Genomic DNA, 106,299 nt, shown 5'->3' with positions numbered 1-106,299 from the left:
CCCATTGGGATGTCATTCTGGAGATATATTTCATCTGATCCGGGAATTTACGGAGCGAACGATACTTTTTCCAGTCGGGGTTACGACTTTAACCGTTATATTGCGAGAGAATTGGGAGTTTGGGCAGGTGTTCCGTTTTTAGCGGATATAGAACACTATCAAGACTATGCTTGGATTGAATTGTCTTTTACAGTAACGAATAACAACGCGTATGCGAAACGTAAACTACCTATCAAAGATTTAGTGTTACAGTTACAAAAGTTTTTGAACACGACTGGATGACAAACGTAATGCCTTCGGTTACGAATTGGACGGCTCAGGTTGCTTCGTATAACGCGCAATATGCGAACTGGCAGACACAGATGCAAACGGCGATAACGAGCGCACAAAATGCGTATAACGCAGGAGTACAAGACATTCAAAACCAAGAATCGAGTTGGTTGGCACAGATGGGCCAATTACAACAACAGGCATCGAACGCTTTTGATGCTGCTGCGAACGCTTTGAAAAACGGCCAAGGACAATCTAACTATGGGCAGTTGACCCAGCAGATTTTGGCAGGTTTAAACAAAGGACAGTTACAGTCGAATATATCTAACTCGATGGACTCGATGCAGTATGGTGATGGATTTTCTAATATTCTAAATAACTTAGATAGAAACGCGGATAGAGGTATTCCGAATTTTTCATTGAGTTCTTTTGGTTCGAGTATGAGTAGGGCACTTACGGGAGTTTCGAATTTGACTTTGTTGTCTTCGACTAACAACGCCTTGATGGACAATATACTTGGATACATGCAGAGTGTAGCAGAGTCTATGCGTAACGAGAAGCAGTTTACCCAAAACGGTCAGCAGGATCTGATAGAAGCGCGTGGGTTGAAAACGAAAGTGATCAAGACGCATGACAAGTATTCCGGGGAAGAGATTAGCACCTCATACGTGTTAGACGAAAACGGTAATATCCGTATGTTTAAGGACGAAGACGGGGAAATAAAACAGATGACCGTTGGGGATTGGATCCAAGAAACTTGTGGAAAGGATCTAGGTAAATGCGGAAGTTATACGGAAAACAAATACGAAAGTGTGGCGATTGATTCGAAAGGAAATATAACGGCACATAGAAGCGTATATAACGGAACCACCAGCCAATGCGGAGCGGATTTTGCACAGGCAAGTTCCTATTGTTATAACGAAGACGATAGAGTGGTAACGATCGCGCCACCCAATCCAAAAGCACTTTTGTTAGGAAGAGGAGCTTCAAGACTTGGAGATATTTTTGACGGTAACGACAACGGGATTGGGGATTTAGTCAATACAACATTCCAAAATGTAGGTACGTTTTTATCATCCAGTAAATACACAGATGGACTGTTTTACGACGTAAAAAATGCACAGATGGAAAGCGATCATAACGCGTCGATCGCAGCACAGGACGTAAGCAACAAAGTAAAAATTGCGAACCTAATTGTAGACTACGCGGAAGCCGTGTTATACGGAGGAATGTCTACCAGTTCTTGGGTGACGAAACAAGCGCACCAAGCCGTGCAGGACGTAATGGCTACGGCTCTTGTAAACACGTTTGATTTGTCTCCGGAAGTGGCGGCCTTTTTATCGGGTGGACTGATGGCTCGAGAAGTGGCTCGACATGAAAAAAATTCTTTTGCAGTTCAGAATTGGGGGATCAATCGAGGGATACACGACATTGCAGAGTCCTTAAACAGATCCGATCTTAAATTCTTAAGCGCCGGAGAACTATTAGAATCGATTAATATAGGCCCGAATGCCGAAAAGTTACGAGCGATCGAAGACTGGAAGGACTTTAAATATCAAACATACGCTTTTGGAATTCAGCAAGTAGGAAAGGCGAACGGATTACCTCCGGAAACCGCGGCGGCGATCGGTCAAGCGGTGGTCGGACATTTAAGAATGCAGAAGGCTAAAGAAGAGCTGGGGATGCGCTCCGGAATGTATTCTTTGAATGCGGTCGGGCATGTGGTTCGGGGAATTTTAGACGGAGTATGGTCTCTTGTAGGTGAAATAGTCGGGGGAGTTGTGCTGAAAGGATTGGCGCACGTATCGAACGAAGCCGGACTAACTGGAGACAGTTACGAACATACCTACGGTAAAAGTGTACAACAAAGGATCGATCTATTAAAACATAGAGAAAAGAAAGAAATTATCAGACAATCCGCCGCGAACGACGTGGCTGCTTACGGGGCGGTGGTACAAGCGGCGGGGGACGATCTGCATCTGGATCCTGCAGTTACGGCTAACTGGGTAAAGACGACGACCGAGTTTGTGAGCCGTAAACAAGCTGAAGGAGAGTTACATCATAGAAACGGTTTTCTGGGAGGAAAGGGAGCCTTTCCGGTCGTAACCTGGGTAGACAACACACTGCTTGGTGGAGCGATTACGAGTTTACTTGCAAAGGCGGTGAAAGGGATTACCACAACGGTAGGAGATATAGGGCATTTTATTTCTCCGAAGAGTGATACATTTCGTCACTCGATGTATCAGCAAGGAAATAACTTTTACAATGACATGACGTCGACCGACGTCAAAGCCAGAGCGCAACAAGGTATAATCAACAAAGCTTATTTAGAAACACAGATGCGAGACAAGTTGTTCGACGCCATAGGAGAAGCGTTTTTTACCGGAGATAAGGAAGCGGCGCATAACTTAGGTTTATTACTAAAACATCATATAGACCAGAAAGAGGCAAAAAAAGCCGCCAGGGAACAAAGGCTCAAAGACACACAAATGATCGTACAAGTAGCGGCAGCGGCGGTAGCAATCTACTGTACAGCAGGGGCGGCATCGGGAGCGACGAGCAGCTGGTTTTCTACAGTAGCGGTACAAACAGGAACGACAACAACTGCGTCCTTAGGAGGAGTGTCGACGGTTGTAGCGACAGGATTAACAAACGGTCAGTTGCTTGCTCTTGCGGCGAGCACGGCTGTGAGTATGGGAGTTGAAGGAAGCATCAACGGAAGCAACGGAGCCCTAGGGGCGTTAGCCAACGGACTGATTTCGGCGGTCACGATGGGAGTAAAAACTCCCGTAACAGGATACGTATCCTACACGAAACATCAAAACGCGAACCTATTAACGGGCCAACACGAAGTGAAAGGGGGCTGGGGTGGCGGAATAAACGTGAACGTAGCTGGAGCGAAAGCGTTACCGATAGGTGAAGTATTACAAGCGTTTGCAGCTGGAATGAAAATGAGCAACTTGAGCCTTGGAATGAGTTACAACCGGGACGCAGGACTGGGAGCCAATATCAACACGAGTTTCAAAAGCGGTTTGAGCTTAGGATTAGACTACAACTTTAAAAGCAAAGACTACACGGCCAACGCGAGCTACGACTTTAACAAGATAGGCGGAAAGAGCTGGGCGAACGTGAACTTGGGAATTAGTGCGAGTAAGAGCGGACATGCGAGCTTTTCCGCGTCTTACACGAACGACGGGAATACGCTTGTTCCGCAGAAATACCGAGGCGGCGGAGCGACGATAGATTTTGGCAACGACGGAGTGATAGGTTTGAGCATCCAAGGCCCGAAAGGGGCGACGATGGGAACGCTGAACTACGATACGAATACGCACGGATTCCAACCGCTTGCATTGAACCACAACTTTCAGAACGAGTTTAACCAAGGGATGGCTGCGCACAACGCGGCGGAGAATCATCAACGCAACCAGATGGAGATTCTGATGAAAGAGATAGCGTTGGGAACGAAGATGGACAAACCATTGTTTACCCAAGCGGAGATAGACGCAGCGCTTCCACGAGACGGGAAGGGTGGAATTGATATGGATAAGGCCAACCCGGAGAAGCTATTAGAAAAGTGGAATGCGCACAAAGATGCAATGTCTCAAACCCCTGACGGCTTGAAGAAATGGAAGGAGGAAGTAAGCAGAGCTGGAGAAAGAAGTGGAATAGAAGTAAAGTTTAACGAAGGTAAAAGTGCGACATCCAGTTTTGGAAAGTTTGTAACAGGCCTTATGGGAGACGTGGCCCAAAGTTTTGGATTTGCAAACGACGGAAGCAAGATGGTGGATAAGGGAGGGGTGTTTCACTTAGACACCTGTTTTGCGGCCGGAAGCAAAATAACAAGATTAAAGAACAACAGAATCAGCGGGCGCTTCGAGGGGTTAGATGTTAGTTCGTTAGGGGTTAGTGTTAGTAGTCAAGATTCTTCTGATCGAATTACGAATCAACTATCAACTAACATTTCGAAGAGTGAGGAAGACTACGAATACATAGCGATTGAACAGATTCAAATCGGTGATGTAGTAAAATCTTGGAACGAGAATACAAACCTGTTCGAGAACAAGAGAGTGACTCAAACTTTCGTTCACGAAATACCACAGTTGTTCTTTCTTGAGTTGGACGGAGAAGAAGAAATTCACGTTACTTGGAACCACCCGTTTAGACGGAAGATCGAGAATACAAAAGAAGGAATTCAACTGTTTGATTTGAGAGGAGTTCGTAGAGAATTTGAAAATCACGGTTCGGATTTAGAGAAACATTCAAGAAACGTTGCATTAGAAAAACGAGATGGAGAAGAATCTTCATTACAAACACTAACGACTAACATCTCGAAAGCACAAACACTAACCGCTAATCAACTAACGACTAATCACTCGTCAGAATGGGTGAAAGTGGAAGATCTGAAACTGAGAGACCAAGTGTTGAGATCGGACGGAAGCTGGGGAACTGTAACGGGGATCTACTACTACAACACAGAGCCGACTAAAGTTTACAACTTAGAAGTAGAAGACAATCATACGTATGTTGTCGGAGGAGATACATTAGGAATCGGTTATGTGGTTCATAACTACAACGACCACCAAGAATCGATATTTGGGCAGCTTAAGAAACTTTCGAACGACGTGTATGACGTAGCGAAAAAGTTTGCGGGGCTTGAAGGCGGGACGGGTAACGAAGTATATCAGAGAGCGGTCGCGCTTCAGCAGGAAGTGAAGTCGACGAATGCGTTACGCGATTCCTTAAAAGTAGAATCGAACGCTTTGAATTTAGAAAAGAACAAGGCGGAAGCCGGTTTAGAGCTTAACAAAAGACGTAACAGCGACTTTTTGTCTGCGATCCGCAATCCGGACAGCAATGATCTACCTGGAATATCCGATCTTCGTAAACAACTAAAGAATGTAGACCCAGTGAAAGGATTTACTCCAGAGCAGATGAAAACTGTATCGAGCTGGATCAGTACAAACGGACTGCATGCAAGAGGAATTCAAACCGGATCGGGAATGTTTGGCGGAAGTCCGATCAAGGCGTATATAGCTGCGACAGCTTCTCATATAACGGGAATGGAAGAACATGGAAAGCTGACTAACGCAATTAAAGACTCAAACGAGAAGTTAGCACAGCACAGAATCAAAGAAGACAACATTGGCCGCCAAATGATCGAGAGATCGGAACGTGTAAAAGCGGATCTAGTAAAACTGGTACAAGAGAAACACGGAAACGATCCTAGATATGCTGAAGTTCTTGTGGAACACGGCCTTGTGAAGAAAGACGCGTTTAATAACGACTACAAGGTGACGTATGGTGAGAAAGAAAAGGCGTTTGCGGACAAGATACCTGCTGGAACGAAGAAGAGACTGGATGAGTTTACGACTAAGATAGCAGACATACGAGTAAAACAGAATCAGCTTGAGGCAGCGAGTTACACACAGTGGAACAAAGAACATCCGAACGAGCCATACAAGAGAACACCTGACCTTGAGAGACGTCGTAACGACATGATTTCTCAGCAGAAGAATTTAGAGAAAGAAAGAGCGACGATCATCAACCGAGAAGTAGCACCGTTTCCTAAAGAGAACGAACTTCATCGTTTGGAGAAATTGGGAGAAGCAAACTCACTGAACGACAAACAGAAAACCGAGCTAACTCAACTTAGGAATGAGAAGAAGACACACGAGACCCAAGTTGCGGCGTTCTTTGACAAGGATAGTGCGAAGTTACACAGCTCATTAGAGGACATAGACTTAAAGAATTCGAAACCGATGACAGTATCTACGACACAAAGTAGATTTGAAAACGAGACGATTCACAAGTTGAGATCTAAAGACAACGCAGCGACCAAACAAGTGGCTTGGGAAGGCAAAACGTATCAGAGAAACGTAAACAACGAAACGGGCGAAGTAAACTTTGAAAGAGAATACAAACCTGGAGTGAAAGAAGAGATCAGCGTAACTGACAGCGGGCAGATCAAACAGAAACTAACGTGGAACAACGCATTCGGCAAACCTGAAGAATCGGTGAAAGTGTTTGATGCAAATGGAAAATTCCTAACGGAACTGAGTGGAACCAAACCTGCGACTGTAGAAACGAATCCGAACGAGAAAGTGACGATCAAACCGAACGAACCACAAGGTCCGATTCAAAAGAACGACTTGAACGAAGTGAAGAATCTAATTGCAAACAACAACTTAACTTCGAAAGAGAGATTGTCTAAGATCAACACATTAGACGAAATAGAAGTAAACGGAAAACGTTATGTAAAAGAGACAGTAGTAACAGAGAACGTAAAAACTAAAAACACGAAAGAAAAAGTGACGTTCTTTACATTACAAAATGAGAATGGAAAGAGTGAAAGAATCTCATTCGAAGAAGTAAACAGCGGTTACACAGACGCCAAAGGGAAACCGATTAAAACGATTGAAATGGTTCAGGTTCAATCGGAAGGAACGGTAGCGGAAGATACGAAACGATTTGACCGATTTGGAAACGAAATCCCTGATCAGGATCACGCCGGAAACTATCCGACGTATGCAGAAAATCCTAAGTATTATCAGGACAGAGCGAAACAGATATTCAAAGAAAAGAATATTCAAACTGTGGTAGATAGCTCTGGTAATTTAGAGAAATACAATGGGAATTCGAGTTTAGTCAGTTTGGCCAACGACGGCTTTATGAACATCAGTTCGTTGACCCAGACTCAGAGAGATCAATCTTATTTAGGTCAAAAAAACAAGGATGGAAAACCAGTGTTGTATTCGTTACCGGGTAACAAGAATGGGGACGTGTTGGATGAAAGTGCTTGTCAGTCTCACGGCCCGGCGACCGTCTTAGCGTCGTTAGGTTTCAAGATGACTCCGGAACAGATCAATCAATATGGAAAGTTGAGCGTGATGATGACCCGTATGGCAGCAGAAGCGGGCCAGATGCTACCAGGTAAACCAAAACCGTCTCAGATGTCTTTGCAGCAGTTATCAGATTTAGTGTTTAAACCATTGGGATTTGAAATACCACCGGGAGAGGAAGGCGCTTTGATTGCCGGTGGACCAGGAAAGCCGGAAGAGCCGGATAAAGATAAATTTGAATTTAATCCGGATGGTTACGAAAAAGCGAAGACGGAATACAAACAAGAACTTAGAGATTTCAAATTGAAATTCCAAGAAGAACATTTGAATGCTTGGATTACTAAACAATTAGAAAAAGGGAATATAGTGGTGTCGGGGGCCGATTTTACTGCGGGCGGTCACGTAGCTACCTTTATCGGAAAAGATAGGGATGGTTGGTATTCTAATGATTCGTATGGAGATGCAAATACGAAATATGCAAGCCGTGACGGAAAGATGAACCATTACAAGTTCCAAGACTATGCACTTGGTTACGGATACGTTCTGAAAAAGACTGGAACCCCGATGACTGAGACGGAGAGAAAGACGTATTTGAAAGATTACACTTCGTATCCCGGACTTAAAAAACAGCAAGCGAGTATTTCCACTTCGATCCAATCACTTGAGAATATTGTAAAGAACGCAAGTGATGAGAAGAAACGCCAAGAATCGGAACAAAAGTTGAATGAGTTGCGTAAAAACTTAGAGACAACGAAGGAAGAGGTAGAAAGAATTCAAAAACAATGGGGGTTAAAATGAAATATTACAAAGTGATTTTGTTGTTACTCATCGGTTTATTGAGTAGTCCGATTTTTTCTCAGGTGGAAACACTGGAAGATTGTTTGAGTCGAAAGAGCAATGTTGGTTTAAAGAATTTGAATAAACTAAAGCATTTAGACTCAGTGGATGGGAGGTTCTATTCGCAAGGAGTAAATATGCCAGCCGAAGGAATGAGTTGGCAAACTTCGTTTAAGCCTAGTAAATCCTTACCGAAATCAAAACCATCCGGAATGAGCCAAAACGATTGGGCAAAAAAAACCTGTGCTTTGAATGCTTATCAAGTTCACGATACATATGTAGAAACTCCTTGGTGTGAAGGCGTTCCTGGAGTTGGAATTGGAGAAGTAGTGATGGGGTTGGCGGATATAAAGGATAAAAATTACTTTTATATTCTCCCAGGTGTTAATGGCCTTAGAAAGAATTTTGAATCCTATTCTCGTCCTTTGGATATTGATATTCATTATTTAGTTCCGATGGAAGTGGGCACGACACAGTCCGGAGGAAAGGTTTTCAGCGAAGTTTTGTATTGGAGCAAACAGTCCGTCAAGTTGAGCAAAGACCCCGGGTATCAAAAGATTGAGATTCAACCTTACAAAGAGATTATGAAATCAATTCAAGGAAATCGTAATGTTGACTATCCTTTAATTTTGGTTGCGATTGAAATTAAATCCGTAATTGAAGGGAAAGAAAACAAAGAACATACTTGTATTTCGGAAATTGGAAATTCGAGCTGGAGTCCAGAGAAATATACGAAGCCGACTTTGAGGGATTGATTTTTTTGTGGGTTGAAATGAATTCTAGAAAATTAAAATATACGAAAGTGTTAATGATGTTAGGGGTTTTGCTTTTGGCTAGCCCTACTTTTTCTCAAGTGGAAACATATGAGGATTGTTTTTCAAAAAAGAGCAATGCGGACTTGAAGAACTTGAACAAGAAACAGAAAGGAAATTCTGTTGAAGGTGTGTTCTATACCTCAAACGCAAATATACCGGCAAAGGGAATGGTGTGGCAAACTTCGTTTAAACCACACAAGTCAGTCTCTAAGTCTCGGCCTAAGAACATGAGTCAAAATGAATGGGCCGAGGAAACTTGTGGTTTGAATGCATACCGGGTTCAAGATCAGCGAGAAGCTACTAGATGGTGCGAAGGAGTTCCGGGGACTGGAATTGGAGAAGTAGTAGTTGGACTGATTGATATTAAAACCAAAAACTACTTTTACATTCTTCCTGGAGCAAACGGACTTAGAAAAAACTTCGAATCCTTTTCCCGCCCATCGGAAGTTGTAGTCCACTATTTACTTCCCGGAGCGACGGATACTTCGCAAGCGGGTGGAACGATGCTACTCGATGTATCGTATTTTGGTAAACAATCCGTGAAATTGAATTCAGAACCTGGTTATCAAAAGATCGAAATCCAACCATACAAAGAAATTCTGAAAGAAATGAAAGGGATGAAGGTAAGAGAGGGTGAGACTTTAGTTTTAGTGGCTATTGAAATCAAGTCCGTGATTGAGGGTAAAGAAAACAAAGAACACACTTGCATTGCGGAGATTGGTAATTTCAAAGACGAAGCGTTTTACAAAAAGGCGACGCTCCGGGATTGAGTAGGAAGAATAACACTTCGAGATGTTATTGTTTAGCAAGAAATGAACAAGATGTCATTGAAAGAAACGAATAGAACCTTGAATTACGACTGCGAAAGCGATCGAAGTGGAAATCCTGCGGCGCAACATGTTTCTTTCTATGATTGTTTTAGAATATACGAAGAATTTAAAATGTTGCGCTGCAGATTGGAACGGAGAGCGCGGTTCGCGCAAGCGAATTCGCCCAACTTGCAACCCAGAAAAGTTATTAGACAAATGGAATGCGCACAAAGATGCAATGTCTCAAACCCCTGACGGCTTGAAGAAATGGAAGGAGGAAGTAAGCAGAGCTGGAGAAAGAAGTGGAATAGAAGTAAAGTTTAACGAAGGTAAAAGTGCGACATCCAGTTTTGGAAAGTTTGTAACAGGCCTTATGGGAGACGTGGCCCAAAGTTTTGGATTTGCAAACGACGGAAGCAAGATGGTGGATAAAGCGGGCGTGTTCCATTTAGACACCTGTTTTACGGCCGGAAGCAAAATAACAAGATTAAAGAACAAGAATATTAGAATATACGGAAATATCAATTCTACCGAAATTAATTTGAATGAGATTAATCCTAATGACTATGAATTTACAAATATCGAAGAAATTAAAATCGGTGACGTAGTAAAATCTTGGAACGAGAATACAAACCTGTTCGAGAACAAAAGAGTCACTCAAACTTTCGTGCACGAGATTCCACAGTTGTTCTTTTTAGAGTTAGATGGCGAAGAAGAAATCCATACGACTTGGAACCACCCATTTAGACGTAAGATCCAGAATACAAAAGAAGGAATTCAACCGTTTGATTTGAGAGGAGTGAATAGAGAATTTGAAAATCACGGTTCGGATTTAGAGAAACATTCAAGAAACGTTGCATTAGAAAAACGAGATGCAGAAGGAACTTCACAACAAACATTAACGACTAACAACTCTTCAGAGTGGGTGAAAGTAGAAGATCTTAAACTGAGAGACCAAGTGCTTCGTTCAGACGGAAGTTGGGGAACTGTAACCGGAATTTACTACTACAACACAGAACCGACTAAAGTTTACAACTTAGAAGTAGAAGACAATCATACATACGTAGTGGGTGGAGATACATTAGGAATCGGTTATGTGGTTCATAACTATGAAGGTAGTTTTGACAAGGGAGTAGCAGCGATTAAGGCCCAAGTAAAGGGGTTTATGGGCGGAAGCGGACTGTTTGGACTTGGTCCGGAACATCCGATGAGCGGTGAAGCGAAAGCGTTGCATGACAATTTAACGCACTACGACTCAGAAGACAAGAGACTTGGAGGAGAGAAGAACCAGATAGCAACGGAAGGCAGGAGACTGGAAGGGCAGAAGGAACTGTTTTTTAGAAAGAACGACTTTTTACTGGGAATAGTACGAGATTCGAGTTCGAACGGAGTGGAAGGGATAGCGGATCTTAGAAAGTCGTTAGCGAATGCAGATCCGAAAAGAGGCTTTAGTAAAGCGGAGATGAGCGCGATCGGCGACTTTATGAAAAAGAACTTCGGAAACGGAAACAGTAACGGACTGGGAATGAATTTTGGCGGTTCTGGTTTTACGACAGGTGGAATGAGTAACTTGATAGCGAACGGCGGAATTAAAAGCGAGTTGTTCAAAGCGGCGATGGAAGCAGGCAGTTCCGGAACACTTGCACACTTAAATGAGAGACTTGGGGCTAACAAGGAACAGTTGCGTCTGAAAACGATCGAACACGAAGCGGCGGGAGCGAACTTAGCGAAGATCATAACACAAGACTTTGAGAAGTTTAAAGTAGCGGCGGCTGAAAGACATTACAACGACGCGAACTATTCCGACTTTATCGCAAGAAATCAGAAGAGCGGAATCAAGTTAGAATCGCCTACGACGTATATGACGAACGAAGGTAAGAAGGTTCAAGCAGAACACCAAAGTAAGTTGGAGTTCATCAAGAGATACGGAGAGTTAGATACACACGGCTCTAACGGAAAAGTAGTGGCGGAACAGTTGCTAAATTCTCGTGAAAGATATATCAAAGAGGATATGAAGAGAGAAGAGACAGCGAACCGTTTGTTGAATGAAAGCCCGGCATACAAAGAGAAAAGAGGAATCATTGAAAGAAGCGGACAAGAAGCAAGCCGTTTGCAAACGGAACTTGAGAATCGCAAGACACAACTTCATTTAGAAGGAAAGACGGAGAGACAGATTGCTTCGGATGCGGACGTGAAGAGATTACAAAGTGATTTTGAGAAACATACGAAACTAAAAGAGACAACGAAGAGCGAAATAGAAACCCTTTACAAAAATACACTGACTAAGCTAGATTCTAAGTCAGTCTATGGCCCTGAAATATATACGGCGGCGATAAAGACGGCGGAAAGAAATCCTGAATATTCAGAGAATCTAAAGAAGATAACTCAGATGCGCGACTCCAAAGAAATGTCAACAGGAGGGTTGTTTGACAAGTTGGCACCGGGCCTCAATTTGAACCGTGATGTAAACGACAAGATTGCGCTCCTGGAAAAGAGAAACAGCGAGATTGTGGACGGATACGCAAAACAAGAATTGAAGTCTCATGACAAAGAATCGAACCGCTTAGGAAGTAGTGGTCTCAGAGATTTAGACAAAGAGACGTCGAAACATTTGGATGGAGCGATCCGAGAAATCGTAAACAGGAACTACGATCCAGAAACAGGACTGTTTAAAGAAGGCGGGCCACTTGCGCACCTGAACAATCCTCCGGTAGTAGTGGAAGCGATCAAGATGGAGAACAACTTCAACTTTGGAGATACGAAGGAGAAGTATCAACCGAGCGCAGAGAGAATGCAGAAGATTTCTGCAAGTGTAGCATTAGGATATACGAATACACCTTCTCCGGAACCGAAAGCGAAGAAGATGACGTTGAAGGAAATAGAGAGAGTAAGTGCGCTTGCATTTGAGACACCTGCGGACAGATTCAAACGAGAATATAAAGATGAAAATGGGAATGGATTGGTTTACGACCCGAACAATGTAGAACACAAGATTTTGTTAGCGAAAGAAATGGTGAGTGCGCGAAACGGAAATCAAAGTCAGTTTGGCCCGCTTGCGGTTCAGTTAGCGTCTGTGTTTGACAACATAGTGAAAGAGACGAAAGGGGACAAATCTCAGTTCAAGCCTGATCCATCCGTAGTTCCGGGTTCTAAGGAATACAAGGATTTTGAGGCGGTAAGAGATTGGATCTATTCCGGTGCACGTTCTCAGTGAAACTTAAACAGGAAAGTCCGGAAATCCGGACACTTTAAAAACAGCTTTAACATGATGAACAAGCATCAATTTTGTTGATGTTAGGTCTTTTCTCTGCTGCGAGTTTGATCTGATTTGAAAATCGGAGTGGATCTGGTAATGCACCTTCTAAAACTTCTTTTGGGGAATATCCGAATAGAACTCCGCTGGGACGAGAGTTGTATTCTGGGACGGCGAGTTCTAAAGTTTGAATGACTTCTTGCAAAGAGGAAAGTTTTTTAGGGAAAAGGAATTGGTATTTCATAATCTTATTGAGTGCTTCGACCATACTATTTGAAAAAAGAATATCAACTTGAGCGATCAATTTTTGTATCAATAGTCCTGGCCTATTAAGCAAAACATTGACTGCTCCCTGATTTTCAGAACCGTCGTCGCATAGAAGCTGAATTGGTTTTTGAAACAAATCATATCTTTCGCAAACTTCCGTTAAATTTAAAACAGTATATTTAGAGTTCCATTCTAAAGAAGCTTTCCAGCCTAAAATGGCTCTTGAAAAGTTATCCATTATAAAATGAATATAAACTTTATTCCCATTTAACAAGCGTAAGATGGTAGTGTCCATATGAAGAAGAAGTAAAGGTGCAGAAGTTCTAATTCCGATTTTTCTTCTGATTTTTCGAATGATTTCTCTTGTAGGACCGAGTAATCTTGTGTATTTGTAAAATGTGGCCAAGCTGAAAAATGCGGAACCGTCCTTTAGGATTTTGTAAAAGATAGAACGCAAAGGCCAATTTGTGAATTCAGGATTTTTAATATATTTAGAAATAACCTTTTGTTCCTGTATTGTGAGCTGTTTAGGATGTGTTTTTCTGCAAAGACCAAATACGGAAGAATTACAAAATACTTCATTGTTCCATTTGTAAAATCGTTGAGTAGAGATTTTCATAAAACGACATGCGCGTTTCAGGCCGATATTTGGCGAAATTTTTTGAATGATTGATACGATTTCTTTTTTTCGACGATTCCAAATCTTTCTTTTTCCTCGTATGTTTTCTGTTAGAGACTGATAAAAAGAATAAATCAGAAAAAGAGATTTGAGCGCTTTTCTAAACGTTTCGCTATCTAAAGCTTTTTTGTAGAGATCTAAGTTTTTAAAAATAGGATCTCTTGAATCATATCCTATGATGGTATCCAAATTGCGATTTTTCCAGTCGTAACGTGTAGATTTTGGTATTGTCTCCTTTTCTATAGGAGAAAGAAGATTAAATTGAGTTTTGAATATTAGAGCTGTATGATACAAGTTTTTTGTTTTAAGTGTAGGTGATTTCATTTGTGAATATATCGTAAATAATTAATCACAAATTGAATTTTTTGTGTAGGAAATTACAAATTTGTTAATTGTCTCAGTTTGAATAGATTTTGCAAAACGAACCCAAAACCAAGGATTATGATAAAAGGAAATAGAATCCATTTTTGTTTTTTGGATGTTATCGGAGAGAAGTTTGTAAAGAGAATAGAAAGGGAAACATTGATTTCTATACTGCGATGTGACATACGAACGAAACGACTTGATCTTACTGTGCGGTGGTCTTATTTTTGTATTGAAAACGAGTAGGTTCTATCTTGAAACGTGATAATACGGATACCTTAGTACAAGAGATCGCTTCAATTTTTGAATCCATTAGAGAAAATACATATAAAGGAGGGAATCGATTTCTTTTGACGGGTCATTTAGAAATTGGTTCTTTATTAAATCGAGAGTTTAATTCCTACATACTGGATGTGAAAAGCAAACAGAGAATGAAAACTCTGATTGAAAAGATAGATAAAGTGGTAAAAACGAATTTTTCGAGAAGAACCCTATACTATGCGCTTAAATTTTATCAAGCATATCATGGAAAGAAGTTAGACTATCGATTGAGTTGGAGTCATTACAGAATCTTATCCTCAGTTTCTAATCAAGATGTAAGGAACAAATTAGAAAAAGAAGCGGCAAAAAATGATTGGAACAGATACGTATTAGAACGTAAGGCGCGAGAAAGCGGTTACTATGGCGGTTCAAGGGCGGGAAAATGGAACCGTCCCGAGGGTGAGGTTTATCATTACAAAATCGTAAATAAAAGTATGGATCTTTCGAAAGAACTTTGGATCGATTTAGGTTTTCATTGTTATCGTAAATTAGATAAACAAAATTTAAAGGAAGGCGAATTTGTTCGATTGCATTTTGAAAAGAAGACCTGGGGTTTTAAAAAGGTAAGTGCGAATTCTTTTCTTTATCATTATCTTGGAATATTAGAAAGAATTGTAGATGGCGACACTTTGCTTGTTCAAATTGATTTAGGTTTTGGTCTTACAACCAGACAAAAAATTCGTTTGCTTGGTGTTAGTGCGCCGGAACTTGGAACGTCTGAAGGTGATGCGACTTTTGAGTCTTTAAAAGAGAAGCTGAAACCTGGTACAGGTCTTTTGATACGAACTCATCTTCAAGACAAATACGGTCGTTATCTTGGAGACGTTTTGTATTTACTGAAAAAAGAATTTAGTTATGAAACATTAAGAACCAAGGGAATACATTTGAATGAAGAGCTTTCTATGAAGTTTGAAAGTTAGGATTAGAGTTTTTGAAAAATTAGCAATAAAAACATTTATTAAAAAATAAATGAAGGTCCCAAAGTCCAGCGGATAAAACAAAAACGAGATGTTTAAAATCTTTTCTAAAACATCTAATGACATCATTCTAAATCTTTTAATACCAGCAAAAGAATTTTCCAAATTTTTCAACAATTCTTTTGAATAAAGATAACCCAAACAACGGTTTTATAAAAAAAATTGATTATATTCATTTTTTATGAAAAAAGAAAATTAATTTAACCACATCAGAAATTAACTAAATTCGTTTTTTCTATTTGATTGCGTGGGTTCAGTATAATCAATGTGAAAGAAATTGAAGCGGGAGAATTTGGTAGAACGCTTTGCAAACTCAGAGTCTCACGTCTATAATAAATTGAAACTATAGATGCAATATTGTATAACGTTTCTTTCATGCAATTTATTTACCGGAACTGAAAGTGCTGTCTGGCAACGTCCTATTTATTACGCAGAACTTACGTTATTTATTTAATTTTCTAAAAATTCTCAAAAGTTCTCTCATTTCTTTAAAAGTTAGTTTAGATGCGAAAAATTCTCGAATTCCTTCTTCGTAAATCGGCCATGAATTTCTAAGAGCTAGTATTCCGGAAGATGTAATTTCTACGATAAATTCTCTAGCGTCATTTTCACTTCTTTCTCGTTTTAAAAAACCTTCTGAAACTAGTTTATCTACAGAACGAGTCAGAGCGCTTTTGCTTAGTATGATCTCTCGGGCTATATCCGACATTCTGGAACGTTTTTTGGGTTTTGTATAAACCGTATAAAGTACGTCGTACCAAGTGAGGGAAATTGCATTTGTTTTAGCAAGAGCGGATTCTATTTGAGAGGAGGCGGAACTATAGAATTTTAAACCAGCCGCCCAGGCGTGAATCGATAAATCTGATAGTTTTTCATTCATTAATAACAAAATTTAATTTTTTAATTGCACTTACAACCATTATTTAGAAATGTGGAATAGTTGTGATTGCAACTAAAATTCTTTCCGAATTTTACCCGGCAAGAATTCAAAAGGAGTAACAAATGAGCGCACAAGCTATAGGAAAAAAAGTGACTAAGTTGAACGAAATGATTCTGGCTGGAAATGTAATAGAAGCCTTTCAGGAATTTTATCACCCTTCAGTCGTAATGCAGGAAAATACTCAAAATCCTACGGTAGGTTTTGAAGCGAATCTTGCGAGAGAAAAGGATTTTGTCTCTAAAGTAAAATGGAATCTTGCGAAAGTATTAGGTACCATCGTAGATGAGGAAAGTAATAGAAGTGTTGTAGAATGGGAGTTAGATTATATTCATAAAGAATGGGGCCACATTAAGATTACACAGGCGAGTGTCCAAACCTGGAAGGATGGAAAAATCTTTCACGAAAGATTTTATTATACTATGAAGTAATAATCACCCTGATACGAGATAGTAAGCAAATGTATATTATCTCGTGTCTTTAGTTTTGTAATATGAGAAATTTTAGAATATTCTGTTTTTTTCTATTTAATATCGAATCTACGTAAAATCGTTTATCATAATAAACTCAACTATTTACAAAAACGCTCATAAAGTTTTGAAACTTATTTATCCTATAAACCCTTAAAGGCACAAAAGTTTATTTTAATTTTTTTCTCTTAGAACTAGATTTCTTTATTGAAATAGAATTTTTAGTCTGTTTTGAGATCGATCCAGTGAGAGAGTCCTTTTTTGAGTTTTGATTCTTTGTAAAAAGTTTTAATAACAATTTTCCAATTTCTTCTCCTCTGGAAACTCCTAGATTTACTGCCTCTTTTAGTTTACTTGCATTTGTAGTAACTAAACTTACTGGAAGAGGATTTTCAGGAGAAATCGTATGAATTCGTACACCTTTGGGAGGTTTTTGTGCTACTGCTCTCGCTAAGTTAAAATGATGATGATGCCATCTGTTCATTAGTTTTGCCATTTTCCAGTCTTTTGGAAAAGATAAAATACTAGTCAACATACTAAACGGAGGAGAAATTCTTTCCACGGGAGAATTTAAAACTACTGTAATGTCTTTATATCCTGCTTCTATCAAATCTTCAAGAGGAAGCGGATTGAGAACTGCCGCGTCAGTATATAATTTTCCGTCTACTTTGTGTTTTCCTCTGGTTGCGATAGGAAGAGAAGTTGCCGCTTTCAAAAGATCGAATATATTGGAAGAAGTAGCGCGTACGTATTCGATCGTTCTCGTTTGTAAATTACTGACTGCGATTCTCAATTCTGGTAAACCGAACTTTTCAAAATTTTCTGCAGCCAAAGGATACTTTTGTCCAAACAAGTCGTCTACAAGATACTCTTGATCTAAAAAAGTTTTTCCTAAAAAAGGATGAAATGGAGATATGAGTTTTCTTCCGGCGAGTTCTATGTACCAAATTGCTAAAGTTTTGAGGCTTTTTTCCGGTTCCGGTTTTGGCATGGTAACATAATACGCGGCGGAACAAGCACCGGAGGATACCGCAACTACTAAATCAAAATGTTTTGGAGATACAATCGTATGCAAAGAATGTAATGCTCCTCCTGCGAAAGCTCCTTTCATACCACCACCTTCGACAAGAAGGGCTCGTTTGCTACCTTTGGCTATTGGAATTTTCATACTAAGGATTCGACCTCGGATTCTTCAAAATTTTCTAATTTAGATTTTTTAAATTCAAATGGATAGATGAGATTTGTAAGACTTGCAATTTCGTGCATACGTTCGTGTAAAAATTCTTCTGGATCTTTGTCTGGATTTAAGTATTTTAATTCTCCGATTCGAATTGTAAGAGATGTTCTACGTAAAAAACCTCTTGGACGATAGTCCAATCCTAAACATAAAACCGGAAGAGGGAACTGTGGTTTTCCCACGATAAAACGAAACGCCCCAGGTCTTCCTTTTCCCATTTTATAGGGAACCGTAGTTTGCTCCGGAAAAATGACGAGCATATTACCATTATATAATACTTTTCTTGCAAAAAGTAGATCCCTTTTACTTTTACGCGGCTCTAATCGATTGAGTGGGATTCCACCACATTTTAAAAAGAAATTGAAAAATATAGGCGCTGCCATGGAGTCTTTCATGATCGCCCATATATCCCAGCGTGCTTTATACAAACCTTTGGCAAGTCCAAGGGGAATGTCGTCGTTTCTCTGGTGTTTCACTAAAACTAAAACGGTTCCTTCTTTAGGAACGTTTTCCAATCCGATCACTTCGGTTTTATAAAATAGACTTCCGTAGATTCTTCCGAACCAACGTAAAATTTTTTTTACCCTAAGAGAACTGCCAGGATGTATTCTCGGTTCAGTGGAGTCGTATTTCTTGCCAGATTGATTTTGTTCTTTGGTCCTAGTTTTTGGATTCATATTGATTTGTCTGAGTCAAAATAAATGGAAGTGGTTGCAAAAAAAAGAACTTCTTTTTGCCGAAGAACGAAAAGTTATGAAAGTGTCAATTACGTAGTTGAGTCTTAAATCGTTGTCTATTTCATACAAATACTTGAAACGATTAAAAAATCAAAAGTAAATTTACGATCGTTTCCAAAACATACACAATGATTTAGATGAAATTAAAAGTTGCTCTAGTTCAAGCGTTTAGATGTGTATTTGCCATATCAAAGATTTTTATTGTAGCCGTTTTTGATCGTATAAATTTTAAGACGAATTTTATTTTTTAGACGATCTGTTTTTTATAAAAAACGTATAATGTGCAGTTTGAATTTAGAAAAAGATTTTAAGATTTAGACTTAAAATTGAGTTCTTATTACTTTAAAGATTCGTCTATTATTTTTTAAAATTCAAGTTTGTGAATATTGTTTTACTGATTCTTATAGAAAAGAATAGGACGAAATTTGAATTAACATATAGTTTTGGATGTTTTATTATACAACACAAAAGATTATAGATGAGAAAATTATCATATAACTAATTGAGAATTTAATTTATATTCTCAAAAACGAAACTTCTTAAAAATTAAATCAAATTGAAATAAATTGTTGATTAAAATACGTTTTGGCGATTCAATTAAGCGGTTTCTTTTTAGAGAAATCTGGCCCGATTTTTTTGAAGGCAAATTTTTATGTCAGAAGATACTCTTTTTAATAAAAAGAGGCATAAGTTCTATTCCGATTTAGAAAGTGATCAATCTTTTAAATCGAAAGAACCTTTTATGAAATCTAGGGATATTCAAGATACTGAAATTAATCTTCTTCTGGAGGTCATCTTTGAAAAATACGGTTATGATTTCAGACAATATTCTGAGGCTCATATACGAAGAAGGCTTATCAGTAGACTTACTCTTTCCGGTTTTAACAGTATTGCTGAAATGCAGACGCAGGTTTTACAAGATAAAACTTTTGCTTCTAAGTTATTGCAGGACTTATCGATCACTGTTACGGAAATGTTTCGTGATCCAGATTTTTATATATGTTTGAGAAAGAAGGTAATTCCCATTTTAAAAACCTACCCTTTTGTGAAAATTTGGCACGCTGGTTGTTCGACGGGAGAAGAAGCGTATTCAATGGCGATTCTTTTAAAAGAAGAAGGGTTGTATGAAAGATCGATTCTTTATGCTACGGATTTTAACGAGCAAGCTTTGAAAGTGGCGAGGGACGGAATTTTTAGAAATCGAAGTATGAAGGAATATACGATCAATTATCAGCTATCTGGTGGGAATGGTTTTTTTTCAGACTATTATACTTCTGACGGTGAAATGGTAATTATGAATCAAACGTTGAGAAAAAATATAGTATGGGCTCATCATAATTTAGTAACGGATCGAGTTTTTGCAGAGGCAAATCTGGTTTTTTGTAGAAACGTTTTGATTTATTTTAAGAGAGAACTACAAAACAAAGTACATCATCTTTTTTTAGAAAGTCTCGTAAAAGGAGGTATCCTTTGTTTAGGCTCTAAAGAAGGGATTTCTTATGGTGGATTAACAGAAAAATATGAGTCTTTAGATTCAAAACAAAAAATATATAAGAAAAAATACTAGGATTTGTATATTATAAAATTCGTATGAGTTACGAAGCGATCGTAATAGGGACTTCCGCTGGAGGTTTAAATGCAATGAAAACCATATTACCGATTTTGCCCGCTCGGTTTGAAATTCCTATTGTAATCGTTCAACATATAGGAGCGCGTTCTGATGGAGAATGGTTTCGAATTTTGGAAAAATTATGCGATATCAAAATCAAAGAAGCAGAGGAAAAAGAGGAAATAAAATCGGGTATAATATATGTGGCGCCGCCTAACTACCATTTATTGATTGAAAAAGATCGGACATTTTCTTTTTCCATAGGAGAACGAGTGAATTTTTCAAGACCTTCCATTGATGTTTTATTTGAAACTGCTTCTGAAGTATATGGAGATAAACTAATCGGAGTTATATTGACTGGTGCCAATTCTGACGGTGCACAAGGTTTAAAAAAAATTAAAGAAAATGGTGGTCTGGCGGTTGTTCAAGATCCTTTAACCGCGGAGATTGTTTTAATGCCTCGGTCCGCTATCGAAGCCACATCTGTGGATTACATACTTTCTTTAGAGAAGATCGCTGAACTATTGATAAGACTGGACCAAAATAATTTGGAGCAAAGATAAATATGACCATTCGAGGAAAACTGATCGTAGGATTTTCTATCATTCTAGGTATGTTGTTGATCAGTGTTTTATTTGTTTTAGATATGGTTTCCGATTCCAACGACAGATTAAAACGGATCGTAGACGTATCTGCGAAAAAAGTAAATTTATCTCACGAAATTTTGATCGGTGTTTTAGAAGCTTCTCGTCACGAAAAAAATATCATTATAGAAAGGGACCCTATAAAGATGGTCTATTACAGAGATCGAATTTATAAGGCGGTGGATTCAGTAGATCAAAATACGATCGAATTACAAAGTTACACGGAAGGTAAAGGATCAGAAACACTTCAAGACTTTATATCTTTGTGGGTCACGTATAAATCGGATTTGGCTCAAATCGTTTCTCTTTCCTTGGAAAATAACAAAGGCAGAGCGTTTGAAATCTCGATCCGTAAAGGTCTTACGATACGAGACTCTATTATTAAAACGTTAAGTTATCTGATTAAAAAAAGCGAAGAAAACATGCAATCCGATAAAAAAGAAAATGAAAGAAAATACTATCTGACATTTCTTTTTTTTATTTTGTTTATTTTAGTAAGTTTGTTTATAGAAATTGCAGTTTCTTATTGGATCATCAGAACGATAGGCAATAGAATTCAATTTATTTCTCAAGAAGCCGAAAAAATTGCAAATAGAGAATTTTCAGACGTTCCGTTTGTGGAAGCCTATAAAGATGAACTTCAACCGATTTATCAATTCTTAAATAAAATTCGAGAAAGTTTTAAGGAAATAACGGATAACGCGAATAACGTAGCTTCCGGAAATTATTTCGTAGACTTTGTTCCTAAATCGGAGAAGGACGTTTTAGGAAATTCTCTGCGTATGATGACTTCCTCTCTTAGAAAAAAAACTCAGGAAAATGAAAAACACAATTGGATGGCAAATGGTCAAAATTTTCTCAACGAAAAATTAAGAGGGGATAAGACCGAATCATTACTTGCAAAAGATGTAATTACCTTTTTATCTAATTATCTGAATGCGAACGTAGGAGCAATTTATCTTTGCGACGATTCTGAATGTAGTTTATCTGTTTTCGGAAAATACGGTTTTATTTCTAAGGATCGGTCTTCCGAAAAGTTTGCACTCAACGAAGGTTTGATCGGACAGGTTGCAGCTGAACAAAAAAAAATCTTTTTAACGGATGTAGAAGAAGGATCTCTTCGCATCTTATCTGGAATACTTGATACAAAGCCAAGACAAATATTACTTGTTCCTTTTGTATTCGAAGGAAAAACACAAGGTGTAATAGAGTTGGGAAAATTGGATTCTTTTTCTTCTTCTGAAATTGAATTTATAGAATCTTCCGTTCAAAGTATAGGAATCAGTTTTAATTCCGCCAGAGCCAGAAGAAAAATCCAGGAGCTTTTGGAACAAACACGTATACAGAGCGAGGAACTTCAGGCTCAGCAGGAAGAATTGAGACAGATGAACGAGGAATTGGAGGAGCAAACTCAAGTTTTAAGACAACAACAGGAAGAATTAAAAGTTTCTAATGAAGAATTGGAAGAACAAACACATATCTTGGAAATGAAAAATAAGGAAGTAGAATTAGCAAAAAATGATATAGAACAAAAAACGAAACAATTGGAACTTTCGGGTAAGTATAAGTCTGAGTTTTTGGCGAACATGTCTCATGAACTCAGAACTCCTTTAAATAGTCTTTTGATTCTTTCAAAGGATTTAGCAGACAATAAAAGAAAAAATCTTTCCGAGGATCAAGTAGAAAGTGCAAACATTATTTATAAAAGCGGTCATGATCTATTGATTTTGATTAACGATGTATTAGATTTATCTAAAGTAGAATCCGGTAAAATGTCGGTTAATGTAGAAAGAGTGGCTTTGAGAAAATTCGCAAAAGAATTGATGAGCACGTTTAAACTACAGGCTACAGAGAAAAAGTTAGATTTAGAATTGATTTTTGACGATGATCTGCCGGAAATAATTCGAACTGATTCACAAAGATTAAATCAAATTCTAAAAAACTTAATCTCTAACGCGTTAAAATTTACAAAACGAGGAAAGGTTCAACTCGAGATTAAAAAGCAAAATAAAAATCAAATTCTTTTTTCGGTGATTGATTCTGGAATTGGCATTCCAGAAGAAAAACATTCAGCAATTTTTGAAGCGTTTCAACAAGCGGATGGAAGTACTAGTAGAAAATATGGCGGAACGGGACTCGGTTTATCTATTTCGAGAGAACTTGCCAAACTACTAGGAGGAGAAATTTTTCTTAAGAGTAAAGTGAACCAAGGTTCTACGTTTTCTTTATCACTTCCAATTGAAACCAACGAAATTCCAATTTCGGAAAAAGAAAACGAAGTTGTTCCTAACTCGGTTGATTCTATCCAAAACAAATTTATCAATTATCCAACTTTACAGGACGATAGAAATCAAATCGGAGAGAATGATAAGGTTCTTTTGGTTATAGAAGACGATTTAAAATTTGCTTCCATATTGATTAAACAAGCAAACGAAAAAGGATTCAAATGTATTTCCGCTGCAACCGGAGAAGACGGATTGATTCTTACTCGAAAGTATAAACCTCACGCGATCATTCTTGATTTGGATCTACCTGGAATGAAAGGGCAAACCGTATTAAATGAATTAAAGGCGGATCAATCCGTTAGGCATATTCCGGTTCACATAGTTTCCGCAAATGAATATTCTATTGAACTCATTCGAGGAGGTGCAGTTGAGTGTATTAGAAAACCAGTCCATAAAAAGGAATTAGACGAGGCGTTTAATCGGATTGAAAATTTCATCAACAGAAAAATGAAAAATCTTTTGATTATAGAAGATGATTTAAATTCGAGAAAGATGATGCTCAAGTTGATTGGAAACGGAGACGTAAAATGTTTTGAAGCGGATTCCGGTAAAGAAGCTCTTCGAGTTTACTCAGAAAATCATTTTGATTGTATCGTTTTGGATATAGGGCTTCCCGACATGAATGGTTTTGATCTGATTCAAGAAATGGAAAAGATCAAGAAGGAGCAGATACCACCTATCGTCATTTATACGGGTAAAGAACTTACAAAAGAAGAAGATAAAGAACTTCAGAAATATTCTGAAAGTATCATTATCAAAGGTATCAAATCCGAAGAAAGGTTGTTAGACGAAACCGCATTATTTCTTCATAGGATGATTGATAGTCTTCCGGAATCGAAACAAAATATTATAAATAACTTATATGATAAGGATTCTATTTTATTTCAAAAGAAAATACTTTTGGTTGACGACGACATGAGAAACGTTTTCGCTTTATCTAAAATACTAAGTGAAAAAGGAATGAACGTTTTAAAGGCGGAGGACGGAAATAGCGCTTTAGAATTACTTTCTAAGAACGAAGACGTAGATTTAGTTCTTATGGATATAATGATGCCAGAGATGGACGGGTACGAAACAATGAAAAAGATCCGAGAAGTTTCAAAATATAAAAATCTTACAATTATCGCGTTGACCGCGAAAGCGATGCAAGACGATCGAAAAAAATGTATAGAGGCAGGTGCAAATGATTATATATCCAAGCCGGTTGATGTAGAACGATTGTTTTCTTTGATGAGGGTTTGGTTAAGTAAGTAGAAGGTTAAAAGATTATGAAGTCAAAACCGAAAATACTAATCGTAGACGATAAGCCTGAAAACCTGATCGCCCTAGAAGTTGTGTTGAAGGATTTAGAAGTGGAATTAGTCAAGGCTTTGAGTGGAAACGAAGCCTTAAAGGCGATTTTACGTCATGAATTTGCTCTGGCCCTGTTGGACATACAAATGCCGGAGATGGATGGGTACGAATTGGCGGGAATCATACGTGAAGAAAACAAAACGGCGAACTTACCGTTTATTTTTATATCTGCAGTTTATACGGATAACTTGAATGTGTTTAAGGGATATGAAAAAGGAGCATTTGGCTTTATCACAAAACCGTTTCAACCAGAAATATTGATTGATAAGGTTCAGTTTTTTATTGATAAACATCTTCAAGATACCGCATTACACGAATTAAACGAGAGTTTGAAACAGAAAAATTTGGAATTAGAATATTCAAACAAAGAACTAGACGCTTTTACTTATTCAGTCTCTCATGATTTAAAAGCCCCTTTGAGGGCTATAAGGGGTTACACAAAGATATTAAAAGAAGATTATGAAGAAAAATTTGACGGGGAGGGAAAAAGGGTTTTAGGTTTAATCATAGATAATTCTTTGAAGATGAGTAATTTAATCGATAGTCTTTTACTTTTATCTAAGTTAGGAAAAAAAGATATGAATAAAAAGCCGATCGATATGAACCAACTAGTAAATATGATTCTACAAGAATTTCAAGAGGATTTGAAAAATGGAAAGCCGAGTTTAGAAATAAAAAAACTTCCTTCGATTATGGGAGACGCTGAGTTGCTCAAACAGGTATTGATTAATCTTATATCTAACGCGATTAAATATTCTTCTAAAAAAGAAAATCCTAAAGTAGAGATAGGCTCGTCTAAAAGTGAAAAAGAAATTACGTATTACGTAAAAGATAACGGTGCCGGTTTTAATATGCAGTATGTGAATAAATTGTTTGGAGTGTTTCAAAGATTACATGAGAACAGTGAATTTGAAGGGATCGGAATCGGACTGGCGATCGTCCAAAGAATCGTTCTGCGTCACGGAGGAAAAGTTTGGGCCGAAGGAGAGTTGGACTGTGGTGCAACATTTTTTTTCTCCTTACCTATATAATGTGTAATAGCTGGTGTCGAAATTACATGGCTAATTTTTACAATGGTCGCAAAACTGCAATCATTTGATTGGATTATAGAAGTTCTAAAAAATAAGAGTTCCCACATTTTGGCAATTAACGGTCAGAAACGATAATTTCGAAATTTTGTGGTAGTTCCCACATTTTATTTTTTGCGGAAAAATTAGGTTTTATAAAACAAATCTATTTCATTAAACTCGCAATGTTTAAAGACAATAAGGAAAACTTTTAAATATGATAGAAAAAATGGGAAGATTGTAAATATTATAATTTTATAACTAAAAAATTCAAATAAAACGACTCAGCTTGATACTGTTTTATAAAATAGATCTCAAGAAAGATCTCGAATCAAATCTTCAATTTCTTGAATTTTGTTAAAATCTCTTTCCGTATAATTCAGATAAAGATCGTATTCAGCTTCTGAAATTTTTTCACAACGAATTACTTTTACCGGAATTTGAATTCCTCCGGAAAGGCTGATGGTTCCGAGCTTAAGTTCTAAAACGGTACCCGGTTCAATAGGAAAATCCGTTCTATGAAGTAGTCCTTTTAAAATATTTTCAGCAATTCGAAGGCTTTGATCTGCCAGTTTGCTCCAATAAACGGTCACAGTGCTCGGGATTCTGTTATAATGCATGGCCCAATTTTGAGTACCTTTTATCAAAACGATCAAGCAAAATTCAAAAAATTCGTATCTATTCTGTATTTTATATATTAAATTTTTATTATGTTTTTATTACAACAAATTGTTTTGTGTAAAGGCAATTTGCTTAAAGAAGGCTTTTGGCGGACTTTTAGTAAAGAATCCTAGTTTTGATCGAAAAAGGATGTTTTTCGATTTTTTCCTTAAGTTCGTTTCCTACGGATTTATCGATTACCATTGAAAGATAACCGATTTCTGCGCTGGTTCCTAAATGTTGAGAGCTGATATTGGCGCCGATTGCAGATACCATGGAGTTAATATCTTTTAAAAAACCTGGTTGGTTTTTGTGGACGTTCAAAATTCTATACTGACCTACAGGCAATGGAGTAATTTCTAAATTAGGAAAATTTACAGAAAATGTAGTGGAGCCATTGTTTATGAATTTCAAAAGTTTGCTAGCCACTTCCGAGCCTATGTTTCTTTGAGCTTCTTCGGTACTACCGCCTATATGAGGAGTCAAAATTACGTTTGGAAGGTTCTGCATAGGAGTCAGAAAAGGATCGTTGTTGGATTCGGGTTCTTCCGGAAAAACGTCTATTCCCGCTCCAGCGATATGACCCGATTGAATCGCTTTTGCAAGAGCTTCCAGATCTACTACCTTTCCTCTGGAAAGATTGATCATATAAGAGCCTTTTTTAGTGATTTCTATTTCTTTCTTACCATAAAGATTCATCGTTTGTGGAGTTTCGGGGACGTGAAAAGAAATAAAGTCCGAATTTTTTAAAAGTTCCTCATAACTAGAAACTGGAGTTGCGTTTCCAAGAGGAAGAACCGTTTGAATGTCGTAGTAGATCACTTTCATTCCCATTGCTTCTGCAAGGACCGAAACCTGACTTCCAATATGACCGTAACCCACGATTCCGATTGTCTTACCTCGAACCTCGAAACAATTTTTGGAAATTTTATTCCAAATACCTGAGTGAGTATTTCGAATATGATCCGGAACTCTTCTGGCTAACATGATAATTTCTGAAATTACTAGTTCCGCTACGGAACGAGTGTTAGAATAGGGAGCATTAAAAACAGGAATTCCTTTTTTTTCTGCTTCGTCTATATCCACTTGATTCGTTCCGATACAAAAACAACCGATCGTTAAAAGCCTTTTGGCTTTTTCTAAAACAGCAGGAGTGATATTGGTTTTACTTCTAATTCCTAAAACGTGAATATTTTCGATTTCGTTTAGAAGTTCTTTTTCTGAAAAGGCGGCGGGAAGAAGACGTACGTTAAATCCGTCTTTTTGAAACATATCAAACGCATCTTGGTGGACGTTTTCTAAAAGTAGAACTTGAATTTTATCTTTTGGAAATGAAATCATTTGCCTACCAGGGTTTCAAGAGCGTGATTCTCTGAAAATTGAATTTTTGTTTTTGGTTTTCACTCCATTCGAATATTCGTTCTTTGGCGATCGATTCAAAAAATCCAAATGAAAGATTTAAACCGATTTAAAACAAATGTATAAATTCAAGTGGAATTTTCTTTCAAATCCAAAGCATTTCTAAAAAACTGGGAAAAATTTTTTAGAGGGAACTTTTGAAGATTCAACTTTTATTTCTTCTTTTTAGTTTTGGTTTGTTTGCTGGGATCGGTTGTTCCAGGGATCTAATTCGTTATACTCCAGAGCCTGCTCTGGAACAAGTAGTGTTCCATTCGGAATCGTTTTGTTATGGATTTCATTTTTTTTGTTCCGAGGGAGATTCTAAGTCTCTGAATTTTAGAGGCGTTTTTAAAAATCTAAATTCCGAAAAGACGATTTTTTTGGACTATTATCTCAGTTCTTTCGAGGTCAGTTTTCCGATTGGAGTTTCTTTAAGATTAGATGGAACTTGGTTCAATCTAAGAAAGGTAGGAACCGAATATTCAGATTCTGTAAAGATTTCTTCTACTGTTTCGGCGGAGGTCGCAGATAAAATTTTGCAAACCAAAGAAATCATATTTAGTTTTTCTTCCCGAGAAAAAACGACAAACCAAAATCTTTCTCACGCAGAAACGGCAAAATTTCAATTGTTATTAAAAACTCTTAAGGAACAGTTGAATACTCAATCAAAATTGAATATTCTAAATCCATAGAGTTTTTTGATCTCGGTTTTATGTTTTTGAATTGGGATCGGTTCGATAAACTCTAGATTTTACATTAACGTGAGTTCAGTAGCTGATGCAAAAGCGATTATTATTATGCTGCGATCCATAGAGAGACATAACCTTATCCACAAGTATTTGGATCTCAATATTAAATCTGTGGGAATTACGACAAATCCTCTGTAAAACTGAGTTCCCATCCTAGAACGCGATCCATAGAGAGCGTTCTGCTGAGTTTTCCCACGTTTTGGGTGGGGGCGGAGGTGGAGAAGTTCGGAAGACTTTTCTCTATCAGAAAAACATACTTTTTGCAAGTAAAAATACTCATTCTTGTCGGAACACTTGAAAAATGTGTGTTTTTGAGCCTACAACGCGATTCATAGAGAGTGTTGTGCTTTAGTTTCCAACGCGACCTGTTGAGCGACCGTAGAAGCGAGACGCTGAGTTCAGGAAAGGTTTTTGCTGAGTTCAATTTTGATTCTAAATTCCTATCAACTTGTGGGGTTGGTTATGATATAGAGAACAGCATTGGATTTTTTATTCGCCCAGATTTTCTTACGTCAAATTCACGTTAGATTAGAGTTGTTGAAAAATTAATTCCCCACAAATTTCTATTTCATAGAAACAATTTCGTTGATCCGAACTGGAAATTATTCAACAACTTCATTTGTAATAAAATTGAAAATGTAATAATATTATAAAAATATTATGTTTAGATTCAAAAAAACAAATAAAGTCTTACTGATCTCTATCAAATTGAGTACTGTTAATTTTATCACAAACTACTGATCCCATGCAAAATATTAGGTACTTTATTATATAGTTATTAGTAATCAAATTCTTATCGATAAAAATTATTCGATTGAATGATTTAAAATATTCTTCTTCGTTTCACGTATAAACCGAAATTCGCGTTAGGATTTTTATGAAGTTTTTCGTTGATTTCATAAGTTTTTTACAGAAAATTTAAAACGATCTACAGTCCAAAAAAACTTACTCGAAAATTTTCTTATTAAAAAGATAGTATATACAAAATCTTGAATTTTTTCAATACTTAAGGTTTTTAGAAATACGGATTTAGTAACAAATTCGTTTTAAGTTATATAAGATTTTTTTTGAAATTTAATTTTAAAGAACTTGAAGATTATTAAGAAACAACTCTCATTCTTTTGTCAATTTTTTAACGCTGTCTAATGTAGGAGATAACCAGTCTTCCAAAAGAGGATCTTGTCCGATGGCTTCTTTTTTAAACATAAGATCCTTGTTTGACATTGCAATTTCGGAGACTTCATTGATTTTTCTTGCAGTTTCAATAGCTTTCCAATAGTGTTTTAGAGCTTCTGAAGTGTTTCCTTGTTTTTCATAAACGGCGCCAATGTTATTGTAAGCAGCAACTAATGTTTGATATACCTCTTGGTGATACGGATCGTCTGGTTTAGGAAGACCCATATTCAAAAGTTTTTCTTCCATGTCGTCTTCAACTTTAAGATAGTTTCCTAAGCTCGCCTTGTATTGACCGGTATAAAAAAAGGCATTTGCTTTACCCATGAGTAAAGTGGAATGGTTGTATTCTTCTTCGTCTTCAAAACCGGACCATTCGTTTAAAGAAGCCACAAAGTCTCCGTTCATATAATTTACCCAACCTTTGAAATAACGAAGTTCTTTTTGAATATCGAGAGGAAGAGGGGTTCTCCATCTACGAATCAGAGTATATTCGTTTTCGTCGGTTTGAACCGATTCCGCTTTAGAAAAACCTTCCAAAGAATTTTTAAGTTCCATAGATCTGGTTTTAGTGATCGTATCCATCTCGGCCCTTGCTCGGAACGGATAAATTTTACGGCCCGGAAATTCTGTGATCTTATCTTTTTCGTGGATTCCTGCTGCGGATAAATACTGAATTCTTGCTTTATCAAAATAGATACGGCCTATGTTTCCTTGGATCAAAGTTTCGTCTTCTTCTCTTGTACCGTAACTTTGTTTAAAATTTTCAAAACGTTTGAGAGATTCGTTCAATAATTTATCCGCCTCTCCGAAGTTAGCCAGACGAATTGCGTTTTCTCCAAGTTCCATAGAAGCTAAATAATGTGCTGGATCGAGTGTAGCCGCTTTTTCAAAAAATCTTCTGGCTTGGATCGATTCTTTGATCGAAGCAAAATATCTTCCTCTTTGATAATATCCTTCCGCGTAATTAGAACCTTCGATTTTTGTTCCGGTGACAGGATCTTTTTCCGTTTTATGATAGATCAGATTCAAAATTTCGAAAGCGTTGTCGTTGACTTCCATTCCAGAAACCTGATCTATCGGATTGATATTATAACGAATTCTTAATTCTTTTTTGTTCAGGTCCGTGTAAAAAGAAGCGAGTTTAGAAAGAACATGAAGAGAAAGTTTTTTCTCTATTTCTAGATTGTTTTTGATCTGTCTGTGATGATTGATTACGAACTGAGGATTTCCGTCTTCTTTCCACATTTCTATATAAGTGGAAAGAAGACCACCTTGTCCCATCGGGCTCGACGGATCTATTTCTACGATTTTATTATAAAAGGATGCGGCTTTACCGAATTCTCTTCGGTTGTAAAAAATTTTTGCAATTCCGGCGGTAGATTCTTCGTCGTAAGGTTCGTTTCCGTCTGTATAAACTTGTTTATAAAAATTAATTGCTAATTGATCATTTTTATACTTTCCACCACCTAACGAAGATTCGGTGAACGAAGGCATAATGGAAGAATAAAATCTTCCCAAATTTTTATACGTAGGATTGTCGTGAGTTTGTTTTTCCAAACGCATTACGATATACGCGCCCGCTTTCAGAATTTTTCTTTGAATTCCATCTTGGGCGACTAAAATCATACGATTTTCATTTCCAACTTTACCGGCGATTGGAAGTTTACCGTTGTCCCAAAATTGCCCTTTGGCAAGTGTGATGATCGGTACTTTTTCTCTTTTATCCCAAGAGTTGGAAGAAGGTTCTCCTTCTCCCGCTCCAAAATCGGGACTTACCTTGCCGAATAATTTTTCAAAAGCGCGATCGTATTCTTCAACTCGTGTGTATTCGATTCCGTATAGATTCAGATATTTGAGATGATTTGGTAGAATGTTTTCGCCTCTGGCGAAAGATTCTTCCGCTTCGAAAAATTTTCTCTTTCTAGTTTCGCTATTTTTAGGATAGGCGCCGGCTTCTCGAATTAGAGTTAGACCCTGATCGTAGTATTGCGCCGCTTGGTTGGGAACGATAAAATTTCTATAAAATAAGGTTCCACCTACTACAATAAAGATGGCGGCGGCGATTCCTAAAATCGTTCTTCGTATTAATTTTTTCTGTCTTTGAAGTCCTTCTTTTGTATAAATAGGATCCGTAGAAATGATCGGGACTCCGTCTTTGGAAAACCCGCTCATTCTTTGGGAAACTGAAACTGATTCTCCTAAAGCACCAGAGAGGAAGTCCGCTATTTCTTGGGCTGAGCTTTCGATCTTAATTAATTCTAAAAGACCTTTTTGATCCCTAGGAGTGAGTTTATCTTGAACGATTGCGTCTATCACCGCCCGACGAAGTGTAGGAGGGTATCTTAGAATTTCTTTTTGAATGATTGCGAGTTCTTCGTCTTTGAGTCCTTTATCTATTTCTTCTTTTTCTTCGTTAGCAAGTCCTTGTAAGTCCGCTTCCAGACCGAAAGAACTTCCGGAATCGAAAGTATCCGATTCTAGATTAGGGCTGAAGGTGTCAAAGGATGTATCTGCGTCCGGAGTGATGTCGGATAACGTGTCTTCTTCAACAAAGTCGGCAAATGGATCTTCCGAAACCGTGGCCGAAAGATCCGAAAAAGGGTCTTGTGCCGGAGAACCTAAATCACCAAAGTCTGCAAACGGATCTGTCGGAGGAGGTTCAGAGTCCATTGGTTGACTGAAAAAATCATCGTCGGCCGGAGGTGGCTCGGAAGACATAACCTCGTCACCAGGCTCTGACCCGGAAAGTCCGAAATCGTCTTCTCCTGAACCTCCCATATCTGCAAACGGATCGGAAGTGTCTGGAACCGAAGTGAACGAATCTGCAAACGGATCTGAGTCAGCAGTTGGTGTTGAAGAAAAATCATCCATTGGTTCCGAACTAAAATCAGTTCCGCTAAATGGGTCTTCACCAGGTGTTGATTCTGTTAAACCCGCAAACGGATCGGATGCGTCTGTAGTTGTTTCTTCTTCAAAAGAAAAATCATCGGAGCTGCTTGTAGGAGGAATTTCGGGCAGATCCAACGAATCTTCAGAATCCATTCCAAAATCTGTAAATGGGTCTACTGAGTCTGTGTTTGGTGTTTCTTCTTCAAAAGAAAAATCGTCGGCCGCCGGAGGAGACTCAGGGGCTTGTCCTGGTTCTGCTAAGAGTTCGTCTAAATCTATATCGTCGTCTTCAAAAACTTTAGTGGGAGGTCTTTGAGGGCTTTTAGATTCAGCGAATTCTTCCTCCTCAAAGTCAGAGTTAGATTCTTCTGTAGTTTCTGTTTCTTCTTCTATCTCTTCGTCGTCGTGAGAGGATACCTGAGTCCCGTATCCCATTTTTTGACGGAATACGGAAAGCATCGGATTGAGTTCTTCCGAAATGTCCGGATTTTTAGATAAAGGCTGTAGAATAGAACGAACTTGCTCTAATTCAGCTTCGCTCAATGGGGTAGAATTCGCCTCAGCCATGATATTTCTGTTAGATTATATCGGTAGGCTTTTCAATTCTCCAAGGAAAAAACTATCTCTAGAACGCATAAACTCGATTCGAACTAAAAATTTTTTTTATGTATAATTTAGACTCTATTCCATTTCTTACGAACCGATTTCGGATTTGCCTTATGCTTTTTAGAAAACTGATCGAACTTCTATTCAGAATGAAATTCATCCCTAAGATAAAAATTTTATTAGTATTACTTCTAACGATCAGTGTAGCCATCGGTGCCGACGATGCAGGAAATTGGATCGGTTCCTTTTCATCGGAAGACTACGAAGATTTTTTGGAACCAGTAGAAAAAGAAAAAATTTATTATTACTGGCAGATGGAAAAATTGAAAAGAGCGGTGGCTCCTAGATACATTCGTTATATAGATTCTTCTTTAACCTTGGAAACTGGAAAACTTCTTAACCGAGGGATTTTATTTACTTTTGAAGGAATCGAAAACGAAGAAGTTTCCGTTTGTGGAAATTTCTCTCTCTGGAGATGTATTCCTTTGAAAAAAAACGATCACGGAGTTTTTTATACTGTATTTGATCCGGAGAGTAGGGATACGATTCGGGAAGAACTCAAAATATTAGAATATAAATTTAGGGTGGACGGATTATTTACCCATGATCCGTCTAACTCCGATTCGGTGGAAGACGGAGACGGCTCTTTGGTTTCTAAGTTGATTGCGATTCCAAGCGGACCAAATAAATTGGTGACCACTCGGATTTTGGAAGATTCTCCCTATGAGGAGTTGGAATATAGAACTGTAGAATTTAGAATTTACGCTCCGGATGCGGAGGTGGTTGCTCTTGTGGGAGACTTCAATCATTGGGATCCAGAGGAAGACATTTTAAAAAAGGAAAAGGAAATATTTACTCTCATTAAAAAAATGAAACCTGGAAATTATCTCTATAACTTTGTACAAGATGGAAAGATCATTTTAGATACGTTCAATCAAAACACAAGACTTAGGGAAGATACGGGTGAAATTTCTTCTTATCTGACTGTGCCAGAACGTTCGTATGCTTTGGAGAGAAAATAGTCTATTTTTTCATTGACCTGATCTTTTCCCGGGCTTTTTTCTACTCATGGAAAAAATCCGACTAGGAGTTTACACATTTGGAATTGTTATAGTCGGAATTTTAGTTTTTACACTTTCTAAAAGTTGGTTTATTTTAGACAGAGGGGTTGAGTTAGTTGAGCCCGGTTCTTCTAAAGAAGAACCTTTGATGACTCCTGCAGATAGAAGTGGGGACCTACTCAATCATTCCGTGGTTCTTTGGGAACGTTATCTTTTTTATCCATTTGAACTTTCTAGAGAAACTGTAGCAGGTCATAGAAAAACTCTGAATCACGCAAGAAATTTAACCGTAGTCGATTTGGAATCTGGAAATCCACGTAAATTGTTTCATCGAAACGTTTATATTTGGGATTATTTTACCGGTGCGGATGTTGTAGGTGAAACTACGGAAGAATCAGAATTGGATTCTGTTTTGGCATCTGGGATTTCCACTGGAAAAAATCTAATTTTGATCGGAATGACTGAGGACACGAATAAGGACGGATTTTTAAATCAAAAAGATAGAAAACAGGTTTTTGTCTACAATCCAGTGAATACAAATCTTGTAGGTATTTTGCCTAAAAAATATTCTTTGGAAAAATTTCTCACGTCTCCCGGTAAAGAAAGATTGGTGATGATTGTTTCTTTGGAAGAAGAAAAGGAAGAATCTAAAAAGAAAAAATCTGTGACTGTGAAACTACCAGAAATTACATTCTATATTTATGATATTCGAAGTGGAAGAGGAACTCTTGTAGAACGACCCTGAAAATTGTTTTTACAAAACCATATTTATTAAAAAATGGTTTTCAATTTGTAAAGTGTAAAAATAAGGTATAGGCAGTATATTATGAAAAAGGAATTTAATAATCACTAACTTCATTTTGGAGAAGTTAGTGATGTATATTAATTTTAAAAAATTACAGTTCCCTTGGCGAACCAAATTTGGTTATCGTCTGTCTTATTTTCAAAAAGTTCAGACTACAAATGAACTCAGAAAAACTTTCGATATCGATTGGGAATTAGAAGGCAGATCGTGGATTAAAATTAGACCCAGAAGTAAACGATCTTACCGAATGCTTCCGACTCATTGGGATGATAAAGGTTATTCGAGAGATCGAAATAAAAATTGGAAAGAACTTAGAAAAAATAAATGGAAAAAACGTTGAATCAATTTCAATAATGAATCGGAATTGAAAACTTTTTAAAAGCTACGTTATTGACCTTATAAAATAGAGTATTTAAGATTTTGAAACAAATCTAGTTTAATGACAGATTTTTGGTACTCTATTTTATAGTTCTTTTGATTAAGAGTTAGTCTCCAAACCTCAAAGAATTTTACGCGATAATTCTTTATAAATTTTTAATAAACTGAAGTAGTTTCTACAAATTAAGTCGCATTTAGGAATTTGTGAACTTTCGAGCAATTCTAAAATGTGATTCAATTTTTGTGTAGTTCCCACATTTTTAGAAAGACTAAAGTTTTTAAACACGACTTACTTCTTCAGAACGGATTTTTTCGATTAAACTGAACGTTGCAGATTCCGGCTCAACATCTAATTCTTTTTTCAGAGATTTTTTAAATTCTTGATATTTACGCAAAGCTTCGTTTTTGCGATTCAATTGAAAAAGGGCTTCAAAATGGAATCTCCAAGCTCTTTCATCCAAGTCGTCTAGATGGATCCAACTCGTGGAGTCGTCTAAAAGTTTTTCGATTTCATTTTTCTCCGAATCTTTTTCACATAAAAATCTGAAGATTTCGATTAAGCTTTTTCGAATATACTCTCTTCTAATTTCCGATTCCGGAAAATAAAGATCGAATTCAAAAAAAACGCCTCTGTAAAAATCTCTTGCATAACGAAATTCTTGAATCGCTGATTCAACATCTCCTTTGCGTATAGATTTTGTTCCTACTTTGTAGTGTTTTTCGAAAAGTTGAAAGTCTGTCTGAACTAAATCTTGTCTAAAAAATAAACGGTCTTCCAAAAAAACGAGTGCTTCTGAATTTCCGATAATTTTTCTCAAACGAAAACAGAGAGCGTGCAAACTATTGAGCGCTTTTTTTTCAGACATTTCAGGCCAAAGTAATTCAAGCAACTCTTCCCTATGAATTCCTTTTTCAAAACGAATGAGAAGAATTTTAACAAGTTTCAACATTTTCTTTTTAGTAGAGATTTCCTTTTGAGGAATTTTAATTCCTCCTCTTTCTAATTCTAAATTGCCGAGAGTACGTATAAAAAAAAGATTTTTTTCGGAAGGTGGAGAATTGGTTTTGATCTGATGAATTTTTTCTTTTTTATTTTCACATTCTATCGTTTTTATTTTGGGTGAAAAAGAAAAGACGGCTAATCTTTTAGGTGAGCTCAAAATTTGTTTGGGTTCTTCTTTAGATTTTTTTCCGAATTGATTTGATTGTAAAAATAAATCTATGGAGAAAGAGAAAATTAAAAAACTAAAATGAGAAGTATAGGGCAATGAAACTAAATTGATTGCTACTAAAATGTCTAAGAGTGTATTTATACAAAACAGTGTGAGTGTTATAGATAAAAATAAATTTTTAAATGATTTATGAATGAATTGAGTAATAACTTTAAATAAAATCCAAACAATTATTAGGATTCCAGAAATATATAAATAATGAACTAGAGCTGGTTGGTCGGTTTCATAGATTACAATTCCGAGAGAAGAAAAATTTTTTTCGTGAGTAAGTCCAATATGGTACGAATTGAAATCGAATAAAATGATCACGGATAATAACAAGTTGAGTAGTATATAAAAATATACGAAGTCGGTGCTAAAAAACTTAAGATAGGAATTTACGAATAGAACTAAAGAGATTCCGAATATAGGAAGTATAACATTTTCTAATCTTTCCCAGAACAATGCTTCTTCTACATTTCCCGTATTAATTGTTTGTGCAAAAAATAAAATATATAAATCGTAAGCAATTTGTAGAAAAGCAAAATGTAATAAATGTATTTGGTTTCTGTTTTTATAATATAAAAATAAATTATAAAACGTTTTAAAAGTAAGCACGGTAGCCACTAAGTAACAGGAGATTTGATAAAGTGTTATATCCATTTTTTTGCGATTCCTTTAATGTCTTTGTAGCCTTTCTAAGTCCATTTTTGAATATAAGTAGATGAATTTTTTATCAACGAAAATTCTTTTGTTGAATTATTGTTTATAAATGTTGATAAGTTTTTAAAAAGACGGATTAATAATAAAAAACGTTTTGAAATGTAAAGAATATTCCAATTTGATTTAAAATTGGATAGGGTTTGTCATAGGATATACTTAAGTATTTCGCCTAACAAGATGTAGATCTAAAATTTTTATTGAAAGAGTTAAAAAATTTTCAAAATCATTCTTTAATTTTTGAAGAAAAATAATTTTTTCGATTTTAAATAGCCGTTATTCTAATTTTTAAATATTATATTTATTGAATAAATAGTTTAAATAAGTTTTTAAACTAAAACATAAATTTTTTCTAGATTTAAAATTACTGATCTTTATAAAATTGAGTATCGTGAATTTTTATTGAAATGTGTTTCCAGTTTTGGAAATGATTTAGTTTTTTAAATGCTATATAAACTAAAAAAGTTAGATTGATTCAACTTTTCAGAATGGGTTTTGACATTTTCGTATTTTTATCTTGGGAAAGGATAGAGTTGTTAAAAATGGCGATTAACAAAACCGCTTCAATCGACCATTTCCGTAAAACAGAAACAAATGGAGAATTAATTTTTCAGCAACTTTATTGTTTTCAATTTGATCCTATTCTCTCTTTAGAAATAAGTAGAGAGATATAATTCGATTCTAAAGTTTCTGAATAAAATTAAAACTTTCATAGTTTGAATGTTGTTATAAACGATCAGATTTTTGATCTTAATGCAATTTTAATCGAATTTAAAAAAATTGAGAGCAATTCTTTGTTTTGTATCTTTTTGGTTTTATTTTTTATAAGTCTAAATTTAGGAATAAAAATTAGAAAAATGGGAGAAATTTAGTAAAAATCAAAAATCTTATGTTTAGAAACACCTTGTATTCAAGTTATAACCCGATTTTACGGTATTGATGAGGGCTAAAAATCTAAATCTGTTTTTCCTAAAGTCAATTCGTAAAATATGAGATTTTCTTGACAATTTTTTGACTATGATTACCGTAAGCGCGACTGGAATCTTAAGCTGCCTTTTCCCGGGTCAGTTGAGAACTTTTAAATAATAGAGCACCAGGAAAGGTCATTTCTCTCCGAATCCCGCCGATTGATTGGTCTCGCCTTGCATTCTATTGAAATTTAGGAGCCAGTAATTTTTAGTAAGGACCCTTTCTCATGAACATTTATATAGGCAACCTCGCCTATCAGGCAACCGAAGACGACCTCCGTAAAGCATTTGAATCTTTTGGAGAAGTAACCTCTGTACGCATCATCACTGATAAGCTTTCCGGCAAATCCCGGGGATTAGCATTTGTGGAAATGGCGAACAAAGATGAAGGAAATGCAGCAATTGACGGCTTAAACGGAACTCAAATCCGTGGAAGAGAAATTAAAGTTAACGAAGCTCTTCCCAAAAAGCCTTTTCCAGAAAAATCCAGATCTAGATATTGATCTTTTAAAGGGAGAAAGACGGTTGTTTTTCTCCCTTTTCTGAAAGCAAGTTTGTATTGTCGAAATGGGCTGAGATTTTGCTTTCTATATTCCAATCATTTCACTTTTATTTGTTCATTCTAAAATATGAACTAAGTGTTGCAGTTTAATTCTGAAACTGTAGGAACTCTTACAATCTGAGATTTACAGTTTAATCCTGAAATTGTGGGAACTCTTACAATCTGAGATTTACAGTTTAATCCTGAAATTGTGGGAACTCTTACAATCTGAGATTTACAGTTTAATCCTGAAATTGTGGGAACTCTTATTTTTAGACGAATTCATATTCGTTTAGGAACAATTTAAAAATTGAAATTCTAATTATTTGGTAATCTACCCGAACACCAGGGTAATGAAGACTGTAAATTTAAAAGGATCACTCATGATTCAAAAAGATTTTTTGTATTTTTAGACGAACTTGCGTTAGGTGTGCTAATTTCTATTTTTTAAGGAATCAATTTTCGAACTTATGTCTAAAAACTGTGAAGATCATTTTACAAAAACGAAATAAAAATGAATGTTAGATCGGATATTACTAACAGTTCTTAAAATGATAATATGATTCGAAATTCTTTTTTATCAATCGACAATGAAACTTACTGATTCTTATTCTTAAAGAATTGAGTTTGACAGATTCAGCGTGGATAAATAAAATTTTGACCATGTTTGTAAGAGCAAACGTATTTATTTCGTATTCAAAAAATATGATTCTATGGAAACAGCTTTTAAATTTGATTTTAAAAAAAATTAGTACTACTTTTTCAATTGAAATTTCCCGTAACAAATTTTTCGAAGTTATGTTCCTTATCCTAATTGTAGTGCAGTGTACTTCTGGCGATAAAAGGATGATGTCTAACGAATCTGCAGATGATGGTGCCGGAAGTTCTTCTTATAAGGAGAGTGAAGTAAAAGAAGAACAAGCAGAATCGTCTTCCTCCTCTCGATCCACGCCTATGGAAACAGATCGAATTCGAGGTTGTGTTCAAGGGGATTGTGTTTCTGGAACAGGTGTTTATATTTATGATAACGATGATGAATATAGCGGTTCTTTTGTGAATGATCTTAGAAACGGCTCGGGAAGAATGAAATATAAAAATGGGGATCGATTTGAAGGAAGTTTTAAAGACGACTTGAGAGATGGAAAGGGGACTTATATTTTTAAAAATGGGGCTATGTTAGAAGGAATCTTTGAAATGGGAAAAATGATTGGTCCTGGAAAAGTACGTTTTCCGGATACGAGTATCTATGAAGGAGATTTTCAGGACGAAAAAAATTCTGCAGAAGGGGTGATGTATTCTTCTTTTGATCATTCCAAAAGACATTGTAGAATAGAAAATAAGATAGTTCTTTGCGGAGGACCTTTACAGGAATCCGGAGATATTAGACCTCTTCACTAAATAACTTGAGTTTGGCGCGAGTAAACTAGAAAGAATTTTCTAAACGTATGAGTTCCCACATTTTAGGAATCGATCTGTAAAGTGTAAAGTTCAGATCTCAAACTTTTTCAGAAAAATGAATCATGGTCGAACTCATGTTATTTTAGCGTGGATTCACGTAAGAAAATCAAGCCTTGTCCCAAATAACTTCTTCTACAAAATCAGATCTATATGAACTGCATTGTAAAAAATTCTTTCAAACAGCATCAAGGGAAGTAATTCGTGGGAACTATTACGTTTCCAGTAATTGAATTTAAAGTGAATGTAGAATTGAAAAATCATCTTGATTCTTGAAATGCGGGAACTACCACGAATTTATATTTTACAGATAAATTTAAAAAACGTGGGAAATACACTGTTTTGTTATTACCCGGAATTATTGGCTTTTTTGAATGAAATCCCACTTCTAAGTTTTGAAACAAACTCAAAATAGTATTATTTTTATGCGTTCGAGTAGTAAGGATGCATTACTTTGAAGTTACGACAAAAACTTCAGGAGGAAGTTCCAAGGGTGTAAGTCACGCTACTTTTTTGTTTTCAATCATCCCTTCTAAATAACAGGCTGTTTAATCTGCAGGTTTGTTTCTGGACGAAGTTACGACCATCATAGCTCTTTTCATTGGTTTTGTTTTCACGTTAAATTAAAACTTTTAAAAAATAGATTCCTTAAATAACCTCAAGCGCCCAGGTTTTTTATTGATGTTGAGACCTAAAATCATAATTTGACTTATAATGAAAAATCACTGTTTCTTAACGTTTCTTATTTGTTCTTAGAAATACGGGGAATTCGATAAATCCTTCTTTGTGTATTTGAACTATTAGTGAAATGGGAGTCTTGATTTTGAATTCATTGAGTAAAGTTTTATATGAATCGAAAGAAACTGTATAAACTACATTCTATATTAGGAATTTCTACTGGATTATTTTTAGTTGTAGTTGGTCTTAGCGGTTCTTTATTAGTTTTTGGAAATGAAATCGATCAACTGTTGAATCCAAGCCGGTGGTATGTATCTGCTGGTAAGGAACGTTTGTCTATAGATACACTTCGAACAAAGTTACGTCAGGAGCTTCCTCCCCATGCGTTAGCTGGCTGGTTATTATCAGAAAAACAAAATCAGCCAGATCAAGTTTGGCTGCATTTTTTAGATTCTAAAGATAAAAAAGAATCGGTAATTTTATTAAACCCTTATACTGGAAAAATTTTAGGAGTACTTTCGGAAAATCGATCCGACTCTTTTTACGGTTGGATGTTAAAACTACATTATAGTTTGTTTATGGGTAGTTTCGGATATTTTTTGACTGGATTGTTCGGAGTTATATTTATTTTTCAAGGAATCAGTGGAATGATTCTTTATCGAAACATTTGGCAAAATTTATTCCGACTGAGAACAAATCAATCGTTTAGAACTTATTTTTCAGATCTTCATAAATTGGTTGGAATATTTTCTTTGGTGTTTAATATCTCTTTAGGATTTACGGGTGCTTGGTGGAATGCTCAGGCAATAGTAGGTCTTTTGTTTTCGCAAGAAGAAAGAAAGGTCGGAAAGTTCTTTAAGGAATCGGTTTCCGTAGATTCGCTGTTAAAAGAAATTAAAACACAAGTCCCTGAATTTCAGACTGGGTTTGTTTCTTTTCCTCATCATCATAAAAATGATCCGATTCAATTTTACGGAACCGAAAAACCAACGAATCCGTTTCGAAGTAGGTTCGGTTCTTATGTTCGTTTTGATCCGGAATCCGGAAATTTATTAGAAATCTTTAATCTTTCTAATGAAAATTTGTTTTATAAAATTATAGATTCGTTTCGACCAATTCATTATGGTACTTTTGGGGGAATGGTCACTAAAATTCTCTGGGTAATTTTAGGCTTGAGTCCTGGGGTTTTATATATTTCCGGAATTGGAATTTTGGTTTCAAAACGGAACTCACAAGAAAAAAGAAAAAACGAAAGACTGGTTTCTCTAAAATGTAAGTACTAACACAAAGTCAAAGGTCTATTCTAAAATATAGGAACTAACACAAAATAATTTAGGTTCTTATCTTTTGGATTTTAAAAGCATTCGATTCATTTTTAGCTGAACGTTATAAACCGTTTTATATAAAACCGGAACCGCGACCAGAGTTAAGAAGGACGAAAAAGCAAGCCCCCAACCGAAAGCAAGAGCCATTGGAACTAGAAAAGGATCTTTCCCTCCGATTCCATAAGCAGTTGGAAGTAAACCGAGCACAGTAGTCACGGTCGTCAAAACTACGGGTCTGAGTCGTAACAGCCCTGTTTCCACTAAAATAGAATCTATATCTTCTCCAGGTTTTTCCAACTTGAGTTGATTTGCAAAATCTACCAGAACAATCGAATCGTTTACAACAACTCCCGCAAGCCCAACGATTCCTAAAAAGGCCAGAAAGCCAAAGTATTCACCGTGAAGAACAAACGCTAAAATGACTCCGATTAAGGAAAACGGAATTGAACTAACTACGATTACTGGTTGAATCAAAGAACGAAAGAGGGAGGCGAGAATCATAAAGATGATGATAAAGGCAACTAAAAAGGCTCTTCCTAAACTAGCGAGAGATTCTTCGGTATCTTTATTTTCTCCACCAAAACGCATCCGATAACCTGGATATTTATCTATGATTCCTTTGGAAAGTTTTGCGATTTCCGCGTTAGCTCTTCTTGTATCTGTTTTACTTTCATCTAAGTTAGCCGTAACCGTAAGTAGACGTTTTCCATCTAGGTGGTTGATATTTGCAAAACCAGGTTCTCTTACGTAGTTAATTAATCTGGAAACTGGAATGAGTTTTCCTAATTGATTACTTACAAAAATATTATTCAAAGATCCTATCGATTTTCTGACGTCTTCCGGAAAACGAACCTTAACTTCTACTTCTTCATCGGCTCGTTTTATTTTTGTGGCTACGGTTCCTTGAAATGCCGTATTGATCGCTTGAGCTACTTTAAAAACGGAAACTCCCGCAGTGGATGCAAGTGATTCATTTACTTTAATTCTAATTTCGTCTTTTCCTTCGTTAAAATCGTCTCCTATATCCGTAACCCCTGGAACCTTTGCCATAACGGATTTATATTCTTCCCCGATTCGAATTAGAGTATCATAGTCGTCTCCTCTAATTTCAATTGCTACAGGTTTACCAACCGGAGGACCACCCGAAATTTTTTCAAAGTCCAAAGCAAGAAGTTGTCCTTTAAATCTGGAAAATTCTCTAGGGAACTTTTCGAGATTGAATGGTTTATATTCTTCCTTTTTCTTTTCTGCTTCCTTTTTACGGGTTTCTTCTAAAATTTTTACGGATTTTTCATTTAAAAGCCAAATCGTCTTTTCTCTTACTTCCGATATGATTTTATCAGTTCCTCTTTTTCTATTTTCTTCCGGTGTAAGATATACCATAACCTGAGCGTAGTGTTTTCCTCGTTTGGTAAATGGATCGTTTGGATCTTTTTGGATGATTCCCACTCTAGTTACATAATTTTCTATTTCCTCTTTGGAAATTTTAGCAAGTTCGTTCTCTATCACATGAGTAAATTTTTCCATCTCTTGAAGAGACATCCCTGTTTGACTCGTAAGTTTGATCTGAAATATATCCACAGATCCAGGAAAAAGTTTAAACTTTCCAAATACTGCGAAAAGAGCAAAACTTCCCACTAGCATAGTAAACAAATAGATAAAAATCTGAAGTCTATGTTTAAGAGCAAATTTTAAGAGTGGAAGGTAATAATTGACTTTGAGTTTATAAAACCACCCGCTTTCTTCTTTGATTTCACCCGAATGAAACTTGTGTTTATTGATATCGTATAAATGAGAAGGCAAAATAAAAAATGCTTCTGAAAGAGAAGCGAGTAATGCAATGATGACTACTAACGGAATACTATAGATGAACTTTCCAAAAATTCCTGTCATAAAAAGCATAGGAGCGAATGCCGCCACAGTGGTGGTTACTGTGGCCGTAACCGGATCGATTACTTCACTAGTTCCTTTTAACGCGGCTTCGTAAGCGGGCATTCCTTCTTCCATATAACGATAGACATTTTCGCAGATGATGATTGCATCATCGACTAAGATCCCTACTACGATAATCAGCCCGAACATGGAAATTAAATTGAGTGTAAGGCCTAAGTAATCCATGATTACGAATGTGGCTCCGAAAGAAACCGGAATCCCAAGCGCCGTCATCAGAGCGACTCTCCATCCTAAAAACAAGAATAAGGAAGCGGTTACTAAGATTAACCCGCCGATCGCATTAGAAAGTAAAACACCTAGTCTTCTTCGGATATATTTGGAAAGGTCGTTAACGAATGCGTATTCAAATTCATTTTTAGAATTTTTTTCGAACCCTTCTATAATTTTTTTGGCTTCGTCTACTACAAGAATTGCGTCCGCTTTTTCCCGTTTGATTACCGTTAAAGCGATCGTTTTTTTTCCGTTTACTTTGTCTAAGTATTCTGCTTCTTTTAGACCTTCGGTAACTCTTGCGACGTTATCGATCCGAATTGAATTTCCGACTTCGTTGGAACGTACATGAACTGTTTCTATTTCTTTGGGAGAATCGAATTCTCCTATGGTTCTTAAAATGACTTCTTTTTGATTTCCCGCTATATTTCCTCCGGGAAAATTTATATTACGATTTTTTAATGCAAGGATGATGTCTTGACTTGTGAGATATTTGGAAAACATTGCAACTGGATCTATATCCACTTGCATCTCAGTATCTCTCCAGCCTCGTTTAGAAATTCTTGCTACACCCGAAATGTCTTCTAATGCTTGTTCTACGATTTTTGCCTGAGCTTTCAGACGTTTTTCTGCTTCAATACTAGAATCGTTTGATTTTAGACTGATATTGATTTCGATGACCGGTTGTCTTGAAGTGGTGATTTCTGTGACGATAGGATCTTCGACTTCTTCCGGTAGATCTTCCACTCGATCGATTGCGGACTTGATATTATCCACAACTTTCTGAGTATTTTTAGAATCCGGATCCAAAGTGATCACGATACCAGAGCGGTTTTCAATTGAAGCAGATCTAAATTCTTTGATTCCATCCACTTCTTGAATCGCTTCTTCTAAAGGTTTTGTGACTAATTTTTCCATCTCCGAAGGAGACGCTCCCGGAAAAACAGTAACTACACTGACAATATCAAAGTTGATATTGGGAAATGCTTCTCGATTCATTTTCACTGCGGTAAAACCGCCGATCAGAATGACCAAAAAAGTGAGAAGGTTTACAAATATACTTTTAGAAAGAAAAAATTCAACCAGCGATTTCATACTTTATGTTTTTTTAATTTTAGTCGAGGATGTTGTGAGAAGAGTCTAAGGTTTCGTTAAAACCGAATCGTTTTGTATCTTTAAGTCTATCTACGTATAAAATTCCTTCTAGATGATCGCATTCGTGTTGATAGACGATTGCTTTATAACCGTCTATCGTTTCGTCAAATTGATTTCCTTTTTCGTCCATCCATTGCATTCTAATCCTATTTGGCCTTTCTACGTAGCCGCGCATTCCTGGCACAGAAAGACAACCTTCCCAAAAACCGGAGGTATCTTTTGTAAGAGGTCTAATTATTGGATTTAAAATGATTCTCTCTGGAACGTCTGGGGTTCCAGGGTAGCGTTCGTTATCTTCGGAACCTACAACTACGATTTGTTTCAAAACTCCGATTTGAGGGGCCGCAAGTCCTACACCTTCCGCGTGACGCATCGTGTCGAACATATCTCGGATTAACTTTTTGAATTCTTTGGTTTGAATTTCGTCTTCCGTAACCGGTTCTGAAATTTTACGGAGAATTGGATCTCCCATTCTTAAAATTTTTCTGACTGACATTTTTTAAAAACCAGGTTCCATCTTAAATTTTGACTTTTTTTGGACAGAAGAAATTGAAACTTCTTTAAGAATTTTCAAAATCAAATTTTCTAAAAGGTCTTGTATCGATTTTGAATTTGAAGATTCAATTCTAAAGACTGGAAATCTTTGAAGAGTTTGGATTTGTTTTGTGATTTTTTCCGAAGTTTTGGTAAAAACGATCGTTGGCAAAAGTTTAGAATTTGTTAAACCGAATTGAAGTTGAGTCTCCAGAGTTTGGTAAAAAGTATAAATTCCTTCCGAAAATACATTCCAGGGGAATCGTTCTAAAACCCATTCTACGTTTTTAGGAAACCAGTTCCCTTCGAGAGGAGGATTGAGAATACAAGCCGTTTCTACCATTTGAGGATATTTTTTCAGAAGTTCAAATACGATTCCTCCCCATAAACCTTCTCCTATTAATTTTACTTTTCGTTTGGAATTTAAAATTTCACGAGATAATTGATTCGTCCATTCCTCCATTTTTGGAAAATCGAAACGTATCGATTTTGTGGAAAGTTCTATTTCTCGTACGGAAAAGTGAGAATAAAAATTTTTCGCATACAATTGCCTGTTTTTAGATTCAAGATCCGGTATGAGTATTAGAACATTCTTGTTGTCGATATTTCGTCGACGAATTTGGATTACCTCGGACATAAAATAGCTTTATAGAACATTTTTGGTTTAGTATGAATGAGCATAAAAAAACAAAGTTCAATCTTGGGACTTAAGAATCAGTTGTAAAATAGTTTGACACTGAGTCAAAAGGCTAAAAACTCAAGTGGCGGCAGGTCGAACTTGGAGACGAGGGGAATCGAACCCCCGACCTTTTGAATGCCATTCAAACGCTCTCCCAACTGAGCTACGTCCCCGCTTGAGAAGCAGGTTTTTACCGATTTCTTCGAAGTCAATACAAATACAAGGAGCGTCTTAGGATGAGTGAGTCGATCGAAGATTTACAAAAAAAACTAAAAATCCAAAACGACATCATCAAAGGTTATGAAAAAGTTTTAAGACTTAACGAACAGGAATTAGAGAATGCTGATGAAATCATTCGTATGTATGAAGGAATCATTCAATATTCCGGAACAGAACTTAAGGACGTTAAGGAAGCTTTTGACGCTACAAACGTAGTTACCAATCTTTCCCGCGAAGAATTGATGAGTGCTCTGTCTCGTATTAAAGAGTTGGAAAATATAAATAAGAAACTTAGGGAAGAATCTTTAAAGTTTCAAACCGGCTGATATTAAACTTTTTCGCTTTGATCTCAAATAAAAAACAGGATTCCCTTCTCAGACAAGGCTCTGACGGAAGTCTTTATTTAGAAGACAATCCGGGGCTCGCGGTAGTTTTCGAATCCCTTCTTACCGAAATTATTCATATAACATCTGCGAAATTTGGAATATTCAGTTTTCGTTTAGAAGATGGGACCCTTAAATCCATTTATGAAAATCTTCCTTCTGGCAAGATGGAAGAAGTGAGGTTGGTATCCGAGTTTTGTTTTAAAACGGGTCAAGACTTCAATCTTAAAAAAGGAGAAAGTCCGAATAAACTAATTCCACAATTGGAACAAAATTCCGTCTGTTGTGTGTTACACGTAGGAGAACTCGGGATTTCTTCTTTGGAGGATCAAAAAAAAATATTTGGAACGATCTTACTCGGAAGATCCGATCAGGAAGGAGGAGAATTTAGGGAGTCTGATTTTATACATCTAAAGGCGACGGTTCGAATTATATCCGATCTTTTAGAAAAGTCTTTTATCTCTGGAGAATCTTCTTTAGTTGTTCTTTCTTTAATGACTATATCCAGGGTTGCGCTCGAATCTGTGCAAATTCGAAAGCAGACGGATCGTTTCGATTTTTTGTTAACCGAAATCATTCGAGTTTCAGGACTGATCAATAAGTCTCTAGATCTTTCTCAACTTTTAGAAGCGATTATGCTTTCTTCTAAATCCGTATTTAGAACCGAAGCTTGTAGTGTCCTTCTCTTGGATGATACAAAAAAATATCTCTATTTTCATACCGTTTTAGGAGAGAAAAGAGACGAGGTCACAAAGGTTAAAGTTCCGGTTGGAAAAGGGATCGCCGGGATGGTAGTTCAAGATAAAAAACCAATGATCATCAACGACGCGATGAATGATCCTCGTGTTTATAGAGAAGTGGATAAGGCTTCTCATTTTGTAACTAGAAATATTATGGCAGCTCCTCTTTTAGTGGAAGGCCAAGTGATCGGAGTTATCGAAACGATCAATACGATTGATCGAAATTCTTTTACGGAAGAAGATCTGGAACTTTTTTTAAGTTTTTCCGGAACCTCTGCACTTGCGATTCAAAAGACCGGGCTTCTTCAGAATTTAGAAGATGCGAACAAGGATCTACGAAAAAAAGTATCAGAGTTGGAAAGTTTATTCGAACTTTCGCAAGTAGTTTCTTCTGCTAAGAGTCAAGCGGATTTAATGAAACATTCAATTCCAGTGATTCATAATGAGATGGATGCAGGTAAAACAGGAATCTTTCTGATTAACCGTAAGATGGGTCTTCTAACTTCTATTTCTTATACGTCTCAAAAAACCGTGGAAATTTTTAGAACCAAGGATTATCATGGAAGTTTTATTTTTCGTTCTATCGAAGATGAAAAAACTACGATCAAAGAAGATATTCAAAATTTTGAATTTACTCATGAATTAGATTTGGAATTTTTAAAAGGTTCTTATATCATTCTTCCTTTGACAAATCCTGGAAGAAACGTTTTTGGAGTAATTATCGTTTCGGATCGTGTGGATAAACTTTCTTACAATTATTCTCATCTTAGGCTTTTGCAAACCTTTGCGTCCTTGATTGCGAGAGGACACGAAACTTTAAAACTTCAAAATGAGATGATTTCTAGAAAAGCAATGCAACGTTCTTTGGAAAGAGAAATTGAGATCACGAGGGAAATTCAAAAAAACATATTACCAGAATCTAAAATGTTTTATTCTAACTTTGATCTGGGAGTTAAGTCCGTTCCAGCTAAAGAGGTTTCGGGAGATTTTTACGATTATTATCAATATATAGACGGCCAGTATTCTTTTCTCATATCGGACGTTTCTGGAAAAAGTCTTCCCGCAGCGATTTTTATGGCGATGAGTTCATCCATCATACGAACTCTTGCCAGAGATCACGATTTAGATCCGGAAGAAATTTTGAAACAGGGAAACGCCCTCATCTACGAAGATTCGCATAACGGAATGTTTGTGACTACGTTTTTCATTCATTACAATCCTGCAATCTTCACTTTAGATTATGCGTCCGCGGGGCATAACGATCAGGTTTTGATTCGAAAGGATGGTTCTTGGGAACTGATCAAAGGTTCTGGTCCTCCTTTAGGAGTGGTTCCTTCCACGAGTTATAAGGGAGGAAGTTTGACAGTAGAACCGGGAGATATGCTCATTCTTTATACCGATGGTGCAATCGAAGAAAAAAATTCTAAGGATGAAGAATTTGGTTTAGAAAGAATGATCCGAGAAGTGATCGTTAGAAGACATCTTCCTTCGGAACAAATCGTTGAAGAACTTTTCAGACTTGTGCGGGAATTTTCAGAAGCGCCTGAATTATTTGACGATTTTACTGTGATGATTTTGAAGTTCAATGATAACTATCAGTTCTCTCGAACTTTCGAAGCTAAAATTTCTGCAATTCCTTTGTTTAGAGAGTTTGTCTATCAAACAATTAAGGTTCGGAATTTAGAAGATTCTCAAAGAGATGATATTCTGTTAGCCTGCGACGAGGCGGGTACGAATATTGTTATGCATGGTTATGAAGATACGGATTTGAAAAATCCGAAATTCGAATGTAAAATACGCTTTACAGGGGATTGGATTACAATTGTATTAATTGATTCTGGGAAAGTCTTTCATAGAGAAGACGTTCAAGACCCATCCATCGAAGACAATCTAAGCGGTAAAAGAAAGGGTGGTTTTGGAGTGTATCTGATCGAAAAACTCATGGATTCGGTCGATTATTCCAGCGAAGGCGGAAAGAATTTTTTAGTTCTCAAAAAGAATTTTCAAAACAAGGCTTCCAATGGAAATAACGTCTGAAATTAAAAATCATTCCAAAATCATTCACTTGATTGGAAACTTAGACGTACACAATACCCATAAGATAGAATCTGCTTTTATAGAACAGATCAAGACAGGAAGTTCTCGTGTTATTGTTTTAGATCTTTCTTCTGTTGAATTCATTTCGTTCGCAGGACTCAGAATCATTGTAGCCGCTCTTAGAATTTGTAGAGAAAAAGACGTGGAGTTCCGATTGGCTGGAATCAAACCTGCTGTAAGAAAGGTCTTCGAAATCATAGATATGAATTCTATGTTTAGTATTTTTGAAACTTTAGAATCCGCTATAAAATAGTTTCTCTTCTCGCATCCGACTCGAATTTAACTTTCCCGAGAATCCTTTCTTTAAAAACTGGATTTATTTTATTCCATTGAAAGGTTCTCGCATGTCCGAAGCAAAGTATTCCCTGGAAAATCCATTTCAATCCACTTCCGAACCTGAAATTCTTAAGACTCAAGGTCTTTACGAAGAAGCAAATGAGTTGGGAAAAGAATTACTCAACAAACCCCTCTTAGGCGGAGGGGTCGATAGAATTTTAGTTCAACATTCTAAAGATAGAATGACCGTTTGGGAAAGAATTAAAGTGCTTACGGATCAAGAACCTAATATTCTCTATCAAAACTGGGGAAAGAGTTTAGACGGAGCTTCTTTAGTCACAGGAATTCTAAACATCAATGGTAGAGACGTGGCTATTTATGGTCACGATTTTACTCTTCGTGCGGGTTCAATGGATGCCACCAACGGAAGTAAACTCGCCAGACTGATTTATATGGCTGGAGAACATGGTATTCCTCTGATCGGTATGAACGATTCTGCTGGAGCCTTTGTTCCTGCCGGAGTGGGGGGACTGGACGGTTATAGCGAGGCGTTTACTGCACTTCGTAAGATCAGCGGAGTAGTTCCTAGTTTGATGCTCATGTTCGGATTTAACGCGGGCGGAGGGGCTTATCTTCCTCGTCAGGGATCTTTTATGATTCAGTGCGATAATACCTTTTTTGGTTTAACCGGACCTGGGGTCGTTAAATCGGTATTAGGTGAAGATATTTCCGCAGACGACTTAGGAGGCCCTAAGGTTCACGGGCAGAGCGGCGTTGTAGATATTGTCACAGGAGACGAGTTAGGTTCTTTAAGAACTGCACTTCGTTTACTTTCTTATCTTCCGGATAACAATCATTCATTGGCTCCTTTTCATGCTACTTCCGATCCTACCGATAGGTTTATCTACGAAGAAGAAATTTTATTTAAGAAAACGTTTAATTCTCCTACTGGGATGAATACTCCTTTTGATATCACTTTGTATCTGCAAAATATCTGTGATCATGGTCAGTATTTTGAAATCCAAGGACAACGTTCTAGAAATTTGGTGACCGCCTTTGGAAGAATCGGAGGACACGTTGTTGCATTTGTCGCAAATAATTCTGCGGTTTCTTCTGGACAGATAGACATTGGTGCAGCCAGAAAAGGAACTAGATTTATTCGATTTTGCAATCTTTATAATATTCCGATCGTTTTTTTAGAAGATACAACAGGATTTTTACCTGGAAAAGAACAGGAACAAAATGGAATTGTACTCGAAGGAAGGAAACTTCTGGATTCTATTATAGACATTCGAACTCCTCGTTTAACACTGATTATTCGAAATGCTTTCGGAGGCGCTTACGCTTGTTTTAATTCTTACCATACGGGAGCGGATATGGTGTTTGCGCTTCCGACCGCTAGAATTGCAGTAATGGGCCCCGCCGGAAAAGACTACGTTTATAAGGACGAGGTTTCTTCCATTCAGAAAGAATATCAAGAAAACGTAAAGAAAGGAATGTCCGAAAAAGAAGCTGTCGTAATTCGAGATAAAAAACTTCAGACACTTTCTACTCAATATGAAAGAGAACTGATGAATCCGAAAGAAGCGCTTTCTCTTGGTTCCGTTTCTAGAATTGTTCTTCCTGGAACGACCAGAAATATTCTTTTCCAGAATCTGGATTATTTAATCCGACATTATAAACCGGCTCCGTTGTCCGGACCTCAAAGGGAGTTTGAGTAATTTAACATGATCGACTTTCAAAATAATCGCATTCAATTTCATCAATCTAGTTCTCCTTGGATCCGTTCTTTTTCTTTGGAATCGATCAAATGTCTAATCGTTTGTAGAGGGCCGGTTCGAAAAGAAGCAATGGAAATTTTCGATTCGATCGGAATCAGAGAATACGGAATTTTACTTTCCGAAAAGGATTCGGTTGTGTATCCGATGGCTTTGGCTCCGGAACTAAGAGGATTTCGTTTTCCTAATAATATACATCGTGTTCCAGATTATATGGGAGCGGGTAAGGAAGAAAAAATGGAAAGGATCGAACAGATCATTTCTATTGCAAAGGATAATAAATACACTCATATCTTTGCCGGTTACGGATTTATGGCGGAAGATTCTGAATTCATTTCCGCGATTGAAAAAAGCGGGGTCGTTTTTATGGGGCCCGCTTCGTATGTAGCTGATCAAGCCGGTTCCAAAGACGCAGCAAAAAAGATCGCAAGAAAGTTAGAAGTTTCCGTAACCCCTGGTGTAGATAATATTTCTTCTCTTGCATTGTTGGCAAAGGCTCCTGACGCTAAGTCCCTAGAAAAAATAGCAAAAGAAAAAGGGATCGATTTCACGTTTGATTCTTCTTTGTCTTTAGAATTGAATGCGGAGAACTTGCTAGAATTAGGATATTCTAAAATTATAGAGCTTGTATCTATAGCAGATCTTCAAACTGAAGCCGAAAAAGAATGTAAAAAGATCTGGGAAAAATATTCTAAAAATAGAATACGTTTTAAATACATCGGCGGTGGCGGCGGAAAGGGACAGAGAGTAGTTTCTAAACCGGAAGAAGTAAAAGGTGCGGTTCAGGAGATTCTTTCCGAATCTAAGGTAACGGCTCCAGGAACGAATAAGAATTTTCTAATAGAGTTAAATATAGAAAATACAAGACACAACGAAATTCAACTCATCGGAAACGGAGAATGGTGTCTTGCGCTCGGGGGAAGGGATTGTTCTGTTCAGATGCACGAACAAAAACTTCTGGAACTTTCTCTGACTCAGGAGCTTCTCGAAAAAGAAATTGCTGTTTGTGCAGCCACACATCCTAAAAAGGCGGAGGTTCTCAAAGGAGATCTAAAAGTTCTTCGCGAAATGGAAGAACAATCCGAGCGTTTCGGAGCCGCCGTAAAACTAAATAGCGTTTCCACGTTTGAGTCTATCGTGGAGGGAACCAATCATTTCTTTATGGAAGTGAATACTCGGATTCAGGTGGAACATAGAGTTACCGAGATGGTGTATTCTTTGAAGTTTAAGAATCCAGAAAATCAGAATGAGTTTTTTATTATAGATAGTTTGATCGAAGCGATGGCTCTTCTTTCTCTTCATGGAAAAAGACTTCAAAAACCAGAGAGGATTTTTCGTTATCCATCGGGTGCGGAAGTACGTATCAACGCTACTAACAAGGCGATTCAACCACACGCGGGTGGGGTGATCATGAATTGGTCAAAACCTCTTGCGGACGAAATCAGAGATGATCAAGGGATCAGCATCCGAAATCCGGATATGGGTTTATTCGTACATTATAAAGTAGCAGGGGCCTACGATTCCAATATTGCTCTACTTATTTCTCACGGAGAAAATCGTAAGGACAATTTAATTCGTCTCGGAAATATATTAAGAAAAACTGAATTAAGAGGTTATGATCTTCAAACAAACCTTTTGGTTCATTACGGTTTGATTCACTGGATTCTGGGAAAGGACGCTATGTTCAAACCTTCCACTTCGTTTATGATTTCCTATCTTGCCGGAGTAGGAGCTTTGGAAAAAATCATCAAGGATGTGGATCTAGAAATCGCTTGGAAAAAAATGATTTCAGAGGCGCCTTCTACGGATCTTAAAAAAGTTTTAAGTAGAAAATTGACTTTGATCACAAGGCCAATCGGAGAATTGATTAAAGATTCCCATCTTACCGCCGGATTTATCGGATTTCATTTAAATCGTTCCTGGAAAATTTCCGGTTCTAAAATCGAATGGCTTAGAAACCCGATCTTTATATTTGCGGATCTTTATCATTATCTAAATATGGAAGTTGATCCTAATCTTCCACCTTCGGAGCAAATATGGGATCACGACGATGAAGTTCTTCAAAAAGCTCTTTCCTTTTATCAAGAACTTGCAAAAAGAACTGGGATTTCTGCGGATTCGATAGAACTCGTCACAAGTTTAAACTCTGGAAAATCTTTGAGCGGAATCGAATCCGGATTGCTCTCTTCGGTTTTGGCTTCGCATAACGGTTATCAGGCGGGACTTGAACTACTAAAACTTCTTCCTTACGCTGGACTCAATTCTGGATTTTATAATTTAGAAGTAGATGAAAAATTAGAAGCAATCATTCCAGAAGAATTTAAGAAAGCAGAAATTAGAGATTCTTTAATTAAGTTTTTAGCTCCTCCACCTAAGGCTAGTTCGGACGAAATTGTGGCTCCAATGGGAGGAATGTTTTATTCGAAAGAGGCTCCGGATCTTCCTCCGATGGTAAAGGTAGGAGATCATTTTAAAGCGGGACAACCTTTGTTTATCGTGGAAGTAATGAAAATGTTTAATAAAATTTCTGCGCCGTTTAGTGGAACCGTAAAAGAGATTTTGTTAAACGATAGTGACGGAAAGATCATTTCTAAAGGTCAGACTATTTTCAAAATTGTTCCGGATGAAGTGATTTATATTGAAACCGAAACCGAAATAGCAGAAAGAAAAAAGAAAGTCACTTTAAGTTTGATTTAAATTTTTGATTTCGATAGGAAAGAACGTGCCTTTTGGGCTCGTTCTTGGAAAATATCGAATTCATATAAGCGATATTAGATATGGTTTCGTAGAGAAAATTAGTGCAAATTTAGCTAATTTTAAGTGAAAGTAAGTTAAATGAAATAAGCCTATTGTTGAGCTTGATGTTATCGAAATATTTATTAGAAATTAATTATATTCTAATATAGTTGTGGTATTGAAGCTGATAACTTCTTGTCAGACAAACTATGAAAATTTCAAAATGTAATGAAAAAGGTTTGAAATTTTAAAAATACTGAACTTCTTTTGCAATTTTAGATAAAGGTAAAATAGAATCAACCGCACCTTTTAAAATTGCTTCTTTAGGCATTCCAAAAACCACACAACTTGTTTCGTCTTGAGCGATTGTATATGCTCCAGACTGTTTCATTTTTAAAAGCCCGCTAGCTCCATCGTTTCCCATTCCGGTCATGATAATTCCTTTTGCATTTTTACCTGCTATCTTTGCAACAGAATGAAAAAGAGTATCTACGGAAGGTCTATGTCTGTTTACCAGAGGACCGTCTAACACTCGAATATGAAATTGAGCTCCACTTAGGTAAATTTCCATGTGTTTATTTCCCGGAGCGATATATGCAGAACCCAGCTGAACACGGTCACCGTCTTTTGCTTCTTTTACTTGAATTTTACAAATTTGATTGAGTCGATTGGCAAATGCTTCTGTAAATTTTTCAGGCATGTGTTGTACAATTACAATTCCGGGACAATGGACGTTTAATTGTGTAAGAATAAATTCTAAAGCCTGGGTTCCTCCCGTGGAAGTGCCGATTGCGATGAGTTTGTCGGTCGTGTCAATTTTAGAGAAATCTGTTTTGGACTGTTTATGATTTTCGAAAAAATTAGAATCACCATTTTGAAAAGAATGAATTTTGATTCGAGCGTTTGATGCGGCTCTTACAGAATCTATAAAAAGAATTTCTGATTCTTCCAAAAAATTTTTTAAACCCACTTTGGGTTTTTCTATAACATCTACTGCACCTAGTTTCATAGCGAGAACCGCTGTTTCAGATTCTTTTTCAGCTAACGAAGAACAGATGATGACAGGAGTTGGTTTTTCTGACATGATCTGTTTTAAAAAAGAAATGCCATCCATACGAGGCATTTCTATATCGAGTATAAATACGTCTGGCCAAACCGAGGAAAGTTTTTCGGAAGCAAAAATGGGATCAGAAGCAAAACCTATAATTTCGATTTCGGGATCTTTGTTCAGGATTTGAGTAAGAACCTGACGAACCACAGCAGAGTCATCTACGATAAAAACTTGAATCATGTATGTTCTGGCCTTTCTACATAAATTTCACCGTCCCAAAGTGAAAAAAAAATTCTTCGATGGGAAAAACCTCCTAAATCTTCAGAAGTAATTGGGAGTTGGTTTTTGTTTAAATGTTCTTTGACGGAAAGTATGTTTTTCATTCCTATATCTCGAACTGATTTGAGTTCTAGAAGTTGTTCTTCTTCCGTAGAAAACATAGACGCTCCCCCAAATAATTTAATTTGATATTGCTTTTTCGATCCTACTATCTTTTCAAAGAATAGTTGAAATGCGTCTTCTACATATTTCGCGTTTAGGCTATCATCAGAATGAATCGAAGAAGGCCTAAATGGTAGCATAACGTGTGCCATTCCCCCTGAGAGAAGAGATGGATGCCAAAAACAGATCGAAATACAGGAGCCTAGCAGAGTTCTAATTCTGATATTTCCTTCCCCCCAATAAAAACCGCCAGGTTGTAAAAATAAATCTTTAACCGAATCTGGTTCTAATATCATGTAGTTTCCAAAACGATTTCAGCTGGCTGATTTTCTTCTAATGAGGTTAGTTCTTCCAGATTTAGAATTTTTTCAGTATTCAGAATGATGATAAAACTGTTTTCTTGTCTCGCCATTCCTAAAATAAAATCTACTTTAATTTTAGAACCAAAAGTGGGAGGAGATTCTATGTCGCCGTTCGGAATGGAAACTACTTCGTCCACAGATTCGACAAGAATACCCAAGTCGGTTTTTTCCTTTCGGTCCCCTTCTTTTTGAGAATGTAATTCTACTATGATCACGCAGGTTTTACGGTCCGGTTTGATTTTATTTTTAAAAAATTTATGTTTCAAATCTATGACCGGAACTACATTTCCTCGAAGGTTGATCACTCCCGGAATGAACTCCGGCATTAGAGGAACGTTTGTCAAACCAGAATATTCGATAATTTCTTTAATATTTAATATTCCAATTCCATAATATTCTTCTCCAAGATAAAACGTAAGAAACTGATTGTCTTCTAGAACACTCATCTTTAAACCCTATTAATACCTTTCAAATTTTTCGGTAATGGGAGATATTCCCTTGGGAAGATCTTTTCTAGTTGTTGGAGTTGCTTTGATGATACCCGTCCCCGAAAAATCTCGATGAAGTAATCCGCCGTTGGTTAATCGTTTATCACTGTCTGAGATTTTAAAAAATAGAACTGACTCTTTAAGTTGTTCTGCTTGCGCGTTCATCTCTTCCGAAATTGCAGCTAATTCTTCGGATGCGGATGCGTTTTGTTGAGAAACCTGATCTAGTTGTCCCATAGCCTTGTTAATTTCGGAAACACCTGAAGACTGTTCGTCACTTGCAGCCGTGATTTCTTGAACCAGATCCGCTGTTTTACGGATAGAAGGAACAATCTGAGAAATTAAATCTCCGGCTCTTTCCGCTATGGCCACGCTGTTTCCCGCTAAACTGCTAATTTCATTTGCGGATTTTTGGCTTCTTTCTGCGAGTTTACGAACTTCAGAAGCTACTACAGCAAAACCTTTTCCGTGATCTCCGGCTCTTGCCGCTTCTATTGCGGCGTTTAACGCGAGTAAGTTGGTTTGGTACGCTATGTCTTCGATGATGCTGATTTTTTCCGCGATCTGTTTCATCGCCTTAACGGTTTCGATCACAGATGCACCACCTTCTTCTGCGTCTTGAGAAGATTTAGAAGAGATCTGTTCTGTTTGGCGAGAATTCTGAGCGTTCTGATCGATGGACGCAGTCATTTCTTCTAAAGAAGAAGTGGTTTCTTCTACGCTTGCTGCTTGTTCTGAAGCGCCTTGACTTAAGGAATTGGCAGTGGAAGAAACTTCGCTTGCAGAAGTGACTAAACTAGAAGAACGAATGATAATATCCCCGATGATTTCGCTTAATTTGTCCATCGTAATATTAGAATATTCTTTTAACTTTCCGAAAGTGCCATGATATTCGTTCGTAATTTTCTGAGTCAGGTCTCCAGAAGAAATTCTTTCTAAGGCTTCCACCACTTCATTCAAACCTCGATTACTTACTTCCAACAATTGATTTAGAGACCGACTCAAATTTAGAAAAAAGCCGGTTTTAGAATCCAGAGAAATCCGAGTTGTAAAGTTTCCCTTTGCGGCTGCGCTTACAATTCCTTCCACTTCTTCTTGAACCGCGAGCTCGTTTGTAACGTCCGACCATTCAACGACTGACCCGAGTCGTTTGCCGTTTGTATCTAAAATCGGATTGGCGATAAGGTCAAAGGTTCTTCCGCCAATTTTAATCGTAGCTTTATGAACTCCGGTGAAACTGCTCAATACTCCTCTTTGATGCGCCGGGTTTTTATGGAATTGGTCAATGTTTGATCCTACCAAACTCTTGAGATCAAAATGGGCGAATTGTTTTTTAATATCCTCTTTACCTGTTTCGAACATACGAACGACCGCCTGATTCATATAACGAATATTGAATTCGTTATCAGCTATCATGATGTTCGTCGAAGTATTGTCCAAAGCCACTTTTACTCGAATCAGTTCCTCATTTTCTATTTTTCTTTGTTCTGTGATTTTATTTTGTTCGGTAACGTCGCTCCATTCTACAACGGAGCCCAAACGATCTCCAGAATCGTCTATGATAGGATTTGCAATTAAATTAAAAGTTCTACCTCCTATATTAATGGAAGAACGAAACGTATCCGTTAGTTTGTCTAGAAGTCCGCGTTGATAGGCCGGGTTTTTGTGAAACGTGTCAATATTGATTCCGATCAAATTAGATGGATCAAAGTTATTAAACTGTTTTTTAATATCATTTTCTGCGGAATGAAACATAGCTCGGATAGCCTTGTTCATGTAGACTATATTTAAATTTCGATCCGCCATCATGATATTCGTGGTCACGTTGTCTAAAGCTACTTTAACGCGTGTTAGCTCTTCATTTTCTATCTTTCTTTGTTTTTGGATTTTATTCTGTTCTGTAACGTCGTTCCATTCTACTACGGTTCCGAGTTTGTTTCCATTGACGTCTACGATTGGATTTGCAATCAGATCAAATTCTCTACCTCCGATAGTAATTGAGGAGCGGAATGTATCCGAAAGTTTATCTAAAAGACCTCTTTGATGAGCCGGATTTTTATGGAACGAATCAATGTTGGTTCCCATCAAATTAGATAAATTGAAATTGGAGAGTTGTTTTTTTATATCCGTTTCAGCCTTGTGAAACATAGCTCGGATAGCTTTGTTCATGTAGACTATATTTAAATTTTTATCCGCCATTATAATATTCGTAGTCACGTTATCCACAGCGGTTCTCATTCTTAAAAATTCCATTTCTAAGTTGAGAATGGTTTTTTGTCTGGAGTTATTGGACCACCATAAAAAAGAAATGAGAAGAATCGATATTCCAGAATATTCTAAAATTGTAATTAAAAATTGATTAGCAGACGGAGTGGTAATTGATGATGCGGCTTCTGTGGAATTTAAAAGTTCTTTTACGACTTCCGATCTTGTATGTCTAAATGAGGAAAGGTCTGTAAAAAAATCGGACTTTAAAAATAAAGATGTATCTTTTTTGAGATCCTTAGAACGGGAGATTTTTTCTTTTAATTCTTCGCTTGAAGAAAAAAGAATACCTATCTTTTTATCTAATTTTACGATCATTGGGTTTTTTTTACGATCGGACTCTGAAAAAAAAGAACGTAAATTTTTTAGATTTTTTTCAATCTCTTCTAAACTCGAAACTAAGGTTTCTTTTTCTTTGCCGAGGGATAAATAGAGTGAAAATTCAGAAATGGATTCTTCCGTTTTTAAAAAAGATTCACTGGAAAGTTGAACGGATTGTAATTGTTCTCCGAAGTTTGTTTCCGTTGAAGGATTGAAACTTCGAAGGTTTTGAAAGGATAAAAACACAAATCCATTTATGGTGATAACTAACCCGATCCAAATACCTAAGTTTTTTCTAAACATCTGATTACTCCATATTCAAAATCTCTAAAATAATTCCTAAAATTTTAACCCGTTTTAGTCGTCAAATCCTTGTTTTTGTTTTGTTCTTGGTCCCGGATAGAATTATATAAACCGGGCACGTCTAGTATAAAAGCGATTTCTCCACTTCCTAAAATTGAAGTGCCGCTGAAACATTTGATATTTTTGAAAATTTCCGCCATAGGGCGAATTACGGATTGAACTTCTCCGTGAAGGTCGTTGACTATAATTCCGAAAGATTTGTCTTCATATTCTAAAATTAGAATATTCTCTTTTCCGAAAGAACTATATTCCAAACAAAGAAATTCGGAAAGATGAAGCACCGGAAGTAGTTCTCCACGAAGGTTCATGGTGCCAGAAGACGAACCGTTTAAGATAACCTTAGATTCTACGGTTTCACGAACCATCTGCATCGGTACAATAAAATAAAGATTGGAAGCCTTTACTAAAAACCCGTCAATGATTGCGAGAGTCAGAGGTAAACGAATTTGAAACGAACTTCCTTGATCTTTTAGAGTTTGAATTTGAACGGTTCCGCGGAGAGATTCGATGTTTCTCAAAACGACGTCCATTCCAACACCTCTTCCAGAAAGGTTAGTGACTTCTTCCGCTGTGGAAAAACCGGGCTGAAAGATCAGAGAATAAATCTCGGATTCCGATAAGTTTTGATCTCGTGTGATCAATCCCTTTGAGATCGCTTTTTCTAAAATTTTATCGCAGTCTAGACCTTTTCCGTCGTCATTGATTTCGATCAGGATGCTACCAGTACCATGACTTGCTTGTATCTTTAATTGTCCGGTAGCTGGTTTTCCTTTTCTAATTCTTTCTTCCGACGTTTCTATACCGTGATCTAAAGCATTTCTTAGAATATGAACGATAGGGTCCGAGATCTTTTCGATCACAGAACGATCCAATTCTGTTTCGCCTCCAATGATTTCTAATTCTACTTGTTTATTCAGTTCTTTAGAAAGATCTCTTACCACACGTTTATACTTCTCAAACAAGTCCGAGATAGGAATCATTCTAAGGCTGAGAGCAAACTCGCGAATTTCTGTCACGAGTCTGTAAAGAGATTCTGAACTTTCGATCAATTGTAAGTTTTCCGAATCTGATATTTTTCGACTGAGATTTGCTTCTTGGGTAATCAATTCACCAACAAGAGAGATTAACGTGTCTATTTTGGAAGAATCTACTCTTAGTGTTTTTGTTTGTATCCTGATAAAATCAGATTCTTTTTGATTTTCAATAGAAGTAAAAGTTTGTTCCGTTTGGGTAGTAAGTGGAATATTTAAGTTTTCAGAAGTATATGATAATTTTTGAATTTCTTCCGCTGTGAGTACTTGTTGAATTTCGAGAGCTTTTAAATACGCTTTTTTTCCGAGAGGAAAATCGTTGCAGTTTTCTATAAAAAAATTCAAACTACATCCTGGAGAAAGAATTTTAAGATAACTTCCTTCTTTTAAAAATTGGAATGTAGAATGAATCTCTTCGCCGTTGGAAGGGGATTCATACGAAATTTCAAAACCCAGATGAGAATGTTCCGGATTGAATTCAGGCCAATTCGGAATCGATTCCGGATAAACAAAAATATGTTTCACTTTTCCGGATTGAGATAGATATTTGATAAACGTAGAAGGATCCAGTCCGGATTCAAAAAGATGAATATTAGGAATTAATGTAATTTGCCAAAAAGTGGAACTAGAATTAAAATGTTCTGTAGAAACGGATTGGTTTTGTAAAACTTCGTCCTTTTGAGAATTTGAAGAATTTTCTAAAATCAGTTTTTTAGCAAGAGAAAGTAGATTTATCTGATTTTTAGAAGTCTGGACGTCCAAGATCAAAGTATCTCCTACTTCTCTTACGAGACGTCGGATGTGATCGCAGGCTAAAAATAAAAATTCGATTCCTTCCTTTGTAAGGATTTGTTTACCGGAGCGAATCCTATCTAAAAGAGTTTCTACGTCGTGGGTAAACTTTTCGATCGGTTCGTAACCGAACATTCCCGAAGTTCCTTTGATTGTATGGATTGTACGAAATACGGAATGAATCTCTTCATTGTTTTTAGAATCTTTTTCCAAGATTAAAAGATTAGATTCCATCGAAGAAAGTAGTTCTTCTGACTCAGATATAAACGTGTCTCTAATTTCTGAAAGATCCATAATTTAATATTTAACCTTTTTGAACTGGAAATTCTACAATCGTATCTTTAAAAAAATCGGAGAGACCGTAGAGATCGATCAAACTGAGGACGTTATTATTGAAATTGACAAATCGAACTTGTGGATATTTTGCCAAAGCTACTTTTTTAAAAGAGAGAAGGATTTGCAGACAGGAAGTATCGATCTTTTGGATTTTGAAAAGATCGATTTCTAAAGTTACGGCTGAATTTTTAAGGATAAGATCTATTTTTTCTTTAAATTCGGCCGCTTGGTAGATTGTAAGTTCGCCTTCTATTCTAACTTTTAGTACCTGAATATCGGACTCTTGAAAATCTGTATATAAAGAAAATAGCATATAATAACTCAAGGCAATAATTTATGGATCGTCTGAACCAGTTCTTCGGGAGAAAACGGTTTGGTAAGCCAGGCTCTGGCTCCCGCCTCGATTCCTTCGTTTTTAACTTCCGATTGAGATTCAGTGGTAAGCATGATAATCGGAGTAAATTTATTCTTAGGATCTTTTTTAATTTCTTTTACGAATGTGATCCCGTCCATGTTAGGCATATTCATGTCGCTTACGATAAGATCTACTTTGTCATTTTGTAATTTATCCAAACCGTCCTGCCCATCCACTGCTTCTAAAATGTCAAAGCTCGAATTGCTTAGGTGTAGGCTGAGAATTTTTCTAAAAACCGCCGAATCATCTACGATTAGAATTCGTTTCATGTAAATTATCTCCTTAGGAAACCAGAGGTATAAAAATTTCAGCTAGAACACAAAGACTTACGTTTTCGGAAGTATGATCGTTTGCGTTGTGGATAAAAAATAAACCGTGATGTTTACGAACGATATGGTCCACCGCTGTCAGACCTAAACCTAAACCGAATTTTTCTAAATGGCTTACGTTTTCAACGGGGGGATAAATTCTAAAAAAAGGTTGAATTACAAGTTGTTCGAACTTTTCCGGAATTCCCCCATACGGTTTTTCATCCACTCTATTTTTAAAAGTAATACAAAAATAGCTCTGATTGATATTTGTAAAAATATCAATTGTTGAATTGAAAGAACAGTATTTGAATGCGTTTAAGAACAGTTCTTCCATCGCAAGATATAAAAGAGAAAGGTTTACGTTTATCTTATGTTCTTTTTTAAAAACTGGAAGTTTGACCGAAACCTTTTTAGATAAAAGAAATGAATTCAGATTTTCGGGAAGCTCTTTAGTTTTTTCTACAATTTCTTTAGTGGAAGTAGTATTGAATTCAAAGTTTTGATCGATTAGATTTAACAGTTTTTCAAGACCAAGTAACATATTCTTAGTCACTCGATTGTTCGTAAGAAGAAGATCCAAAATTTCCTTATCAACTTTATAAAAGTTTCCTTCTTGGATTTTAACGGAATCAATCATATCCAAAAGACTGGTCATGGAACCGATGCCGCTACCTTGGGAAAGAGAGGTTTTTAAACTGTGAATCGAGTTTTTTTCAAAGGATTCGCTGTCCGATTTACGAATTGTCTCTTTATAGGTAAGCCATTCGAGTTGATTTCTTAGTTTTTGATTTTCTATCTCGGAGAGATTTTCCTCCATGTTTTTTAGAAAATAATAGTTTAGAGCCTTTTGTAGAATTTTAAGAAAAATTTCTGGGTAAATCGGTTTTAGAATATAATCAAAAACCCCTAGTTTCATAATCTCGATGATTTTTTCGTTGCTGTCGATTGCCGTTTGAACGAGTACGATCGCGTTAGGATAAATTTCTTTGAGTTTAACTAAAAAGGAACCTCCGTCCATTACAGGCATCATCAAATCCAAAATAAAAATGGAATATTTTTTATCTTCGATTCGTTTTAGAGCTTCTGCTCCGTTAGACGCCACCTCGTGTTTGACACCAAGTTCGTCGCATAAACTTTCCAGGAGGATGCAGTTTTCTTTTTTGTCTTCGACGATCAAAATAGGATCATTCGGAATTTTACGAAGAATATTCTTCTTTTTTAGTTCGATCTCCAAGATATATCTCCTTTTCAATTTCGATTAAAATCGATTTCAATTTATCTAAAGAAAACGGGTTTTGGATCGTATAGTTTGGGAAGAAAGGAAGTAGATCTTCTTGAAAAGGAAGCGGAATATCCGCGGTTTCCAAAAGGATCAAATGCCTAAAATTGGAATCTTCGTTTAGAAGTGATCTTAAGAATTTGACAACTTCCGTTTCTTCCAAAAGCAAACGTGTATCATATAACAATATTTTATGGAGATCGAGGCTTTTTTGTGGTATTTTGGAAAAATCTTTCACGGTACGGAAAGGAATGAATTTTTGCGAGTTATGTATGAAATATTTTTCAATTGCTCTATCATAAATCCTATCTTGGATGAATAATAAAATTGGAATGGATTTAAGGTGGAGAGGGTACGGAGATTCTTCCGTTTCTTCGGAAAAGGAACTCGAAATATTCAGATCTTCTAAACGACTAAAAAGTGGAAGGAAAACAATAAATTTACTACCTTTACCAAGTTCGCTTTCTACTTCGATAGAACCATGATGGGCCTCCACTATTTTTTTAACGATGGGTAAGCCAAGTCCACTTCCTTCATAAGCAGCGCGGTCTTTTCCTTTTACTTGGTAAAATGTTTCAAAGATTTTAGAGATTTCTTCTTTAGGAATTCCGATTCCAGAATCTTGAACTGAAAGTTGGAAATTATTTTCGAGTTTATTTAGAGTGATTAAAATCTCACCAGTAGAACCTGTAAATTTGATCGCGTTTCCAAGAAGATTGAGAATCACTTGTCGAATTCGTTTCGGATCTGCCTTAATTTCAAAATTGGCGTCTTTTGGAAAAAACTCAAAAGTCATTTCGATTTTTTTTGTGATCGCTTCTCCTAAAATCATTTCGACCGAAGTAGAAATTAGTTCTTTGAGATCAAAATCGGATTCGTTTAATACTAATTTATCTGCTTCGATACGGGAAAGATCGAGTATGTCGTTTATAATGTTTAGTAAATGAACCCCAGAATGAAAAATCAGATCTAAATACTGGTTTTCTCTTTCCATTCCTTCTGGAAATTGCATCAATCTGGAAAATCCAATGATAGAATTAAGAGGGGTTCTGAGTTCGTGGCTCATATTTGCCAAAAATTCCGATTTGGCTTTGTTTGCTTTTTCCGCCATTTCTTTTTGAAGATTCAATTCTTCCGTTCTTTGATTTACTAGTACTTCTAATTTTTCTCTATGAACTTTCAATTCTTCTAATATGTTTTTTCTTTCTAAAAAAACGCTGATCAAATCCACAAAGGTTCGAATCGTAAAAATTTCTTCTTTGATTATATTTGTAGTCTTAAAATTCTCAAACCCTGCAAATCCAAACCATTTATCTGAAACAAATAGAGGAATTAAAGTTACGGAACAAATTTCCCTTTGATCGAAAAATTGTTTTTCGTTTTCGGGAAACTCCGATACATTTCCTTGCAGATAACCTCCCGATGAAAAAACTTTTTTCCAACGAGAATAATTTTGATTGTAAACGATGGATTGTAGAGGCGGAATTTCGGAGGTTTCTAGTGAAGGGTCGTTTACTTCCAGATAAAGCTCCGCTAAATCTGCGTTTTCAGAATTTTTGAAAAGATAAAGTCTTTCAGAATCTAAAAAGACTAGAAATTGTTCCATTGCATATTTTAGAATTTTAAGTTCTACTGAAGTAGAGAGAAGGATTTGAGTGGCCGAGGTGATTCCCATTTCCAGACGGAGATGTCTCGTAACGGATTCTCCCTTTTTTACTTTTTCAGTGATGTCTCTTTGTATAGAGATAAAGCATAATATGTTTCCGGAAAAGTCCCGAATTGCGGATATACGCCATTCTACATGATAGGGACTTCCGTCTTTTTTATAGTTAATAGTTTCTCCCGAAAAATCTTTTCCTTGAGTTAGGGAGCGTTTTAAGTCCCTCATAATTTTTCGATTTGTCAAAGGACCTTGTAATATTCTAGGGGTTTTACCGATTAGATCTTCTTTTGTATAACCTGTCATTTTACAAAAAGCTGGATTTACGAAAAGTATCTTTGGTCCAGGAGGTTCCAGTTGTGTATCTGTGACTAACATGGAATCCGAAATTTGATTTACCAGAATTTCATAAATTTCTTGTGAATGTTCAAAATTGGTTTGGTTCGATTTCACAGCGAATGTAAAATCCTGAATTCTATAAAAAGATCAATAATTTTATTATTTCGGAAGGTTTTAAATATTAAAAAAGTAAAAAATTATAAATTGATACGAGGTGATTCAATCGAATTTGCTTTTTTACAGAAACGGGGAGGTTTAATTGAATGTAAGAACTGCCACAAACTATGATTTTACAGATAGATTTTGAAAATATGTGGAATTCTTGATTTTAGAAAACTCAATCCGCTCAATTTTCTTACTAATCCTATAAAATTGAATGTCTTAAATTTTTACCGTAAAACTGATTTCAAACAACGTATTGGATACTTTGTTATATAATTCTGAGTGATAACGGAATCACTTTCAAATAAAATCAATTGTAAAAGTAAATTTTTGTAAGTTTGGTAGAAAAATCTATTTTATAGATTCATTTTTCTGGAAAAAGTAAAATGTAAGAACTCATACAAACGAACTTTTTTAACTGAGTAAAATTCCCGGAAGTTTAAAATTCATGGAATCATCTCTTGAATCCGGAAATAGTTCAACGTTAGCATTGGGGTAAAATACCTTTAACTTAGAAATAATTTCGTCTACGAGAACCTGGGGGGTAGACGCACCTGCAGTCAATCCTAGGATTTTAATTTCGTTATTTTGAATATATTCTTTGGAAAGATCATCCGCTGTGGATACTTTAAATGAATTAGGTTTGGATTTTTGTGCAAGTTGTAAAAGTCGCAATGAATTAGAACTATTGTCTGCTCCAATCACAAGCATAGCATCAATTTTATCCATCATGAAGGAAACTGCTTCTTGTCTTTCCGTTGTGGCGTAACAGATATCATCTTTAGCAGGATGTTCTACAAATGGAAACGTTTTTGATATTTGATTCACTATATTCTTAGTGTCCGCTACTGAAAGTGTCGTTTGCATCAAATAGGTAAGAGGTTTGTTCGGATTAATTTTATCTTTAAGCGAGACTACATCCTCCGACGATTCTACAAGAAACATTTCTGCTTCTCCCATGGTACCAATCGCTTCGTCGTGTCCTTCGTGCCCTATATAGATGATTTGATGTGTATCTTTAATTTTTCTGGCTTTCCGATGAACTCTCGTAACAAGAGGGCAGGTTGCGTCTCCAATTTTCATACCTCTGTGTTTGGCTGCTTCTACAACGGAAGGTGCAACTCCGTGTGCTGAAAAAACGACCGTGGCCCCGTCTGGTGCTTCGTCTAAATCGTTGATAAAACGGATTCCCTTTTTTTTCATATCTTCTACAACACGGCGGTTATGGACGATTTCTTTACGGACATAAATTTGTTCTTCGGAATTTGCTTGTACTTGTTCTACATAAGAAATTGCGTATTTTACACCGGCGCAAAATCCTCTTGGGTTGGCTAAATAGATCTTTTCTAACATTTGGTTCCGTTCCCAAAGCCATTCTAATTCTTTGCCTTGGGCAAAGAATCAAAAAATCATTTCTTTCGGAAGCTTTTCTTTTTCTAAAATTTTGAGATCTCACTTTGATTTTAGTATTTAGTTCAAATTTTTAGAATTTTTATAGAAATTTAAAAGTAAAAAACGTTCAAAAATTTGTAAACTGATGGGAACGAAAGGTTTCGGGTGTCATGGTAAATTAGAGTTTTTTGATATTGTATTTGGAGGATTTTTATTCTTTTAAATAGTATGGGTATTTGTCTGTCATTGGGTTTGGTTCAAATTGTAATTCTCTTGAAATGAGATTTTGTCTTCTGTTGATCTTCCAAGTCATTTTGTAAGTCCAGTGAAAGCTAGGAACTCCCCGGTTTAAACTTTTCACAAAAAAATCTTCTTTTCCACCAAGGTCCTCCAACCAAAGCATGTAATTAAAAAGATAACACCTCGAAACCCCATGAGCCGCCGCCAACACACCTAAAGTCGCCCAAACACCAGTATGAACCCGAATACTAAACTTTTTCATTTTGCCAACGTCTCGATTGTATTTGATTTTACCCGCCCGGTTATGAAGACGCTTCATAGAAACGATCTGCTTAGAATATTTTCTCAATAGAAAAGGAAGTTTGCCCCGAAGTGCTTTTCTTTCCTGAAGATTCAAACGATTCCAATAAACATCTGGAACCAAAAGAGAATCTGTACCAACAGAATTTTCTACCAAAGCAGACTCAATTTTTTGACCGTCGTCCAATAAAAGAATGTCCATATTAGAAAACGGTTCTTAGAACTTTCCAAGCGGAACGATTTATAGAAAAAATTTTTTGAAGGAAATAAAATATTTTAACGTGAGTTAAACGTAAGTAATGTGAATTCGTGGAAAAAATTAGAATCTATCTCAAAAATATTTTATCTTTGCTTAAAATATCGATTCTAAGATGGCTTTTAAAGAGAATTTTTGAAAGGTTAATTCCTATTAGAGTTGTTTAAAAATTCCATAGTTCAGATCAACAAAACTGTTTCAATCAACCGTTTCCATGAAACGCAAACTGTTAGAGAATTAATTTTTCAACAACTCTAATAGAAATTGTGTAATCGAAAAGACCGCCTTGAATTTACAGGTGAAACATTTTTTAGAGACGGCTCTCAATTTATTCTGCAATTTTCAGAATGGAACTGTAAAATTTCGATTTGTGCTAGTTCCCGCAAATTAAGTTACATTACAAATTTTTAAACATTTATTTTTTGTATGAGTTCCCACATTTTAGGAATTGATCCGTAAAGTTTAGATCCCAATCTTTTTCAGAAAAATAAATTCCTTACGCCGAACTCACATTAAAAAAGAAAATATCTAAGAAGGGACATAGATCCTCTAGTTTGGGAAGAAAATTTTTATCTCTGAGTTTCTAAAAAAGTTCATTATCGGAATTTAAGCAATCGTCGATGCATTCTCTGAAAAGGTCAAGGAAGACCTTTGAAAAATCATAATCCCCTAATTTCAGGGAATCGGATTCAAGGAGGAACCGAATGATTATCAACCATAATATCAGTGCCATTTTCGCACATAGAACTTTGAAGTTCAATAGCGAAAACATGGGAAAGGACATTGAGAAATTGTCCTCCGGAATGAGAATCAACCGCGCAGGCGATGATGCTTCCGGTCTTGCAGTGTCCGAAAAAATGAGAACTCAGATCTTGGGTCTCAGAAGAGCGGAAATGAACACTGAAGATGGTATGTCTCTGATTCAAACGACAGAGGGCTATCTACAGGAAACTCATGAAATCGTTCAGAGAATCCGGGTTCTGGCTGTACAAGCTGCCAACGGTATTTATACCGAGGAAGACAGACAGCAGATCCAAGTGGAAGTTTCTCAGTTGGTGGATGAGATCGACCGAATCGCTTCTCAGGCAGAATTTAATAAAATGAAACTCCTTACAGGAGCTTTCGCGAGATTGAATCCAACTGCGAGTATGTGGTTTCACATGGGTGCAAATATGCACCAGAGAGAAAGAGTTTATATTGAAACGATGAACACTGCGGCATTGGGACTTAGAAACCCGACCGTATTGACTTTTATTTCTCTTTCTACAGCCGGCAAGGCAAACTCTGTAATCGGATTGGCAGATGATGCGCTTCGTAGTATCTCTAAACAGAGAGCTGATTTAGGTGCGTATTATAACCGTCTGGAACATGCTGCAAAAGGTCTCATGAACGCATATGAGAACATACAAGCGGCTGAATCTAGAATTCGCGATACCGATATGGCAGAGCAAATGACTAGCTTTACGCGTTATCAAATCCTAACTCAGGCTGCGACCGCAATGTTAGCTCAGGCCAATATGAAACCGCAAACGGTTTTACAGTTGCTGAAATAACCGTTTCTTCTGACTGAAAGGATTTAATTTTAGTCAGAAGAGTTAAGCAAATGCCGGAAACGACGATACCTAAAATGGATTTATAATTCCCGTTATAAATCGCCGTACGACTCTGAAGCCCGAGTATTCTTAAAAAGAATCTTCGGGCTTATTTTTTTATTTTTCCTATTTATAATTTTTATTTTATCTACTGAAGTTTGATTACGAGATGTTGACTTAAGATTCTGGGTGTGACTACTTTAAAATTTACATTCTTTTTTTTCAAAGTCCGATCGTAAAAAAAAATTCAGTGATTCTAAAATTTGATAAAAAGATATGTCCCCACCCACAAGTATACTTCCAGAAACGCATCTAAAACGAGACTGAAAAGTATAAAAAAATACTAAAAAACATTCTTTTAAGAATCTTTTTGGTTCAAAGTTGAGAAGAATTTCTAAGGTTTGTTTCTCTTTCGAAACGAGATTTCATAGATTTAAGAGCTTCAATAAGTGATTGATATTGATGAAAGGAGAGTTTTTCGGAAGGAATTTTGAAGGTTTTTTGAGCCATCGATTCCAAAGAAATCTGATACGGTGCAATTTTATTCACTTGAGAGAGAAGTATTTTGGTCATTTCTTTCTGGTCTATTGAAGGAATTGAGAAGACCTGAGATTTTGGAATGGATCTCTTCTTATCTCGTCTCTGTGATCTTCTGAAGACTCCTGGATGTGCTTTTTTTAATGAATCGATAATCTTTTGAATTTGGCTTTCGGAAAGAAAACTTAGTCTTTCACCCATTGCCAAAGACGAGCTAATCTCTTGAAGAGTTTCCTTTGAATACCCTATATTTCGTCCAACAGCAAAAAGCTGTTTCAAACGTTGCTTTCTTTTCTCTTCTTCAACTGTATCCTTCATATAGTTTTTTTGAGAAATGGTTCGATTTGATCCTTCAAATTCCTCTTCAAAATCCCGGCATTTACAAGACCCATTCCGATAATATCCCATACACCCCGTTTGACTCGGTGCATCCATAGTATCTCCATTTACTTCCGATTTCTATCGAAGCATTCAATCATCGAAATAGATACAGCGGCAACTTGTATCAGTTCGTTTCTATACTCAGAGTAATCATGATTTTTACCTTCGTATCTAAAGTAAGATTCAAGGGCGGCTTTTTGAACTTCGCCAACTTCCTCTCCAAGTATCATACACCATTCCACAGGTTTGTGATTTTGTGGACCGAACTTTAAATCTTGTTTATCGCGTTCTTCGGAGATCTCTTTAAAAATGTTTTCTCTCACTTATTATCTACCTCCCTATATTCCGCTACATGAAATCCGCTTTTGATAAACCAAAGTGCTACACGAGATCGATGGCATTCAACCGGATCTTTTTCATAACAACACAATGCAATTGGATTATTGTTGGAGAGTGTTTTGAGTTGATCAATTATTTCCATAACATTCAAATTTTCTAAAATAGAATCGAATTTTTTCCAGTCATATCCTTCATTTAGCATTTCTTTTGTGGGAGCCAGTATTTTAAATTGAATTTGTTTCCCCTTTGCAATCCAGCGAGGGGAAAATCTTGAAATATTAAAAACAACGTATCCGGCTGCCAGCAGTTTATCGGTTTTATGATGATAGGATGTTACGATTTTCATTATGCCCCTCCTGACCCTTCCTGTGGTGGAAATTTATTTCCGTTGTTGTTTAAATTTTCTTGTGGTTGATAACCACTTCTTTCGATTCGGATCGGTTCTTTGAATAGAACTCGAAATATAAGATACCAGAGGAAAAGAGCAAAAATTCCAACCAGTAACCAGATAGTGAGAGTTCCCATGACCGTATACATAAGAACCAATTCAAAAATTTCTAATTGACTCATGCTGATCTTTGCTTCTCCAAGTATCATTCTCGAATTCCCACTCTTCAACAGACCAACCCAGCTCAGTGAGTTTCATAATTGCGGTCTCTGAATCCGAATCAAGAAGGTCGTATGCTTGATGGAAATCGATAGAGTTTTTCAATGCGACTCTCTCAGGTTCGAGATAGTTTTTTTGATCTTCTAATGTTTCTCTTTCATGCTTTTTTAGATCATCAAAGAAGAGAGATTTTCGAATATTATACAAAAGTTGAGTCACTTCTTCGTATCTTTGGATCGTTTTAATTTGAATGCTCATTGCTTTCTGTTCTCCTTCTTAACTCGACATAGTATTTTCGCATCCGTTCAGTTTTTAAGTAGTCTGGAAGATCCTTCCAACGTCTTGGAGTCCAACCGCGACGAAGGAAGTTTTCACAGTGATTTATCCAAAGATCCTCCGAGCGTTTTAAACCAATGGGATCCTCTTCGTGGCTCATAACTAAAGTCCTGACTCAGTCGGATATTTATCCAGGATCCATTCCACGAGATAAAATATCTGATCAACATTGTCGCTTTGGTTTGAATCTGTTGCTGCAAGGTCTTGGATGGTTTCCAAAACCTTGCGAACTTTTAGCGGAAGTTCGTTCATGCGGCGTCTCCGATCGCTTCGATTTCTACATCCGTTTCGGATGGAGAGATGTATAAACGCTCGGATTCTTCGTTGAGTTCTACCCCGATTTTTTGCATTGCCTTCAATGGTTCCGCAAGGATCTGTTCTTTGTTCAACTCCAACTTAACTCGAAGGAAGACACCGCTTAATCGAGAAACGAGACTGTTAAACTTTTTGAGAAGACCATTCTCTGAAAGAATTCTATCAAAGAGTTTTTGCGTTGCCCGTGTCTTGACACTTGCCGGAATTCTTCTCAACTTTAAAATACCTGTGGTCAATTTGCAGGTTTTATACTCTGGATCAGGAAAGAGATCTTCCTTATGATGATCCACGAAGTGCTTTATCCCAGCCGCAATGTGTTGGATTTTTAAGTCCAATGGGGAAATCTTTTCCTGAAGATCGTTTTGGAGCTTGCTGATTTGGTCGTCTGTCTCGCTCGTGATTCGATCTCTCTGGCGTTTGAACTCCCCAAGCTGTTGCACACGGCTTGGGTGAGGTCATCGCGGTTTACGTAGTTGTTATCTGGTAAATCAACTAATGTATTTTTACTCGTCTTTCCTTTTTAGCCACGATGACCTCCTATTCTTTCGGTTCCGAATTCTCAGGAGTCATGTCTACTGCGACTCCGCTTGCAGAGGAAGGAATGACTTTAGCAGGTGGAACCTGATTCTTTAGCTTCTTCTTCTTTCCCGTTTTTTGGTAGCGACTTTCTTCTTCGCAACCTTTTTCTTCTTTGCAATCGCCATACGTTTCTCCTTCCTTTATACCGCGACTTGATCCACGACGAATTCACCCAAAGCAGATTGAAGATCCTTCAATTCACTTTCGAGTGACTTGAGATTTTTCTTTTGTTCTTCCTTTGCGGTTTTCAATCGATCTTTTACGGTTTTGATTTTGTCATCGATCGCTTGAATCTTTACTTTCTTTTCCTCTTCTAAAAGCTGGATCGTTTCTTTCTTCTCCTCCTCTAAAAGTGTAACCTCAGTTTCAAGATCTCCCGAATTCGTTTTAAATTCAGAGATCTGTTTTTTGACTTCAGCTACTCTTTGCAGAGCGTTATTGTGTTCTTCCTGGTTTGCGATTTTCATGTTACCTCTCAATATTAAAATATTGCGTTATTCGTTTGCTGTTCTTAGGAGGACTTCCGCAGACTGAACATCACCCGGTGAACGATCTCTGATTAGATCTATAGCCGCTTCGAACGTCATCTTTTGACCGTCAAGACTCAGTCTTGATTTCTTAATGTCACTTTCGTCACCGCTTAGATATGTAGAGATTGCGGCTTTGCTTAATTCTTTACCCGTAATTTCTCGAACTCTTCTTGCTACTTCACGTTGAGTGATCTTAAGTTTTTTGAGTATTTCTCCAAAGGATTGTGGAAAGATGATCTTTGCTTGATCATAAGTGAGAACTCGATTCCATCCAGGGAATGTTCTCTCGATTTTTTGGATCTGATGTTTCACTCCGAGTGGAGTCGGGAATGTGTTCTGGATAAAAATCTGACGAGACTTTTGTCCATTCTGTCCAGACTCGAATTTGACTTCGAAAGCTCGCTCTGCGAATGAAAGAACTTCGTTGTCTTTAAGCGGTTCCAAATTCGTCTTGCGAATTCTCCATCCAATCTCTTGAGTCTTAATCAAAGAGCGAAGCCAAGGGCCTTCGTTTTTTCCAAACATGACGATTGAGAAAAGATTTTCTTTTTCGGGAATGCTAATCTCATGAATCTTTTTTAGGTCTCTAAGAAGTTTGCCAGAGAGAGCCTGTGACTCATCGAATAATAGAACGATCTTACGCTTTCGTTTAAAAGCGGCAGTAAGGATCTCTCTAAGAATCAGTTGTTTCGCATGAGCGCTTCCGGGAATTTCTCTATCCGGACTAAGTTCAGAGATCATCACTTTCATAATCTGATTGATGTTGTAATCGAAACTTTCATAGCATCTTCCCATTTCAATTACTTGAAACCTATTCGGATAATCGCGCCAAAAATGTAGCATGTGTTCGTATAGAAACGTCTTACCTGCGCCAACATGTCCGACGACGCACTCCCAACCGGAACTGTCGACGGCATGCTTGATTGCTCTAATTACCCTATTTGTGTTTTCCGTATCTACAAAACTCATTCCGCGTTCTCCTTAGAATCGTTAGATTCAAAATCAATGTTATTCAGAATATTCAAAAGTTCATATATTTCTTGGTTAGTAATCGAGCCTTTGAGGGCAAGGCTTGAATTCAGTCGTCCCTGGACGGCTTCAAAAAGTTCAACTGGCATTTCGGAACGATAGATTAAAAGACGTCGTTCGATGTAGCTCCACGCCGATTCCAATTCGGTGAACTCACTTGGTGCCATCGTTGCGGGAGTTTCGACAGGGACTGAATTTGCAGGAAAGTATCGTAGGTTTTCCATTTCTGCTTCTGGATAAAGATCTTCGATCGTAAAAATTTTACGTTGTCCCTTGGCGCCATCACGGATATCTTCACGTAACTTCATACGATCGGTTTTCAGCCATGTGTCCGATGATTGCGTTTGGTATCCTGTATGTTGCGATATACTTCTTGCTCCGTCCGGATTGCAAATATAAAGATTTCCTAATTTATCCTCTGCTACGAGATTTCCTTCGCGGTCTCTGAAGAGAGTGACGTTTTGGCCTACCAAATCCAAAGCGACTCCATAGGAATGATTTCGATATTCGATACAGCCGTAATTGTTGACGACTCGATTATCGAATGTTACTGTAGCGTCGTAAAAGTTTTGCTCTGTAATTCGCCTGATTGGTTTGTCTTTTGTTCCTGCAAGCCAGAGATCAAATCGTCCACTGATTTGATTTTCGTGAATGGTATATAACGTTAGAAAATCATTCAATTCCTTGAGGTCTGCAAACTTCTTGCCGTCGATCGCGGGTTCTATGATGTTTTTATAAATTCCGATTCTACGTTCGACTGGACCTTTTGCTTTGGGCCGCCCTGGTGTGTGTGTTTTAACGATGATTCCACCGAGTCGCGTAAGTGCGTTTTTAGCACCTTTGAGTCCAGACCCCTTGTCGTTATAAAGATATTCTGGAGTTCCTTCAAATGGGTTCCGGCGATCGACTTTAGGCATCCAAGCGCGCTTGAAAAAATCAAAGTAGTCCGCCGTATTCTCGCCCCGATGTTTCGCTCCTGGCGTAATCGCCTTTCCGCCATAGGCCCAAAGATAAAATACTTTTGAGTAAACATCTACGAGAGAATAAATCCACACTTTGATCAGGTTGTCTTTGAGCATTGCGGTCTCTTCGTCTTTGTCGTCCAGAAACCAGCGGCGTTCGATTTTACCGCGTGGGTTTAAAAAATACCTGGCTGCAACGGACGCGTCGACCATGTGCGTAGAATTCGAATACGGTTCTTTCCACGTTCGTGATGCCTCTTCCGATTGCATTTCATGACGTCCGAGACCGAGACGGTTCAACCACCGGTTTGCGGTGGATTCGGTCCAAGGCAGTTGTATCTGTCCGCTGTTTCGTGCCCTCCTTAACGCAAGTTTCATTGAGAGTGGTTTCGGATTTTTGCCAGACAGATTTGAATAAACAATCTCGGCAATTATCTTCGCTTCAGTTTCCCGGAGATCCATTCGTTCAGGATTTAGATTTGATTTTCGCTTTGATTTTATCTGACCTGAGACGACGGCTAACTCTGATCCAATATTAAATTTTTCGAATCTTCTACGGATTGCGTCTTCCGACAACCCAAAGGTGGCGGCTGCTTTACGCATCATTTCACCTTTGGAATGTTTTGACGGAGCCTCTTTCCAAGCCGAATAGAATTCGTAAAACAAATCTGGATCTAATTGTTTCACTCTTGCGTCTCTCCTTGAAAAATATGGCTCGACCACGCCATCTTTAATGTTTTGAGCGAGATTTCCATTGTCGCGATTGTTCGAGATAGATAGATTCCTAACCCACCGTTTCGAGATTCTTCCGGGATGGATTCAATTCGTTGCAGCGCGTCAAGGATCGATGCGTTACACTCATCGATAATTTTTTCCGCCTCTCTTTGACTCTTGATTTTTAGGAGTTTATCCGGATCGATGTCCTTGGATTTCCGAAGAACATCAATTTGGTCGTCTTTCTTCTGGATCGACTTTTCCAGGGTTGCTTGTTTTTTTCGGAGGAGTTCCGCTTCGGCCTTTACGGTTTGATTTTCCGTTTCCAGGGATTTGATTTTTTTCTTTGAAGAATTTTCTAAAGAGGAAATCCGCTCCTCTAAAAACTCTTCCGCGGAAACGACTGTTCCGTCGGAAAGGGTTAAGGTTTCCCCTTCGAGTTGTTTGAGTCGGACTTCCTTGGCAGCTTGCAGGAATCGTTTCGGAGATGCTTCCATGAGTTGTTTAACTCGGTCACCCAGTCCAAACGATTCGATCGCATTCACATATTCTAATGCAACTCTGCCGCTCATATCGAGTTCTTGCTCTACGCAGTCATGAAATCCGGAATATCCAAGCTCATGAAACAGTTCGAGGTTGCGAATTGCTGTTAATGAGAGAGCGGTTTGAAAGATGTTCACCCTGGCTTGAGTGATATACAATTGAGCCAAGGCCTTTCGCTGTTCCGGCGAGAACTCTCTCGCCTCGCTTGCGCTCGGAATTGTCAGGGCCGTTTCCGGTTGCGATACGTTGTTGTCCGAGTCTTCTATTTCGTCTTTGTATTCGTCTAACGCTGATTTGGTTGTCATATTCTACCCATTTGATTAAGTTTGATCTTTGAGTTCGTTGGCCGTGTTGCCTAACTCTCGTTTTCGTTCCGCATCTCGTTTCCAGATTGCTCGGACTTCTTCGATGGAGATTCCAAATTCCATTTCTAAAATCTGAATATGAGCTTTTGTGTTTCGCTTGCCGGATATAACACGGGATAGGTCTCCCTGGTTTACGTTATATGCCATCGAGATTGCACGTAATGTATTCCTACCTTCTCTAATCTTACAGATTTTCAATAACTCTAATGGCAAATGTCTGCCTCTGGGAATACGTGCCATCATTAGGCTTTTTTTTAATGATGGCATATTTTCATTTTCCATAAATCCTCCTGAGGCTCCGTAGGTGGCTCGTAGCTTGTGCGAGTTTGATTTGAATTTTTGGAACAAGCTGCCAGCGAAAACTTTCTGAAAAAAACAAACCGTTCTCTTGGTCTGGCAAGATTAGATTTGTTTGCAGTAACTTGCGCTTTGCACGTTCGAGGGATTGTATCCCTGTCAGGAGTCTGAATTCTCCAGAAAAGAAGCTTTTGCCCGGAAGGAGGTGGATCAATATGTATACGGCTCCGGTTCCGTTAGCTTTTTTAATTTGGCTTTTACCCTCAATCGTATCGGGGTTGAGAATGTAGATCCCGTTACATTCCTCTATGAATTGCCAGGACATTAAAATTTGAATCGTTCGGTAGATTGTTTTTTCCGAACGCTTAAGGTTTCGTGCAACGTGTGTCGGACGAAATCCAACATTAGGATTTTCTAAAAAGAATTTTGCCACCGTCAGGAGAGTCATATTCTTACCGAATCGATTAAGGGTCTCAGTTTTACGAAAGACAAATTCAAACATGTCTTACAGAGTTTGAACTGGTAAACTGTTACTGAGGACTGTCCGCATCCGGAGCATCGTGGAATATTTGAAATAGCAATAGTATCCGAAAAAATGCCCTCGATGGAGTTACCTCCACCGAGGGAAGAGGAATTGCCTGGGTTGCAATCAGACAAGTCGGATGTTGGAAAGATTGGATTAACAAATTTCATGCGAATTTTTCTACCGTGTGGCTTTTTGGATTTTTCGTTTTATACCCTTCTTTGTTTTGAGGGGCTTGGGTGGAAAGTTCCGTAGGCAGAATGTGCAGACGAATGTATTGAGATAGCTCTTCTCCGTTGAGCTTTTTGATGAGGGCATCCGGGACCTTGCTCCAGCAACGATCAAAAACTGTGTAGACGTTTAGTCCGTGGCCTTTCAACAGTTTAACGTGGTCGCAAAGGAAACGGCTGCGGACGCGATCATATTTTCTAAGATTAGCCATTTTGATTATCCTGAATTTTTTTCTTTTCTACCCACTTGGTGAATTGTTTCTTTAGTCCGGCATCATCGATGAAATATTCATAGATTGCACAACGAGAGAGTAAGATTTCTATTGGACTTTTGTCTGATGTGTTCTCGATTTTGAGCACCGAGTCAGCTACTCGTTTGCGATGTATTTTGATTCCGAGCGTTGGATTCATGCCGCGCTTCCTGTATCTTTAGTGAGAACCAGTTGGATATTTTTGAATCCTTCTGTGTTGAGTGCGGCGATCACTCTGCGATTGTTGTTTCGTCCGGCAAAAAATTCATACGTTAATCGCTCATTTAGATTATTATGTTTTGCGAATTTACTTACGTATTTGTAACGATATACAATTTCGCGCTGAATCTCTTCCCGTTGTTGGATCGCGTTCATGCCTTAACTCCAAGGACATGAGCATCGGCTTGAATATAGAAGCCTTCACGCGAATAGATGTTTGTATAAAAATCAATGCTTATGATTGTGATGACTACGTGTAGGAATTGCCGTGACGAATCGTATTCACTTAAACCCTTACGCATTTTTAGATTTAAGATTCGCAATCCATTTGCCTGAATCTCTTCTATGTAATTCCAAGGAATGAAATACCCAACCGCGATCCAATGGAGCGAGATTTTAAAATACGAAGGCATCCAATTTGAGAACTTCAGAAATCGGTGCATCCAATTCAGTTCAATATTCCTTGCGCTCATTTGATTTGATTTCTCCTTGATTTTATGGCCTATTTTTCCGATGCTTTCTCTATGCACGGGGTAGCCTGTAGGTTAGCATAATACCGAATACGGTATTTGTCTATTAAAATTTTTACCGAAATCGGTATTTTTTTGAAAAAGCAAATTGAAAAATTACTACAAGTTCTAAATATGAATCAAAAGGAATTGGCCGACTCTTTGGAGTTATCGCCAGGGAGAATTAATGATTTAATTAATGAGAGGACTAAAGACCTTTCAGCCGAAGCAATTCGTAAGTTAAAAATTAAACATAATGTAAATCCGCTCTGGCTTTTGACTGAAGTTGGGAATATGTTTTCTGATCCCGAAGTTGAGAAAGGGCGCGATGATCAATTGAATGCTGAGTTTCAAATAATTCAGATCCTTAGGAAACGGCCTGTTGCCAAGAGTATCGTGGACAAAATTTTAGATCTAAACCGAGATTTAACAGAGAGTGAATCGAGTGTAATACGTGCAATACTGGATAGCTGGAAAAAGTGATCAACTATCACTTTTATTGATCCATGGTTTTAGAATAATGGAAGTCTCTACTGCTAAATAATGCGCTAAAACGTCGAACCTTAAGCCTGTATTTAAAAATTCGTGAATATGAGTCTTAAAAAAATCAGTAAGGATGGGGACAGACGGATGCTCGTCTTTATCGTCCAGTTTAAAATTACTATTTTGAATATCCATCTTCCAACCCCAGTTCCCGGAATTTTTGTTGTAGCGTTTTAGTATATTAACTGCTATAGACAAATCATGACGTCTCAGCAAAAATAATCCTTGATTGACACAAAAAAATACCGATAATAAAACACGATTCACATGCGCGAATGATTCTGTGTTATTTTTAAAAGTCAATGATAAATTCTCAACAAAAATATGCCAAAAATAATAATCCTTCCGATCGAATCAGGATTATTTTATCAGAGACAGGGTTTCGGCAAAACCAATTGGCTGAGGCGGGAAATGTCAAGCCTCCCACGTTAAATGGGTATTTATCAGGTGCGAGGCCCGTAGGCTTTGACTTTGCGTATGCGTTAATGAAATCACTCGGATATAACCCCTTTTGGATATTATTTGGGGATGGAGAGAAAAAGGTCCCAGCGGAAATATTCTCCGAACTGACTCCGGAAAATCATGATCGGTTTGAGGAAATTGAACGGGATAGAGTTTTTATCAGACAGATCGATGAATCGGGGATAAGAAAGGATATAGAAAGAATTTTGGAACTCAGTCGATCCGACTCAAAGCTGTTTAAGATTTTTTTCGACCGACTTTTTCCTGAAAAGCATGACTAATTTTTATGTGATATATCTCGATCAGCTCTTTGAGCGAGGCTGTTTCTTTTTTTAAATCTCTTGCAAAATTATAAAGAAGAGTTTTTAATTTGTCGTCTGTAGTTTTCATAATCGTCTCACATGAGATGAGACGATTCATTTTCCTTTTCTCTTCATTGCACTTTGTCAACGTATATAACAGGATAACGTTTTTCTGCATGAGCTACGGCGATCGCTCTTCCATGAATTTGAATATCTCTCGTCCGCGCGACAAGTTTATCAAAATCTTTGCTCATCCCTGATGGAATAAAAAGCAGAAATGTGGCAATCACGTTTTTGTCAAAGTATTCGGCTTCGGCAATTGTGTAACCGTTCCAATCGTCGCCGACCTGGATTCCCTCCCAGTTTTTTAAGTTGGTTTGTAAATCATTTGCGTTCCGCATGATTCGGAACTTCAGTTTTCCGTTTACGGTTCCGCCTTCCCACTTGTCTACTCGTTGGAGCGAGCGACATACAAAGTCGAGTTCAACTATAAAATATTTTCTGTCGTTCTTCCATTCTCCGGATTCGGTGGTTCCGTCTTCGCATTTGATTTTTCCCTGGCCGTGTTTCTTGCCATTTACAAAAGAGCCTTCGTAAACACACTGAACACTTCCATCCAGATACGTTAGCTTCCCTTTTCCGTGAGGATCCATTTTAGAATCAAAGAATCCTTCGTAATGATCTCCGTTATCAAACCAACTATAAACCAGTTTAGATGTATCGATCTTTCCATTGATAAAATACATCGTTGAAATTCTTTCGAGGTTATTTGCTTCATACACTTTTATTAAACCATGAAATTTTCCGTTCTTAAAATTACCTTCTCCGATTACACCTTCTTCATTTTGTAATTTCCCTTTTCCGTTTTGACAATCTCCTTCTATACACATACGGGTTTTCTCTTCCGCAAAAATCGGATTTAAGAAAAAGATAAATAAGATAATTGTGATACTGATTGATTTCATTTTTTACTCCAGATGAAAACAATCAATATCCAACCGGACTTGACAATTCGAAAACTTAGTTTTGGTCTGCCGTATGGCCAAAAAAAGTAAGACCTCTCAGAAATCTAATAAACAAAATATTAAACAAACTGTAACAGGATATACGACCGAAGGTTCTTTGTTTAAAAACATACCGATCCAAGAGTTAAAGCAAAAACGTTCTGCTACTTTACAAACGAATCCAGCAATACCCAAAGATCCGGAAGATACCATGACGCCGCAACAAGTTGCAGCTCTACTCAAGCGAAGCGTGCGAAGAATTAGCTATTATCGCCGCGAAGGACTCTTAGGAAAATTTTGGAAGTTTTACGATGGAACGGTTCTCTATTCTCGCATTGGAGTGGATGAATTTTTTCAAAGTCGTTTTTGCGATCGAGAAGAATCATAAACGAGCGGAAATCGCGGCACTTAGGGGGCAATGCCGACGTTGTGCATTCGATATTTCCCATGTTAGCATTGGTGACATGGATGAATTAAAAGCACTTCTACAAATCGATCATATCTCTCTATTTCTTGTTTCCATAATATTATTTTTTATGGTCCTTCTGGTTTATCGAAAGCCGCTTGGATCCATTTTCGGACTTCTTTCCAAACTCATCACAAAACGACTGGATTCAAAAGATACAATCTCTGTCGTTCAAATTCAGACGAACTCTCTTCCGGGTGCGCGGTTCATTCAGGAACACGTAACGTCTATACAATTCATAAACTCACTTCGAGTCCGCGACACAGAAATGTTTTATGACTTTCTTTTTAATCTTGTCAGCGAAGTCCGGGCAAAACTCGGTAACCCGTATCCGAATGTAAAGTTGACGTTCTCTCTTTTGAATGTTGATTACATATCCTCTGCGGCAGTTAGCGCACTCTCAAAAATCTTAATCGATGTAGTTCAGAAAAACGGAATTTTCTTGAACATAAACTTTCCGAAGGATCGATTCAAAAATCACGCCACCAATTTCCGAATACTCGCTGGGGATGCTGAGCACATTTCAATTTCGACCAAAGATCACGGAGGAGCAGGATGAAAAAGATTTCAGTTATAATTTTGCTTTTAGGTGCGTGCGCGGTTTTTCAAAAACTTCCGCCAACCGTAAGAGAAGACAGTAAACAAATTAAAGAAACGAAAACGGCTTTGATCGAGGATCGTCCAGGTGCAACGGAACGAGCAATGTCAGAACTGGATCGATGCGATGCGCGTAACATCGAAAACGCGAAAGAGATACGACGACTAAACGAAGCGTTGAATCGTTGTAACGTATCGAACGAGAAGAAGGACGTGCAATTAACTAAGGTATCTAAAGAAGCCGGAAAGGGTGAAGGAATTCGTTGGACTTACTACGCAATCCTTGGGTTTGGAATCTTTCTGTTGCTCGTTCTTGTTTTGGTTGTAGCGGCAATTCTGGCCTTGAGGCGCAACGGGCTTCCAGTTGTTAGTAGCCTTTTGGGAGGAAGAATCGTATGAATCCAATATTAGATTTTTTGAAATCCGCTTCATTTAAAATACAAAAACATTTTCTTGATTTCGACGCGATCCAGAAAACACAACACTACTGGAACGATTCGACTCTATCGAAAGCAAAAACGAATCGGATCGGTTCGGAAGCAAGTCTTCCAACATTTCCTCCAGTTTTCGGTCCGGTCTTTGTATGCCCAGTCGATGAACCACACATAACGTCTCCGTTTGGTTGGAGAATTCTGAGTATAAACGGAAAACCTTCGAGACAGTTCCATTTGGGGATCGATTTAGGAGGCGAAAGGAAAATCAAAATTCCTGAAGACTGTATTATTAAAACAGTTCTCAAGAAAGACGAAAAGTATCCGGTTCGATTTCGTTATGATTACGAATCCGGAACCTGGATGGATTTGATTTCTAAAAATAAGATTCCTAAAGGTAGAGCTTGGACTCCATACATAATCGCTGTTGGAATCCATACCAGAAATCAATACAAATTCAAACATGTCGATTCCATCGTTTCCGAGGGACAAAACGTAAAGGCCGGAATGATCATCGGAAGATCTGGAAATCTCGGTTATTCCATGGGACCACATTTACATTTTGAAGTTTGGCCTTGGAATAAAAAGGAACAGTCCTGGCCCAAACCGATGGACCCGGCGAAGTTTTTAAAATCCAAAAATCTAATATAAGGAGAGTATAATTATGGAAATTTTAACTCAGGCTATCATTGGATTATTCATTCCGCTCTACGTGGCTCTCGTATTGTTTTTGAGCCAGTGGGCGTTTCGTTTTTTCAACTCCGAATTTGTCCGCCGTGATAAAGCTCGGTTTGTTCTGATTCTTGCAACTGTGATAGCGCTCGTGTTCGAACTTGTAAGATTTGCATCTGGGGATTCCATTCCCGAACTCGGATACTATGCAGTGATTCTGCTTCTTAACTTTTGTTTCACGACAACGTTTTACGAAATTCTGATGAAGCGAGTATTCGCGGCAATCAATTACGCTCACGACACTCCGGTTGCATCGGAAGAACAACCAGATTAATCGTAAGAAAATAGAAATGAGCACAGAACCAGCTATAAGAGAACGCGCTTTTTTCCTCTATGCTATTTCCGGCTCTGGGTCTTCTAAAAATAGCGTAGCGAAACAAATCCGTTCTGAATATGGAACGAAGACTACCGCAAAAACTATCGATGAATGGTCGAAGGAAAAAGACAGGGATGGTTTAACATGGGATGATAAACGGAACCGTCTCGTCGCGAGGGCAGAAAAACAAGTAGAGGCCATCGTTGAAAATCGAATGGTAGAAATTCAAAAAAGAACTAAGACGATTGCAGACTTGTTGTATAAGAAAATTACGGAAGAGACTCCGAAACTTACGAGTCTTGATAACGCTATCTATGCTTATAAAGCAATCTCAGAACTTGAATTGACGTTGCCGCAAAAATATGGAGCACAACTGAATCCAAGTGAGATAATTGGAATCGTTTTAAAAATCTTTAAACGATGTGAACCAGTTGGAAGAGCAATCAGCGACCACTGGGAAAAGAATTTGGCTCTCGAAATTCATCAAGAAATCGAAGCATTTAAACTTTCTAAAGTAAATCAGGTTCCATGATGTCTTCGGGTTTAGAAATATTAGAGTCGATTCATGAACTTGGAACAAAAGAGTTTTCCAAAGTTAAGAAGAAAGATCGCAATTTATACGGAAAAAAGTATGGCAAAGAATCCTTAGCAGCTTTCGCACGCTTTATTGATCCAAAATTCGAAGACCCTCTCCACATAAAATCGATCATTCACCTTCTCGAAAAAATGGAGAAAGGGGAAGTCACGAGAAGCATTATTAACATGCCACCACGAAGGGGCAAAAGTCAGATTTGCACTCGAATCTTCCCTGCTTGGTTTATCGGTAGGCATCCAGATAAAAACGTAATATTACTTTCCTATTCAGATGAGAAAGCCGCGCGTTTTGGTCGTTGGGTTCGAGACTGTGTAGAATCAGAACAATTTTCTCAAATATTTCCAAAAGTAAAAGTTCGTCCTGACATGAGAGCGGCTGCTGAATGGGAAACGACATCTGGCGGACTCGTCTTGAGTGCAGGACTCAAGGGAGGATTCAACGGAGACGGCGCAGATTTGTTAGTTGTCGATGATCCGTATAAGAATCGAGAGGAAGCGACATCGGAGGTAATCTCTGAAAAAATCATCGAGAATTTTATGTCTGTTGGAGAAACGCGTCTTTCTCCTAACGGGATTATCTTGATTCCTCATACTCGTTGGTTGCGCAATGACCTTACCGGAAGATTAACCGGAGAAGATAAGGAGTCCGAAATTGAAGCTGTTTGAGCCTGAGATAAAAGGTGAATGGCATGTTCTCCGTCTTCCTGCAATTTTAGAAGACGGGACTTCTCTTTGGCCTGAAAGATTTAAAATTGAGAATGTTTTGAAACTGAGGTCTCGGATTGGAGAAACCCGATTCAGTGCTCTTTATCAACAAATTCCAATGGATGTTGCCGAAAGAATTTTCAGTGACCCGAAATATGAAGAAACTCCAAATGATGTAAAGATATTTGCGTTTTGGGACCCGGCGTTTCGTGAAGCGAATAGGAAAAAAGACTTCAATGCATTTTCTGCGGGTGGACCGAACGGAGAGAAGTTCTATGTTTGCGCTGGTGAAATATGGCGTGCAGGACTTTTAGAATCTTACGATCGAGTTGAGAAGCTTTGTAAACAACATAACGTAACTCGCCTTTTCATAGAAAACAACAAAGGGGAAACAGCATTAGAAATAGAAATGAATAGGCGAAACATTTCCAGTAAGGGAATTATGAGTTCCGGTTCGAAAGAGTTTAGAATTCAACAATACGTCCGAATGAACTGGGATAAAATTCGATTTTCTCGTTTTGTCTCTACGAAGTATATCAAGCAGATTTTAGAATATTCGGAAATCATAGAACGCCACGACGACGCCCCGGATTCGTTGGCTGGTCTCATCAAAGAAACAAAATTCGGCCCCCAGGCGGAAGGAATGAAAAATCGGATCGGATTTTTTGAAATGCTCCTAAACGAAGGAAGGTGGTAATGGCTCGTAAGCGTCGCAATTATTATAAGAACTTAGGAATCGATACATCCGTCCGCGTTGCAAAATTGGACGCATCTGAATCCGTTGCCCGACTCGATACCCTGATGCACATGGCATCCGGTAAAGGCATTACAGGAAGAGATAAACTACGAGGTGTTGCACCAAATCCCGAACGGATTTTTCCAGTGACTGCACGCGCGCTTTACGAATCAAACGGTTTCCTCGCCAACATAGTTGATTCCGTCTCGGAAGATGCAACCCGCGCATGGATCGAAATCGAAACAAATCGAGATAAGGATGATCCGGACTCAGGTATCAAAGGCCTAAACATATCCAGAATTTTGATGAATGAAATGGAGGAGTTCAAGCTTCAGGAAAAAATTACAGAACATATTCAAGGCTCTCGGATGAATCACGGTGGCTCTCTGCTTTTTTGGGGAATTAAATCGGATATTCCACAGACCGATTTCATGCTTCGTCAACCAATGCCCGAAACGATTCGGAATCTCGAATTCATAAACATAATCGATGCGAGTCGCTTTTCCGTCAGGAGAAAAACGAGCGATCCGCTTTCTAAGTTCTATAACGAGCCGATTTGTTCTGTATCTGGCGTAGAGTTAGATTCTTCCCGGTCACACTGGTTGGTCAATAGCTGGAACTGGGATTCTCAGAGGGGCATTTCCTTAGTAGAAAAAGTCTACGATGGGATTGTTGCAATCGATACGGCCCTTTGGTCGACGACTTCCATGATTTTTGAGATGGCCGTAAAGGTTCTTACAACGGACAAATTGGACTCTGCTTCTCCCGAAAAAACGATGGAGTTTCTTCGGCTGTTACGACATACGCTTTCCACTCAGTCCACTGCAATGCTCGGAAAAGACGAGACTCTTACTCGTCTTGGAAACTCGGGGATTTCTGATTCACAACTCGAAACTCTGTTTTCATTCATTTTTAAAGTCTTGTCAGGTCTCTCAAAAATACCTATTTCGAAAATTTTAGGGCGAACACAATCCGTAATCAATATTGGGAATAGTGATCCATCGGACGACGTAAGTTATTTCGAGGATGTTTCTCGCTTTCAGGAACTCAAAGTCCGTCCCATCATAGACCAATTTATCAAATTACGAATCCGATCGACTGAGGGACAGATTTACAGACTTCTAAATGGCGATTTCGCATCTCTCGACTGGAAGTTTAAATTTAAAACGTTGTGTAAATCTTCCCCTGCATCCGAAGCCGATACAAACCTCAAGAACGCTCAAGCGGATCAAATCTATGTAACAATCGGTTCCCTTTCACCTGGGGAGGTTAAGCAAAAGAGATTTCCTGAAATGGAAAATTTCGATTACTCTCGAGATGATAGCGGCCACTTAGATTTTAGCGAACCGGGTCTTTCAAACCCTGAAGAATTTAATCGTCCTGTTTAACAGTAATTTTGAATGTTCCAAGAATCGAATATAAGGCCATTTTCCGGGGTTTTTGGACTTTGGGGGTATCTTTGGCCAACTTGCGGTTTGCTGAACAATGCTGAACAAGTCCTATTTAAAAATAACAACCTGCCTTTTGCCGTCGTAAACCCATTTTTCCATCCTGCACTGAAAAAGGGGAAAAAACCGTGTATCCGCTAAGTTTAGAACTACAATATTCCAAACTTTGGAGAGATGAGGTTTCCCGTTTTGCCAAACAGGTAAACTCTGTAATCCTCAACGGTGTTCAAACCTATTCTAAAGAGGCACGTGCGGATGGCTATTTCTTTGAGCCTGTTGTTCGGTTGGATGTTTCCGATCTCCGAGTCTTGCTCAACCAACTCAAAAATCAATATGGGGATTTCGCTCCTCGAAAAGAATTCGAATCCCAGATCAAACAAAACGTTCAAATGATCGATGCGTGGTCTCGGGACAAAACGAATTCGTTCATTAACAAACAATATGAAAGTATGAACTTCCCGCCTCGCGCTGGGGTTGTAGGAGGTGATCGATCGTTGTTTCGCGTTCCTGGAATTCCAGTCTCTCAAAAAGAGTCCGGCGAAATTTGGGACCGAGTTAACAAGATGATAAAGGAACAATCGAGTCTTGCGTCCAACGCTTTCCGAGACCACTTCGAAGCTGTTCAGAAAATCGTAACCGATGGACTTACCAAAAGATTGAAGTATCAGGACATTGCTACCCAAATCCAAAACGCAACTGGAGTTTCCGAACGTCGTGCGGAGTTTTGGGCGAAAGACCAAACCGGAAAATTTTTCAGCCAACAAAACAAACTCAGGCAAACAAATGCCGGATTTCCCGGCTTCGTTTGGAGAACTCAAAAAGACTCTAAGGTTCGAGATTCTCATTCACATGTCGCAGATAAATTTTACAAGTGGGGAGAACTTCCCTTTGTTAATCGCAAAGGTGGGCTGCCTGCTCGACTGGCTCCCGGTGACGATTATCGTTGTCGGTGCTGGGCAGAACCTTCATGGGGACCACAGGGATCTAAAAAGAATAATCCGAAGCCTTCTGGTTCTTCCCCCAAAATTATACTTCCCCCACGTCCTCAAACTCAATCAATCGTTCCGATTTTACATTCAGTAAATCTGAATCTTCCCGATCCGACAGTTCACGCCAACATTCAAAAAACGATTTCCGATCTGGATTCCATTTTGAAATTTCCAAAGGATCGAACCAACATCGGAGTCCATTATCTCGCCGGATCTAATTTAAAGAAAAACATCGCGGGCCTTTTTAATCCGAATACGAATCGAATTGAAATCAACAGCGGATTGAAATTTAAAGACACATACCAATCGACTTTTGTTCACGAGTTCGCGCATGCAATGGACTATCGTTGGTTGGGTAAGGATGGACGATATGAAAGTCATTCCGGGCCTGATTTCGCGGAGTTTAAAAACGTAGTTCAAAAAACGGAGTTGTATAAGCGACTACAACAAATCGGTAGAGAGGGGCGAACAAAAGTTCCCGGCCTCGATGTTCCTGTTGCATTGAGCAGAACTCAAAAAAGCTTGATTCCTTATTTTCTTACGACGGAGGAGCTCTTTGCGAGAGCGACGGAGATTTGGACAGCAGAAAGAACCGGTTCTAAAAATCTCCTTGCTCAAATTCAAAAAAAGAATAGTATGAATTTCGTAAATCATTACTGGGATGAAGACGACTTCAAACCTGTCTTATCGGTTCTTGATAAGATATTTAAAACGATGGGTTACTTGAAATGAAACGAGTTTCAGATATACTTCCAACTTTAACACCGGATAAGGTCGCTGAACTTTATGGAAAACTGGGCGACCCCAGTGCACAAAGAAACGAAGTGGTCGCAGCAATTATGAAAGTTAAAAACGTTTCCGAAGACGAAGCCCAAAACATTTTTGATTTCAATCTCTCAATGGTATCTCAGATGGAATCGGATCTCGATTCTCGTAAGTAGTTTCCATCTCTAAAAAATCTTCCTCACCTCCACTAAAAACGTCGGAAATTGCGGTCTCTTGTGTGACCTTGCGACCTTGTTTCTCTGGTAGGTTTACGTTATTATTCAATGCGTGAAACCGGAAAACGGAATTCGTTACGATTCTGCAACTGTCGAGCTGGAAGGACTTATAGAGGATGAAGCCGTTCTTCGGTGCCCTCTCGTCCTCGCTCGTGTCGGTGTATTCCCTTATACTCACTCTGATGGAAGAATTGTTCGAGAGGCAAAATTACCGGAAGAACTTTTCTCTCCGGAAACTCTCGCGTCTATACCGGGGAGACCCATTACTAAAAATCATCCTCCTATTTCAGACAACGACGGGCTGATCAACGATACGAACTATTCGTTATATGCGAAAGGCTCTCTTGGTGACTCTGTAAAAGTGAAGGGCGACGGAATTTGGGTCAATGAAACTATCTGGGACGCAAAATTAAAAGATTCGTTAAAACGACGTGATAAGGTGCAAATATCGTCGGGCTTTCGTTCGAAACTCGATTGGACGCCAGGCACCTTCAGGGGACAACAATACGATGTAGTTCAGAGAGATATTCGTTTTAACCACGCCGCTCATGTTGACAAAGGCCGCGCGGGTGATTCCGTTCGCGTCTACCTCGACCATGCCGATTTTCCGGAAGATATAAACTTTGCCGTCATTGCGACGGATGAAAATCAAACAGGAGAAAATATGTCTGAAAAACGAGACCTGATAAAAGAATTTCGTAATTTTCTAAAGAACTTAGGAGTCGCTCGAAATGATTCCGAGCCTTCTACGGCAACAACTGAACCCGCACCGGAACCTATCGATAAAGGTAAGCAATCGCCTTCACAGGAACAAGAGCAAAATAAGACAAAAGATGATCTTATCAAATCTCTAACAGCACAAGTTGCAACTTTAACCGATGCCCTTGCGGAAATGAAAAAACTTCTGGCTTCCGCAATGGCACCAGCAACTCAGGACTCGATTGCTCAGAGCCGGATAAAGTTGATCGAGACTGTTAAGTCGATCAAGCCGGACGCGACGACGGACGGGGTTTCTGCAAGAGATCTAAAGACGCTGGTCATCAAAGAAACGTTACCTTCTGCAAAGCTTGATTCAATCGACGATCAGGAATTGGACATTCGCTATGAATCTGCCGTAGAGCTTGCTCGCGAAAAAGCGTCTGTTCGAGGCGGTTCGAATAACCAGGAACAACAAAAACCAACTCCAAGGCAAGATGCTGATGATTTGAAGAAAATTCAGGAAGCACGGCTGAAAATGAACAAAAGAGGAGATAAGTAACATGAATCTGAAAATTTTGTTAAGTTTTCTAACCTTGTTTTACATTGTGATTTTCGGGATTTCATATTTCGAAGTAATTCCGTCCGAATTCCTACAAGTATTTTTCCCAATCGGTGCATTATTCGCTCTCATTGGAGCTCCGGTTCCTGAAGGCGGATTGTATAACGAACAACCCGGACTATTGGGAACCTCCTCCAGAGATTCGAAAGACGAGCGTAAGCGAGGAAGCGTTGTTTCAATCGGCAAATTACCTTTTGGTTCCGCAGTGATGCTCGTCTCTGGCGGAGAAGGTATTTCTGTTATAGGTGCTGACGCGGTTCAAGTCTCTTCCAATTTGCGATTTGATGGGGTGACATCCTATTCTAATGCCGCAGGAGACCTGAAAAATCTTTCTTACGACGACGGTGAACTTTGCACCTTCTTTGATAAAGGATACGTTTGGGTTCCTTGCGAGGAAGCAACTACGGAATTCGATACGGTTCGTATTCGAGTTGTTCAAGAAGGCACAAATGTCGTCGGGTCGTTTCGTAGAACCGCTATCCCTGGAAAGACTGCCGTTATCACAGGGGTTAAGTTTGCATCAAACCAAAATGTCGGAATAGCGGAACTGAACCTCGTGTCAGGTTTCACAATCACATTGGATAACTAAGGAGATTATCGATGCCTGAAGCAATATTTAGAAAAGAAGACTCAGAACACATTAAGACAGAACTCTTGACTCCAAGAAAAAACGAACTTGTAGCAAGAAATGTTTTCAACGTGAATTCAGATACGCCAACCTACTCACATGCCTATTCGGCTGAAGGTGTAGAGGATACCGGTTCAGCAAGGATCAGGGAATCCGGTTCGGATTCAGACGGTTTGCCCTTAGTTGGAGAAAAAGCCACAAAGGAAACTGACAAGTTGTTGGTTATCGAGGCCGGCTTTCGGATCACACAGGATGATTTAGACGCGGCGGAAGCGCGTAGGCAATCCGGCAAAGGTAGCGAATACCCAGTGTCCGAAAAACGACTCAACGGAACGAGACGTTATATTGCCGAGAAGGAAAATCGGGTTATTTTTCACGGCTGGAGTCTGGCTGGTAAGAAAATTAAAAGCGGTCTTTTTAACTGGCCTGGAATTCAGGAAGATCAGATTTCTGAAGTAGAAAATGGCAAGACTGGAGTTTCTAAACGCATCTGGAAATATAAGACTCCAGAGCAGATCCTTGCAGACATCGTTGATGCTAAGGCGGAGTTGGAAGGAAGTGGTAAATTCTCAGCAGCAGGAATCCTGATCGATGATGAAGATTATCTTCGTCTACTCATGCCGGTTTCTAGTAGCTCAAACGTAACAACGCTGCAGTGGCTTCTTCAGAATAAAGAACTCTTTTTTCCGCGTGGTTTTATTCGAACGAAGGATTTGTCCTACAACATCCTGAACAAAAAAATCGGGAACGACTCCGTCGGTGGATTTTGCGTTTTCGACGATGCTTCCGATGTTGCGGAAATCATCATCGCAAGAGACTTGGAAGTGGCAGAAGAACCGTTCAGTTCTTACGCCGGACAAATGAAAGTAAGGGCCTATGAAAAGATCGGCGGAATTCACGTTTACCAATCCAAAGGTATCGTGATGCGCTATGGAACTCATACGGTTAAAACCGTATAAGGATCGTCAACCATGCCAAGAGCAAGTATAGCACAGCTTAGAGCGTATGTCGGAGATCCAATCGCGGACTTAACAGATTCAGAACTCCAGTTGTTTCTTGATGATGCTGTCGCAAGCGTCATTGGTAACACTACGCTTTCTGAATCTCACCCGCGATTCAATGAGCTTCAACGTGCCCGAGCGGCTTACTTGCTCTTCAATGCAAATCGTATGAAGAACGAAGTGATGGCAGAATCGGCGGACGGAATTTCTCGTAACTACGATACGAATATTTCACCGGGTATGCAAGTATCTTGGCTGGATCTATATAACCAAAAACGAACTGAAATCCTTGGATTCAGGGGACGAATCGGATAATGCCAGCGATAATTGAAGATAATACGAATCTGGATCAACTCATTAAGGATTTGGAATATATAGAATCGGCAACGATCACAGTCGGCCTTGTAGGTTCCGTTGATAGTGATTTATTGAAGAGTGCCGGGGCCAATGAATTTGGCGCAGTGATCAGGCCAAAGAATTCAAAATGGCTGACGATTCCTTTACTTCCGGAACTTCGCGGAAAGAGTCCTCGGAGTATCTCAGGTCTTAAATTCATTCCTCCGAAAAAAGGAAAATCATCGGCAATGCTCGCAAAGTCGGAAGGTGGTCATTTGGTCCCTCTCTTCATTCTTACTAAAAAGGTCGTTATCCCGGAAAGATCCTGGCTACGCGGAACCTTTGATTTGCAATCCTTCCAAGACGCTGTGATGGCAGAATTTGAAAAAGGAATTCAAGATTTCTTAAATGCGGAAATTGAGGCAATACAGGTTTTGCATCGAGTCGGGCTTAGAGCCGTTTCCGAAATCAAAAACCGAATTGTAAATAATGATCCTCCGTTCAAAGACCTTTCTGGATTGACTACAAATTTAAAAGGAAACGCAAAACCTTTGCGAGATCAATTAAGATTATTTAATGCGATCAACTACGCAATAGATGGGAAGGTGGCTACATGAGTCTTACGGGTGTTTCCGAATCTCTTAAACCGTTCATACGGCCGGTTGTGTATTACAAGAAGATGAAAACGAAGAACGCAAAGGGAGAAGTCATCACTACATACGAAAGCGGAGTTCCTTTGGATTTACCAGTGACCACTGTGAGCACAAGACTACTGATTGCGATGTCGGAAGGATCATATACATCGGAAGATAGAAACTTCTATCAGCTTGGGAACGCTCTTCCAATTGATTACGAGGATAAGTTCGAGTTCAACGGAGTAAAATACCTCGTCACGATGATTAAGGATATGACGTTTGAAGCTGGATACATTCGTTACGTCTGCAAAAAGGAGATTCGTAAATTATGAAATACGAATATATACGATCCGTGATGGATAAACTTCAGGCAGTCTTGGAAGTATCCTATCCCGGAATCAAAATTGAGTTAGGTGATCAGAATGTCGATACGCCTGAGTATCCTTTCGGCTCATATAAGATTCTTGTTTTAAATCAAGATCCGACAAAGTCCGCGTCTTCCTGGATAGAAGCAACGAGCGCGGAAGACTTCAAACAGGCCTTTCGGAAAAATCAAACGGCATCGATCAGTCTCGCATTCCTGCACAACTCATCGATTTCTACATGTTGGGATTTGTGCCAGATGGCTGTTGATTGGTTTGATTCGATTCAAGGGATGACAGAATGCGAAAAGTTTGGAATTACTCCGCAACTCATAACCGGAGATGTCCAAGACAGAACCACCGTTTTGGAATCAACGCAATACGAATACAAGGCGGGATTTGACGTTATGTTCAGATCCAGGAAGTTCAACGAAACACAGGGCAAAACAACCGCAAGCGCGCCTTCGGTTGAATTTCAGGAGGAAGCATGAGCGCACAGACCATTTCCAAAATCGATCCGATTTCAATCAATATTTTTCTTAGAAACACCCCCGTTTCTCAAATGGGATTCGGACTACCGATGATTTTGGGGATCAAAGCACCTATCTATTTTCTTCAAATCGGAACCGCTACGAGTGGGCTCGTTTGGAAATCCGCAACGTCGGGCGTTGTTTTTATCCAAGTAAAATACGTCATCAACGGAAACAATACGGCTCTCAGCGTAGTTCGCTCCGGAACCGGAACGGAAAACGATCCGTATACAATTACGGTCAACGTCGCAACGAACGGAAGCGGAATCGCAACCTCTACCGCCCATCAAATCAAACTCGCGGCGGAAGCAGTCTCCAACGTGGCAGGTGCGACAAAGATCGTAGACGTTGTAGAAGTTGCCAATACCGGAAGCGGTGTTGTTTCAGCGTTTGCTCAAGCACCTCTCTATTATGAAAGATACATGGAAATCACTTCCGCGGATGATCTTTTGGGACTCGGCTTTCTTTCTACGGATAAGGAATACATCCAAGCGACGCAGGTCTTTCGACAAACGCCAAGGCCAAAGACAGTCGCTGTTTTACTTTTGACTACATGGGCGAATGCGGCGACTGAGATCGCAGCTCTCAGAAACTCAGGACAAGACGCTTGGTTTAAAACCATTGCGACTACGCATAACAAAAATGAAATATACACGTTAGGGGACTATCTCGCCTCCATCGAGAAAATGTTCTTTGCTTGCACAGATGATTTGACCGCACTCGTGGGAAGAAATTCGATTTGGGAATATTTGATGATTCACAAGAATCCTGATTCTTTCCCGGAGGCCGCATGGGTTGGAAATACAGCTCCTCGAAGGGTTGGATCGTATAACTACGCATATTTGCCGTTGGATGGCGTGGAGAATTCCGGATACACGAACTCTCAAGCGAGTTCTATCCTTTCCGACAAGGGAAATCTGATCGTTGATTTCGGAGGAAGGCAAGTTCCCTATCCAGGAATTTCGACCGCTCAGGTTTATGCAGATGTGGTAGAAAATCGAGTTTGGTTGAAAGCACGACTCCGAGAGAACATCACAAGTCTCTTCCTAAACTCCGACGTAGTTCCTTACACGATTCAAGGAATTCAAATGATTGAAGCACGGATGCGAGAGGTTTTCGTTCAAGCCGGTGTTCAAGGAATCATCGCGCCTGTCGAAACGGATGCGGACAAAGCGCGCTCCGATTTAGGAGACTATCAATACAAAATCAACTTACCCGAAACGATCGATGAGATTCCGACGAACGATCGGAACAATCGTATTTTGCCTAACGTCACTTTTTCGTGTCGTTTGAGAGGAGCAATTAACGAAGTCGATATTGACGGTGAACTTACCTAAAAGGAGCAATCGAATGAATGGAATTTGGGACCCAAAGAAACTAAACGTAAACTGTAACGGACGTGAAGTTTCCGGAATGAGCCAAGCGGATGGCTTCTTTAAAATCGAACCCGTAACCAAAGAATACATCCTATCTCAAGTTGGCATCAAGGGCGATTGGAATATCTCAGAGGTGTATGACGGACGGGCCAAACTCACGATCGTCCTCATGGGAGATTCACCTGAGAATGAGTTCTTTTTCGCAATGGGAGAAGGAAGACTTCCATGTGTGTTTACGATGAAAGACCGATCCGATGGCGGTATGCTCGGCTTCTCCGCACAAGGGAGAGTTTGGGAAAGACCTACAATCGAACGCGGAAAGGAGTATAAGGATCGGACTTGGGTTTTTCTTCTTCCGGATTATAAAGGAGTTTTAACAGCATGAACAACGAACGAGACCCCATAGCAAAACGAAACGTAGCGGAATATACAGGTCAGACGGTTCAACGAAAATCCGAATCCAAAACAGAATCGATTCCGTCTGACGACCCAATTCTTGTTGAAATCGACGACGATGCGAAAGTCGCAACGATTCAATTCGTTGACGGACATAGTTACAAACTTCAGCATCCTGGAAATCGAAAAGCCCTTCGTTGGAGACAAGAATCGATATCCTTAACGGACGGTTTGAATCAAGACAAACTTCTGGATAAGTTCTTTAAGTTTTGTGTAAAACCAGTCTCACACAATTTTGAACCTACGTTAGACAACATCGAACCGAATCATGTGGAGGTGTGGCTAAGAATGGCTAACCGATTTCTTAAGTGGGAGTTGGAATAACCGGTTCCCAAATTTTGAAGAGGTCCCTTCGATCGAAGAATGGTTAAAATGGATAGACGAAGAAGTCGATCGGGAATTACAAATCTGGAAACCGTTTATTTTGGGAGCAGCACAGTTTAGCCAAAGCGAGATCGAAGACGCACCTACAATTCTATATGCGAAGATCATGGAGGTTGTGGATCGAAGGAAAAAACGAGAAGCGGAAGAGAAGACAGAGGAATTGAAGTTTTTGGCGAAGTTGATCAGAGGAGCCTGATCTTAATCGTATTAGAAAATTCGAATGTATAAAGGAAAAGTAAGAATAAATGGCAGTCAGAGAACTCAAGATAGCTCTTAAAACAAACCAAGGTGATGCTACAGACGCCCTGAAAGAGTATAAGGAAGAATTGAATACTGTAAAAAAACAATTCTCTGATCTGGGTGGTTCTCTCGATTTGTTCACGGATTCCCAGGCCGCCGCTTTTAAAGAGTTCGGTGAATCCATTGGAGACAGCCTTGCCGGAAAAGCTGATCCCGCAATTTCCGAACTCGCCAAAAAGTTTAAAACTACAGAATCAAACATAGAGCGTTTGATTTCAAAATCCCGTGAAGATTTAAAACTGGATTCGGAACTGATCGCAACCGCAAAAGCTGCAGGACTCACAGACAAAGAACTCGAAAAGCTTAATCAGGAAATGTCTGATACGGCGAATAGTGCGGGTTCCCTCTCCGGAATGCTCAAGCAAGTTGCGGCAATCGGAATCGCTTTCGCCGTTGGATCATTTGCTACAGCATCGATCGAAGCGGCTACTGCATTAGAAAAACAAAATGGAATTCTTCAGACTCTTTCTGGCACTCAATATCCAAAGCTACAATCTGCGATCACACAAACGATTCAGAATTCAAAAGGTCTGGCCTCGGAAGGGGGTCTTTCGCAAGTTGCGAATGACGCGATGAAAGCGGGGATGTCCGTTGATTTCATTTCCAAGAATCTTTCCGGGCTCTCGCAAGTTGCGGAAGTAGCTGGCAATGAACTTTCCGCTTCAATGAATGAAGCCTATCAATCTATTCAAACCGGCTCCGATGATTTTCTGAAAAAGAATGGTGTGCTTTTCTCTTCATATACCAAAGAGTTTAATCAGATCAACAACTCTGCAATGACTGAAGTCTCGAAACGTCTTGCCAGAGAAAGGCTGATCTCTACCGCACTCAAAGAAAATTCTGCGCTTCAAGATGCGTATGGATCACATCTAAAATCAGCCTCGGCAATCTTTCAAGCCTACAATCAAAGGATGGGAGACCTGAAGGCATTGTTTGGAAAAGTCCTTCTTGAAGGAATGAAGCCGTTTCTGTCTACGTTCGTTAGTATATTAGAATATTTTACTGTTGGAGAGGACGCACTCAATCGAGTAAAAGGAGCGTTGGTCATATTTGGTTCGGTGTTTACCGGAGTTTTGGTAGCCATTGCCGCGAAGATGGTTGTTGCAGCTTCCGCAACTGCCGGCGGAATGATTCCTGCACTGTATGGAATGGCAGTGGCTGGTTGGGCGGCTATTGCCCCTTGGCTTCCTTTTATAGCAATCGGCGCGGCTGTCGCGGCAACTATCGCCGCAATCGTTTTGATTGTAGACGACCTTCTTGTTTGGATGGATGGAGGCGAATCGATCATAGGGGATTTTCTCGGTCCATTCAAAGATTTTGATATTAAAAAAATATTTGGACAAGCATTTGATTATTTAATCAACCTCGCCAAAAAATACGGAAAGTTTTTGATCATGGCTCTCTTTCCGGTTAGCACTTTGTATTTTTATTTTGATGAAATCGTTGAGTGGTTTAAATCACTTCCCGAAATTATCGAAAACCTATTCAAAGGCATCGGCCCGAAAATCAAAGAAGCATTTTCTGGAATCTTACCTTCCGGGATCTTCAATTTTGGAGCACCTGGAAAAGCGGATAACGCGACAAGTGTTCAAGATGCAATCATTACAAAATCCGGAAAGGTGATTCACACACATCCGGACGACAACTTGGTTGCAGTAAAGGACTTAGGATCACTTGGAAGATCCAAATCTTCCGGAGGAATCTCGGTCAATATTGCAAATGTTACGTTAGGAGCGGGTTCACCACAGGAAAACGCTACGATCTTTGCAAAGTTTTTAGAGAGAGAGCTGGAAAAAATCGCAATCAAACTCGGTCTTTCCGCTGGACTCTCTCCGGAGGCGTTATAATGGAAAGCCCCTTAGCCCGAACTACAATCGCATTAACAGACGGCGACGATGAAATCGAACTCAATGTGTCTCTTGAGATACAACATTCGTATCCCGCCGAGATAACCGGACACCCGATCGAAAAAGAGAAAGGAAAGACCTCAGTCACGGATCACGTAATTCCAGGTCAAAGAGGAATCTCACTCAGTGCGATCCTTTCAAATTCTATCGCAATATTTTCTTTCCGTCGAGTGACTGTAGACGAAAAATTAGAAACGCTCATTCGTTGGCAAACGGAGGGAACGTTTCTAACAATGCTTGGTTATACAACCGGCGGGATTTTCACTAAAATCCTATCGATGCTTCCGTCTTTTTTTCGATACGTTCCGCCGGATGATCCAGACAAGCGATACTTAGGCAGATCTATCGATGAAATTCCAAATCTCTTAATCGGAGATATTACGTTTTCTGAATCTAAAGATATTGGAAATGATATTAGTATAACCTTATCGATTTATCCGGTCCAAATTGTAGAGGCAAAGACCAGGAATTTGAATGCTGTGAAATCAGGAGGGAAACAGCCGATCAAAGAAGTGAACGTAGACCCAAGTAAAAGAATCCTGCTAAAACAAAAGCCATTGTTAAATCATTCTTTTAAGGTTAAATCTTAATATGCCAACGTTTAAATACTTACAATTCAAACCAAACTCTTTTCCAATTCGAAATCAATGTGAAATTGAAGGAAAGGATTATGAGTTTGAGTTCAACTACAATTCAGTTGGTGATTTTATTACGGTTCTTGTAAGAGACTCGGAAGGTAATATTCTATTTTCAACAAAGCTTGTCTACGGAATTTCCTTGAATCACTTTGTAGTGGATGGGTTTCCAAACAATGTCAAACTCATCCCTTTAGATCTGGATGATCTGTATCGAGATGAGTTTGTGGAAATCTCTGTCAACAGAGACACGCTCGGATCTACGGTTCAAATTTATATCATTGAGAAAACGGTATGATCGGAAATCCGAAACTTTACGGCCGTGTTGTTTCTTTGGAAATTCTTCCGAAGACAGGTCTCGGAAAAGAGTTCACCTATCCTCCGTTTGACATCGAATTCGAGTCTGATTTAGAGAAGCTGAATATAACGAAAGTTTTAATCTATAATGTCAACGACGACACGATGGAAATGATAGGAGCAAAAGCCAGGGGAAAAGAATTCCTATATCCCACTGCGATGTTAAGCGCAGGGTATAAAGATGAAAACGGTTTGGTCGTGAGCGGGGAAGTTATTCTTCCCAAAATGAAACAGGAGGGGCCGAATAAGATTTTAGAATTCACTATCTCATCAAATGCCGGTTCCTGGAATAGTTTCTATATTATGAAAACGTATAGTAACCTTCCTGCACAAACTGTCATACTCGATATTCTAACTCAAGGCAACATCAAACCTGGATCTATAACATTAGGAGAAGATAAAGTAATCAATTTTAGCGCAACAAAGTCTTTAGGAGAATGCGTTAAAAGTTTCTGTGAGCTAACAAAATCTCAATACTGGATGCAAGACGGACTTTTACACATCTCCCCGCTCGATCCTCCTTCTAAACCAAGCACGATCTTCTTAGACAATCTTCCGGGCTTATTGGAGTTCCTGAGAAAAATCAAAAAACCTGGAAGGTTACAAGCCTTTTCCGTCACAAGCTCAAATTAAATCAGGTGATTGCAGTCAAAGGCGGAAGTTTAGATGGAGAATGTAGAATCGTAAAAGGAAAACATCGCTTCTCTACATTCCAACCTACGAACTATACCGAACTTGAGGTCCTTCCGTTATGATCACTCTGGACGACGTGATTCTCAAAGCGATCAAAAAGCAACTCGCAAACGTTCAGGTTGGACTTCCTGGAACGATCGAATCGTTTAATCCTTCGTTGATGACGGCTAACGTAAAACTTCTTTTTAAACAGATCAATGGACAAGGGGAAGAGATCGACTTTCCGGTTCTCTCGAATATTAGAGTCGGAACTCTTTGGGCGGGTGATTTCTTTATCAAGCCAGACTACAAACGTGGGGATAAAGTTTGGGTTTCGTTCTCGACGCATGATACGTCAGACGCAATTCGTGGAATCTCAACAGTAGCTTCTGAGTCTTTATTCGATCTTCAAAGCGCCTGTGTGCAATCCGGATTCAAAGGAGATCTTGACGCTCCGGCATTCACAGCAAATCTTCCAGGATTACTAATCGGACACAAACAAGGTCAATCTTTAATTCAATTGGATGACGATACGATCAAAATTCGAGGTGGGCTTATCGATCTTTCAGAGTCAGCCGTATTGGGTGAAACTCTATCACAATTTCTTAAAATGATTCTGGATGTCTTTATAAACAACGCGTCTGCATTTACAACGAATACGGTTCCTGGTTCTCCGGCGGGCCTATCGCCTGTGATCGTTGCAGCATTGACCGCGCGTAAAGCGGAAGTCGATCAGATTATTTCTCACAAGGTGAAGATCGGATGAAGGGCTTGATGGTTGAGAACAACGACATCGTTCGCATCAACGGAAAGCTGGTTGTAATCGAAGGTTTGGAATACTATTCACAACGTATCAGGCATTCAATACGACTGTGCCTCGGAGAATCTGTTTACGAACCATTGAAGGGCGTCGACTGGAATACAATTTTCTCAAAAAAAGTTCCAAAGGATAGAGTCCTCTTCGAAATACAAAAAATTTTACAAAGGGATCCTGAAACCGTTTCAGTTGAAAACATCGAAATCGTAGAAGAGCCAAGTGATAGCAGGAATCTGAATATTCATTTTTCTGCAATTACAGTTTACGGCTTAGTTACGGGAGCAGTATAATGTCCGGAGTTACTTCACAGGGATTCATACGCAAAACGAGGGACGAAATCATCTCCGATCTGGAAGCTAAGTATCGGACTGGGCTTGGATCTGACATCGACCTCTCAATTTTAAGCGAGGACGGAATCCGCATGAGAGTCCTCGCGGATGAGTTAGACGAAATTCATAAGCTTGCGGAAGATATTTTCTATTCCAACTTCGCTCATACCGCAACCGGCGTTTCGTTGGATCGAGTTTTGAATCCTCTCGGTTCCGAACGGCAACCAGCCAAACGGGCAATCGTAGGTTTGCGTTTTTCCGGCGTAAACGGTTCGTTTGTGAATATAGGAACAATTTGTCAAACTGGTAGTGGAATCCAGTTTATTACGATCGAATCCGGAACTGTCTCCGGAGGAAGCGTTTTACTCAACGCACAAGCTCTCAATATTGAATATGGTATCTCGGGTAACGTAAGTGCAAATTTGATCACGACGATCAATACGGCTCTTACCGGAATCGACTCTGTAACAAATCCAGAACCTGCAAGAGGTGGCAGAGTGATCGAAACAGATTCAGAATATCTAAATCGATTTATTGATTCCGGAATCAACGGCGGAAGTTCGGCTGCAAACGTTCAAGGCGCATTAAATAATATTGAATCGGTTTTGTCCGCAAAAGTTTACGAAAACGTTACTGATTTCGTAGACGTTGAAGGCCGAAATCCTCACTCTATGGAAGCAGTCATTGAAGGTGGAACTCCTACGGAAATCGGAGATTGTTTTCTGAAAAACTGGCCGGGTGGTATCGAGTCGTTGGGATCGAATTCAACAACTCTCATTGATAACAAGGGAGTTGCGCGCACCTATTATTTCAATCGACCAACTGACGTTCCTATCTTCGTGAAAATCGATATTCTGCGAGACCTGACTCTTTGGGAAACCGGTTCCGAGACAATCGTAAAAACAAATTGTATCAAGGTGCTCGGTGGCGTTGATGCGATCGGTCCGATTTCCACTTCTTACAAAGGTGACGGAACCGGCGAAGATGTTTTCGCATGGAAACTGATCGCCGCACAAAGCGGTCTGTCCGAATACGATTCCGTTAAAGTTCATGGAATCAAATCTATGGCAGTTAGAGTCGGTCTGTCTGCTCCTGCGACGTTAGATGAACTTGTTATTAGCAGTCGACAAAGAGCAAAACTTGTTACCGCAAACATTCAGGTAAACTTTCTATGAAAAGCATTGATGCGATTCTGCAAAAATATCCTACGTCTCTCTTTAACCGTGATCCTGATTCTGAAATCGGTAGGAAATGGAAAGCGGATCTTGAATTGTTAAACGAAGTTCGAACAACACTCGAATCAATCAGAGGTGTTTCGGATTATAGAATTCAAAACGGAGCGATTCTCGACCTGATTGGTAAAAATCTCAAACAGCCTCGGAACGGAATGGATGATTTTCGTTATCGCATTTTCCTTTCCATAGCGAGACAAAAGCAGAAATCAAAGGGTGACATCTATTCGATGAACGAAATCGGTTCTCAGATTCTTGCGGGAACTGGAACGTTATACGAAATTCAAGAGCTTTGTTATTCAGGTGTCCCAATGTTCTTGGACGGTTCTCTGACACTCAATGGAGAGTATCCGCTTTCGGGAAGTTCTAAAAGACCGGCTACGATTCGAGTCATATTTTCAGGTTCAATCGATACAGTCGTTGTAAGTCCAGAATTCAATAAGGCGATCGCACAGATCCGCGCCGGTGGGGTTCGTTCGATTATAAACTATCGCTTTGAAACATCTACCTTATCAGGAAAATTATATGGCTTTGCTCTTCGTTCATCCATGTTTGACGGGACGTGGCCGCTAAACGGTTTCACAATTCTTTCCGGAGACAAGGTGGGAATTCAACCGTATGAAATCGCGTTCGGAACAGGTGGATTAATTTCTGGAATTCCTCGACCTCCTCAAGATTCGGATACGGGTTTGCAAAATGAAGTTTTTAGAAAGCTCGCCGAGATTCAAAACAATCCGGATGGGACAAGAAGTTTTAAAACGACAATCAAGCAATCCGAATTGATTGGGCAAAGTATCAACGAACTTGCACTTTTTGAAGAAGACGGCAATTTGCTTTTTCTTAAAACCTTCCCTTCTAAACCAAAAGACAATCTAATAGTTTACGATTTCGTAATAAATGAGGAATTCCAATGATTCAAATTCTTGTCAGAGAGACCATGATTGAAATTGCAGGGAAAGATAAAGCAAGAATCGAAATGATTCCGGTTGCAGTGTTTTCGGATCATTCTGAACTCTTGCAATATTGTGAGAAGAAAGGTTTTCAAAAAAATGGAAACGGACTTGAGTCTGAATTCTATCGGGAAATGGATTTGAGACAAATGAAAGAGCAAGTTCGATCCTATTTTAAGATCGAACAACCTTTTAAATTGCATGAACGATTTGTAATTTTTGAACAGGAGTTAAAGTAAAAAAATGGCAGTTTTTAATCCGACAAAAACAAGAACTTGGTCCAAAAATACACCAGCGGACGGGGACCTAATCGACGACGAACTAGATCGTCTCTACGAGAACGATCAGTATGCAAAGGATCGCTCCGATGCAACCGATATGAATATATTGAATTTGTTGATTCCGCTGGGAAGTGTTATAGAAGACAATCTAAACATTGCTTCCACATCTATATTCAAAGATGCGAATGGACAATCTATTCCAAGAACTACTTTTTCAACCCTTTGGAACTTGGTTCATAAAACGGTAACTGGAATCGTTCCAGCAACGGATCGAATCACTGTAAATGCTCACGGCTTCACGGAAGGTCAGCTTGTAAAGTTTGCCTTTACTGGAGGAGGAATCACTGCATTAGTGAATTATTATGTACGAAATCCGACGACAAATGACTTTCAGATTTCTGTAATGGTGACTGGTTCCATACTCGATCTTACGTCTTCTCAAACTGGGGATATGATTACGAATTTGGAATATGGCTTTGGGGACGGTTCAACGACGTTTAATGTTCCTGATCGACGCGGTATATTCGTGAGAGGTGCAGGAGTTCATGGGACGAGAGCAAAGGCTGCGGGCGGAAATTATGACGGTGGACCGGTTGGGTATGCGGGACAGGATGCGATGCAGGACCACCGTCACAATTTTTCCTATAACAATCCAATGGGAATTATTGGAGGAGTCGGGGGATATTGGTTAGCCGGAGGCGGGACAAACGCAGGCAATACAAATTTAGTTATATTAGAACCAATGACCGACGGGGTCAACGGGACGCCACGCCGGGGGAATGAAAATACTCCAGCATATGTAGCAGTAAAATACAAAGTGAGGGTAGCATAATGAATTATATTATCGATAAACATTCTAAAAACGTAATTTGGATTAATACCGACCCGAATTCATTGGCGGGTAAAGACGCATGGAACGATTTCGACCCAAATGCCCATGAAGTCATTCATGCCTTGCATTATAATCCGAAAATCGGAGATATATTTCGAGCCAAGGTGGAAAATGAAACCGCACAAGATTTCGTTCCGAAAAAAGTTTACAACAAGACGACGATGTTTGAAAGGACTCTACAAAATTGGGAAGACGAAATTGATTTGGAAAAAGAAACGGAACGGGAACCGTTGAAAAATCCGAGCGGAAACTTTTTACCATATCAGAAATATACGAACTCGGGTTGGGTGATCGACTTGGAAGAACGAAAAGCTGGTCTTTTGGCGGAGAACCGTCTTATTTTTAACTCAAAATTAGAATCCTATCGGGGGAAAGTCGAATGTCGAAATTCGGTTTGGGATTCCGGAAAAAAATATTTGGAGAATATTCAAAAAACATTGAGTATCTACTCCAAGCAAAAAATTCAAATTCTTCCGGAGTGGAGAGACGCAAACGACACATTTCATACTATGAATGTTGAAGAACTTTCGGAACTGGCCGATACCATTGAAATGGATATTTTCGACGTAGGACGCATGCTCTATGCAAAAAAATGGGAACTGGAAATCAGAATTCAATCCTCTTCTTTAGAAGAATTTTTGGACTTAGCTACAGCTTGGAGCTGAAATGTTTTCAGTTGCGTCTTGCGTGCGTTTTCGCAATTTAAAACGCGCGCGCAAACAAAGATACAACGTACGTAAATGTTCTGAACGACCTGGAAA

General features: G+C 38.4%; 95 protein-coding genes, 1 tRNA gene and 5 pseudogenes. 58 read left to right on the top strand and 43 right to left on the bottom strand.

Annotated elements, in window-relative coordinates; genetic code table 11:
- The 4 genes and pseudogenes from LEP1GSC059_RS06720 to LEP1GSC059_RS06705 all read left to right on the top strand — a co-directional run.
- Positions 1–7,907 (top strand): annotated as a pseudogene (locus LEP1GSC059_RS06720) (TIGR04388 family protein); the annotation flags it as partial.
- On the top strand, positions 7,892–8,701 hold the full coding sequence (locus LEP1GSC059_RS06715) for an NADase-type glycan-binding domain-containing protein (protein ID WP_036057225.1): 810 nt from the start codon (positions 7,892–7,894) through the stop codon (positions 8,699–8,701). The pseudogene LEP1GSC059_RS06720 and the gene LEP1GSC059_RS06715, both read left to right, overlap by 16 nt.
- Positions 8,702–8,718: 17 nt before the next feature.
- A complete protein-coding gene (locus tag LEP1GSC059_RS06710; protein WP_036057234.1) occupies positions 8,719–9,531 on the top strand; it encodes an NADase-type glycan-binding domain-containing protein in 813 nt (270 codons plus the stop codon).
- Between the two features lie 127 nt (positions 9,532–9,658).
- Complete coding sequence (locus tag LEP1GSC059_RS06705; protein WP_017214186.1) at positions 9,659–12,784, top strand: TIGR04388 family protein; 3,126 nt, start codon at positions 9,659–9,661, stop codon at positions 12,782–12,784.
- A gap of 46 nt (positions 12,785–12,830) precedes the next feature.
- On the opposite strand, the gene LEP1GSC059_RS06700 is transcribed toward LEP1GSC059_RS06705, so the two are convergent.
- Positions 12,831–14,093 carry a DDE-type integrase/transposase/recombinase gene (locus LEP1GSC059_RS06700; RefSeq protein ID WP_020980490.1) on the bottom strand — a complete coding sequence of 421 codons (1,263 nt, stop codon included), beginning with the start codon at positions 14,091–14,093 and terminating at the stop codon, positions 12,831–12,833.
- Between the two features lie 293 nt (positions 14,094–14,386).
- Here LEP1GSC059_RS06700 and LEP1GSC059_RS06695 point away from each other — a divergent pair, with 293 nt between their 5' ends.
- A complete protein-coding gene (locus LEP1GSC059_RS06695; protein ID WP_017214183.1) occupies positions 14,387–15,373 on the top strand; it encodes a DUF1016 N-terminal domain-containing protein in 987 nt (328 codons plus the stop codon).
- A gap of 499 nt (positions 15,374–15,872) precedes the next feature.
- On the opposite strand, the gene LEP1GSC059_RS06690 is transcribed toward LEP1GSC059_RS06695, so the two are convergent.
- On the bottom strand, positions 15,873–16,310 hold the full coding sequence (locus tag LEP1GSC059_RS06690; RefSeq protein WP_002177090.1) for a MarR family winged helix-turn-helix transcriptional regulator: 438 nt from the start codon (positions 16,308–16,310) through the stop codon (positions 15,873–15,875).
- A gap of 122 nt (positions 16,311–16,432) precedes the next feature.
- On the opposite strand from LEP1GSC059_RS06690, the gene LEP1GSC059_RS06685 reads away from it, so the two are divergent.
- Positions 16,433–16,798 (top strand): nuclear transport factor 2-like protein, encoded by a 366-nt coding sequence (locus LEP1GSC059_RS06685; RefSeq protein ID WP_002177098.1) that lies wholly within the window; start codon positions 16,433–16,435, stop codon positions 16,796–16,798.
- A 208-nt stretch (positions 16,799–17,006) separates the two neighbouring features.
- Here LEP1GSC059_RS06685 and LEP1GSC059_RS06680 read toward each other — a convergent pair whose 3' ends face one another.
- On the bottom strand, positions 17,007–18,005 hold the full coding sequence (locus tag LEP1GSC059_RS06680) for a patatin-like phospholipase family protein (protein ID WP_002177058.1): 999 nt from the start codon (positions 18,003–18,005) through the stop codon (positions 17,007–17,009).
- Positions 18,002–18,751: a lysophospholipid acyltransferase family protein gene (locus LEP1GSC059_RS06675; RefSeq protein ID WP_002177082.1), complete on the bottom strand. Its 750-nt coding sequence runs from the start codon at positions 18,749–18,751 to the stop codon at positions 18,002–18,004. The genes LEP1GSC059_RS06680 and LEP1GSC059_RS06675 overlap by 4 nt, the downstream gene beginning before the upstream one ends.
- A 712-nt stretch (positions 18,752–19,463) precedes the next feature.
- On the opposite strand from LEP1GSC059_RS06675, the gene LEP1GSC059_RS06670 reads away from it, so the two are divergent.
- Genes LEP1GSC059_RS06670 through LEP1GSC059_RS06655 form a run of 4 tightly spaced genes read left to right on the top strand, consistent with a single transcriptional unit; the run spans position 19,464 to position 25,733 of the window.
- On the top strand, positions 19,464–20,378 hold the full coding sequence (locus LEP1GSC059_RS06670) for a CheR family methyltransferase (RefSeq protein WP_017214179.1): 915 nt from the start codon (positions 19,464–19,466) through the stop codon (positions 20,376–20,378).
- A gap of 23 nt (positions 20,379–20,401) precedes the next feature.
- Positions 20,402–20,983 (top strand): chemotaxis protein CheB, encoded by a 582-nt coding sequence (locus tag LEP1GSC059_RS06665; protein ID WP_002177073.1) that lies wholly within the window; start codon positions 20,402–20,404, stop codon positions 20,981–20,983.
- Positions 20,984–20,985: 2 nt separating this feature from the next.
- Positions 20,986–24,603 (top strand): response regulator, encoded by a 3,618-nt coding sequence (locus LEP1GSC059_RS06660; RefSeq protein ID WP_020980481.1) that lies wholly within the window; start codon positions 20,986–20,988, stop codon positions 24,601–24,603.
- A 14-nt stretch (positions 24,604–24,617) separates the two neighbouring features.
- The gene (locus tag LEP1GSC059_RS06655; protein ID WP_017214178.1) at positions 24,618–25,733 is read left to right on the top strand and encodes a sensor histidine kinase; all 1,116 of its coding nucleotides are present in this window, start codon (positions 24,618–24,620) and stop codon (positions 25,731–25,733) included.
- A gap of 350 nt (positions 25,734–26,083) precedes the next feature.
- Here LEP1GSC059_RS06655 and LEP1GSC059_RS06650 read toward each other — a convergent pair whose 3' ends face one another.
- Together LEP1GSC059_RS06650 and serA are read right to left on the bottom strand one after the other, a co-directional pair.
- Positions 26,084–26,389 carry a hypothetical protein gene (locus tag LEP1GSC059_RS06650; RefSeq protein ID WP_036025533.1) on the bottom strand — a complete coding sequence of 102 codons (306 nt, stop codon included), beginning with the start codon at positions 26,387–26,389 and terminating at the stop codon, positions 26,084–26,086.
- 157 nt (positions 26,390–26,546) lie between these two features.
- Positions 26,547–27,770 (bottom strand): phosphoglycerate dehydrogenase, encoded by a 1,224-nt coding sequence (gene serA, locus LEP1GSC059_RS06645; protein WP_017214176.1) that lies wholly within the window; start codon positions 27,768–27,770, stop codon positions 26,547–26,549.
- 215 nt (positions 27,771–27,985) lie between these two features.
- On the opposite strand from serA, the gene LEP1GSC059_RS06640 reads away from it, so the two are divergent.
- Positions 27,986–28,522, top strand: a complete 537-nt coding sequence (locus LEP1GSC059_RS06640; protein WP_017214175.1) for a hypothetical protein — start codon at positions 27,986–27,988, stop codon at positions 28,520–28,522.
- Positions 28,523–29,692: 1,170 nt separating this feature from the next.
- On the opposite strand, the gene LEP1GSC059_RS06635 is transcribed toward LEP1GSC059_RS06640, so the two are convergent.
- Positions 29,693–33,211, bottom strand: a complete 3,519-nt coding sequence (locus tag LEP1GSC059_RS06635) for a tetratricopeptide repeat protein (RefSeq protein ID WP_017214174.1) — start codon at positions 33,209–33,211, stop codon at positions 29,693–29,695.
- Between the two features lie 152 nt (positions 33,212–33,363).
- Between LEP1GSC059_RS06635 and LEP1GSC059_RS06630 the strand changes: the two genes are divergently transcribed.
- The 3 genes from LEP1GSC059_RS06630 (at position 33,364) to LEP1GSC059_RS06620 (ending at position 35,456) form a co-directional block, all read left to right on the top strand.
- Positions 33,364–34,272, top strand: a complete 909-nt coding sequence (locus LEP1GSC059_RS06630; protein WP_020980502.1) for an early set domain-containing protein — start codon at positions 33,364–33,366, stop codon at positions 34,270–34,272.
- Between the two features lie 46 nt (positions 34,273–34,318).
- Positions 34,319–35,056: a hypothetical protein gene (locus LEP1GSC059_RS06625; protein ID WP_017214172.1), complete on the top strand. Its 738-nt coding sequence runs from the start codon at positions 34,319–34,321 to the stop codon at positions 35,054–35,056.
- A 130-nt stretch (positions 35,057–35,186) separates the two neighbouring features.
- On the top strand, positions 35,187–35,456 hold the full coding sequence (locus LEP1GSC059_RS06620) for a hypothetical protein (protein WP_002177026.1): 270 nt from the start codon (positions 35,187–35,189) through the stop codon (positions 35,454–35,456).
- Between the two features lie 316 nt (positions 35,457–35,772).
- Here the strand turns inward: LEP1GSC059_RS06620 and LEP1GSC059_RS06615 are convergent, their stop codons facing one another.
- Together LEP1GSC059_RS06615 and LEP1GSC059_RS24625 are read right to left on the bottom strand one after the other, a co-directional pair.
- On the bottom strand, positions 35,773–37,368 hold the full coding sequence (locus LEP1GSC059_RS06615) for a BTAD domain-containing putative transcriptional regulator (RefSeq protein WP_017214171.1): 1,596 nt from the start codon (positions 37,366–37,368) through the stop codon (positions 35,773–35,775).
- A 950-nt stretch (positions 37,369–38,318) separates the two neighbouring features.
- Positions 38,319–38,573, bottom strand: a pseudogene (locus LEP1GSC059_RS24625) (hypothetical protein).
- Positions 38,574–38,620: 47 nt separating this feature from the next.
- Between LEP1GSC059_RS24625 and LEP1GSC059_RS06605 the strand changes: the two are divergent.
- The 3 genes from LEP1GSC059_RS06605 (at position 38,621) to LEP1GSC059_RS06595 (ending at position 42,350) form a co-directional block, all read left to right on the top strand.
- Positions 38,621–38,896, top strand: a complete 276-nt coding sequence (locus LEP1GSC059_RS06605) for an RNA recognition motif domain-containing protein (protein WP_002152104.1) — start codon at positions 38,621–38,623, stop codon at positions 38,894–38,896.
- A 701-nt stretch (positions 38,897–39,597) separates the two neighbouring features.
- On the top strand, positions 39,598–40,332 hold the full coding sequence (locus tag LEP1GSC059_RS06600) for an MORN repeat-containing protein (RefSeq protein ID WP_017214168.1): 735 nt from the start codon (positions 39,598–39,600) through the stop codon (positions 40,330–40,332).
- A 905-nt stretch (positions 40,333–41,237) separates the two neighbouring features.
- Positions 41,238–42,350 carry a PepSY-associated TM helix domain-containing protein gene (locus LEP1GSC059_RS06595; protein ID WP_017214167.1) on the top strand — a complete coding sequence of 371 codons (1,113 nt, stop codon included), beginning with the start codon at positions 41,238–41,240 and terminating at the stop codon, positions 42,348–42,350.
- 57 nt (positions 42,351–42,407) lie between these two features.
- On the opposite strand, the gene LEP1GSC059_RS06590 is transcribed toward LEP1GSC059_RS06595, so the two are convergent.
- The 4 genes from LEP1GSC059_RS06590 to LEP1GSC059_RS06575 all read right to left on the bottom strand — a co-directional run bounded on the left by LEP1GSC059_RS06590 (position 42,408) and on the right by LEP1GSC059_RS06575 (position 47,096).
- Positions 42,408–45,650 (bottom strand): efflux RND transporter permease subunit, encoded by a 3,243-nt coding sequence (locus tag LEP1GSC059_RS06590; protein WP_036057222.1) that lies wholly within the window; start codon positions 45,648–45,650, stop codon positions 42,408–42,410.
- Between the two features lie 19 nt (positions 45,651–45,669).
- Positions 45,670–46,206 (bottom strand): peptide deformylase, encoded by a 537-nt coding sequence (gene def / locus LEP1GSC059_RS06585; RefSeq protein ID WP_020980497.1) that lies wholly within the window; start codon positions 46,204–46,206, stop codon positions 45,670–45,672.
- Between the two features lie 3 nt (positions 46,207–46,209).
- Complete coding sequence (locus LEP1GSC059_RS06580; protein ID WP_002177078.1) at positions 46,210–46,881, bottom strand: hypothetical protein; 672 nt, start codon at positions 46,879–46,881, stop codon at positions 46,210–46,212.
- Between the two features lie 142 nt (positions 46,882–47,023).
- Positions 47,024–47,096, bottom strand: a tRNA-Ala gene (locus tag LEP1GSC059_RS06575).
- Positions 47,097–47,159: 63 nt separating this feature from the next.
- Between LEP1GSC059_RS06575 and LEP1GSC059_RS06570 the strand changes: the two genes are divergently transcribed.
- The 5 genes from LEP1GSC059_RS06570 (at position 47,160) to LEP1GSC059_RS06550 (ending at position 55,113) form a co-directional block, all read left to right on the top strand.
- Entirely contained in the window at positions 47,160–47,468 is a 309-nt protein-coding gene (locus LEP1GSC059_RS06570) for a hypothetical protein (RefSeq protein WP_002177046.1), read from the top strand.
- 17 nt (positions 47,469–47,485) lie between these two features.
- The gene (locus LEP1GSC059_RS06565; RefSeq protein ID WP_020980478.1) at positions 47,486–50,302 is read left to right on the top strand and encodes a SpoIIE family protein phosphatase; all 2,817 of its coding nucleotides are present in this window, start codon (positions 47,486–47,488) and stop codon (positions 50,300–50,302) included.
- Positions 50,286–50,615, top strand: a complete 330-nt coding sequence (locus LEP1GSC059_RS06560) for an STAS domain-containing protein (RefSeq protein WP_017214164.1) — start codon at positions 50,286–50,288, stop codon at positions 50,613–50,615. The genes LEP1GSC059_RS06565 and LEP1GSC059_RS06560 overlap by 17 nt, the downstream gene beginning before the upstream one ends.
- Positions 50,616–50,706: 91 nt before the next feature.
- Positions 50,707–52,359 (top strand): acyl-CoA carboxylase subunit beta, encoded by a 1,653-nt coding sequence (locus tag LEP1GSC059_RS06555; RefSeq protein WP_002177081.1) that lies wholly within the window; start codon positions 50,707–50,709, stop codon positions 52,357–52,359.
- A 6-nt stretch (positions 52,360–52,365) separates the two neighbouring features.
- A complete protein-coding gene (locus LEP1GSC059_RS06550) occupies positions 52,366–55,113 on the top strand; it encodes an ATP-binding protein (RefSeq protein WP_017214163.1) in 2,748 nt (915 codons plus the stop codon).
- Between the two features lie 286 nt (positions 55,114–55,399).
- Here LEP1GSC059_RS06550 and LEP1GSC059_RS06545 read toward each other — a convergent pair whose 3' ends face one another.
- The 11 genes from LEP1GSC059_RS06545 to LEP1GSC059_RS06495 form a co-directional block, all read right to left on the bottom strand.
- Positions 55,400–56,443 (bottom strand): protein-glutamate methylesterase/protein-glutamine glutaminase, encoded by a 1,044-nt coding sequence (locus tag LEP1GSC059_RS06545; protein ID WP_020980484.1) that lies wholly within the window; start codon positions 56,441–56,443, stop codon positions 55,400–55,402.
- Positions 56,440–56,940 carry a chemotaxis protein CheD gene (locus LEP1GSC059_RS06540; RefSeq protein WP_002177022.1) on the bottom strand — a complete coding sequence of 167 codons (501 nt, stop codon included), beginning with the start codon at positions 56,938–56,940 and terminating at the stop codon, positions 56,440–56,442. Before LEP1GSC059_RS06540 ends, LEP1GSC059_RS06545 begins: the two co-directional genes overlap by 4 nt.
- The gene (locus tag LEP1GSC059_RS06535; protein ID WP_017214162.1) at positions 56,937–57,452 is read right to left on the bottom strand and encodes a chemotaxis protein CheW; all 516 of its coding nucleotides are present in this window, start codon (positions 57,450–57,452) and stop codon (positions 56,937–56,939) included. Before LEP1GSC059_RS06535 ends, LEP1GSC059_RS06540 begins: the two co-directional genes overlap by 4 nt.
- A 12-nt stretch (positions 57,453–57,464) precedes the next feature.
- The gene (locus tag LEP1GSC059_RS06530) at positions 57,465–60,383 is read right to left on the bottom strand and encodes a methyl-accepting chemotaxis protein (protein WP_017214161.1); all 2,919 of its coding nucleotides are present in this window, start codon (positions 60,381–60,383) and stop codon (positions 57,465–57,467) included.
- 44 nt (positions 60,384–60,427) lie between these two features.
- On the bottom strand, positions 60,428–62,560 hold the full coding sequence (locus LEP1GSC059_RS06525) for a chemotaxis protein CheA (RefSeq protein WP_017214160.1): 2,133 nt from the start codon (positions 62,558–62,560) through the stop codon (positions 60,428–60,430).
- A gap of 10 nt (positions 62,561–62,570) precedes the next feature.
- The gene (locus tag LEP1GSC059_RS06520; RefSeq protein ID WP_020980492.1) at positions 62,571–62,915 is read right to left on the bottom strand and encodes an STAS domain-containing protein; all 345 of its coding nucleotides are present in this window, start codon (positions 62,913–62,915) and stop codon (positions 62,571–62,573) included.
- A gap of 8 nt (positions 62,916–62,923) precedes the next feature.
- Positions 62,924–63,286 carry a response regulator gene (locus LEP1GSC059_RS06515; RefSeq protein WP_002149537.1) on the bottom strand — a complete coding sequence of 121 codons (363 nt, stop codon included), beginning with the start codon at positions 63,284–63,286 and terminating at the stop codon, positions 62,924–62,926.
- 13 nt (positions 63,287–63,299) lie between these two features.
- Positions 63,300–64,562: a response regulator gene (locus tag LEP1GSC059_RS06510; RefSeq protein ID WP_017214158.1), complete on the bottom strand. Its 1,263-nt coding sequence runs from the start codon at positions 64,560–64,562 to the stop codon at positions 63,300–63,302.
- The gene (locus LEP1GSC059_RS06505) at positions 64,525–66,720 is read right to left on the bottom strand and encodes a PAS domain-containing sensor histidine kinase (RefSeq protein WP_017214157.1); all 2,196 of its coding nucleotides are present in this window, start codon (positions 66,718–66,720) and stop codon (positions 64,525–64,527) included. The genes LEP1GSC059_RS06510 and LEP1GSC059_RS06505 overlap by 38 nt, the downstream gene beginning before the upstream one ends.
- Before the next feature lie 462 nt (positions 66,721–67,182).
- Positions 67,183–68,121 (bottom strand): 4-hydroxy-3-methylbut-2-enyl diphosphate reductase, encoded by a 939-nt coding sequence (gene ispH / locus LEP1GSC059_RS06500; RefSeq protein WP_017214156.1) that lies wholly within the window; start codon positions 68,119–68,121, stop codon positions 67,183–67,185.
- 250 nt (positions 68,122–68,371) lie between these two features.
- Positions 68,372–68,902: a DUF1564 domain-containing protein gene (locus LEP1GSC059_RS06495; protein WP_017214155.1), complete on the bottom strand. Its 531-nt coding sequence runs from the start codon at positions 68,900–68,902 to the stop codon at positions 68,372–68,374.
- Positions 68,903–69,660: 758 nt separating this feature from the next.
- Between LEP1GSC059_RS06495 and LEP1GSC059_RS06490 the strand changes: the two genes are divergently transcribed.
- Positions 69,661–70,509 (top strand): flagellin N-terminal helical domain-containing protein, encoded by an 849-nt coding sequence (locus tag LEP1GSC059_RS06490; protein ID WP_002176528.1) that lies wholly within the window; start codon positions 69,661–69,663, stop codon positions 70,507–70,509.
- 414 nt (positions 70,510–70,923) lie between these two features.
- On the opposite strand, the gene LEP1GSC059_RS06485 is transcribed toward LEP1GSC059_RS06490, so the two are convergent.
- From LEP1GSC059_RS06485 to LEP1GSC059_RS22870, 18 genes and pseudogenes are all read right to left on the bottom strand, one after another.
- Entirely contained in the window at positions 70,924–71,403 is a 480-nt protein-coding gene (locus LEP1GSC059_RS06485; protein WP_017213559.1) for a hypothetical protein, read from the bottom strand.
- A gap of 128 nt (positions 71,404–71,531) precedes the next feature.
- Entirely contained in the window at positions 71,532–71,789 is a 258-nt protein-coding gene (locus tag LEP1GSC059_RS06480; RefSeq protein WP_017213557.1) for a MazG-like family protein, read from the bottom strand.
- Positions 71,786–72,151, bottom strand: a complete 366-nt coding sequence (locus tag LEP1GSC059_RS06475) for a DUF488 family protein, N3 subclade (RefSeq protein ID WP_017213556.1) — start codon at positions 72,149–72,151, stop codon at positions 71,786–71,788. The genes LEP1GSC059_RS06480 and LEP1GSC059_RS06475 overlap by 4 nt, the downstream gene beginning before the upstream one ends.
- Positions 72,151–72,375 carry a hypothetical protein gene (locus LEP1GSC059_RS23395; RefSeq protein ID WP_017213555.1) on the bottom strand — a complete coding sequence of 75 codons (225 nt, stop codon included), beginning with the start codon at positions 72,373–72,375 and terminating at the stop codon, positions 72,151–72,153. The genes LEP1GSC059_RS06475 and LEP1GSC059_RS23395 overlap by 1 nt, the downstream gene beginning before the upstream one ends.
- Positions 72,353–72,670, bottom strand: a complete 318-nt coding sequence (locus LEP1GSC059_RS06465; protein WP_017214150.1) for a hypothetical protein — start codon at positions 72,668–72,670, stop codon at positions 72,353–72,355. The genes LEP1GSC059_RS23395 and LEP1GSC059_RS06465 overlap by 23 nt, the downstream gene beginning before the upstream one ends.
- Positions 72,654–72,848 (bottom strand): hypothetical protein, encoded by a 195-nt coding sequence (locus LEP1GSC059_RS24085; protein WP_036057217.1) that lies wholly within the window; start codon positions 72,846–72,848, stop codon positions 72,654–72,656. Before LEP1GSC059_RS24085 ends, LEP1GSC059_RS06465 begins: the two co-directional genes overlap by 17 nt.
- 2 nt (positions 72,849–72,850) lie before the next feature.
- Positions 72,851–73,000, bottom strand: coding sequence for a hypothetical protein (locus tag LEP1GSC059_RS23595; protein WP_017214152.1), 150 nt, complete (start codon positions 72,998–73,000; stop codon positions 72,851–72,853).
- Positions 72,997–73,505 (bottom strand): annotated as a pseudogene (locus LEP1GSC059_RS06455) (host-nuclease inhibitor Gam family protein). Before LEP1GSC059_RS06455 ends, LEP1GSC059_RS23595 begins: the two are co-directional and overlap by 4 nt.
- 277 nt (positions 73,506–73,782) lie before the next feature.
- Complete coding sequence (locus LEP1GSC059_RS06450) at positions 73,783–74,109, bottom strand: hypothetical protein (protein WP_017213549.1); 327 nt, start codon at positions 74,107–74,109, stop codon at positions 73,783–73,785.
- Positions 74,110–74,136: 27 nt separating this feature from the next.
- Positions 74,137–75,141 carry an ATP-binding protein gene (locus tag LEP1GSC059_RS06445; RefSeq protein WP_020980501.1) on the bottom strand — a complete coding sequence of 335 codons (1,005 nt, stop codon included), beginning with the start codon at positions 75,139–75,141 and terminating at the stop codon, positions 74,137–74,139.
- A complete protein-coding gene (locus LEP1GSC059_RS06440; RefSeq protein WP_020980486.1) occupies positions 75,138–76,850 on the bottom strand; it encodes a DDE-type integrase/transposase/recombinase in 1,713 nt (570 codons plus the stop codon). The genes LEP1GSC059_RS06445 and LEP1GSC059_RS06440 overlap by 4 nt, the downstream gene beginning before the upstream one ends.
- Positions 76,847–77,725, bottom strand: coding sequence for a hypothetical protein (locus LEP1GSC059_RS06435; protein ID WP_017213546.1), 879 nt, complete (start codon positions 77,723–77,725; stop codon positions 76,847–76,849). The genes LEP1GSC059_RS06440 and LEP1GSC059_RS06435 overlap by 4 nt, the downstream gene beginning before the upstream one ends.
- A gap of 15 nt (positions 77,726–77,740) precedes the next feature.
- Positions 77,741–78,052, bottom strand: coding sequence for a hypothetical protein (locus LEP1GSC059_RS06430; protein ID WP_235592132.1), 312 nt, complete (start codon positions 78,050–78,052; stop codon positions 77,741–77,743).
- 4 nt (positions 78,053–78,056) lie between these two features.
- Positions 78,057–78,530, bottom strand: a complete 474-nt coding sequence (locus LEP1GSC059_RS06425; RefSeq protein WP_017213667.1) for a hypothetical protein — start codon at positions 78,528–78,530, stop codon at positions 78,057–78,059.
- Between the two features lie 241 nt (positions 78,531–78,771).
- Positions 78,772–79,047, bottom strand: a complete 276-nt coding sequence (locus LEP1GSC059_RS06420; protein ID WP_017213668.1) for a hypothetical protein — start codon at positions 79,045–79,047, stop codon at positions 78,772–78,774.
- The gene (locus LEP1GSC059_RS06415; RefSeq protein ID WP_017213669.1) at positions 79,040–79,246 is read right to left on the bottom strand and encodes a hypothetical protein; all 207 of its coding nucleotides are present in this window, start codon (positions 79,244–79,246) and stop codon (positions 79,040–79,042) included. Before LEP1GSC059_RS06415 ends, LEP1GSC059_RS06420 begins: the two co-directional genes overlap by 8 nt.
- Complete coding sequence (locus LEP1GSC059_RS06410) at positions 79,243–79,461, bottom strand: hypothetical protein (RefSeq protein ID WP_017213670.1); 219 nt, start codon at positions 79,459–79,461, stop codon at positions 79,243–79,245. Before LEP1GSC059_RS06410 ends, LEP1GSC059_RS06415 begins: the two co-directional genes overlap by 4 nt.
- Positions 79,458–79,778 (bottom strand): hypothetical protein, encoded by a 321-nt coding sequence (locus LEP1GSC059_RS22870; protein ID WP_017213671.1) that lies wholly within the window; start codon positions 79,776–79,778, stop codon positions 79,458–79,460. Before LEP1GSC059_RS22870 ends, LEP1GSC059_RS06410 begins: the two co-directional genes overlap by 4 nt.
- Positions 79,779–79,874: 96 nt before the next feature.
- On the opposite strand from LEP1GSC059_RS22870, the gene LEP1GSC059_RS06400 reads away from it, so the two are divergent.
- Together LEP1GSC059_RS06400 and LEP1GSC059_RS06390 are read left to right on the top strand one after the other, a co-directional pair.
- Complete coding sequence (locus LEP1GSC059_RS06400) at positions 79,875–80,297, top strand: transcriptional regulator (RefSeq protein ID WP_017213672.1); 423 nt, start codon at positions 79,875–79,877, stop codon at positions 80,295–80,297.
- 362 nt (positions 80,298–80,659) lie between these two features.
- Positions 80,660–81,100, top strand: coding sequence for a helix-turn-helix domain-containing protein (locus tag LEP1GSC059_RS06390; protein ID WP_017213674.1), 441 nt, complete (start codon positions 80,660–80,662; stop codon positions 81,098–81,100).
- Between the two features lie 152 nt (positions 81,101–81,252).
- Here LEP1GSC059_RS06390 and LEP1GSC059_RS06385 read toward each other — a convergent pair whose 3' ends face one another.
- Positions 81,253–82,086 (bottom strand): MORN repeat-containing protein, encoded by an 834-nt coding sequence (locus tag LEP1GSC059_RS06385; protein WP_017213675.1) that lies wholly within the window; start codon positions 82,084–82,086, stop codon positions 81,253–81,255.
- Between the two features lie 73 nt (positions 82,087–82,159).
- On the opposite strand from LEP1GSC059_RS06385, the gene LEP1GSC059_RS06380 reads away from it, so the two are divergent.
- The 33 genes and pseudogenes from LEP1GSC059_RS06380 to LEP1GSC059_RS06215 all read left to right on the top strand — a co-directional run bounded on the left by LEP1GSC059_RS06380 (position 82,160) and on the right by LEP1GSC059_RS06215 (position 106,203).
- Complete coding sequence (locus LEP1GSC059_RS06380; protein WP_017213676.1) at positions 82,160–82,513, top strand: MerR family transcriptional regulator; 354 nt, start codon at positions 82,160–82,162, stop codon at positions 82,511–82,513.
- Positions 82,514–82,589: 76 nt separating this feature from the next.
- Positions 82,590–83,150: a hypothetical protein gene (locus tag LEP1GSC059_RS06375; protein ID WP_036057227.1), complete on the top strand. Its 561-nt coding sequence runs from the start codon at positions 82,590–82,592 to the stop codon at positions 83,148–83,150.
- Entirely contained in the window at positions 83,147–83,587 is a 441-nt protein-coding gene (locus tag LEP1GSC059_RS06370) for a hypothetical protein (RefSeq protein WP_017213678.1), read from the top strand. The genes LEP1GSC059_RS06375 and LEP1GSC059_RS06370 overlap by 4 nt, the downstream gene beginning before the upstream one ends.
- Positions 83,584–84,270 carry a M23 family metallopeptidase gene (locus tag LEP1GSC059_RS06365; RefSeq protein WP_017213679.1) on the top strand — a complete coding sequence of 229 codons (687 nt, stop codon included), beginning with the start codon at positions 83,584–83,586 and terminating at the stop codon, positions 84,268–84,270. Before LEP1GSC059_RS06370 ends, LEP1GSC059_RS06365 begins: the two co-directional genes overlap by 4 nt.
- A 13-nt stretch (positions 84,271–84,283) precedes the next feature.
- Positions 84,284–84,625 carry a hypothetical protein gene (locus LEP1GSC059_RS06360; RefSeq protein ID WP_017213680.1) on the top strand — a complete coding sequence of 114 codons (342 nt, stop codon included), beginning with the start codon at positions 84,284–84,286 and terminating at the stop codon, positions 84,623–84,625.
- 16 nt (positions 84,626–84,641) lie between these two features.
- Positions 84,642–85,199: a hypothetical protein gene (locus LEP1GSC059_RS06355; protein ID WP_017213681.1), complete on the top strand. Its 558-nt coding sequence runs from the start codon at positions 84,642–84,644 to the stop codon at positions 85,197–85,199.
- Complete coding sequence (locus tag LEP1GSC059_RS06350; RefSeq protein WP_017213682.1) at positions 85,199–85,927, top strand: terminase large subunit domain-containing protein; 729 nt, start codon at positions 85,199–85,201, stop codon at positions 85,925–85,927. Before LEP1GSC059_RS06355 ends, LEP1GSC059_RS06350 begins: the two co-directional genes overlap by 1 nt.
- Entirely contained in the window at positions 85,914–86,663 is a 750-nt protein-coding gene (locus tag LEP1GSC059_RS06345; protein WP_017213683.1) for a hypothetical protein, read from the top strand. Before LEP1GSC059_RS06350 ends, LEP1GSC059_RS06345 begins: the two co-directional genes overlap by 14 nt.
- Complete coding sequence (locus tag LEP1GSC059_RS06340; protein WP_017213684.1) at positions 86,663–88,090, top strand: anti-CBASS protein Acb1 family protein; 1,428 nt, start codon at positions 86,663–86,665, stop codon at positions 88,088–88,090. The genes LEP1GSC059_RS06345 and LEP1GSC059_RS06340 overlap by 1 nt, the downstream gene beginning before the upstream one ends.
- A 188-nt stretch (positions 88,091–88,278) precedes the next feature.
- Positions 88,279–89,871, top strand: a complete 1,593-nt coding sequence (locus tag LEP1GSC059_RS06330; RefSeq protein ID WP_017213685.1) for a minor capsid protein — start codon at positions 88,279–88,281, stop codon at positions 89,869–89,871.
- Entirely contained in the window at positions 89,868–90,080 is a 213-nt protein-coding gene (locus LEP1GSC059_RS06325; RefSeq protein ID WP_017213686.1) for a hypothetical protein, read from the top strand. The genes LEP1GSC059_RS06330 and LEP1GSC059_RS06325 overlap by 4 nt, the downstream gene beginning before the upstream one ends.
- Before the next feature lie 112 nt (positions 90,081–90,192).
- On the top strand, positions 90,193–91,398 hold the full coding sequence (locus LEP1GSC059_RS06320; RefSeq protein WP_017213687.1) for a DUF2213 domain-containing protein: 1,206 nt from the start codon (positions 90,193–90,195) through the stop codon (positions 91,396–91,398).
- A gap of 1 nt (position 91,399) precedes the next feature.
- Positions 91,400–92,047: a structural cement protein Gp24 gene (locus tag LEP1GSC059_RS06315; protein WP_017213688.1), complete on the top strand. Its 648-nt coding sequence runs from the start codon at positions 91,400–91,402 to the stop codon at positions 92,045–92,047.
- Positions 92,048–92,058: 11 nt separating this feature from the next.
- Entirely contained in the window at positions 92,059–93,045 is a 987-nt protein-coding gene (locus tag LEP1GSC059_RS06310; RefSeq protein ID WP_017213689.1) for a major capsid family protein, read from the top strand.
- A gap of 12 nt (positions 93,046–93,057) precedes the next feature.
- The gene (locus LEP1GSC059_RS24835; RefSeq protein ID WP_017213690.1) at positions 93,058–93,402 is read left to right on the top strand and encodes a hypothetical protein; all 345 of its coding nucleotides are present in this window, start codon (positions 93,058–93,060) and stop codon (positions 93,400–93,402) included.
- Positions 93,402–94,040 (top strand): hypothetical protein, encoded by a 639-nt coding sequence (locus LEP1GSC059_RS06300; RefSeq protein ID WP_017213691.1) that lies wholly within the window; start codon positions 93,402–93,404, stop codon positions 94,038–94,040. The genes LEP1GSC059_RS24835 and LEP1GSC059_RS06300 overlap by 1 nt, the downstream gene beginning before the upstream one ends.
- Complete coding sequence (locus tag LEP1GSC059_RS06295; protein WP_017213692.1) at positions 94,037–94,390, top strand: hypothetical protein; 354 nt, start codon at positions 94,037–94,039, stop codon at positions 94,388–94,390. Before LEP1GSC059_RS06300 ends, LEP1GSC059_RS06295 begins: the two co-directional genes overlap by 4 nt.
- Positions 94,387–94,911, top strand: coding sequence for a phage neck terminator protein (locus LEP1GSC059_RS06290; RefSeq protein WP_017213693.1), 525 nt, complete (start codon positions 94,387–94,389; stop codon positions 94,909–94,911). The genes LEP1GSC059_RS06295 and LEP1GSC059_RS06290 overlap by 4 nt, the downstream gene beginning before the upstream one ends.
- On the top strand, positions 94,908–96,287 hold the full coding sequence (locus LEP1GSC059_RS06285) for a DUF3383 family protein (protein ID WP_017213694.1): 1,380 nt from the start codon (positions 94,908–94,910) through the stop codon (positions 96,285–96,287). The genes LEP1GSC059_RS06290 and LEP1GSC059_RS06285 overlap by 4 nt, the downstream gene beginning before the upstream one ends.
- Before the next feature lie 13 nt (positions 96,288–96,300).
- Complete coding sequence (locus tag LEP1GSC059_RS06280; protein WP_017213695.1) at positions 96,301–96,711, top strand: phage structural protein; 411 nt, start codon at positions 96,301–96,303, stop codon at positions 96,709–96,711.
- Positions 96,708–97,106, top strand: coding sequence for an LIC_12613 family protein (locus LEP1GSC059_RS06275; protein WP_017213696.1), 399 nt, complete (start codon positions 96,708–96,710; stop codon positions 97,104–97,106). The genes LEP1GSC059_RS06280 and LEP1GSC059_RS06275 overlap by 4 nt, the downstream gene beginning before the upstream one ends.
- A 31-nt stretch (positions 97,107–97,137) precedes the next feature.
- Positions 97,138–97,362 (top strand): hypothetical protein, encoded by a 225-nt coding sequence (locus tag LEP1GSC059_RS06270; RefSeq protein WP_036057207.1) that lies wholly within the window; start codon positions 97,138–97,140, stop codon positions 97,360–97,362.
- A gap of 49 nt (positions 97,363–97,411) precedes the next feature.
- Positions 97,412–99,313: an LIC12611 family phage tail protein gene (locus LEP1GSC059_RS06265; protein ID WP_017213698.1), complete on the top strand. Its 1,902-nt coding sequence runs from the start codon at positions 97,412–97,414 to the stop codon at positions 99,311–99,313.
- Positions 99,313–99,950, top strand: a pseudogene (locus LEP1GSC059_RS06260) (phage baseplate protein). Before LEP1GSC059_RS06265 ends, LEP1GSC059_RS06260 begins: the two are co-directional and overlap by 1 nt.
- Positions 99,951–99,964: 14 nt before the next feature.
- Positions 99,965–100,306 carry a phage baseplate plug family protein gene (locus LEP1GSC059_RS06255; RefSeq protein ID WP_017213700.1) on the top strand — a complete coding sequence of 114 codons (342 nt, stop codon included), beginning with the start codon at positions 99,965–99,967 and terminating at the stop codon, positions 100,304–100,306.
- Positions 100,303–101,120, top strand: a pseudogene (locus LEP1GSC059_RS06250) (phage protein). Before LEP1GSC059_RS06255 ends, LEP1GSC059_RS06250 begins: the two are co-directional and overlap by 4 nt.
- Positions 101,120–101,803, top strand: a complete 684-nt coding sequence (locus LEP1GSC059_RS06245) for a Gp138 family membrane-puncturing spike protein (protein ID WP_201028171.1) — start codon at positions 101,120–101,122, stop codon at positions 101,801–101,803. Before LEP1GSC059_RS06250 ends, LEP1GSC059_RS06245 begins: the two are co-directional and overlap by 1 nt.
- Positions 101,800–102,144, top strand: coding sequence for a contractile injection system sheath initiator (locus LEP1GSC059_RS06240; RefSeq protein WP_017213703.1), 345 nt, complete (start codon positions 101,800–101,802; stop codon positions 102,142–102,144). The genes LEP1GSC059_RS06245 and LEP1GSC059_RS06240 overlap by 4 nt, the downstream gene beginning before the upstream one ends.
- Complete coding sequence (locus LEP1GSC059_RS06235; RefSeq protein WP_017213215.1) at positions 102,144–103,358, top strand: baseplate J/gp47 family protein; 1,215 nt, start codon at positions 102,144–102,146, stop codon at positions 103,356–103,358. The genes LEP1GSC059_RS06240 and LEP1GSC059_RS06235 overlap by 1 nt, the downstream gene beginning before the upstream one ends.
- The gene (locus LEP1GSC059_RS06230) at positions 103,355–104,329 is read left to right on the top strand and encodes a hypothetical protein (protein ID WP_017213216.1); all 975 of its coding nucleotides are present in this window, start codon (positions 103,355–103,357) and stop codon (positions 104,327–104,329) included. The genes LEP1GSC059_RS06235 and LEP1GSC059_RS06230 overlap by 4 nt, the downstream gene beginning before the upstream one ends.
- A complete protein-coding gene (locus tag LEP1GSC059_RS06225; protein ID WP_017213184.1) occupies positions 104,326–104,604 on the top strand; it encodes an LA_1064 family peroxide-responsive upregulated protein in 279 nt (92 codons plus the stop codon). Before LEP1GSC059_RS06230 ends, LEP1GSC059_RS06225 begins: the two co-directional genes overlap by 4 nt.
- A gap of 4 nt (positions 104,605–104,608) precedes the next feature.
- Positions 104,609–105,478, top strand: coding sequence for a hypothetical protein (locus LEP1GSC059_RS06220; RefSeq protein ID WP_017213217.1), 870 nt, complete (start codon positions 104,609–104,611; stop codon positions 105,476–105,478).
- Positions 105,478–106,203, top strand: coding sequence for a DUF4376 domain-containing protein (locus tag LEP1GSC059_RS06215; protein WP_017213187.1), 726 nt, complete (start codon positions 105,478–105,480; stop codon positions 106,201–106,203). The genes LEP1GSC059_RS06220 and LEP1GSC059_RS06215 overlap by 1 nt, the downstream gene beginning before the upstream one ends.
- The last annotated feature ends 96 nt before the right edge of the window (positions 106,204–106,299 follow it).

The sequence above is a fragment of the Leptospira noguchii serovar Panama str. CZ214 genome (genome assembly GCF_000306255.2).
Classification (GTDB): Bacteria; Spirochaetota; Leptospiria; order Leptospirales; family Leptospiraceae; genus Leptospira; species Leptospira noguchii.
Note: the sequence above shows the minus strand (reverse complement) of the source record. Positions and strands in the feature narration are given on the sequence as shown.

Bases quoted from the DNA above. Each gene is read 5' to 3' on its own strand.
- LEP1GSC059_RS06715 (WP_036057225.1), top strand. From the start codon at position 7,892: ATGGGGGTTAAAATGAAATATTACAAAGTGATTTTGTTGTTACTCATC.
- LEP1GSC059_RS06710 (WP_036057234.1), top strand. From the start codon at position 8,719: ATGAATTCTAGAAAATTAAAATATACGAAAGTGTTAATGATGTTAGGG.
- LEP1GSC059_RS06705 (WP_017214186.1), top strand. From the start codon at position 9,659: ATGTTTCTTTCTATGATTGTTTTAGAATATACGAAGAATTTAAAATGT.
- LEP1GSC059_RS06700 (WP_020980490.1), bottom strand. From the start codon at position 14,093: ATGAAATCACCTACACTTAAAACAAAAAACTTGTATCATACAGCTCTA.
- LEP1GSC059_RS06690 (WP_002177090.1), bottom strand. From the start codon at position 16,310: ATGAATGAAAAACTATCAGATTTATCGATTCACGCCTGGGCGGCTGGT.
- LEP1GSC059_RS06685 (WP_002177098.1), top strand. From the start codon at position 16,433: ATGAGCGCACAAGCTATAGGAAAAAAAGTGACTAAGTTGAACGAAATG.
- LEP1GSC059_RS06680 (WP_002177058.1), bottom strand. From the start codon at position 18,005: ATGAAAATTCCAATAGCCAAAGGTAGCAAACGAGCCCTTCTTGTCGAA.
- LEP1GSC059_RS06675 (WP_002177082.1), bottom strand. From the start codon at position 18,751: ATGAATCCAAAAACTAGGACCAAAGAACAAAATCAATCTGGCAAGAAA.
- LEP1GSC059_RS06670 (WP_017214179.1), top strand. From the start codon at position 19,464: ATGTCAGAAGATACTCTTTTTAATAAAAAGAGGCATAAGTTCTATTCC.
- LEP1GSC059_RS06665 (WP_002177073.1), top strand. From the start codon at position 20,402: ATGAGTTACGAAGCGATCGTAATAGGGACTTCCGCTGGAGGTTTAAAT.
- LEP1GSC059_RS06660 (WP_020980481.1), top strand. From the start codon at position 20,986: ATGACCATTCGAGGAAAACTGATCGTAGGATTTTCTATCATTCTAGGT.
- LEP1GSC059_RS06655 (WP_017214178.1), top strand. From the start codon at position 24,618: ATGAAGTCAAAACCGAAAATACTAATCGTAGACGATAAGCCTGAAAAC.
- LEP1GSC059_RS06650 (WP_036025533.1), bottom strand. From the start codon at position 26,389: ATGCATTATAACAGAATCCCGAGCACTGTGACCGTTTATTGGAGCAAA.
- serA (WP_017214176.1), bottom strand. From the start codon at position 27,770: ATGATTTCATTTCCAAAAGATAAAATTCAAGTTCTACTTTTAGAAAAC.
- LEP1GSC059_RS06635 (WP_017214174.1), bottom strand. From the start codon at position 33,211: ATGGCTGAGGCGAATTCTACCCCATTGAGCGAAGCTGAATTAGAGCAA.
- LEP1GSC059_RS06630 (WP_020980502.1), top strand. From the start codon at position 33,364: ATGCTTTTTAGAAAACTGATCGAACTTCTATTCAGAATGAAATTCATC.
- LEP1GSC059_RS06625 (WP_017214172.1), top strand. From the start codon at position 34,319: ATGGAAAAAATCCGACTAGGAGTTTACACATTTGGAATTGTTATAGTC.
- LEP1GSC059_RS06620 (WP_002177026.1), top strand. From the start codon at position 35,187: ATGTATATTAATTTTAAAAAATTACAGTTCCCTTGGCGAACCAAATTT.
- LEP1GSC059_RS06615 (WP_017214171.1), bottom strand. From the start codon at position 37,368: ATGGATATAACACTTTATCAAATCTCCTGTTACTTAGTGGCTACCGTG.
- LEP1GSC059_RS06605 (WP_002152104.1), top strand. From the start codon at position 38,621: ATGAACATTTATATAGGCAACCTCGCCTATCAGGCAACCGAAGACGAC.
- LEP1GSC059_RS06600 (WP_017214168.1), top strand. From the start codon at position 39,598: ATGTTTGTAAGAGCAAACGTATTTATTTCGTATTCAAAAAATATGATT.
- LEP1GSC059_RS06595 (WP_017214167.1), top strand. From the start codon at position 41,238: ATGAATCGAAAGAAACTGTATAAACTACATTCTATATTAGGAATTTCT.
- LEP1GSC059_RS06590 (WP_036057222.1), bottom strand. From the start codon at position 45,650: ATGAAATCGCTGGTTGAATTTTTTCTTTCTAAAAGTATATTTGTAAAC.
- def (WP_020980497.1), bottom strand. From the start codon at position 46,206: ATGTCAGTCAGAAAAATTTTAAGAATGGGAGATCCAATTCTCCGTAAA.
- LEP1GSC059_RS06580 (WP_002177078.1), bottom strand. From the start codon at position 46,881: ATGTCCGAGGTAATCCAAATTCGTCGACGAAATATCGACAACAAGAAT.
- LEP1GSC059_RS06570 (WP_002177046.1), top strand. From the start codon at position 47,160: ATGAGTGAGTCGATCGAAGATTTACAAAAAAAACTAAAAATCCAAAAC.
- LEP1GSC059_RS06560 (WP_017214164.1), top strand. From the start codon at position 50,286: ATGGAAATAACGTCTGAAATTAAAAATCATTCCAAAATCATTCACTTG.
- LEP1GSC059_RS06555 (WP_002177081.1), top strand. From the start codon at position 50,707: ATGTCCGAAGCAAAGTATTCCCTGGAAAATCCATTTCAATCCACTTCC.
- LEP1GSC059_RS06550 (WP_017214163.1), top strand. From the start codon at position 52,366: ATGATCGACTTTCAAAATAATCGCATTCAATTTCATCAATCTAGTTCT.
- LEP1GSC059_RS06545 (WP_020980484.1), bottom strand. From the start codon at position 56,443: ATGATTCAAGTTTTTATCGTAGATGACTCTGCTGTGGTTCGTCAGGTT.
- LEP1GSC059_RS06540 (WP_002177022.1), bottom strand. From the start codon at position 56,940: ATGATATTAGAACCAGATTCGGTTAAAGATTTATTTTTACAACCTGGC.
- LEP1GSC059_RS06535 (WP_017214162.1), bottom strand. From the start codon at position 57,452: ATGAGTGTTCTAGAAGACAATCAGTTTCTTACGTTTTATCTTGGAGAA.
- LEP1GSC059_RS06530 (WP_017214161.1), bottom strand. From the start codon at position 60,383: ATGTTTAGAAAAAACTTAGGTATTTGGATCGGGTTAGTTATCACCATA.
- LEP1GSC059_RS06525 (WP_017214160.1), bottom strand. From the start codon at position 62,560: ATGGATCTTTCAGAAATTAGAGACACGTTTATATCTGAGTCAGAAGAA.
- LEP1GSC059_RS06520 (WP_020980492.1), bottom strand. From the start codon at position 62,915: ATGCTATTTTCTTTATATACAGATTTTCAAGAGTCCGATATTCAGGTA.
- LEP1GSC059_RS06515 (WP_002149537.1), bottom strand. From the start codon at position 63,286: ATGAAACGAATTCTAATCGTAGATGATTCGGCGGTTTTTAGAAAAATT.
- ispH (WP_017214156.1), bottom strand. From the start codon at position 68,121: ATGTTAGAAAAGATCTATTTAGCCAACCCAAGAGGATTTTGCGCCGGT.
- LEP1GSC059_RS06495 (WP_017214155.1), bottom strand. From the start codon at position 68,902: ATGGACATTCTTTTATTGGACGACGGTCAAAAAATTGAGTCTGCTTTG.
- LEP1GSC059_RS06490 (WP_002176528.1), top strand. From the start codon at position 69,661: ATGATTATCAACCATAATATCAGTGCCATTTTCGCACATAGAACTTTG.
- LEP1GSC059_RS06485 (WP_017213559.1), bottom strand. From the start codon at position 71,403: ATGAAGGATACAGTTGAAGAAGAGAAAAGAAAGCAACGTTTGAAACAG.
- LEP1GSC059_RS06475 (WP_017213556.1), bottom strand. From the start codon at position 72,151: ATGAAAATCGTAACATCCTATCATCATAAAACCGATAAACTGCTGGCA.
- LEP1GSC059_RS23395 (WP_017213555.1), bottom strand. From the start codon at position 72,375: ATGAGTCAATTAGAAATTTTTGAATTGGTTCTTATGTATACGGTCATG.
- LEP1GSC059_RS06465 (WP_017214150.1), bottom strand. From the start codon at position 72,670: ATGAGCATTCAAATTAAAACGATCCAAAGATACGAAGAAGTGACTCAA.
- LEP1GSC059_RS24085 (WP_036057217.1), bottom strand. From the start codon at position 72,848: ATGAGCCACGAAGAGGATCCCATTGGTTTAAAACGCTCGGAGGATCTT.
- LEP1GSC059_RS23595 (WP_017214152.1), bottom strand. From the start codon at position 73,000: ATGAACGAACTTCCGCTAAAAGTTCGCAAGGTTTTGGAAACCATCCAA.
- LEP1GSC059_RS06450 (WP_017213549.1), bottom strand. From the start codon at position 74,109: ATGAAAATCGCAAACCAGGAAGAACACAATAACGCTCTGCAAAGAGTA.
- LEP1GSC059_RS06445 (WP_020980501.1), bottom strand. From the start codon at position 75,141: ATGAGTTTTGTAGATACGGAAAACACAAATAGGGTAATTAGAGCAATC.
- LEP1GSC059_RS06435 (WP_017213546.1), bottom strand. From the start codon at position 77,725: ATGACAACCAAATCAGCGTTAGACGAATACAAAGACGAAATAGAAGAC.
- LEP1GSC059_RS06430 (WP_235592132.1), bottom strand. From the start codon at position 78,052: ATGCCATCATTAAAAAAAAGCCTAATGATGGCACGTATTCCCAGAGGC.
- LEP1GSC059_RS06425 (WP_017213667.1), bottom strand. From the start codon at position 78,530: ATGACTCTCCTGACGGTGGCAAAATTCTTTTTAGAAAATCCTAATGTT.
- LEP1GSC059_RS06420 (WP_017213668.1), bottom strand. From the start codon at position 79,047: ATGGCTAATCTTAGAAAATATGATCGCGTCCGCAGCCGTTTCCTTTGC.
- LEP1GSC059_RS06415 (WP_017213669.1), bottom strand. From the start codon at position 79,246: ATGAATCCAACGCTCGGAATCAAAATACATCGCAAACGAGTAGCTGAC.
- LEP1GSC059_RS06410 (WP_017213670.1), bottom strand. From the start codon at position 79,461: ATGAACGCGATCCAACAACGGGAAGAGATTCAGCGCGAAATTGTATAT.
- LEP1GSC059_RS22870 (WP_017213671.1), bottom strand. From the start codon at position 79,778: ATGAGCGCAAGGAATATTGAACTGAATTGGATGCACCGATTTCTGAAG.
- LEP1GSC059_RS06390 (WP_017213674.1), top strand. From the start codon at position 80,660: ATGATAAATTCTCAACAAAAATATGCCAAAAATAATAATCCTTCCGAT.
- LEP1GSC059_RS06385 (WP_017213675.1), bottom strand. From the start codon at position 82,086: ATGAAATCAATCAGTATCACAATTATCTTATTTATCTTTTTCTTAAAT.
- LEP1GSC059_RS06380 (WP_017213676.1), top strand. From the start codon at position 82,160: ATGGCCAAAAAAAGTAAGACCTCTCAGAAATCTAATAAACAAAATATT.
- LEP1GSC059_RS06375 (WP_036057227.1), top strand. From the start codon at position 82,590: ATGGATGAATTAAAAGCACTTCTACAAATCGATCATATCTCTCTATTT.
- LEP1GSC059_RS06370 (WP_017213678.1), top strand. From the start codon at position 83,147: ATGAAAAAGATTTCAGTTATAATTTTGCTTTTAGGTGCGTGCGCGGTT.
- LEP1GSC059_RS06365 (WP_017213679.1), top strand. From the start codon at position 83,584: ATGAATCCAATATTAGATTTTTTGAAATCCGCTTCATTTAAAATACAA.
- LEP1GSC059_RS06360 (WP_017213680.1), top strand. From the start codon at position 84,284: ATGGAAATTTTAACTCAGGCTATCATTGGATTATTCATTCCGCTCTAC.
- LEP1GSC059_RS06355 (WP_017213681.1), top strand. From the start codon at position 84,642: ATGAGCACAGAACCAGCTATAAGAGAACGCGCTTTTTTCCTCTATGCT.
- LEP1GSC059_RS06350 (WP_017213682.1), top strand. From the start codon at position 85,199: ATGTCTTCGGGTTTAGAAATATTAGAGTCGATTCATGAACTTGGAACA.
- LEP1GSC059_RS06340 (WP_017213684.1), top strand. From the start codon at position 86,663: ATGGCTCGTAAGCGTCGCAATTATTATAAGAACTTAGGAATCGATACA.
- LEP1GSC059_RS06325 (WP_017213686.1), top strand. From the start codon at position 89,868: ATGAAACGAGTTTCAGATATACTTCCAACTTTAACACCGGATAAGGTC.
- LEP1GSC059_RS06315 (WP_017213688.1), top strand. From the start codon at position 91,400: ATGAATCTGAAAATTTTGTTAAGTTTTCTAACCTTGTTTTACATTGTG.
- LEP1GSC059_RS06310 (WP_017213689.1), top strand. From the start codon at position 92,059: ATGCCTGAAGCAATATTTAGAAAAGAAGACTCAGAACACATTAAGACA.
- LEP1GSC059_RS24835 (WP_017213690.1), top strand. From the start codon at position 93,058: ATGCCAAGAGCAAGTATAGCACAGCTTAGAGCGTATGTCGGAGATCCA.
- LEP1GSC059_RS06300 (WP_017213691.1), top strand. From the start codon at position 93,402: ATGCCAGCGATAATTGAAGATAATACGAATCTGGATCAACTCATTAAG.
- LEP1GSC059_RS06295 (WP_017213692.1), top strand. From the start codon at position 94,037: ATGAGTCTTACGGGTGTTTCCGAATCTCTTAAACCGTTCATACGGCCG.
- LEP1GSC059_RS06290 (WP_017213693.1), top strand. From the start codon at position 94,387: ATGAAATACGAATATATACGATCCGTGATGGATAAACTTCAGGCAGTC.
- LEP1GSC059_RS06285 (WP_017213694.1), top strand. From the start codon at position 94,908: ATGAGCGCACAGACCATTTCCAAAATCGATCCGATTTCAATCAATATT.
- LEP1GSC059_RS06280 (WP_017213695.1), top strand. From the start codon at position 96,301: ATGAATGGAATTTGGGACCCAAAGAAACTAAACGTAAACTGTAACGGA.
- LEP1GSC059_RS06275 (WP_017213696.1), top strand. From the start codon at position 96,708: ATGAACAACGAACGAGACCCCATAGCAAAACGAAACGTAGCGGAATAT.
- LEP1GSC059_RS06265 (WP_017213698.1), top strand. From the start codon at position 97,412: ATGGCAGTCAGAGAACTCAAGATAGCTCTTAAAACAAACCAAGGTGAT.
- LEP1GSC059_RS06255 (WP_017213700.1), top strand. From the start codon at position 99,965: ATGCCAACGTTTAAATACTTACAATTCAAACCAAACTCTTTTCCAATT.
- LEP1GSC059_RS06240 (WP_017213703.1), top strand. From the start codon at position 101,800: ATGAAGGGCTTGATGGTTGAGAACAACGACATCGTTCGCATCAACGGA.
- LEP1GSC059_RS06235 (WP_017213215.1), top strand. From the start codon at position 102,144: ATGTCCGGAGTTACTTCACAGGGATTCATACGCAAAACGAGGGACGAA.
- LEP1GSC059_RS06230 (WP_017213216.1), top strand. From the start codon at position 103,355: ATGAAAAGCATTGATGCGATTCTGCAAAAATATCCTACGTCTCTCTTT.
- LEP1GSC059_RS06225 (WP_017213184.1), top strand. From the start codon at position 104,326: ATGATTCAAATTCTTGTCAGAGAGACCATGATTGAAATTGCAGGGAAA.
- LEP1GSC059_RS06220 (WP_017213217.1), top strand. From the start codon at position 104,609: ATGGCAGTTTTTAATCCGACAAAAACAAGAACTTGGTCCAAAAATACA.
- LEP1GSC059_RS06215 (WP_017213187.1), top strand. From the start codon at position 105,478: ATGAATTATATTATCGATAAACATTCTAAAAACGTAATTTGGATTAAT.